We start from the raw sequence: 112,581 nt of genomic DNA, 5'->3' as shown, positions 1-112,581 counted from the left end.
TTGAATCACGATCAAGCCCGAAGTGGAATCCTGAATATCAACAACCCCTAGTGCATGTCGCCCAAAAGTACGCAGCGGTTTTGGGTGACATGTGTGGAAGCAAAGATTTGAAAGCGCGTCGCATCGATCCGTTTCGACGCGACGCATTTTAGGGTCAAAACTCAATCAGCTGGTTGCGCAAACGGCCCGGCACGAATTGACTGGTTCAAAGGCGATGACAGCGCCGCCGGAATAACGTCTTTCGCCGTCATGCGTGGCCATCAGGGCCGAAATATTTGGCCTTCAGCCATGTGTTCGACGGTCCGCTTCTGTAGCTGCTGTCGGTGCGCTTCGAGATGATGATCTCAAGCTTGTCGATGGCGCGAAAGATTGCCAGCGCATGGCCCTCGAAATGTTCGCTGTACTGGATCTTGCCGAGACCGTGCTCGACCAGTTGCCACAGCGCCTGCTTGCGCTGCAGCAGGGGCAAGGAGGTTAGATTGCGACCGTTGAGATGGAGGATGTCGAACGCGACGAACACCAGCCGGCTCGGTTCGTTCCAGATAGCGGCTTCCAGCGCAGGGCAATCGGGAGCGCCCTGCTCGCCTGGCACAATGACCTCGCCGTCGATAATGGCAGACCGGCATGGCAGCTCGGCAGCCAACGCGATGGGCCAGTATTTCGTGGTCCAGTCACGGCCGTTCTTGCTGTAAAGACGCACGCCGCCTTTATCGATGATGATCTGCGTTCGGTACCCGTCAAGCTTGACTTCGTGAACCCATCCCTCACCTTCGGGCGGCCGCTCGACCAGAGTCGGGATCTGCGGCGGAATAAATTCCAGCCGGCCGCCGATGACCTTGGCACGCTTACTCAATGACGCCACCTTTGACCGAGCAGCGGCGGCTGATCGGCACAGGCAGCCCGACATCCTCCCAACCTGGACGCCTGCCGCCTGTGCCGAGCCCCCGCCGAGCATTGCCAGCATCTGCGCACGAGCCCGGATTGTCGTTAGCTTCGCATCCAAAAATTTATCCTGGCGTACATATCGCACTCGGTGCGGCGCTCTTGCACCATCACGGACTGGCCTGTCCTATCCAGGATTGCAGCCGGCCCACGCAGTCCCTGTCAAATTTCGGGCGACCCTGGTTAGTCCATCAAAAGCACCAGGGCGGGATGCAGCTTCTTCAGGTTCGGCAATGATTTCGATTGCCAGGGTATGTCGGGCGTTCCACGCACGACGAGTCGAACATCGGGATGCTTGCGCACCTCGATGGTAAATTTCGCCAGCAGGTTGATGCCGGAAGAGTTGAGAAAGTGGAGGTCCTTCAAGTTGAGCGTAATAGACGGGGGATTTGCGGCAAGAACACTGGTCGCCAAAGCCGTGACAGGCGCACCGGCTTCGGAACTTGCAAGCCGCATGGCGCCGTCGAAGAAAATTTCGCTTCCTTCGATCCACACGCGGTAGTCGTCTGTCTTGATTTCCATGGCCTTGCTTCGTGACTTAGTTGTGAGTTTGCGAGATCGGAATGGAGGCATATGTCTCCAGGCAAATCCGATCGGTTTCGTCGACGGAGCTGAATATCCAGGCCAGGCGTGCGCCATAGTCGCTCATCAACGTCAGCAATCCGAGTCCGGAGCCTGTCACGTCGGGGTTGGCAGCATTCGCTTCAATTCGCTGTATCAGCAGGTCTCTGGGGTCCCCAACCGTGATGTCCGCCAGGAGACTTTGGAACTCGGACGCGTCTTCACCATCGAGGTCATTCGACACCTTGAGCTTGAAGCACTCCGAATCCATCGACGCCTCGATCACGATTTCACCAGGCGCGCGAAACTTGACAGCATTTTCGATGAGCTCGTTGGCCAGGTATCCGATGCTGTGCCGCACTTCCCTGTAGTCATTGCGGGACGACTTAAAGCGCAATGCGAAAAGATCGGCGATGAAGTCCGAAGTCGTAGCGCAATGACGCCAACTCAAGTCGAGAGGTCCGTCGAACAGCCGCACCCGGCTGACGCTTTCCATCATTCCGATTGCAAGGTCAGGGGTACCGAACAGCGTGGTCATCCTATGTGTGCCTTATGATCACGAGGGTGATGTCGTCGTGGATCTTCTGGATTCCGATATGGGCCATCAAATCCTCGATGATCCCGGTTTTGATTTCCTCGGCGCTGCTGCCATGACGTTTTCGGGCGCTCTGGCAGAGGCGCTCGAACCCGAACAGTTTTCTGTCATGGTCTTCCGCCTCGGTCACACCGTCAGTGTGCAGCACGATCACATCGCCACTCCCAAACAGGATGTTCCGCGTGGCAATGAACTTCGAGATGTCTTTCTCCAGACCAACCGGCAGACCCAGATCTATCGTATCGATGCGTTCGACTTCGCCACCCGCACGGACAACGAGAACATCCTCATGCTGGCCCGATAGCGTTACCCGCTCATCCTCAAAATCAAGAAAGGCCAGCGAGAGATGCTTGTCGGTGTTCGTCCGCTCGATGTTCTTATAGATCGCTCTGTTCAGCCGATCCAGAAACTGGTGTGGATCCGCTTCGTTGGTCTCCTGCAGTGCGCGTGCAACGGATTGGACCATCAGCATCAGCACGCCGCTCTCGAGACCATGACCGGTCACGTCGCCGATGCCGATCTTGACCCGTGATCCGTTCTGCAGGACGTCGTAATAGTCTCCCCCGACCTCGTCGGCCGGTCGCATGTAGGCCGCGATCTCCAGCCCTGGAATCGCTCGGAGTTCGAATGGTTTCGGCAGCACCATCATCTGGATATGCCTGGCGACTGCGAGCTCGGCACCGAGGCGGACGTTCTCGTCCCGCAACTTTTCGTTGAGTGCGGATATTTCCTGATTTGCGTCCCCGAGCTCCCTGGTTCGGTCGTCGACGAGCTGCTCGAGGTTTTCCGTGTGAAAGCTGATCTGTTCGGCCATCCGGTTGAAAGCGATGCCTGCCGCTCCGACCTCGTCGCGCGTCGGAATGCTCACGCGGACTGAATAATCTTTGGACTGGAGCCGCTGGGCCGCGCTGGCAAGCGCCCTGAGGCCCGCGGTGATCCGCTTCGAAATTCCGAGCACGGCCGCGAAAACAATCAGAAGCGAAACGATGATCGCGCCGATCTGAAAGAGCAGGATACGATTGGTTGCCCGCGAAATACTCTCTTGCGCGGCGAACAGGGACGCATAGATCTCCCGTTCGGGAACGACGATCCCGACCGACATCGTTTCGGACTTGATCGGTCCCGAACTCCACAGATTGGTCGGCTTCAATCTCTTGAGGACGACGATGTAGGGTACGCGCTCGCCCTTGCTGTCGAGCATGATATGTTGAATGACGCCGTCATTGTTCTGGTCGAGAGGCAGCGACGCGATTGCCGGCTGCAGACTTCCCCGCAGGGACCTCTCCAGGCCAGTGACGCCTTGCGTGCCCGCATCGCTTGATGAAGTCAGGCCGATGATCGCCTGGCCCGACGGATTGATCGCCACCACGTTGCCGGTCGACATCGTGAGGAAGCCGAACCCGGTTTCAGCGATCTTCACACGTTCGACGACTTGCGCGAGCTGGTCCAGAGTGATGTCTGCCCCCGCTGTACCGGCGATACCGGTGCGATCGCGCGTCCACAGTGGATGGAAAAAGCTGACGATCAGCTTTCCCGTGATTGCATCGGTGTAAGGCGCTGTCTGGGTAATGTCGTCAGGTACGGGACGAGAGGCCGGATTCCCGGCCCATTGCTGCCATGAACCATAGATACCCGGAAAGAAGAACTCCCAGAACTCCGCCTTGTTGTGGCCGGGATAGAGCTTGTCGAAGGTCTGTGCTTGCTCCGTATACGGAACCGTCCTGAAGATCGGCCGTTCTTTTGGGCCAATATAGTACATCTGCAATTTGGACGACCCGCTGGCCATGAGAGTCGGCGCGACGAGATCGATCACGGTACTGTCTTCTATTTCCTTCTGAACGCTCGGCAGCGGCGTGTGGTCGGCACCCAGCAGGTAGCCCCAGACGCTTACCACAGAAGGCGCGCCCGGCAGATTCTGCGCCCAATCGCCCCGCGCGTCGTAGACGACCTTCACGGAGCCGGGCGCCTCATGCGAAAGCGTCGCTCCGACCTGTTGCTGCCTGCTCGGATCGTCGATCTGGGCCTGCAGCACGCCGGCCAGCGCCTTGACGTCGCCATGAACGCGGTCGAGCAGCAGGTCGACGCTCAACGCCGTCGATTGGGCATACGAACGAATGTATTCCTGGTTTGCGGTCGTCAGGCCCTCACCGACTTCCGATGTGGCATCGCGCGACAGCTTTTGAACGTTCCAAAGCGCCAGACCACCGCTCAGCAGGAGGTCGAACAGTACGGCGCCGCCAACGACCAATACGAATTTCGCTCGAAAGGAGCGCAGGCCGAAGCGCGGTGTAGGCTCATCGTTGGCGTTCATTGCGGCCGCCGCCCCGATGCGACCCAAATCGGCCAACCCGCATAACCCTTGGGGTGGAGCGCAGCGAAAATGTGGTCCTGGAACCCCTGCCGGAACCGTGCAACGAACTCCGGTCCGTCGCCACGTCTGGTCGCCATCTCGCCCGCATAGACATCCGCCCAGGCTACAATGACATCGGCGAAGTCCTGCGGATCACCGTCCAGGTTAGTGACCATGAAGGTCTCAACACGTATATCTTCGAATCCAGCTTCGATCAGGTATCGCCGGCTCTTGGGCCCAAGCTCGACGTCCATCTCGAAATGCCCAAACAGCTTCGCCACCTCGTTGTAGGTCCAACGAATGCTCTCGGCGCGCGGCTCGCCGAGGCAATGCGAGTTCTTCTCGTTGGTGATATAGACCCGACCGCCTGGCTTGCATATGCGGTAGAGCTCCTTGAGGATGAGTTCAGGTCGATTGAAGATTTGAAGCGAATGCCGGCAGGTGACCAAGTCAAACTGCGCTTCGTCAAGCAGCATCTCCGACGCATCGCCATAGGTATATTCCACGCCCCGGATATCGAACTCCCGCATCACGCGCCGAGCATAGTTGAGGCTTGACATGGAGTGGTCGAGGGCGACGATCCGCGATGGCTCGAACTCCTTCTGCACCAGCAAGGCGAAATCACCGATCCCGCAACAGATGTCGGCCATGACGATCCCGGGCCTCATGCCGTGTCGCGGCAAGATTGCACGCTCGTGGCGCCAAGTCATCTTTGTTTGTGTGCGCAGGATCGGAACGAACCCGCCTTCCTCAAGAAAGCCCTGCCCAGGATAGAATTTACTGTCATACTCCTCGACCGTGATGTTCGGTTCGATTCCGCTCAAGCGACCGAATTTTCGCGAGGTCCATCCGACGACGCTTGACGTGATGACGACGAATTTGAGATCGGGTCGAGCGCGACAGGCGTCAAGGATGATCCTCGAAAAGGCGTGAAACGCGGCGTTGTTCATCTGCGTCAGGCGTCTGACATTGACGTAGAGAACGCCGCGCACACGACTGATCGCATCGCGAAGCAACGCTATGCTGGGCCCAAGCTCATCGATCGCCTGAGGCCGGACCACCCCCGATATGGAGAACTCCTGATTGTTCGCGTCGTATTGCGCCTTGAAGCGTGGGTGAAGGTCGTAAGGGCTCAATGTTGCAGGCCTTCGAGCGGAAGATCCACGACGAGCTTGATTGCATCACCATCGGCTTCCTCGACCCTGAGTGTGGCGTTGTAGTCGACAGCCAGTTCCAGCAGTACGACCTCCCGGCTTGGCGCGATATCCCCAGACACCGAGTTGAGGTATCGGTCCCGGGCCTCGAATCCCGCGACTTGCGACATCGCTTCTTCGTAGAATTGGCGCTCCCCTGGCACGCATGGGAATGTCAGCTCGATCCTGTCCGTGGCGCCATGGCGAGACACCCTGCATGCCAACTCGCCGTCGGCATGGCGCGTACGAAAGGCAATTTCCAGCAGTTCGTTGAAGGCAGAGGAAAAGAGATTTGAATGCCGGACCGAGTCTGATCTATTTTGACTGATCATCCGGGCCATGTATGTCGAGACATAATCGCAGTGTCTCCAAGCGGAGACAAAAGCTTTGATTTCCATGTCGATCTGGATCATGGGCACAAAAGTCGGCTCGCCAGCCAGGTCATGTTGAACAGGTACCATCGGCATCCTCACTTATTCCATCAGCATTTGAGCCCTGGTGGGGCGATGGCCTCCGAGGCGGAAATTCGACCGTCTCGTAACGAGTCAGTCCCGCACTGACTCGAAGAATTGCGTGGCATCTGCGTCGATCGTTTCCACAACTGTCCACTTACAAAGGGTGCAAGGCGCTAGAGCGCCCGATTTGATTTCTCCATCTCCCGTACCACCTTCGGTGGGGACCGCCTGATGAAATCGCTGGTTGCCTCGGCTCCGAGCGGCCGCCCCAGGAGATTACCTTGCAGGCAATCACAATTTTCCTTGATCAACCACCGTGCCTGAGCCGACGTCTCCACCCCCTCGGCAGTGACACTTATTCCCAGGCCGTGCGCCAGATTTATGATGGATCGCACGATCGTTTGGCTTTTGAGATCGGCCTCCAGGTCCGCGATGAAGTACTGATCGATCTTCAAGGTGTCGAAGGGAAAGTTCTTAAGGTAGCTCAACGACGAATAGTATGTTCCGAAGTCGTCGAGCGAAATTCGTATTCCCAAGACGTTCAGAGTATTCAACGTATCGATATTGTCGATCGTCTTCTCAAGAAGGACCGTCTCGGTTATCTCAAGTTCTAGTCTGTCGGCCCGGATTCCAACTTCGTCGATAACCTGAGCGACCGTGTCCGTCAGCGTACCGCTAAGGAACTGAGCCGGCGAGAGGTTCACCGCGACTGTCAGCGAAGAAGGCCACTTCAATGCCTGGCGACAGGCTTGCTCGAGCACCCATCGTCCAATCTCATCCATCAGACCGTCGGCTTCGGCGATCGGTATGAACACGCTGGGCGGAATGATTCCGACGTCGGGATGCCGCCACCGCAGCAGCGCTTCGAAACCGATCGTCGACGAGGGAGGCCGAATGAGCGGCTGATACTCCAGATAAAGCTCGCCTCGCTCCAGCGCGGTTCGAAGGCTGCGCCTTAGATTCTCGCGTTGCTCGAGCAAGAGCAGCATCGAACGGTTGAATGTTCGAGCGCAGCCGCGTCCATCGGTCTTGGCAGCGTAAAGAGCAATGTCAGCGGCTTTCATCAACTGCTCGCCATCGGTCCCGTGCTCGGGCCCGAAAGCAATTCCGATACTCGAGCCGACGAAGACGGGAATGCCGTTGATAACGAACGGTTGCTTGAATGCGTCGACCAGCGACCCGGCGAGGCGCTCAGCCTCTGCTGGCTGCTCTTTTCCCAATTGGATGACAGCGAACTCGTCGCCGGCATACCGGTACGCGGATTCGCCGTCCTGCAGCGCGTCGCGGATACGACCCGCCGCGAGCTGAAGAAGTGTATCGCCTGCTCCGTGGCCGAGCGTGTCGTTGACCGCTTTAAAATCGTCAAGGTCTATTTGCAGCAGGGCGGTTTTCGGCTTTTGTCCGCCGAGGGCCACCATTGCTTGCTGCAGCCGCTCGCCGAATCGCCGCCGATTCTGCAGTCCGGTCAGCGCGTCGTGCGTTGCCTGATGGAGGAGAATTACATGCTCTTGCTCCTCCGCAACGCTCCGCCCGCCGTGGTCCCTTGATTCGATGATTCCGGCACCATCTGCAGTGCTGAAGACAAAAACCGACCGGGGCGCTCCGCCCGATGATCGCGGCAGGTCGAGGCTTGCCGGAGAGCCACCCTGGAACACACGAAGAAATTCGTCGCGATACTTCGCATCGAGAAAGCTCGGGTAGATCTCCCAGACGGCGGCGCCCAGCACCACCGCGCCTCCGTACACGCCTTTGAGCCTGGTTGCGTAGTGCGTCAGGCGGAAGTCGCGGTCATAGAACGACAAAAGTTCGGCCGTGTTCGCCAAAAGGTCAAAGAGAACCCCTTCGCCGGCACGTGGAGCATCGCTCAAGGAAGGCTCCTCACTCTCCCTGCCGACGCCTGATGCCTCTGGGCGCAAGAGCCACCTCCATAAGCGGTGCAGATTCGCGCCGCCCAGTCTAAAAATAGCATAAACGTCAAGCTTGGCAAACTTTCAACTCGCTGTCTTAACAAGCGCCGCATGCAGCATAGTTGCAATAAATGCTCCGCTGTGATTGGCGGCAAATTGTCGATAACGATCAACAGTCACAGTTCGTTAACAGATCGTGAACTGGCGGGAATTAGCTATGAGATTTGATGGCGCTGTGGACGCGACATGAAGATATTGTGGTGGTCGATGAGGCAGCGTAGCCTTCCGGCCCCGGCAAGCCTCTTTTGAGCCCGCCCCGCCAGAATCGCCGATCCCCGCATTCAGTTTCCGAGCGCTTTGAGCCATCCTTCAAAGGAAGAGGCCTTCTCGTGTCCAGCAGGCGAAACAGAGTGGGCGGGGCGCGGCAACACCACGGTGCTGCGGCCTTCGCGGGGGCTGTAACCAAATTCTTTGCTGAATGCCCGGCTGAAATTAGCCGCTGAACTAAACCCGAAGGCTTCGGCAATTTCGACAATGCGCCGCCTGTCCGTCGCATCGCTAAGCGCAACATGGGCCGCCAGAAGGCGGCGGCTTTGTATGTAATGGAGAACCCCACCGCTCGGTTCGAACAACTGATAGAGACGCGAGCGCGAGACGCCGAGCGCCCGGCACATTGAATCCGGTGTCAGATGAGCCGCATCCAGATTGTTTTGGACGTATCGGCGAGCTCGCTCCATCAGCGCGACACTCGCCAATTGTTCGGCGGCCGCAGCATGTTCCGCCGGAGGCGCGAGGCAGGCAATGATCATGCTGCGTGTTGCGTGTACGATGCGGGGCAGGTCATCAACCGTGAGACTGCGCAGGCTTGCTTCGATGCTGTTGACATAGTCGACCAGAAGGTTGGCAAAGTTGCCTGACAGAATTGAATTGTTCCTTGCGTCGAGGTTTGCCGCGGCGTCAGAGAACAAATCACGCGGAAGATAGAGAAGGAGACTTTCGGAGTCTGTTGTCCTCCCGCGAAACGGGTAGCCAAGCGATCTGATCTCCAATTTGCCCGGTTGGCCTTCTGCAATGCGGCGATCGACCTCCGTCCACGACCGGCCGGTACGTGGCAAGGCGATATACCAGTGATCGATCGCGCTGGACCGAAGTTTCGCGGCAGAACGCATGTAACTATGCGCCGTCGCGTGCTGCTGAACGATCAGCATGCCACCGAGATTCCAAGCCGTGTGGTCGGCGGGAAAGCCATCGTCCAGCGATTTGTCATCCGGCAACCTGACCTCGACAAGCGGTGCCATATGAGCTTGCCAAGCGGCGAATTGATCCTGCGGCGCCAGTTCGAGCGTTGAAAAGAACAGCGGTTCGAGCACCGGCGCGAGTGACGGGGCAGCCTCATTGTGGGGTTGAGCCTCGCGCGGCCAACGACGTCGATCACGCTCCGGCGTCTGCCCAGGGGGCTCGTCTTGCCTCTTAGTGTCCATCGTATGGTGCCATATCCGATTCCGGTATGCCCATGCCCCTCTCAATCATGTGGTGTATCTCAGGCTTCTAGCAAGACTGGCGGAACTCTAGTCCACTGAAACGGCGATCACGCTGGATTACAGTAAGAAATAAATGCCGAGATAAGTTTCTGGATGCGAAGCTAACGACACTCTTCAACCTGGTGCTTATAGAATCGGGCATCATGAAATCGTAGTTGAGGAGGCCGTCAAAATGAACACAAAGCTCGACAGCGAAGCTCGTCGCAAGATCATTCTTGATGGATACGGTAACAACGAACCGTTGAAGGATATTGCGGCAAAAATAGGGTGTTCACTGGCCAGCTTGAAAGTCACCGCCAGCAAGATCGGTTGCACTCGAACTCCGAAAGAGGCGGCCGACTTTCGACGCGGCTTTCAAGTCCCGGAAGACAAACGGCAGGATTACCATCAACTCATGACTGTTGGGCAGTATAAAGCTCGCGAGTGCGCGCTGATTTTGGGACTTTTAACACAGCAATCATCCAGCCGCGAGTAAACTGATTCCAATACACTATCGACGATAGTGTCATTCGAACAGTCCATCGCCTCGGCGGTTCATCAGCAAAAGACCCTCCGCAAGCACGGGCGGCGGGCTCTGAAAGGTTCGCGCAGATGCTGCGCCGGCACTCCAATCGCACCTGCCTGAGCCATCACGATCTGGCGATTTGCGAACGTGTGTTCAACCAGGTATGCGCGGATTAGGATCTCGATCCTTTGGATCCGAAAGCCGAAATCTTGGCGGTAATGGTTGTGGCCCTTGTTCGAAAAGCGCACACCAGCGAGCACGAACTGCTGGAAGCCGTAAGATCTCGTCGGCAAAAGGTCGCGAGAAACAGGCACTAGTGCATGCCGTCCAAAGCATGCTGCGGTGTTGGTACATCGACAGAAACCTAAGGCGCATGATTCCGTTCAGTCGCGACGCGCTTTAGCCAAGGCACCGGAGTTGATAGAAGTTGGCATGGCATAATCCATCGGAGCAATCGCCGTGACCGACACCAAGCTTGCCGACACCTATCGCGGCTATATCGCTTGCCTCAACAATCAGGACTGGAGCACGTTGCACCGGTTCGTCCATGACGAGGTGCACTATAATGGCGACCGGGTTGGGCTGTCCGGCTATCGCAAGATGCTGGAGCGGGATTTTTCCGAGAGCCCTGACCTCTATTTCGATATCCAGCTGCTGATCTCCGACACGCCCTTCATAGCCAGCCGGCTTCAATTCAACTGCACGCCCAAGGGAAATTTCCTTGGCCTGCCCGTCAACGGCAGGAAGGTCTCCTTCAGTGAGAACGTCTTCTACGAATTTCTCGACGGCAGGATCAGGCACGTCTGGTCGGTCATAGACAAGGCGGCCATCGAAGCGCAGCTATAGGGGATGAGTACGGCGGCGGCTTCCGCAATGAGAAGCAACCGTTCGCTAAAATCGATCATTCTAACGAAAATAATTCGTTGGAAAGATCGGTTCAGGAATGGCATTCCTCCGGCATACCCGCCTGGAGCATTGCATTGTCTTCCCTTACCCACATCGCGAACGATATTCCGAATGGCCTGATTTCCGCCGAACTCGCCCAAGGTCGAAAGTCGCTCAATTCGTTGTGGAACGGCGTTGTACCCGGCATCGTGCTGGTCGGGATGATCACAGGCGTCGCCTTCTCGGCCCGCAATGTGTCCGGCTTCGCTCTGTTCAGCCCAATGATCCTCGCCGTCGTCGCCGGCATGATCTATTCCAACGTGCTCGGCACCCCCGCCCACGCCAAGGCCGGCATCGCGTTTTCGCAGCGCCGGCTGCTGCGCTTCGCCATCGTGCTGCTCGGTTTCCAGCTGACGCTTGGCCAGGTGGTGTCGATCGGCGCCGGCGGCGTCGGCATCGTGGCGCTGACGCTTGGCTCCACCTTCCTCTTCACCATCACGCTCGGCCGGCTAATCGGCGTCGACGCCAAGCTGGCGCAACTGATCGCCGCCGGCACCTCGATCTGCGGCGCCTCGGCCATCGTCGCCACCAACATCGTCACCGATGCGCGCGATGAGGACGTCACCTACGCCGTCGCCTCGATCACTTTGTTCGGCACCGTCGCCATGCTCGGTTTCCCGCTGCTGGCGCCATTGCTCGGCCTCGACCAGCACGCTTTCGGCCTGTGGGCCGGCGCCTCGATCCATGAGGTGGCGCAAGTCATCGGCGCCGGCTTCCAGAACGGCAGCCAGTCCGGCGAAATCGCCACCGTCGCCAAGCTGACCCGCGTCGCCATGCTGGCGCCGATGGTCATCGCGCTCGGCCTGATGGCGCGCCGCAAGAGCAGCAATCAGACAAGCGATCAGTCAGGGGCCCGGCCGCCCATGCCATGGTTCGTCGCCGCTTTCGTCGCCGTCGTGGCGCTGAACAGCCTCGTCACCGTGCCGGCCGAGGTGAAGTCGGCGATGGCGCTCGCCACCACCATCATGCTGACCATGGGACTGGCCGCCATGGGCCTGCAGGCCGACATTTCGCAGCTGCGCTCACGGGGCCTGCGCCCGCTGGTGCTGGCCTTCTCGGCCTTCCTGTTCATCGGCTGCTTCAGCCTGATGCTGGTGAAGCTGGTATAGGCGTCGGCACCCGCTCGATCGGCACGTTTGGGAATCAAAACCACATCGGCTGCCGGTCAGTCCTCGAACGAGCTCGCGGCGGCATAGATCGCCGCCAGCGTCTCGATGCCGGCCTGGTCGGCTTTGTCGAAGCGGCCGGGCAACGGGCTGTCGAGATCGAGCACGCCGAAGGCGCCGTCATCATCCTCGAGCAGCACGACCAGCTCCGAGCGCGAGTCGGCATCGCAGGCGATGTGGCCCGGAAAATCATGCACGTCCTTGATCAGCATCGAGGTGCCCAGTTCGACCGCCGTTCCGCAGACGCCCTTGCCGACCGCGATGCGCACGCAGGCCGGCTTGCCCTGGAACGGACCGAGCACCATCTCCTCGTCGGATTGCAGGAAATAGAAGCCGGCCCAGTTGAGGTCGGGCACCATCTGGAAAATCAGCGCCGCCGTGTTGGCGGCGTTGGCAATCGAATCGCGTTCGCCCTCGAGCAGCGCCTTCAGTTGCGTGGCGAGGTCGCGGTAGAACGCGGCCTTGTCCGAGGTGTCGATGGCCTTGGCCGCAAACATGGCTTGTCTCCATATCGAGGATCGCGGTTTCGTTTCCGCAAGCTCTCTGCACCAAACGACCACCGGACGATACTAGCGTGAATTCCGGTCGCTGCGAAAGTCGCGAGAAGGATGCCCGGTCCGATACTCGGCAGCACGGCACGTCCATCGAACCGTGCTGCCTTGATCAAGAAGGCAAGTCCATCAGCCGGCGGGTTTGTACGCGCCTGCAGCCTTGTTGGCAGCCGCGAGCACTGCCTTCATGTCGAGTTCTTCCAGTACAACCATCTCGGTCAGCGAGCCGCTCGCTCGCACCGCAAGGGATATGCCCATCCCTGCGACCTGGTCCGGCACCTCGCCATTGACGACGACGTCATAAATGCCGCGCGTGAACATCACGCTGGTCATCTTGCCGCCAACGCTTTCAAAAAGCGCCTTGACCGCAGCTTGCCTGTCTGACCCCTGCATCAATCCTTTGGCGGCGTGAGGCGCATAGCTTGCCAATATGGTCACTTTCATGACTATTCCTCCCAATGTCATTGTCTCGTGACTGCTCAACAAATTCGAGCCGGCACGGAGTGATTTTTTCGGTAGCAACTGCAGTGGGCCCTTGGACGCCTTGACGGCCAAGGGCCCACTGCCCGCCGAATATGCGCTGAAGCTAATATAATGACAATACCGGACACGCCGACACCGCCTACAGGAACTTGCTGGACGCGCTCGGCCGGCCCGATGGACTCGCGCCGCTGACGCGCTATGTGATACTGGCGTTGCGCGGAAGCAGCGACGGCTCCGCAGCGCTCACATCGGGCGTTTGGGCTCGCTCTTTGAAGGCGCTGCCGTGTCGGAATCGGACTTCTTGTGCTTGTCGGCGGCAATCCTGCGGATGCGGTCGAAGCGGCTTTCCTCGGTGATTTCGGTCGTAACGACCGTCTCTGGCTTCTGCACGAACGTGATCATGGATCCGTCTCCTGGGCTAGAGGCCTGCGCGCCGGGGGAGACTGCCCCCGGCGGTAATATCCGGCTCCTAGAACCGGCGTAGATTCAGGTCAGGCCGAGTCGAAACGGTGGTTTCCGAGCAGGCCGGCATCACCTGAAACTTTAGTAGCCGCCCATGCCACCGCCGCCACCGCCTGCAGGTGCGGCATCCTTGGCCGGGATGTCGGTGATCATGGCTTCAGCGGTGATCAGCAGAGCCGCGATCGAGCCGGCGTCCTGCAATGCGGTGCGGACCACTTTCGCCGGGTCGACGATGCCTGCCTTGATCATGTCGAGATAGACCTCGTTCTGGGCGTCGAAGCCCTGATTGTGGTCCTTGCTGTCGGTGAGCTTGCCGACCACGATCGAGCCTTCGACGCCGGAATTCTCAGCGATCTGGCGGATTGGCGCTTCGAGAGCCCGCAGCACGATCGAGATGCCTGCCGTGACATCGTCATTGGCGCCGGTCAGGCCGGCAAGCGCCGACCTTGCGCGCAGCAGAGCCACGCCGCCGCCGGGCACGATGCCTTCTTCAACGGCCGCGCGGGTCGCATTCAGCGCGTCGTCGATGCGATCCTTCTTTTCCTTGACCTCCGACTCGGTGACGCCACCGACGCGGATGACGGCAACGCCGCCGGAGAGCTTAGCCAGCCGCTCCTGCAGCTTTTCCTTGTCGTAGTCCGAGGTGGTCTCCTCGATCTGGCCCTTGATCTGGGCGACGCGCGCCTGGATGGTGGCCTTGGTGCCGGCGCCGTCGATGATCGTGGTGGTGTCCTTCTCGATCAGCACGCGCTTGGCGCGGCCGAGCATCTCGATGGTGACGTTTTCGAGCTTGATGCCGAGATCCTCCGAGATCATCTGGCCTGATGTGAGCACGGCGATGTCTTCCAGCATCGCCTTGCGGCGATCGCCAAAGCCCGGCGCCTTGACGGCCGCGACCTTGAGGCCGCCGCGCAACTTGTTGACGACCAGCGTGGCGAGCGCCTCGCCTTCGACGTCCTCGGAGATGATCAGCAGCGGCCTGCCGCTCTGCACCACCGCTTCGAGGATCGGCAGCATGGCTTGCAGATTGCCGAGCTTCTTCTCGTGGATGAGCACATAGGGCTCTTCCAGCTCGACGCGCATCTTGTCGGCGTTGGTGACGAAATACGGGCTGAGATAGCCGCGGTCGAACTGCATGCCCTCGACGACGTCGAGCTCGGTCTCGGCGGTCTTGGCTTCCTCGACGGTGATGACGCCGTCATTGCCGACCTTGTCCATCGCCTTGGCGATCATCTCGCCGACGCTGGCATCGCCGTTGGCGGCTATGGTGCCGACCTGCGCGATCTCAGCCGACGATTTGACCTTCTTGGCGCGCGCCTTGATTTCCCCAACGACGGCGGTGACCGCCTGGTCGATGCCGCGCTTGAGGTCCATCGGGTTCATGCCGGCAGCGACCAGCTTGGCGCCTTCGCGCAGGATCGAGGCGGCCAGCACCGTGGCGGTGGTGGTGCCGTCACCAGCAAGGTCGTTGGTCTTCGAGGCCACTTCGCGCACCATCTGGGCGCCCATGTTCTCGAACTTGTCGGAAAGCTCGATTTCCTTGGCGACGGTGACGCCATCCTTGGTGATGCGCGGCGCGCCATAGGCCTTGTCGATGATGACGTTGCGGCCCTTGGGACCGAGCGTGACCTTCACCGCATTGTTGAGGATCTCGACGCCGCGCAGCATGCGGTCGCGCGCATCGGTGGAGAATTTGATTTCCTTGGCAGACATTTTCTTATCCAGTTCGAATTTGGAGTGAATCAGTCGCCGCGCAGAGCGCGCGGCGCTCCAGTCAGGCGGCCTTCTTGGCTTTGACGGCCTTTTCGATGACGTCCGTCTCGCCCTTGTCGACGACACCCATGATATCTGCTTCCTTCATGATTAGCAGATCCTCGCCGTCAATCTTGACCTCGGTGCCCGACCATTTGCCGAACAGGATGAAGTCGCCGGCCTTGACGTCGAGTGGAACGAGCGCGCCGTTTTCGTCGCGCGCACCGGGGCCGACGGCGATGACTTCGCCTTCCTGCGGCTTTTCCCTGGCATTGTCGGGGATGATGATGCCGCCCTTGGATTTCGTGTCGCCTTCGGCGCGCCGGATGACAACGCGATCGTGGAGTGGCCGAAACTTCATGAGAACTTCCTTCTGGGGGCCGGCACAGGCGGCCGCGCCCCCCTATAGGCGCTTTGGCACTCGATAGATAGGAGTGCCAAAAATTATTCGCGGCCGGAATAAATATTCAAAAGTATTATTTCGGCTTGCCGTTTCGTGATATCGCCGATTGGTCAAATAATTCAAAAAATTGAATTTTGCCGATTGAGTGCCTATTTATCGGACAAGTTCGTTTTCACAATTTCAGGCACAAGGGAGATTTCTTCGATGGCCGAAGGCAATCAGACGATCATGGAAAAAGCTGAAGCCCGCTTTGTCGACAAGCAGAAGAAAACGGCGGAGCGCAACAAGGCAACCGCTGAATACATGTCCGAGGCACGGGCCAGGGAGATCAAGACCGCAAGGCTGCGGGAGCTGCGGCTGGCCAAGGAAGAGGCAGACCGCGTCGCCGAAGCGCTGAACCCGACGCCGAAGAAGAAGCGGGTGGTCAAGAAAGCCACGGAGGCCAAGACATGAGCCTGACCTTCCCCAACCGCAGCCGCAGCTATGACGAAGCCGGCAAGCGCATCCGTTTCGTTGGCCATGACGGCATGTTCCAGATCTCCTTCTCCGTCGCCGCCGATGCGATGACCAGGATGCAGCCGGCGACCGCGGCCAATGAAGCCGGCTATCTCGCCACATTCGATACGGAGAGCAGCGCCATCCGCGACGTGGCGTCGAAGGCCTACGACCGCACCCGCAAGAGCATGTATGTGCTGACGGCCGCCGATTTCGGCTGATCAGCCTGGTGCATGCCGCTCAAAACCGGCCCCGGTTTTGAGACAACGACATCCATGGAAACGAAGATCAAAGATCCATCTTCTCGACCATGGTGCGTATCTTTTCAGCCTTTTCAAAATGGTCGAGGCGGTGAGTTCTGATCCACCATTCGGCGGCTTCCATCAAAAGGTCGGGGTCGTCGTTCCTGTTGGCGAAGAACGCGTAGAACGATACGCCGACGCCAGGCCCTTTCTCGGAAATCTTGCGGTCACAGACCTCCAGTATCTTCTGCTTCAGGCTGGCTCTCACGGGAATCCTCGTGGCGAGCTCTTGCCGGCGGCATAGTGCCGACCTCGGCGGCGGCTGCATAGGTCAGGACTTGCGCTCTGCCCTCTCCCGGCGCTTGACGTCACGGACGTTCATCTGCACGACCATGTCCTCGGCCTCGCGCGGGCCCATCCCGACCATCACCTTTTGCCGGATCACGGCAGGCTGGCCGGTGAAGACATCGATGATGGTCCAGCTCTGGGGCAGCTCCATGCGCAGCGCGTAGCGGTTGGCCATGCCGGTCAGCCCTGTATCATGAAAAAAACCGCCGCCAGGATCAGCACCGTCCAGGCGATGACCGACAGCTTCAGCACCATGCCGCCATGCGCGGCCAGAAGCTCGCGCAGCCGCAACGCGACACCTGTCGCTGAAACCGGCGCCGTGACAGTGGCGACAGGCGGCTTGACGCCAAGTTTTCCAAACACAGGCAACAGCGACGGTTCACGCACGAAAATGACCTCGAATGTCGGGGAAGGAGCCGGAGCAAGAATGCTCCCTTGCCTTGCATAGCACTCTTTTCTCGAGCGCCCTGCATGCCAAATGCAAATAGGGACGGCGTTGGTGAAAGATGCGCGGCGCCCGTCGACTAAGGCCGTACAACACGCCGGAGCTTGGCCCTCAGGCCGCGGCGCTGCGACCCTTCGCGGCGGCGTCGGACTTGAAGATGCGGAACGTGTTGCGCCCTGCCGCCTTGGCGGCATAGAGCGCGGTGTCGGCCTGCATGAACAGGTCGCACGGTGCGCCAGCCTTGGCAAAGGCGATGCCGACCGAGGCGCCGAGCCTGAGCGACTGGCCGCAGGCCGCGACCGGCTTGCCCATAGCCTCGATGATGCCGCGCGCCAGGCCGGAGACCGCGCTGCGATCGAGATGCGGGCCGAGCAGGACCGCGAACTCGTCGCCGCCGACGCGCGCCACCAGATCCGCCTCGCCGCAGCTGCCGGCAAGCCGCTCGGCCGCCGCCTTCAGGCATTCGTCGCCGACGACATGGCCGAACGTGTCGTTGACGGCCTTGAAGCCGTCGAGATCGATCAGCAGCAGCGCGCCGAGCGGGCAGCCCTCGTCCGTATGCGCAAGCCGCGCCTGAAACCGGCCGCGATTGGCCAGCCCCGTCATGACGTCATATTCGGCCAGATAGCGCATCCGGTCAGACAGGATCTTTTCCTCGGTGATGTCCTGCTTCATGCCGAAGATGCGCACCGGAACGCCGTCCTCGCACTCGACCGTCGCGGTGAAGCGGATCCAGCGGCTGCGGCCGGCAAGGGTGGTGATCTCGGCATCGAGGGTGAAGCCGTTGCGCTCGGCGATCGCCCGGCCGCGCAGGCTGTCCAACGCCTTGCGCGACTCCGCCGGATAACACTTGATGATCTCCGAGCGATCGAGCGCTGAGCCGCGCGGCAGGTCGAACAGGTCATAGACCACGTCGGTCCAGGTAAGCCGCTCGTCGGGCAGGCTACATTCCCATACGCCGAGGCGCGCTGCGGCCGAGGCGCGGTCGAATATCTTGCGGCTGTGGGCCAGCGAAAGCTCCTGCCTGGCAATCAGTTCGGCCTGCGCCGCGATTTCCGCCTTGAGCCGGGCGATCGTGGCGGCTTGACGACGTTCGTCGGAGCGGCTGTCGTGCCTTGCCCCCCTGCCGGGCTGCGAGACATCGGTTCGCGCCGGGCCTTTCGGGGTGTAGGGCGTATCGGGCATGGCGGAGCTCTGCTGTCCTGGCGGGCAACCACCATGGCGCGCAAGCGATTAACACTTCACTGACGGGTAGCCGGGCTTCGCCGGAATTTTGCCGCGAAAACCCCGCCCACGGGCGCCGGCAATTTTTCCCTTGAACAAGCTCTGGATGTAGCCTAGCCTACTTGAGAAAAGGTTTTTCCAACAGTTTTGAGTGGGTTGGCCGCAAGGCTGCCTCTTTCTCTGGACCGTAAGGGAAAACCTTTTCCCAACTAAGGATTTTTGGCGCGATGGCATCGGAGCCTGTCCCGGTCTTTTCCAAGCCAGTCACCTTGCGTGACGTGGCGGCGCAGGCCGGCGTCAGCGTCGCCACTGCTTCCAAGGCGCTAAACGACCAGGGGCGCATGACCGCCGAGACGCGAGAGCGCATTCGCGAGACCGCCCGGCGTCTCGGCTTCCGGCCCAACAGCCTGGCGCAGAGCCTGCTCAGGCGGCGCAGTTTCACCGTCGGCCTGCTCACCAACGATACCTATGGCCGCTTCTCGCTGCCGCTGATGTCGGGCATTTCGGACGCGCTGGTCGACAATGGCGTCTCGGTGTTCCTGTGCAATGTCGAGGAGGATCCGCGCCTTGGCCAGATGCATGTCGACGCCATGCTCGACAAGCGCGTCGACGGCATCATCGCCACCGGCAAGCGCATCGACCGCCATCTGCCGGTCGACCTCAGCAATCTGCGCGTCCCGGTGATCTATGCCTTCACGCAGCCCGATCCCGACGCCATCGCCTTCGTCTCGGACGATGCCGGCGGCGCCCGGCTAGCGGTCGAGCATCTGTGCCGGCTCGGCCGCCAGCGCATAGCCCATGTGACTGGGCCGGCGAGCTTTGCCGTGGTGCATGCGCGGGCGAAGGCCTACCGCGACGTGCTGGCCGAAAACGGCTTGCCGGTCACCGAGCCGCTGCTCGGCGCCTGGTCGGAAGGCTGGGGTCACGAGGCGGTGGCACAGCTGTTCGACAGCAAGAATGAAAGGCCGGACGCAGTCTTTTGCGGCAACGACCAGATCGCGCGCGGCGTCATCGATGCCTTGCGCGAACGCGGCCTCGGCGTTCCCGGCGATGTCGGCGTCATCGGTTTCGACAATTGGGAGATCGTGGCCGAGGCGACGCGCCCGCCGCTGACCTCGGTCGACATGAACCTGGTCGCCCTCGGGCGCGAGGCGGGGCTGACCCTGCTGTCGCTGGTCGGCGGCCAGCCCGCCGCGCCGGGCATTCGAAAACTGCCGTGCCGGCTGGTGGTGCGGCAGTCATGCGGCCATCCGCTGGATGGCTGAAAACCACGCGCCGCGCGATCGGTGCCAAGCCGCGGACCGCGGCGAACCCTGGAGGAGGAGAACATGAGGAACCTGATTGCCAAACTGGCCCTGGCCGCTGCCGTTCTAGGTGGCGGCATCAGTGCCGCGGCCGCCGAGATGGCCAACATCTGGGTGCGCGCCGACGGCTCGAATTTCATGCCGAGGATCGTCGATGCCTACAACAAGGCGCACACCAACCAGATCAAGCTGGACATCATCCCCAATGCCGAGATCATCCCGAAATATGGTGCGGCGGCCGCCGGTGGCACGGCGCCCGATGCGCTATCGCTCGACCTGATCTACACGCCGTCCTTCGCCGCCGCCGGCCAGCTCGAGGACATCACCGACTGGGCGAAATCGCTGCCCTATTTCTCCAGCCTGTCGCCTGCGCATGTGAAGACCGGCACCTACAAGGACCACATCTACGGCCTGCCGTTCTCGGCCGACGCCTCGGTGCTGATCTGGAACAAGAAGCTGTTCAAGCAGGCCGGCCTCGATCCCGAAAAAGGCCCGACCAACTGGGCCGAGATCGCCGCCGACGCCGAGAAGGTCAACGCGCTCGGCGGCAACATCAAGGGCTTCTACTTCTCCGGCAATTGCGGCGGCTGCAACATCTTCACCTTCACGCCGCTGATCTGGGCGTCGGGCGGTGACATCCTCAGCGAGGACGGCTCGAAGGCGACGCTGGACAGCCCGCAGCTGCGCGGCGCCATCGATCTCTACCGCTCGATGGTCAAGAAGGACCTGGTACCGGCAGGCGCGCAGACCGATACCGGTGCCAACTTCTTTGCCGCCTTCGCCGCCGGCAATATCGGCATCTCGCCGTCCGGCGCCTTCGCCATCGGTGCGCTCAACACCCAGTATCCCGATGTCGACTACGGCGTTACCTTCCTGCCGGGCAAGGACAGCGGCTGGTCGTCCTTTGCCGGCGGTGACAATTTCGTCGTCACCAAGGGCACCCCGAAACTCGCCGTGGTGAAGGAGTTCCTCGATTTCGCCTATTCGCTCGAGGGCCAGACCATCCTGGCCAAGTACGGCAGCCTGCCGGTGCGCGGCGACATCGCCAAGGAAGCGCTGAAGGATCTCGATCCGCGTTACCAGATCGCCGCCGAGGCCATGGCCAAGGGCCGCACGCCCTATTCCGTGGTGTTCAACGATTTGATCAACTCCGCCAACGGTCCGTGGACGCAGATGATCAACGAGGTCTTCTTCGGCGACGATGTCGACGGCGCCATCGCCAATGCCCAGGAGACGATGCAGTCGATCATCGACCAGGCGCCGCAGAAGTAGCGGACGCCTGCCGGCCGCCCGCCTGTCTCCCTGGGCGGGTGGCCGGCGCGCCGCTCCTTACCCTCCCCCTTTGTGGGAAGGGTCTCTGCGAAGCAGCGGGGTGCGGGCGGCGCCGGCCCACCACCCGGACCTGCGGTCCAACCTCCCCACAAGGGGGAGGTAGGGCGGCGCGCCGGATGCAACGGAAGAGCAAGCATGACCTCCATCACAGCAGAAACCCCTGCCCCACCACGCGCCCGAAAGCTCACCGGCGCCGGCCGCCGGCAGTGGATCGGCCTGCTCTATGTCGCGCCGGCCGTCGCGCTGGTCGTCGTCTTCTTCCTCATCCCGCTCGGCATGACGGCGTGGATGTCGCTGCACAACTGGCCGCTGATGGGCGAGCGCAGCTATATCGGCCTCGGCAACTATGTCGCGATCCTGCACGACACCAGGTTCTGGAATGCGCTGCGCTTCACTGGCTGGTACACACTGGTCGTCACCATCGCGATCTTCGCGGTGGCGTTTCCGCTGGCGCTGTTCGTCGAACGGCCGCGGCCGCTGACCAATCTCTATCGCACCATGTTCTTCATGCCGGCGGTTGTCGGCTTTGCCTCGGCCAGCCTGCTCTGGTCATGGCTCTTGAACGTCGATTCCGGCCTGTTCAGCCCGGCCGCCTACGATCTCGGCCTGATCGACAGGAAGTTCAACCTGCTGGCCACTTTCCAGCCGGCCTTTTGGTCGATCATCGCCATGGTCGTCTGGAAGGTCGCCGGCTTCACCATGATCATCCTGATGGCCGGCCTGCAATCGATCCCGCAGGATCTGCAGGAGGCGGCGGTCATCGACGGCGCCGGGCCGTTCGCCCGGTTCAGGGCAATCACGCTGCCGCTGATGCGCCGCACTTTGGCGCTGGCGCTGATCCTGTCGGTCGCCGGCTCGATCCTCGCCTTCGACCAGTTCTACATCATCCTGCGCGGCGGGCCGCGCAACCAGACGCTGACGGCGGTCTACTGGATCTTCAACCAGTCCTTCGTGTCGTTCAAGCTCGGCTACGGCGCCGCACTCTCCATGGTGCTGCTGGTGATCCTGGTGGCGCTCAGCCTCGTCCAGCTGTGGCTGCTGCGCAAGCCGGAGGGCCTTGACTGATGGCGCAGGCGACCTCCCGCAACCGCCGGCTCGCCGCCCGCATCGCCGAGCATTCGACCGGCATCATCGCCTCGGTGCTGTTTGCGGCGCCGATCGTGTGGGCGGTGCTGTCGGCCTTCAAGCCGGCACAGGAAGCGCGCCTGCCGCCCCTGCCGCCCTGGCCGACGTCGGGCGTCTCGCTGGAGAACTATGTCACGCTCAACAGCTTCGGCGACGGGCTCTGGATCTCGGCGCAGAACAGCATCTATGTCTCGGCGATGACCGTCGTGCTGTCGGTCGCTGTCAGCGTGCTGGCCGGCTATGGCTTTTCGCGGTTCCGGTTTCCGTTCAAGGACCTGTTCTTCGTCCTCATCCTGTCGACGATCATGATCCCGTTCCAGTCGATCCTGACGCCGATCTTCCTGGTGCTGACCAAGCTTGGCCTGCACAACACGCTGACCGGCCTGGTCGGCGTCTATGTGACGCTGCAACTGCCGTTCTCGATCTTCATGATGCGCAATGCCTTCGACGCGGTGCCGCGCGAGATCGAGGAAGCCGCGCGCATGGACGGCGCCGGCAACATCACCATGCTTTTGAAGGTGATGCTGCCGCTGGTCTGGCCGGGCGTCGTCACCATCGCGCTGTTTGCCTTTCTTGGCGCCTGGAACGAGTTCCTCGCTGCCCTCGTGCTTATGACCGACCAGTCCAAATTCACGCTGCCGGTGATGATGACGGCACTGCAGTCGGGCCGCTTCGGCGCCATCGACTGGGGCGCCGTGCAGGCCGGCGTCACCGTGATGATGGTGCCGTGCCTCATCCTGTTCCTGGTTCTGCAGCGCTTCTACATCCGCGGCCTGATGGCCGGGGCCGTCAAGTAAATCGACCGAATGGAGTAAGTTCATGACCGCATCGCCATCCGCCCAACCCTTCAAGGCAGGCAAGCCCAAACTCGCCTTCCGCCCGCTGCCGGTGCCGCAGGTCGACGTACATGGCTTCTGGGGCGACCGTGCCGACGCGGTCGCCGCGCGCACCGCCGACATCCTCTACGACCGCTGCGTCGAGGCGCGCATGCTGGAGCAGATCGACCCGGACCGGCCCTCGCCCGGCGTCGTAATCCCGTTCCACTCGCCTTCGCCCGATGAAGCAGCTTCCGTCGGCTTCACCGGCTCGACGGTGACGACGCAGATGTTCTGGGACTCCGACTGGGGCAAGACCATCGAGACCGCGGCCTATTCGCTCTACCGGCGCAAGAACCCCGCACTGGAAAAGAAGATCGATGCCGTCATCGACATGTATGAGAAGCTGCAGCAGCCGGACGGCTATCTCTCGAGCTGGTACCAGCGCATCCAGCCCGGCCTGCGCTGGACCAATTTGCGCGACTGCCACGAGCTTTATTGCGCCGGCCACCTGATCGAAGGCGCGGTCGCCTACTACCAGGCGACGGGGAAACGCAAGCTGCTCGATGTGATGTGCCGCTATGTCGACCACATCGCCTCGGTGCTCGGGCCGGAGCCCGGCAAGAAGAAAGGCTATTGCGGCCATGAGGAGATCGAGCTTGCGCTGGTCAAGCTTTCGCGCGTCACCGGCAAGCGCAAATACATGGAGCTAGCGAAATACTTCATCGACCAGCGCGGCCTTGAACCGCATTTCTTCGACGAGGAAGCGCGCGCCCGCGGCGCCGACCCGAAGGCCTATCACTTCAAAACCTATGAATACAACCAGTCGCACAGGCCGGTGCGCGAGCAAGACAAGGTCGTCGGCCACGCCGTCCGCGCCATGTACCTCTATTCCGGGATGGCCGACATCGCGACGGAATATGGCGACGACAGCCTGCGCGTGGCGCTCGACCGTCTGTGGGACGACCTCACCAGCAAGAGCCTCTATATCACCGGCGGGCTGGGACCATCGGCGCACAATGAAGGGTTTACCAGCGACTACGACCTGCCCAACGAAACCGCCTATGCCGAGACCTGCGCCTCGGTCGGGCTGGTATTCTGGGCCAGCCGCATGCTCGGCATGGGGCCGAACGCCCGCTATGCCGACTTGATGGAGCGCGCCCTCTACAATGGCTCGATCTCGGGCCTGTCGCTCGACGGCTCGCTGTTCTTCTACGAGAACCCGCTCGAAAGCCGGGGCGCCCACAACCGCTGGAAATGGCACCGCTGCCCCTGCTGCCCGCCCAATATCGGGCGCATGGTCGCCTCGATCGGCAGCTATTTCTACAGTCTGGCCGACGATGCTGTTGCCGTGCATCTCTACGGCGACTCGACCGCCCGTTTCGACATATCAGGCACCCCGGTGAGCCTGACGCAGGCGAGCCGTTATCCCTGGGACGGCGCCGTCGAGATCACGCTCGAACCGCAGGCACCGGTGGAGTTCATGCTCCACCTGCGCATCCCGGCCTGGAGCACCGGAGCCGAACTGACGGTGAACGGCGACCTGGTCGGCCTGGAGGATGTCACCAGCGACGGCTACGCCGCGATCCGGCGGACCTGGAAAAAGGGTGACCAGATCCGGCTCGATCTCGAAATGTCTATCGAGCGGCTCTATGCCAATCCGCAGGTGCGCCAGGATGCCGGCCGCGTCGCACTGTCGCGCGGTCCGCTGATCTACTGCGTCGAGGCGACCGACAATGACAGCCAGCTGCATCGCCTGACGCTGCCGAGGGCGGCGAGCCTCGAAGCGCAGCAGCGGCCGGAGCTTCTCGGCGGCGTGGTGACGCTCTCGGCCACCGCGCAGGCCGATGCCGGCGACGGCTGGCAGAACGGGCTCTACCGGCCCGAGCCGCCAGCCACCGCTCAAACACGCCTGACCGCCATTCCCTATTTCGCCTGGGACAATCGCGAGCCCGGCGAAATGCTGGTGTGGCTCAGGGACGGGTGAGACAGCCTGTGGAGTTTCCAAACAGGCTCTGAGCGCTCAGCCGATCTTGTAGATCAGGCTCAGCCGCCCGCCCGGCAATTGTTCCACCTTGGTGAGTTCCAGGTCGCGGCGCTGTGCGGTGGTCGAAAACAGCACCTTGCCCTCACCGGCGATCAGCGGATAGACGACGAGGCGCAACTCGTCGACCAGCCCGGCCTCGGTAAGGCTGTCGACGATGGTCGAGCCGCCCATCAAATAAATGTCCTTGCCGGGCTGGCGCTTCAGTGCCGCGACATCGTCGTTGGACCTGAGAAAACGCGTCATCGGCCAGTTGGCTGAATTCAGCGTGTTCGACAGCACATAGTGCGGTGTCTTGGCGGCAAAGCGTGCCCAGGGCAGTTCCTCCCGCGCGGCGGGCTTGCCGGTCATCGGCAGCGGCTCGTGGGGCGCGTTCTGGATCGCGGTCCAGTACTGCTCGTAGCCCGGATACATGCGGCCGCCGAGCACGCAGGCATCGACCTGTTCCATCAGCCCATAGTCCTCCGACCAGGCATGCACCCAGTCTGCGATGCCGGTCGGCCCCTCCGCCTTGCCGTCGACGGAAATCTTCATGGCGGCGATCAATTTTCGCATGGCATTCTCCTTGGCGCACAAAGGCGCGGATGTGCGGCCCGCGGGCCGGCGGTTCAAAAATGTCGGGAAATGTTGGGAAATGTCGCTGCAGGGCAGCGGTCGTCATGCGGGCAATCGCCCGCTCATCAAGCATCGGTCAGGCAAGTCTCGAAGTGTCCGGCGCTATCGTCTCCTTTCCATGGGGTTTCGCGTTCTCCTGTTCAGGCCGGCAGGCGTCGGTCGTAGTCCAGCCTCAATCTCGCCCAGCCGTCCCAGAACGGCTCCGGCTGTTCTCCGCGCAGCCTCGCGGCCAGAATGTCGAGATGCATGTGCCAGCCGGGGGCGATGTTGAGCATCAGCGACCGGTCACCCAGGCGGCGATGGACGACGGTAAGGAGCACATCCTTGCCTTGCGGGGTCAGTGCGAAGGTGACGCCGCCGGTGCTGCCCCAGGTGATGGCAAGCCGGTGCGGCGGGTCGATCTCGGTGATCTCACCCGGCATGCTGTGCACGGCCGAAAATCCTGGCGGGCGCTCGCCGGCCGGCTCGGTCAGTTCGTCGTTACGCCAGGTGAACTCGAAGGGCGAGCCTGCCTCGCTTCCCATCGGGCCTGCGGCCAGCCACTGGCGGCGCAGTTCCGAGTCGGTGATGTAGCCCCAGAGACGCTCGGCCGGGCCGGGCAGCAGCCGTTCAATCGTCAAGGTGGCCGGCTCGGTCAGCACACCATAGCCATTCTCGGCATGTCGGTCGGTCATATCTCGTCTCCCTTCTTCTGCGTCGAGGATTTGCGCGCGTCGTCTTCGCGCAGCAATCGTTCCAATATGTCGAGCCGCCCCGTCCAGAAGCGCGAGTAGGCTCCAAGCCACTCATACGCGCTGGCCAGCGGACCAGCCTCGAGGTGGCAGACATGGGTGCGGCCGAGCACTTCGCGACGGATCAACCCGGCATTCTCAAGCACCTTGATGTGCTTGGAAGCAGCCGCCAGCGACATCGCGAACGGTTCGGCCAGTTGGCTCACCGTGCGCCCGCCACCGGCGAGTTCGCGCAGCATCTGCCGGCGCGTCGCGTCGCCAAGGGCGTGAAAGACCTGATCCATCTCGTATGTGAGTAATTCAACCATATGGTTGAATATGCGCGTGCGGCTTTTCATTGTCAACCGTTTGGTTGAATATTATTTTGCGGCGCTGAAAATGGCTGTCCTTTGGGCTTCAGCCGGCGTCGGTGCGACCGATCTCCTCCGCCACCAGTTCCTGCAACTGCCACAGATTGCGGTCGCGGATGCCGCAAGCTTCGAGATGGCGGATCGTCTCGAACAGATATTCCGCACCCGAACCCCAGTGGCCGACGGCCCTGGCCAGCGTCGCCGCGATCGCCTTCTTGTCGAGTTTGCCGGCATAGCGCGGATTGGCGGGATCGACGACGAAACCGAGCGCGCGGCTCATGCCGCCTTCTGTCCTGACCTGCAGCCAGCGCGGCACGTTGACAGCCGGCAAGACGGTCATCTCGCGGCGCAGCAGCGCTTCCAGGTTGGCCGCCACCGGCTCGGCGATCTCGAACACCATGCCCTGGCACTGGCCGCCGCGGTCGAGCGCCATCATCAGGCCCGGCTGCTCGACTGTGCCCCGGAAGCGCTTGACCGTAAAACAGAACGAACGATGCCAGCCGGTCGCAACCGCACGCTCGCCACCGCTCACCTCGCCGACCGGCTTCCACAGCAACGAGCCATAGGCGAACAGTTTTACGGGTCCAGGCGGCGCGCCGGCCAGCACCTCATTGCGGATGCGCGCATAGTCGGCGTCGGTCATGTAGACCATGCCCGGCGTCGGCCCGGCATCTTCGACCGCGCGCATCGTGCGGGCAACGAGCGCCTCGGTCAGCGTCATCGTCGCCTTGCGCGGCGATGCGGCAGAAATCGGCTTGTTCATTCTCGCGTCTCAGGCATGGCCGCCATGTTGCCCAAGGGCGAGGAGATTCTCAAGGCGCGGACTCAAAATCTGAACCGGCGCGCACAACCGCTTGAAAGGATTCGTAAGTATCGACTGTCCTAACGCGCGGGACGCGACGGCCCTGCCTGTATGCGTGGCACAAGCTCGCGACCGCACCCAGAAGCCCCTCGGCGTCGTCGCCTGCAACGACCTAGTGCGGCCGATGATCCGGCCGGTCGTTGCAGCCGTCGACATAGGGATGGACCGACCATTTGGAGCCGGGCCGGGCCTGCTCACTTTTGGTGAGCGGATCCTGGGATTGCGCGTAGCCATCCTGGTAGCCGCGAATGATCCCGTCGATATCGGGAGGCCAGTCACCGTCCCACGGTCCTCCCAGGATCTGCGCCTGTTGGACCGGATGCAGTTCGTTGTGGCCTTCATGAAAGCTGTCGTGGATATGTCCGGCGTCATAGACCCATCGGCCGGTCACACCCAGGATTGTCGCTCCGGTTCCATCGCCCTTGTTGACCTCGATGCTGGGCAGGCCGGCATCGCTCGGACTGGCCGTGTCCGAACTGCTGAAGGCCGCGCCAAGCAGCGCGGCAAGCAAGGCGAGAAGCGCCAGGATGTAGGCAACGACCACGCCGACGCCCGACATGCAGAGTGCCAGCGCCGTCAGGGCTGCAATCAGCGCGAGGATGTTGACGGTCTGCAGGTCGTGGATCGACGCGCCCTCGAACTCCACATGCAATGCCTCTGATTTTACCCCGGTCGCCTTTTCCTCCGCCGGATTCCCGGTGAACAGCAAGCCGTGCGACGAAGTGGTGGCGGTTTCAGCCATCAGGTAGCCGAACGGAACGCTGGCGCCCGCAACAGCCTGGCTGACGCCCACCGGGTTGTTCGGCAGCAGCAGGTTGAGGCTGTAGTCGGAGTCCAGGCTTCCGGGCCATGTCTTCTCCGACGGCGGCTCGATGCTGATGACCATGCCGACGACGCTGATAGGGCTCTTGTCGCCGAGACAAACCAGCCGGTTGTTGAGCCACCAGTCGCAATAGGCGAGAATCCAGACAATCCCGGTCACCACAAGCGCAATCGGCAAGCACCACGGTTCGCCCATCGCGATCAGCACCACAGCCATGACGGCCGCGAATATTCCGCTGGTGATCGCCGCGCTGATGTACTGGTTGACCGAGATCACCTTGTCCGCGGTCGTGCACGTGGTCCAGGATTTGTCGTCGGTGGCCATCACGGCTCCAGGCTGCTGAGGACGGTCAAGGTGACGCCGCCGCTGGCGTGCTCACCCTCGTCGAACGCATTCAAATTGAGGGCTTGCCGGCCGGTCCAGCCGTTCGGCGGGGTGGCGACCGCCGTGATCGTCACCTGTTCGCCCGGCGCCAGCGACGGCTGGTCAGGCGAAATCTCGACCTTCCATCCGGGCGGCAGCGGATGAACCGCCGGCAAATGTGCTGCCAGCCGGCGCTTTTGCTCGGCCTTGACGGACTCCTCGGTCGGTTGCCGGTCGTCACGACAGGGGTTGAGCGGCAGAATGGTGTAGGCATCGACGGTGAAGCGATACCGGTGCGGCCGGCGGGTGGCGTTGCGCAGCTCGAATTGAAATGTCGCCGGCGACTGCGCCAGCCCGACATCGGTGTTTTTCTGCCCGAGATTGTTGGCGAAGTTGGCATCGTCGGCCGGGTCGAGCAAGGCCTGCAGGCAATAGTGACCTGCTTCCCGAGGCGTATGCCAGTCGAAGGAGACGAACCCGGGCTGGCTGGCGGATCCGATCACCCCGACCGAAACCGGCCGGGTGTCTATCGGGTTCGACACGGTTCCGATGCCAAACGACAGATAGGACAGATGGACCGGCATCTTGACGACGACGGCATCCTTGGAGGCGTTCCAGACGCGGACGCGCACCTCGTAGTCGGTGTCAGCCTGCACTTTGCCGGCGGGAACGGGCACCCCACCCTGGCGCACCTCGATGTCGGGATTGTCCCAGGTCACCGCGAGGCCAAGGCCGATCAGATAGTATTGATCGTAGATCAGCGGATCGGGCCGGCAGAATGCAGGATGGTCGATCGGCACGCAATGTGCCCGGGACCCCTTCTGGTCGACCCGACGGTCACCCCCCAGCCGCCACCGGCGACAGAAGCGGTGAGCCATCTCGATCAGCGCCGGAATCCAGGCGGAGAACAGTGCTCGCAGGATTGCCGCTATTTCACGCATCGACTCACCTTCTGAAGCTAACGCAGGGCAACGCCTGATTAACGACGGGATTCGCGCGGCAACAGCGCTCTGGACTGGTTAGACGACTGGTGCCGCTTGTAACTCTGGTCAGACGAATAAAGCGGAACTTGAACGGTACGCTGGCTATTTCCGCGCGAAGAAACCGCGCGCGAACTGCACGATACGCTTGTGAAAGACGAGCGCCAATATTGCGACAACGGCAAGTATGTAGAGAGCTTCGGTCGATCCGTCGCCGCCGTCAGGTGAAATACCTAACCACCTCTCGATGAAATCCATGTACAGATTTCCCCCGCGCTAACTTTCGAGCGAAATCCAGCATAGCCCTTCAGCTTGGCCCAGTGTCAAGCCATGAATCATTGCCATCCCAGATGAATCCGACAAAGAACCATTTGACCGCCTGACCTGCGGCACGCGGCCGACTCGCCAACATTGCCTAAATATTGCCTAAAAAATTGCCGGCTTATTTATGTACGCCTGACGGAAATATTTATATCTCAATCATTTCAGGGTCGTTTTCCCAAATTTTGTTCCATCCGCACTACGACACCAGCGGCATCGGTACCTCAAGCCCTTCGATCGGCGCGTCGCGAAACAGCGCAATGGGTCGGCCCAGCCGACCGGCCGGCGGCCGACGCAGCAGCCAGGCGCGCACTTGCGGCTTGAAGTCCGGGCAGTCGATGACCTCGACCGCGTCGCGCCAGCCAGCGCGGCATAGCGCTGTTCGCGCTGGTCGGCGCCGGCGGCGCGGTGGTGACGCCGTTGTTCGGCCGTGCCGGCGCTCGCGGCTGGACGCGTTTCGCCACCATCGCCTGCCACCTCGTGCTGGTCGGCTCGATGGCGCTCGCGGCGTGGTTCGGTTCTTTTCGTTTCAGGGCGTCATAGTGGCCATTGGCGCTGATGGGTATCAGTGCCGTGCTGCTCGACATCGGCGTCCCCGGAGACCAGACGCTCGGCCACCGCGTCATCAACCTGTTGCAGCCCAAGGCGCGCGGCCGCCTCAACGGCCTGTTCGTCGGCATCTTCTTCATCGGCGGCGCCATCGGCTCGATGCTGGCCGGCATCGCCTGGGCCTGGGACGGATGGCCGGGAGTCTGCGCGATTGGCGCTGCGTTCGGCCTTGTTGCCCTTCTGATCGACTGGGTCGGCGGGCCAAGATGAGCGCTGGGAACAATGTTGCCGGCAAAGTGTTCTAGTCCTTGCCGGAGGATGTCATGAACGATGCGTCGGCAAAACCCGCGGGCCCCGTCCTTTCATCGACGGAGCGCGTGAATACGCTGTCGCATTTTCACCGCGCCGAGATTGCCCGCATGGCCGGATGGCGCGACCGGCTCGACCGGACGACGAACTGGGCGATCACGGTGGTGGCGGCGCTGCTTTCGGTATCGCTGTCCACGGCCAGTGCGCATCACGGGGTGCTGCTGTTCGCCATGCTGCTCATCCTGCTTTTGCTGTGGATCGAGGCGCGCCGCTATCGGTTCTTCGACTTCTACCGGGCTCGCGTGCGGCAGTTCGAGCGTCATTATTTCGCGCAGATCTTTTCCCCGCAGCCCGAGTTTGCCTCTGACTGGCTGCTCATCGTCGGCGAAGGCCTGCGCGCGCCGAAGTTCCTGTTGTCGCAACGCGCTGCGCTGGCGCGCCGCCTGCGGCGAAACTACATCTACCTGTTCCTGATCCTGCTGTTGGCCTGGGTGGTCAAGATATCGACCCCCAGCCTTCAAACCGTGGGCCTCAGGACCGGGTTTGTCGGTTCACTTCGTGAGGCCGTCGAAAGCGCCGCCCTTGGCCCCATTCCCGGCGTGGTGATCGTGGTCGCTGTGGCGGCATTCTATGCTTGGCTGCTCGCGATCGTGTTTTTCGCGGCCGGCGACGACGGCGAACTTTCCTTCGGCGACGTCCACGTCTGACGTCCACGTCTGCAACAGGCTGCTGCAACGCAAATGGCGGCCCGCGCGTTGTTGTGGTCAGTCCGCTGGAGCGTTTGAGGGAATCCATGACCTGTCGATCGGCAACGACGTCACGCGGCATCGTGGCCCTCCTGCTGGCCTTATTCGGTTTGGCCTCGGCAAGCGTTGCCTTCGCCGCGCAGCCGGCGGGCCATGCCTCGGGCATGGGCGGATCGGCGGAGGGCCTGTTCGTCGCCGAGATCGTGCTTTTGCTTTTGGTCGGCCGCGGCTTGGGCGAAATCTTCCAGCGCTACGGCCAGCCGGCGATCATGGGCCAGCTGATCGGAGGCATCCTGCTCGGGCCTTCGCTGTTCGGCTGGCTGTGGCCCCACGCGCAGCACCTGATCTTCTCGACCGACCCGGCACAGAAAAGCATGATCGACGCCGTGTCGCAGCTCGGCATTCTCTTGCTTCTGTTGCTGACCGGCATGGAGACGGATTTGCGCCTCGTGCGCCGGGTGGGGGCCGCCTGTTTTTCGATCTCGATCACCGGCGTCGTCGTGCCCTTTGTCTGCGGCTTCGCGCTGGCGCAATTCCTGCCGGACTCTCTGCTGCCGGATCCGACGCAGCGCATCGTCGCCGGGCTGTTTCTCGGAACGGCGCTGTCGATTTCCTCGGTCAAGATCGTCGCCATGGTGGTGCGCGAGATGAACTTTATGCGCCGCAATCTCGGCCAGGTCATCATCTCCTCGGCGATCATCGAGGACACGATTGGCTGGCTGATCATCGCCATCACCTTCGGCATCGCCACCAAAGGCAGCCTGCAGATCGTGCCGCTGGTCACCACGGTCGCCGAGGTGGCACTGTTCATGGTGTTCTCCTTCACCATAGGCCGCCGCATGGTGTTCACCCTGATCCGCTGGAGCAATGACTCCTTCCGCAGCGAATATGCCGTCATCACCGTCATCCTCATCATCATGGGCGTGATGGCATTGATCACCAATCTGATCGGCGTCCACACCGTGCTCGGCGCCTTCGTCGCCGGCATCCTGGTTGGCGAATCGCCGATCCTGTCCGACCACATCGAGGGCCAGTTGCGCGGCGTCATCACCGCGCTGTTCATGCCGGTGTTCTTCGGCATGGCCGGCCTTTCGGCTGACCTGACGGTGCTCACGGATCCGACGCTGGCGCTGCTGACGCTGGCGCTGGTGGTCATTGCCAGCATCGGCAAGTTCGGCGGCGCCTTCCTCGGCGGCAGGATTGCCGGCATGTCGCTGAAGGAGGCAACCGCCGTCGGCAGCGCCATGAACGCACGCGGCTCGACCGAGGTGATCGTCGCCAGCATCGGCCTGTCGATGAACATCCTCTCCCACAACCTCTTCACCATGATCGTCACCATGGCCGTGATCACCACGCTCGCGATGCCGTCAATGCTGCGCTGGGCGCTTGGCCGCCTGCCTGTCGACGATGGCGAAAAGCAGCGCGTCAACCGCGAACTGCTCGACGAGCGCGGCTTCGTCTCCAAGCTGGAGCGGCTGCTGCTGCTCGTCGACGACAGCCCGGTCGGCAAATTCACTGCCTACCTCGCCGGGCTGGTAGGTGGCGGCAGCGGCATGCCGACCACTTTGCTGCATCTCGAGGGCAACCGCATCACCGGCGACAAGGGGCCGGAGCGGTCGCTGAACGAGGTCAAGAAGGGGGCGCAGAAAAGTGCCAAAGCCGTCAGCAAGGCCGAGGACACCATGGTCGAGAAAGTGCATCTGACCGCCCGCAGCGAGTCCGCGGCAACCGCGGCGACAATCGCCGACGAGGCCCGCAAGGGCTACGGTCTGCTGCTGGTCGGCCTCGAAGAAATGTTGACGGCAAAAGGGTCGTTCACACCGGCACTGAACGACATCACCTGGGGGTTCGACGGTCCGCTGTGCCTGGTGCTGAGCGGCACCAGATCCACTGGCAAGATGCCGATGCTGAAAGCCGGCACGAGCATACTGGTTCCCGTCAACGGCACTGAAATTTCGCGCCGCGCCGCCGATCTGGCCCTGGCGCTGGCGCGTCCGCACCGGGCGCGGGTCAAGGTTCTCTACGTGTCGCACGCGGCACGGCAAGGCGGCAGGGCCACATCCGTCTCACACCGGCGCGAGGAAGCCATGCTGAAAGATATTGCCGACCTGGCCGTTCGTTATGGCGTACAGGTCGACACGGCGATCCGCACCCGCGCCACGCCGGACAGGGCGATCGCCAGGGAGGTGGGCAAGGGTGCTGCGATGGTGGTGATGGGCGTCACGCAAAGACCGGGCGAAGAGCTATTCTTCGGCGATACCGCGATGGCGGTTCTTGCTGGCGTCGGCTGTCCGGTTGTGCTTTTGGCCAGCGAACGGATTCGCCGCACCGAGGCCAGGGCGGAGGTAGCGGGCGAGATCGAGGTTTGACCTGCCTTTGACCGGCGACCGGTTCTCGCAGTCTAGAGCGCTTCAGCCTTTGATAGACCCGCTCTAATTTTTTTACGCAATGCCGGACGGAAAGCCGCTACGCACTTTTCCTGGAATCGCTCTAGCGCATCGCGTTGAAACGGATGCAGGCGACGCGCTTTAAGTCTTTGTTTTTATGCATGTCGTTGCCCCAAAACCGGGGCTACTTTTGGGCGACATGCATTAGATGCCGAAGAATTGCCTGCCGATCATGTAGCCAAGCGCCGCCGCGACCAGCGGAAACAGCGTCGGCGCGACCTTGCCAAAAAAGGAAACTTGCTGGGCCTTCGCCGGCGTGTGGAGTGCATTGCCGAGATTCTTGGTCATTGCTGCCTCAGGTTCGAACGGTTCATTAGCAAACGCTGATTAACAGCATGGCCGCATTAACGGCTTGCAAAGAAATTGGATCAAATAGCCGACCATTCCTGCCGCCGATCTTCCCGGCGGGGGCACATCGGCGCCGTCGGCACAGCGGTGGCGTCACCGGTGCGGCGCGTCTTCGGTCGTTTGGTCGGTTTATCGCCCAGTGACTATCGGCGGCGATTTGGGGCCGATCAAGAGGTAGCAGCCGCCGCCTGAGGCTATCCACGAAGGCGATCGATTTTTCCAGGTCGGACTTGACTGAACATCTGCTTCACCTCGCCCATATCCGAGACCTGCCGGTCCGCTTTCGCCCCTGCCGAGACGTTCCAGAGCGTGATGTCGCCGAAGCCGCGCTCGTCGAGATTGCCGGCAGAGACGTGATGCACTGCTGATTACGCCACGTCTTCTGCGGTGAACCAATCGTTGACCTCCCGCAATTCCGCACGGGCCTCTTCGAACCGACCCTGTGACCGCAACAGCTTCGCCAGACTGTTGGTCGCCTGCAACTCCCAACTCCTGGCGTTCTGCTGCCTGGCAAAGGCAATCGCCTCGCGGAAAGAAGCCTCCGCCGCTCTGTCTCCTGCTCCATTTGCAAGTTCGATCTCACCGCGAATGCGAAGCAAGGCGGCTGTAAAGTAATGCTCGCCAATCTTTTCGGCTTCGCGCAGACCTTTCTCAACGGTCACTGCCGCTATACTGAATTGCCCGGAGTTCATGAAAGCTTTGGCGAGCAAGCCTAAATAACACGATTTGTCGACCTCCTCATCTTCAAGATCACTCTCGGTCAATGCCATCATATGGCTACCCACCAGACTGTCATCGAGGCTCGATGCAGCCAGGCCGCCAAAAAAGCGCGCCACCCTTGCCCAGAGATTGAAACCGTTTTCCTGCGCCAGCGGCAGGAGTTCATCCGCCAGTCGAGCGATCGAACTGCTCTCCTCGCGGAAGGCGAACAACACGCACCCGTTTCCCAGGCAGGCGGCCAGACGATAGGCGGACTGCTGCCGAACGGTCGCCTCCGCCTCGAGGTAGAGTTTCAGCGCTTGGCTGCGATATCCCAGAATATGCAAGGTCCAGGAAAGGTAGATCATGGCCATGCTCGGAAAGTCGCTGCCGACCTTGTCTGCGCTGTCCTTGTGGCTGAGAGCGCGCTCAAGATATTGCCGGGCCGCCACCAACTCGCCCTGAGAGAACAGACTCATCCCCTTGAACTGCAGACCTATGACGAGCGCGTTTAGGTAACCGCCCTCCTCGCCGACCCGAATTAACTCATCACTGGCCGCGAGGGCCTTACCGAACTGACCTGAGTTGAAATGGGTGCCGAAAAGCCCGTCGAGCGCCCTGATCGTCGATTCCGGCTCGCCAAGCTTCCCGCTCAGTTCTATGGCCCGCTGATATGCGGCACTGCCCTCGCCCGTCACGTAGCCTAGCGCAGCGTAGAGCACGTCGCCCAGCTCCAGTTCGAAGCGAAGCAGCCTGCGGCTACGATCGTCGGATTCGGGCAAGAGTTTCGCGGCTTCAAGCCCCTTCCTGAAGGTACGCACCGCGTCGACTTTTGCCCAAGTCTTGGCCGCCTTCAGCCCTGCCAGCAGCCAGTAGTCAGCGGCGCGGTCGAACAGACCTGCGTCTGCGAAATGCTCAGCGAGCACTTCGGGATAGGCAAAAGCCGCGTTGTGGTCGCGCAGTTCGATACATTCGGCAATCAATCGGTGAATCTGCTGCGCGCGCTCGTGCAGCATCGTGCCTCTGGCGGCCTGCTGCAGGAGCACGTGGGTGAACGAAAAGCCCGCGCCGGCTGTCCCCCGTTCGGCGACGATCAGCCCCGTGCGCACCAGGTCGCCAACTGCGGCGCGCAACTCCGCTTCGGGCCAATCGCAGATCTCGCGCAATATGTCGAAATCGAATTCGCGGCCGATCGCCGCTGCGATCTGCGCAATTTCCTTGGCGGGCCCCAGCCTGTCGAGGCGGGCAAGCAACGAGAACTGCAGGGAGTTCGGAATGTTGGTCTTAGGTGACAGACGTTTCGGCTGCGATACGTCCAGCCGCAATCCTGTTTCGACCACGCTCCGCGTAAGCTCTTCAATATAGAGAGGGACGCCTTCACTGCGGTCGAGCACCACCGAAACATCAGCAGCGAGCGCATTCGGACTGATGTCATGGACAATCGCTTCGGCATCCTCGCGGCCGAGCGCTTCAAGCCTGATGTGATGCACGTCCGGCCCGTCGACCCACGGAACGCTTGAGTGGTTCCTGCTCGACACAAGTAACAGCGCAGGAGTCGAAGCCAGGCTGGCGACGATCTTGTCGAGAAGGTCGCGCGAGGTCGCGTCGGCCCATTGTTCATCTTCGAACAAGATCAGGATCGGGGTAGCACGCGCCAGATAACTGACCAAATCGATGAACGCTTGCTCGGCAATGTTGCGCTGTCGTTCGGCGCTTAACCCTTCAAGCCTGTCCGGCATAGTCGTCGGTAAGCCGAGCAGGCTTGAGAAGATCGCCAGCGCGACGTCGCTGGAAACAGAACCTATCGACAATCCGTTGCTGAGCTTTCGCAGCTTTTCTTCCGTCGAGTCACCGTCCTCGATCGTTGCGATCCTCTGCAACTCCGCGAGGAATGGATAAAGGGTGCTGTTCTCAAAGGTCGGAGAACATTGCATGGTCAGCTGCGGAAAGCTGCGCAGGCGCTGCTGGATCTCGTTGAGCAACCGGGATTTACCGATTCCCGACTCCCCCGAGACCAACACCGCATTGCCGCGCCTGTCGCGCACGACGGTCTCCCAGCGCTCCATCAGCAGTCGCAATTCGGCATTGCGGCCGCACAGCTTGGTCATGCGCGCCCGCTTTGCAAAGCGAGTCGGCACCATGCGCGCCCGTTGCACCTGCCAAACCTGGACTGGCTCGGCGAATCCCTTCAGCTCATGTTTGCCGAACGTGGTGAAATCAATCGCGCCGCTCGCGGCCTCGAAGGTCGCCGCGTCGACAAGGATCGTGTTCGGCCTGGTCAGGACCTGCAGCCGTGCCGCTAGATGCGCGACGTGGCCGAAGGCGACGGTGGACACGCCGCTCGGCGCACCGACGAACTCACCCACCACGACCTGGCCGCTCGCGATACCCACCCTCACTTGCAACGGATATCCCAGACTTGCCGAGATGGTGCCAACCGCATCGACGATCTCGAGTGCCGCGAGCACGGCGAACTCGCTGTCGTCCTCGCCAGCTATTGGATAACCGAAATAGGCCTGGACGGCGTCGCCGATATAGCTGGCCGTCACACCCTTGCGGCGGCGGATGACGCTGCTGCAGGTTTGCAGAAAGCTCTCGATCAGGCGTTGGAAGTCCTCGGGATCCAGGCGGTCGGCATATTCGGTTGACCCCACCATGTCGCAAAACAGAATGGTGAGATAACGCCGCTCTGCAACAGACTTCCCTGGGCTGCCGGGCAAAATCGGGCTAGCCAATGGAACCGGTGTGGTCACGGCTCTGGGACCCTCCTTGGTGCGGCGACCATGTAGCACCAGTCATGTTATCGCAAATCCCGGCGCTCATCAGCCGCTTTCGATCGCGTCAAGTGGATCATCGCAGCTCGTCACACTGAACGTCAGCGTAGATCAAATGGTCTGCCGCGCTAAATGCGGCTTCGCTCTGATCGAAGCAGAACCGTTTGGGCACCAAGCGTATCAAGGTGCGTCGGTTGCACTCACCAGGCAGATCGACTTGGAAAGTGCGCGGCGACATCGACGGCGTCGGATCGCTCCATTTCGTGTGACCGGCAAACGAAACGTTCTCAACCAACAAGCTGGAACCGGCTGCGCTGACCGAACCGGAGATGGCCTCGGCGTTGGTACCCTTTGCCTGTTCGATGCTCGGATAGTCGCCACTTTGTGGCGGTTCCCCATTTGCCGGAATCGCGTCCGTCCTGACGGCCACATTGATCCTGATATCGTCGCGCTCCGGAACACCACCGTAGCTGTTGCGAAAGGTCCAGCTTGCGCGAAGGACACGCGTCTTCGCCTCCTCTCCGGGCGGCCGAGGCAACAGCTGAAGCGTGGCATCGGCGAGCGAAGAGCCTTCATCCTCCGCCTCTGGCGCCGGGCAGCCAGTGTAGAGTGGGCGGTAGCCACATTCCGAGCCGCCGGCTCCCCATAGACAGTCGCTCAGCTTCCGCCAGTCCTCTGAGCTCAGGCTCGGCGCGCGGGAGGACAGGTCATTGCCGGACCCTGGCAACATCCAGGGATGGACGCCACCGCTGCCGGCCGCCCAGTCCGTCCGGTGTGCGGCGATCCTGGCGTAGATGATCTCTTCCTCGCGCAGCTCGAGCAATTGGACCCAGGTTGGCGACGTGACCGTCGGCTCATGCCCCACTGCGTCCGCGGCAAAACGGCGGCCCGTGATTTGTGTGGTAAGCGTGTGGCAGCTTGTGCAGTTGCCCGTCGGATCGTCGACCGTCCTGGCATGGCGAAGTTCATTGGGGTAGGTGCTGGTGTAGCCGGAGCCGACCACGCGGAACGGCGCGCCCGGCAACCGCGGCCGATGCGGTAGTAAATCTCCCAGGCTGAAGGCGGTCGATTTGGGATCGTCGGCTGAACGAAACCCTACCCTGCTCTGTGCAATGTGCGGATCGATCACATAGGGGCTTTTGTTGTCATGGCATGCATGGCACGAGATCTTGAACGTCGAATCATAGATTTTCTCCGCCGCAGTCCTTCCGACATTATCGGAATAGTTTCGCCCGCCTGGCGGAACGAAGGGCTTTGACCAGTCGAACACGCTCTGGTCCTTGCGGCCGTCGAAGAAGATAATTTCTCCGGATTTCCGATTGAACCCGATGGTGCCGAAGACAGAAAATCTCGGATCCGACCGCGTCCAGTAGGGATCGGTGCTGACCTCCTGGCTGATATTGGATTTTCTACAGAGGAACAGCCATTCAACGTTGCCGCGCACGACCCTTACGACACGTGAGTTCAGCCCACAGTAGGTCGTGCTGCCAGTCAGCGAAGGCTTGTCGCATTTGGGCAATGTCGCCGTCCATTTCACCACCTCTCCGTTTTCGTTCCTGTGCTCGAACTCCAGCGGAGAACCTGGTTTTGTCGGGTTGGGCTTGAGGTCGACGACATTGCCATCAACTTCCAGTGGGATGACCTGCATTTGTGGGCTGTCGCAATCGCCATCGGGAATAGGACCGAACACCGCCCGCGCTTCATCGCCAGACCTGGTTATGACGTCGGTGCTCTTTGAGGCTGGCGCCCAAAAGATGTCAGGGTTCCATCGCGTAACGGCTTCGGCAAACGACTTCCCATCGAGTTCAGCCGGAGCGAAATCGACGCCGCGAGGTCGCAGCAGCTTGACAGCGGAACCGCGCGGCAATTGTGACACCGCGCAGCCGCTCGCCTTGCTGCAAACCACGTCGGCCTGATCGGAGCCTTGCCTCTCGCCGGCTCGCGGCGTCGATACCAAAGCTGCATGTCGAAGCCCGACCGTCCCGGACAACAGGAGAAGCGCAATGCCGAGGACAGCAGCGATCAGCGCAACGGTACGCATTTCAGCCCACTGGAGCGTGCCAGTGAACCCATAGCCGATCTTTGGGCGTCATCGCTTCTTGGCTGCGACAGAGCCAGCAGCATAGTCGGCGTGGACAGTAAGCGATTGAAATCGCCAGATGTCGTCGTCGCCCTTTACCAAAGAGGCCCGAGCATCCGCCGAATAGTCAAGAACCGGTGCCGGAGAATGGGAGTCCTGCAGAGTGACCAGGACTATCGATTTGGTATTCACTGTCTTACCATCAACCACATCGAACAAGGTGTTGGTCACGAGATGCCGGGTCTGGAGCTTATCGGTTTCCAGTTTCTTAACTATTATTTTCATCTGCTCGAGAAGATCGTCTGGCGACTCCGGACCAAGGTCGAGCGTCAACTTGAGGATACTGCTGCTTGTACTGCAAATCTCATAGTAAGACGATTGCGGTTTCGCAAAGAGGGCGGTGAACGCGGCTGCATTTCTTTCGTCGATCGTCCAGGCATAGCGGGACAGAAGATCTTGAATTGCTTGACGATCTTCGGCCGGAGGATTCTCGAGATTCCAACCGGGAGTAGCCTCTGTTCCGCAGGAATCAGCTGAAGCAGTGCCGCTGAAAGCAAAACAGAACCCGAAAACCAGGGCAAAATACCTCAAAATCGCGCAGCTGGTTATTATGCCTTTCCGACGCTCGCTCATGATGGCCCCCTCTTATGGAGCTTGATGGGAAAGTACCCATTCATCTTATACCACCCCAAAGAAGGTGTCAGCCGAAATCGATGGCATACGAGGCCACGGACATGATTTCGTGTTCCTGTTTTTTTGAATTTGCGGTAAGTTGCAATGCCCGGCCTGCAGCAATTTCATTCCTAACTTGCAAGGTAGGCCGTGGGCGTTTCTGGTATGTTATCGCAAACTAAAAACTCACTTAGACGAAGCAATAGAGTCTAATCGTGGTTATGTAGGAGCATAAAAATGCCGAGTATTGTTCGAAATATTGTATTAGTACTTTCATGTTTTTTTTGCGTTGTGCCTTTGGCGTTTGCGCAGCAGAATCAGGAAATTGAGATAGTTCTGCAATCGCGCCTGCCTTCTTATGGAAACGATACCCCCCTAATTATTGACTTTACTCTCACGAACCGATCAGGCAGCCCGATCAGGGTGCTCAGGTGGACCACGCCAATCAACGGCGTCTCCGGCGAAATATTTTCAGTGACGAGAGGGTCGCAGCCAATTCAGTATATCGGCCGTTTGGTGAAGCGAGGAGAACCGACTGAGGCTGATTTTATCAATATTGAACCCGGACAATCGATTTCGGTGCCCGTCGATCTGTCATTGTACTACGCCATCTATGAAGCAGGGAACTATGCGGTTACCTATGATACAGAGGGAGTGGGCCTGCTGATTGGCCGTCCAGGTGCCCTGAGACGGGCAGCAGTTTTGAGCAACGCCGCCACGTTCAGGCTTCTGTCAGGTCGGATTCCTCCGGAACGGATACCACTCTCGGCGCCCAAATTCGACCAGTGTGACAGCCCTCAACAGGATGATATTGGCGCTGCGCTGGCGGAAGCAAATAACATAGCCTCGGCTGCCCTGCAGGTTTTGCAGGCCACGCCCTCAGCCCAGCAACCGAATTCCCAACGATATCTGACATGGTTTGGGGCGCATACCGTAGGACTGTACGCAAAGGCCACTGGAAATTTCTCGAAGATTACGGATGCTCTTGCAAACAAAGCAATATCGTTTGGATGCCACGGCAGCGGCTGCGAATCGGGAGACTATGCATATGTGTACCGTAATCAGCCTTACAGTATCTTTGTTTGTCCCAAGTTCTGGTTAGCCGCTCTGAAAGGAACGGATTCAAGGTCTGGAACGATTATACATGAAATAAGTCACTTTTTCATCGTCGCATCAACAGACGACTATGTCTATGGTCAGGATGCCGCCAAGGTACTCGCGGCCGAAAACCCGCCTAGAGCCACATCAAACGCTGATAGTCACGAATACTTTGCTGAGAATAGCCCGGACCTTCCGATGTGAGGAACCCCGCACGCGACTGATCTAGGCCGTGAACCCATAAACCGGGAAATGGTCGAGATTGGCGGATTGTGGAATGTCGGCTATCGACCCGCGGGTTGGACGAAAGCGATTTCGCCGCCACGCGTTGATGGTCGGCGCGTGCTGAATGGAACTTACTGGGTTCTGCGCTCCGGCGCGCCGCGGCGCGACCTACCGCTTTGGTCTTGATCAATGCGCCACGCTGTCGGATGCGTGCAGGAGTCTCCAGGTCAAGCCGATGCGGCCGTCGAACTGGGATGCAAAATGTTCGGCGGCGATGCCTTCCAGGCCGTCATCGACAAGAGCTTCGATGCTTCGTCGCACCAGCGCGAGTTGCATCTCGCGGGCGTGTGCCAGGTCTGCCTCTCTCATGATTTCCGTGACGTGGTAGGCGACAACGGGCTGGCCGAGGCAGGACGTGAGCGCGCTCGCTTCCGACGTCACTGCCGTAACCGCATCTTCGATCTTCATTCTGGCGCTCCTCATCAAACATGATGCTGGCGCCTCCCTATGAGACGACGGTGTTCCGTCGTTCCTTTTCAATTTCGACTGTCGCGAGTGGCAGGTGTGCGCGAAAGGAGAATTACCTCTTGTTCCAGTCTCCCTGAGTAGCCTCGCTACCAAATCAGTATGCTGCAAAATTGAATTAAAGGCGACCGGATAGTTAATCGATGGTTAATGGCGGCGCTCGCATCTCAGGCGTTCGCGCATGAAACATCGGGCAGGTCCGCCTTGCGCCTCTTTTCGGACATTGAGACCAGCGTCGCCGTGCGCTCAGAAACGGACTCTCGCGATCCAGAACCGCAGCTGGATGGACCAGCAAGCGCGCCGACGAGCAAGCGAGCCGAGCAGCAGACGCGCTCGGCGGAAGAGTCTAACACCTGGGTCCCAACCCAATTTCCGCCTGCTGCGCTCCACGTTATTGCAAGACGTTCAAATTTGAGCTTTCGCACTCATGCTTTGTCGAGAGTATCTCCTGTAGTCATTTAAACCTTCTGCGCCGTAAGGAGAACGCAATGACTCGCAATCACGTTGAACGTCTTGGAGAGTTCAGGGAAATCCTGGTCGCGACTCGACGCGAAGGAGTCCGTAACGTGCACCATACCCGCGACGCAATGCGGGCAAGTGGCTTTCAGATCGGGGACAGCGACGGCTCCAGCTACGGAGCCGAGTTGAAGGCGCTCCAAGAGGAAATTGAGGCAGTCGACCGCGCCATCGAAGACGAGAAGCGGTTAGCCTTGGCCCTCGAGAGCGCGGCTCAATCCCGCCGACCGACTAAACCGAGAATCGTGAAGGCAACATAGAGTCGGGTACGGCCCTCGGCGCCCGTCGCGTCGATCGCCTGCGGCATGGTGTCGGGCTCGTTGCTAAGCGACAGCAGCGAGACGCTTGTCCAATTATCCCCCTGCCAGCCTCGGCAGCAGGAAAATCTCCGAGCCCTTTGGCAATTCCTTCGACCAGGTGTCGCGATAGATCGTCCCGTCGATGGCGACGGCGATGCCGCGGTCGATCAAGGGCTCGATGCCGGGATACTGTTCAGCCAGTTTCCTGAACAGCTCCCTTATGTCCTTGGCCTCGATCTCGACCTTGTTCTTGCCTCCGGCGGCCGCGCCAAGCGATCCCCAGAGCGTCACTTCGACCATCAGCCTGCCCGTTCCGCCTCGATCGCCGCCAGGATGCGCGGTGGCGACATCGGAATATGTGCCATCCGCACGCCGGCTGCATTCGACACCGCATTGGCGATCGCTGCCAGCGGCGGCACGATCGACGTCTCGCCGACGCCGCGTACCCCGTAGGGGTGGTTGGGGTTGGGGATCTCGAGGATCTGCGTGTCGATCATCGGCAGGTCCGAGCAGACCGGGATGCGGTAGTCGAGGAAGCCGGGATTCTGCAGCCGTCCGTCCTTGCCGTAAATATACTCCTCGTTGAGCGCCCAGCCGATGCCTTGCGCGGCACCGCCCTGGTACTGTCCCTCGACATAGGTCGGATGCACCGCCTTGCCGGCATCTTGCACGACGGTGTAGCGCAGCACCCTCGTCGCGCCGGTCTCGGGGTCGACCTCGATATCGCAGATATGGGTGGCGAAGGAGACACCGGCGCCGTCGGCAACGAGTTCGCTGTGGCCCGCGATCGGTCCGCCGGTCGTGCCCGACGCGGCGGCAATCTCCTTCAGCGACAACTTGCCGAGATTGCCGTGCTTCTCGCCCTTGGCAACCGCGTGGCCCTGTTCCCAGACCACGTCGTCGACGGAGATGTCCCACATCTGCGCGGCGCGTTCGCGCAGGATCTTGATCGCGTTGCGGGCGGCCGAGATGGTCGCCATGGAGGACGAGAACGTGCCCCGGCTGCCGTCGGTCATGTCGTTGTAGCCGAGGCTGGACGTGTCGGCGACGATCGCCTTGACTTGGGCGTAGTCGATGCCGAGCTCCTCCGCCGCCACCAGCGACAGCGACGCGCGGGAACCACCCACATCGACCGTTCCGACGGCAAGCGAGACCGAGCCGTCCATGCCGATGTTGAGGTCGGTGCAGGTCTGGCCGCCGAAATTGAACCAGAAGCCGCAGGCCATGCCCCTGCCCTGGTTCTTTCCGAGCGGCGCCTTCATGTGCGGATGGTTCTTCACCGCCTCCAGCGTCGGGCCGATGCCGATCGGGCCATAGACCGGGCCGTAGGACGACCTGGTGCCTTCCTGCGCGGCGTTCTTTATGCGGAAGTCGACCGGGTCCATGCCGATCTCTTTGGCCAGTTCGTCGACCGCGCTTTCCACCGCGAACGCCGCCATGGGTGCGGAGGGCGCGCGATAGGCCGCCGTCTTCGGCCGGTTGACCAGCACTTCGTAGCCGACCGTCTTGACGTTCTCGAGCCTGTAGCAGGCGAACGCCGTCATGGCGCCGATCTCGGCCCAGGAGCCCGGATACGGACCACAGGAATAGCGCAGCGTCGCTTCGGCGGCGGTGATAGTGCCGTCCTTGCGGGCGCCGATCTTCACGTCGATCGAGGTGGCGCTGGTCGGGCCCGAGGCGCGGAACACCTCGTCGCGGGTCATCACCAGCTTGACCGGGCGCCCCGCCTTGCGCGACAGCGCCAGCGCCACCGGCTCCGCCCAGACATGGGTCTTGCCGCCGAAGCCGCCGCCGATCTCCGAGGAGGTGACGCGCAGCTTAGAGGCTTCCATGCCAAGCAATTGGGCGCAGTGCTGGCGATAGACGAAATGCCCCTGCGTGCAGACCCAGAGGTCGGCGGTGCCGTCGGAGCTGACGCTCGCCACGCAGGCATGCGGCTCGATATAGCCCTGGTGCGTCTGCTCGGTCTTGAACGAGCGCTCGACGATGAAATCGGCGTGCCCGAAACCCTGATGGACATCGCCATGGCCAAACTGGCTGCGCTTGGTGACGTTGGACGGCTTTACCGGCTTTTCCTCAAGGCCCTCGGTGAAGATGGCGTCGTTGATGAGGGGTGCGGAGTGCTTCATCGCCTCGTCGACATCGGTGACATGCGGCAAAAGCTCATAGTCGACCTCGATCAGCTTCAGCGCCTGCCTGGCCGTGCGGGCGTCGACGGCTGCCACCGCGGCCACCGCATGGCCGTCATAGAGCGCCTTGGTGCGCGCCATGCAATTGTCGAGGATGTCGTACATGGCGGCATCGCCATCGGTGAGGTCGGGCAGGTCGGCCGCGGTGATCACCGCCTTCACGCCGGGGAGCTTCTCCGCCTTCGACGTGTTGATCTTCCTGATCGTGGCGTGGGCGTGGGGGCTTCTGAGGACGCGCCCGACCAACTGGCCGGCCATGTTGAAATCCGCGCCGTAGCGCGCGCGGCCCGTCACCTTGTCGACGCCGTCGGGGCGGATAGGACGTGTGCCGACTGAGGCGAAGTTGCGATTGGAGTAACGCGGATCGAAATTCATCGTCATGCTCCCTTCATCACGTTTGCCGCGTCCTGAACGGCACGCACGATCTTGTCGTAGCCGGTGCAGCGGCAGAGGTTCCCGGCGAGGCCGAAGCGGATTTCCTCCTCGGTCGGATCGGGGTTCTTGGCCAGCAGGTCCTTGGCCGCGATCAGGAAGCCAGGCGTGCAGATGCCGCATTGAAGTGCTGCATGCTCGAGGAATTTCTGCTGCAGCGGGTGCAGGCTGTCGCCATGCGCCATACCCTCGACGGTCTCGACGCGGCGGCCCTCGGCTTCCGCGCCGAGCACCAGGCACGAACACACCAGCCGGTCATCGAGGATGATGCTGCAGGCGCCGCAGTCGCCGGTGCCGCAGCCTTCCTTGACGCCCGTCAGGCCCAGGCGATCGCGCAAGACGTCGAGCAGCGTCTCGTCCGGCTGGCAAAGGTACTCGACGCTGTCGCCGTTGATTGTGGTTGAGACTGCTACACCAGCCATCACTTGCCTCCTGCACGAGCATAGGCGGTCGTGGCGGCCCGCTTGGCCAGCACACCCGCAACTTTCCTTCTGAATTCGATGGTGCCCCGCTTGTCGTCGATGGGGCGGCAGGCGCCAAAGCAAACCTTAGCGAGCCTTTCAAGCGCGGCTTCGTCCAGCGTCCTGCCGATAATGGCCTCGGCCGCCTCTTCCACCAGCAGCACCGTGGGTGCCGCGGCGCCCAGCGCCACACGGGCCGCTGTGACGACGCCGCGTTCGTCGAGCGTCAGGTTCACGCCGGCGCTGACCACCGCGATATCCATTTCCGTACGGGGAATGAAGCGCAGGTAGGCATCGCCCGAGCGCGCTGCGCGCTTGTCGAGCAGGATCGCCTCGATGATCTCGCCTTTGGCCAGGGACGTCTTGCCCGGCCCGGTCGGCACGCTCCCCACGGGAATCGTACGCCTGCCCTCCGGCCCGATGACCGATGCCCTGGCGCCGGCCGCGACCAGCGCCGGCACGCTGTCGGCAGCCGGCGAGGCGTTGCAGAGATTGCCTGTTATCGTGCAGCGTCCCTGCACCTGCTTCGAGCCGATCAGCTTGGCCGCTTCGACGACGCCGGGCCATGCCTTCTTCAGGGCAGCGCTCTCGCCCAGGACGGCGCAGGGGACCGCGGCACCGATGCTGAAGCCGTCGGCCGTTTCCCTGATCTCGCTCAAATCCTCGATCGCCTTGATGTCGACGATCAGGTCGGGTTCGACAAAGCCGCCCTTCATCCTCACCAGCAGGTCGCTGCCCCCGGCAAGAATGGCGGCCGTACCTGTCGACCCGGCCAGCAGGCCAACGGCATCTTCGATTGAAAGCGGACGTATATAGCGCATCGTCTCCCCTTGGTCTTAGCGATCTCAGCGACCGTTATAAACAGTCTCCTCATAATGGCTATCCGGTTCCTCATTTGCGTCGATTAGGCCAGGCGCCGCAAAATCGAGTCCCACATCAACCTGAACTGGCGCACGCCAAGCCGTGCGCAGCCGGACAGGCTTGCGGCCAGGCCCTCAAAAATCCGAGAGCGTGTGTCGGACTGGCCAAGCCTCGTTCGTCCTAGGAACATCGAACAGCCATCGTGAAAGGATACAGGATATGCCCGGCACCGTACGTTTGCATCGCGTTCTGACGACCAGCCCGGAGAAGGTCTATCGCGCCTTCGTTGAAGCGGACGCGCTGGCGAAGTGGCTTCCGCCGAACGGCTTCACCTGCACGGTCGATCACCTCGAGGCAAAGGTCGGCGGCACGTTCAAGATGTCCTTCCGCAACTTCACGACCGGCAACAGCCATTCCTTCGGCGGCGAGTATCTCGAACTCGTTCCGGCCGAACGCCTGCGCTACACTGACAGGTTCGACGATCCCAACCTGCCCGGCGAGATCCAGGTGACCGTAATCTTGAAAAAAGTGTCGGTCGGCACCGAAATTGACATCACCCAGGCAGGCATTCCGGACGTCATTCCGGTCGAGGCCTGCTATCTCGGCTGGCAGGAGTCGCTCAGAAACCTGGCAAGGCTCGTCGAGCCCGAAATCAATCAATGATAGCAATTCCAGGAAAAGTGCGCAGCGCAATTGCGTAAGAACAAATAGCTGCAGCGGTGGATGCGGCGGCCGGAGACCGGCCGTCGATCAACGTCGACGGCAAGGCAAGCTCTCCGCTGGTTCTTGTCCTCAGCGCAAATCCGCACGAAGGTCGCGCACGCCGTGTCCCAGGCGTTGGCCGAGCACCGGCACCGCATGAAAGATGTAGCGCTATCTGACCTTGATGACGACCTTGCCCTTGGCACGTCCGCTTTCGACGTAAGCCAGAGCCTCATTGGTCGCTTCGAATGGAAAGACCCGATCGACAACCGGGCGGATGGTTCCAGATTCGATGAGGGCGGTGATCTTGCCCAGCTGATCGCCCTCCGCCCACATGAAAAGGAACGAAAACGTCACCCCACGGCGCCTGGCCTTGGTCCGAATACCGCGACTCAACATGCGAAGTATCAATCTCAGCACCAGGTTCAGGCCCTTTTCCCTGCCAAATTCGGGATCCGGTGGGCCGGAGATGGAGATGAGCTTCCCACCCGGTTTCAGCACATTCAGGGATTTTTCGAGCGTTTTGGCGTCCTGGCTGTTCAAGACGACGTCGTAGCCCGACAGGGCTTTCTCAAAATCGTCTTTCCTGTAGTCGACGACGACATCGGCGCCGAGACCCCTGACCAGATCGGCACTCGCCGCACCAGCGGTTGTGGCAATCGTCGCGCCGAGATGCTTCGCCAGCTGTATGGCGAATGTCCCCACGCCGCCGGAGCCAGCCTGAATGAAGACCTTCTGCCCCTTCTTCAAACCTGCCCTTTCGATGAGTGTCTGCCAGGCGGTCAGACCGACCAAGGGGATCGAGGCCGCTTCTTCCATGCTGAGATTCTCGGGCTTCAAGGCCACGTCGGCTTCGTTGATGGCGATGAACTCGGCGAATGTCCCAATCCGGCCATCGCGCGGCCGCGCATAGATCTCGTCGCCGGGTTTGAACTTGCGGACCTTTGATCCCACACGGATCACCTTCCCGGCCACGTCGTGGCCCAGGATGAACGGAGGGCGATAGGGCAGGATGGGCTTGAACTCCCCGGTTTTGATCTTGAAATCGAGGAGGTTCACCCCTGCGGCATGGATTTCGACCAGGACATCGTTGTCCCCGAGCTCCGGCTCTGGCATCTCGGCCAGCCGCAGAATGCCCTTCTTGCTATATTTGTCGACGACGAATGCCTTCATTGCAGTGACTTTCTGAAAGTGATTTTGAGGTATCGCATGTGCGTAAAATCTCTTGCTTCGCTGTTGTTCAGGCCGGCAGGCGGAACTGCTTGCGCAAGCTCTTGTCGAATATCTCCGCGGGAGCAAAGCGGCGCAGCATGCTGACCTGCCGCGCAGCCTTGCCGGCGGTGTAGCGCCGTCGCGGGCGAGCATCGGTCGCGGCCTTGACGACCACATCCGCCACCACTTCCGGCCGATCGGCCTTGGGCATCACATCGCGAAGGAGAGCATCGACCCCGGCTCGAGCCAGATCGTATTCTTTCAACAAGGAATCCGGCTCGATCCCGTTCTGGTCGAAGACGGTGCGGACGAATGCCGGCTCGATGACCGAGACGCGGATATTGAAGGCACGAACCTCGTGATCGAGCGATTCCGAATAGCCCTCGAGCGCGTGCTTGACGGCGGAATAATGGGCCGAGTACGGCGCCGGGACCAACCCCAGGATCGAGCCGATATTGACGATGCGCCCTTCGCCGCGCCGCCGCATCGACGGCAACACCGCATTGATCATGCGGATGACGCCGAACAGATTGACGTCGAACAGGGCCTGCACCTGTGCAACCGAGGATTCCTCTGCGCCTCCAAGCAGGCCGACACCGGCATTGTTGACCAGGAGGTCGATCCGGCCGGTCTGTGAGAGCACAGTCGAAACGAGCGCAGCGACGGCCTTACCGTCGGTCACGTCGCAGACCAGCATGGTTACGCCGTCCGGGCCGCTACTGGCTTTGCGGCGGCTCGTGCCGAAGACGGTAAAACCTGCCCGCGCCAAGGTCTCGGCGGTGGCGCGGCCAATGCCCGAGGAGGCTCCCGTCACGACAGCGGTTTTTCCGGAATTCATATTCATTTCGTGCTCCAAACTCATGAGGGCTAGCTTTGTCTCGCCAGTTGAATTACACTTATAATATCAAATTATGACTATAATGCAATAGCAGAAAGGAATCGCAGCCATGCGCTATGAAAAGGGCCGAAAGGACGCGTCACGGGGCCGGATCATGGAGGTTGCCGCCGACCGTTTTCGCAGCGACGGCATAGCCGCGTCCGGACTGGCAACCATCATGAGCGACGCCGGACTTACGAACGGCGCCTTCTACCCCCACTTTCAATCGAAGGCGGAGCTTGTCCGCGAAAGCGTCGCGGCAGCTATGGAGATTCAATCGCGGCAACTGGCCGAAGCACTGGCCTCCGGCGGCCCGGAAATGGGCATAGAGGCGTATCTGTCAGCCGAGCACCGGGACAATCCGGAAAAGGGCTGCGCGTCCGCCGCGCTGCTGCCGGAGCTCGCGCGTCAGCCACCTGAAACGCGCAAAGTCTATAGCAACCATTTGCTGGCTTTGGTGCGCCAGTTGGCTGAAGCACTTCCGCAGGCCAAGGACCCGGAAGGCGCCGCGCTGGGTGTCTTTGCGACGCTCATCGGCGCGCTGCAGCTGGCCCGCGCGGTGGAAGGAACCGAATTGTCGGATCGCATTCTCGCCGCGGGGAAAGATGCGGCGCGGACGCTGATCGAACGACATCAGGGCGAAGCGGCGTCCTGATGGCTTGAAAGGACACCCCCAAGGCCGCCCTCGTCAAGTCTCCGCATCGTTCAGTGCCGCGACCGACCGCGTCCCCACCAGCACCAGTTCCGCATCGTCGGCGACATAGCGGACATAGCGATAGTCGCGAATGAAGCTGATCCGCCCTTCCCGCCACTCCAGCCACATGAAGTAATCGGGCTTCGGGTAGGTGCGGTGGTTGAACACCGCGATCACTTCGCGGCCCTCGAGCCAGGCCGGCGTGACCCAAACGTCATCGCTCTTGGCGTAGATCGTGAAGAACATGCCGACATCCGCGGCGCCCGAGCGCGGCGGGTGCAGTGATTGGTGAAGCTTCACGTCGTCGGCAAGCAGCGCGCGCAAGCCGTCCCAGTCGCGCCGGTTGAACAGGGTGACATAACGGACTACGGCAGCGGACGCGATGCGCGCATCGGGAAGCGGGGCGGCATTGGCGTTGATCTCCCGAAGCCGGGCGCGCCCCCGCGCCAGATGCCCTTTCACGGCATCGACCGTGATATCCAGCAGGCTGGCGATCTCGGCCAGCGGCTCGTCGAGCACATCCTTCAGGATGATGACGCTGCGCTGGAGGATCGGCAGTTCCGCAAAGCGCGATACCGCCGTTTCGACGGCTTGCCTGCGCATCAGCATCTCCACCGGGTCGGCTTCGGCGTCATCCACAACTTCAAGGGCCGCCTCGATAGGCTCCGCCGCACGGACCGCCCGGCTGCGCAGCAGGTCCAGCGCGCGATTTTGGGCAATCCGGAACAGCCACGGTCGTAGTTGCGGCACCTCGCATTGTTCGTCCAAAGCAATGAAGGCTCGGGCAAAGGTGTCTTGCACGACGTCCTCGCCGTCGATGACCGATCCCATCAGGCGCGCGCAATAGCGGTGCAGCTCAGGCCGCAACGCAACGGCAAGGGCAAGCAGGCCTTCCTGGCGGTCGCGGTCCACCGCAGGCCCTCCATCGCTCAAGGCGTCGCGCCCTCCATGACCGTGACTCCGGCATCGCCGTTGAGGCCGAAGACGATACCTTCGGCATATTGCGGGTCTTCCAGCACGGAAACCACCCTGTCGCCAAACGCCCGGGGCGGCATCGGCGCACCGAAGCGGGTGACGAATTGTTCGGGCGTTATGCCAATGGAACCCGCATAGGCGTTGGCCGCCGCATCCCCGGTTCCGGTGCCGAGAATCATCTGCCGCGGCACGATCGCCTGGAAGCGGATACCGAGGTTCTTCTCCTGCGAGACGCCGTTGGCGTATTTTGCCATGAACCAAAGCATGCGTTTTGAGCCGCCATAACCGCCCGACATCTGCGATCCGGTAACGGCCGCGCCGCTCGACCCCACCAGGACGCGGCTGCCCGGTTTGAGCGGCAGGTTGAGCGCTGCCTGCAGCCAGTAGAGTCCCGCCTTGACGTCGGTTTCCCAGGCTATGGAGAAATCCTCCCAGCTCAACTGGTCCAACCGGCCCATCCGCGGCGTCGCACCGGCGTTCAGCGCCAGGATATCCGGGCGAACTTCGCCGAGGATGCGATGAGCCGCGGTCTCGTCGGTGACGTCGGCGGAGATGGTGGCGACCCCGAGCCGCGTACCGACCGCTTCCAGCGCCTCGGCACCGCGGGCGACGACCGTCACCCTGGCGCCATGTTCTACCAGCGCTTCGACCAATCCGAGACCAAGTCCTCGGCTTCCACCGGTGACCACGACAGTTTTATCCCTAAGGCTCATTAATCTGCTCCATCGTTTGACTGTAGCTAAGACGTTTGAGGATCGGGAAAAGAGTCAGCCCTGCCGCAAGGCTCGGACGCAACGACAGCAGGGCGCGACCTGCCGATGGCGACGGCCGGCCAAAAATCCAGTTCCACGTCCTGCCGATGATGATCGAAAGCGCAGGGCACGGTTCGACCGAGCGGCAGGGCATGATGTTCAACCCCTTGAGTGCTGCGGGCCGAAGTCGCGCCGCATCGTCAGACTGCGTTAGCGCGAAACATCTTCTCCAGTGAACTGGAGATTTTCCACCGCGGAGTCACGCCGCGACCGGGCGCTGATGGCCGGGATCATCGAACACATGAAGGAGAACGATCAGCGCCAGGTCTACTTTCCGCAATGATGATCGTTGATCTTGTTCAGCGCATTCGCGTCGGGCCCAACACGATTGTAGGAGCACGGTCCGGCCGCCGTGGTGACCAACTGCTGGTCATAATAACGCGGGCCGCCGAACAGGAAGTTGATGAGGTCGTCATCGGCAGGGACGTAGCGTTCGGATTGGGCCTGGTGGTGGTGATGCCGGTCGCCGGCGAACGCCGAACCGCAAAGGCCTGAGCCTATCGCGATAGCGAGAGCCAGGATCGCAAAGCATTTCGTGGTCATCGGCAACACCCTCCTGGCTATCCTGAATCACACCATACATCCAAAATAGCCAGCCGGACAAAAGTTCCCAAACAGCGCGGTTTCGCAAGCCAGGCCGGACGCCCTGCCACGGGAATACCAAATGCCGTCGAAGACCCATCGCGATTGGCTCTTGCCGACGCCGGCCGTCTCGCTCATCCATGGAATTGCAACGACAGCTTGGAACCAGCAATGACCGATACCAACCTCTATCTAGTCGAAGCGACGATCGAGCAATTGCGCCGCGCGCTCGATGACGGCGCTGTCACCAGCGTCGAACTGGTCGGGGCATATCTCAGGCGCATCGCGCGTTTCGACCGCCACGGCATTTCCCTCAACGCCGTCCCGGTGCTCAATCCTGACATGTTCGAGGAGGCCGCCGCCTCCGACCAGCGCCGCCGCAACGGTGCCGCGCTCGGACCGCTCGACGGCATCCCCTACACCGCCAAGGACAGCTACAAGGTCGCCGGTCTGACGGTGGCCGCCGGCTCGCCGGCCTTCGAGCATCTCGTTGCCAACGAGGATGCCTTCACCATCGCCCGGCTGCGCGCCGGCGGCGCCGTGCTGATCGGCCTCACCAACATGCCGCCGATGGCCAATGGCGGCATGCAGCGCGGCGTCTATGGCCGCGCGGAAAGCCCATACAATGCCGACTTCCTGACCGCCGCCTTCGCGTCGGGCTCGTCCAACGGCTCCGGTACGGCGACATCAGCCAGCTTCTGCGCCTTCGGGCTGGGCGAGGAAACCTGGTCGTCCGGGCGGGCGCCGGCCACCAACAACGCGCTGGTGGCCTACACGCCGTCGCGCGGCGTCATTTCGGTGCGCGGCAACTGGCCGCTGGTGCCGACCATGGATGTCGTGGTGCCGCATACGCGCAGCCTGCCCGACATGCTCGAACTGCTCGAAATCATCGTTGCCGACGATCCCGAGACGCGAGGGGATTTCTGGCGCGCGCAGCCTTGGGTCAAGCTGCCGAAGAGCTCCGATGTGCGGCCGCAACGCTATACCGACCTGGCGCTTGCGGGGTCGCTGAAAGGCATGCGGCTCGGCGTGCCCAAAATGTATATCGGCCGCGACAGCGGGGCGGATCGGCCGATCGAGACCCGCGCCTCGGTGCTTGCCCTGTGGGAACAGGCGGCGGCGGATCTCACGCGGCTAGGCGCCGAGGTAATCGAGGTCGATTTTCCCGTCGTCTCCAACTACGAGCGCGACCGCCCCGGCGCGCGCACCATGGTCGAGCGCGGCCTGGTGCCATCGGACTTCGCCAACCGCGAAATCTGGGAGCTCTGCATCTGGGGCTGGGACGATTTTCTGCGCGCCAATGCCGACCCCGCGCTTCCCGATCTCATCTCGGTCGATGGCACGAAAATCGTCCCGCAGCCGCCCGGCACCCTATCAGACCGCTATGAGGGCGGCTTCGACCTTTCGGAATACGTCGAGCGAGCGCAATCCGGCGCCACGCCTATCGCGGAGATTCCGACGCTTGAGGACGGCCTGAAGGGGCTGGAAGCGACGAGGCGGATCGATTTCGAGGACTGGCTGGACTTACACGGCATCGACGCCGTGGTGCTGCCTGCCGCCGCCGACGTCGGGCCGGCCGATGCCGACATCGACGAGGCATCCGCCGCGCTTGCCTGGCGCAATGGCACCTGGGTCGCCAACGGCAATCTGGTCTGGCGCCATTTCGGCATTCCGACCGTCACCGTGCCGATGGGAACGATGGCCGACATCGGCATGCCGGTCGGCCTCACTTTTGCTGGCAAGGCCTATGATGACGAAAAGCTGCTGCGCATGGCCGGCGATTTCGAGCGCTCCACTCAGCGCCGCACCCGTCCGCCGCGCACGCCCGAATTGGCCGACGATGTCTTTCCAAGCCGTCCCGGCCAAGCCCCGAAGAGCAAGGCCCCTGCGCTCGCCATCACGGTTGCCGCCGAGACGCGGGCTTCGGGTGATCAGGACGAGATCGTCATCACACTCGACCTGCCTGGCGACGCAACCGAGACGGCCAACGTCCAGCTGCACGTCAACGGAGAGGCCGTCGCGCTGCATCGAAGCGGCGCGCGCTTCAGCGGGAGTGCGCTTGTCCCCGCTGCCGAGCATCACCGCTTCCACAGCGTCTGGCGCGGCTCGTATGGCTCGATCGTGACAGCGGTGGTGCGGCTGGAGGATGGCCGCACCGCCGGCGCCTACGCGGTCACGGGTGGCATCGGGTGAATACGACCTTGCGGATCACGCGACGTCCACAGACTGTTTCGAAACTCGCTCCCTGCGAGTCATATGGTGGTGTTTTCGAGAACCGGAGCGAAGGGTACTTTTGAGTACGTGAGCACCGGAAGCGCAGAAAGCGCCGCCAGATGACTCGCGGGAGTGGAGTTTCCAGACGGTCTCTCAATCCGTCCTGATCCAGACGCCCTTGGTGTTGAGATATTCGTCGAGATGCTCGGCGCCGCCTTCGCGTCCGTAGCCGCTCATCTTGTAGCCGCCAAAGGGCACTGCGGGGTCGATCGCGTGATAGGTGTTGACCCAGACGGAGCCGGCGCGCAGGCGGTTTGCCAGCTGGTGCGCCTTGCCGACGTCGCGGGTGAACACGCCGGCACCCAGCCCATAGGGCGTGTCGTTGCCGCGCCGCACCACCTCGTCCAGCGTGTCGAAGGGCAGCGCCGAGATGACCGGGCCGAAGATCTCTTCGCGGGCAATGCGCATGTCATCGGTAACGCCTGAGAACACACTGGGCGCCATGAAGTTGCCCGCACCGAGCCCGCCTTGCGTGATGCGGTTGCCGCCGGTGACCAGCCGGGCACCTTGCCTGGTGCCGTCCTCGATGTAGCCGGTGACGCGTTCGAGCTGCTTGGGCGAAATCAGCGGCCCGATCTCGGTTTCAGGGTCGGCGCCGTCGCCGATCCTGAGTTTTGCCGCAAAGGCCGAGACCCGCTCGACAAATTCCTCGTAGATCGGCCGTTCGACGAACAGCCGCGACCCGGCGATGCAGATCTGGCCGGAATTGGCGAACACAGACATTGCCGCTATCGGCACGGCGCGCTCGAGATCGGCGTCGGCGCAGACGATGACCGGCGACTTGCCGCCGAGTTCCAGCGAAACGCGCTTCATGTTGCCGGCCGAGGCGCGCAGGATGCTCTGGCCGGTCACTGTGGAGCCGGTGAAGACGATCTTGTCGACGTCCATATGGGCGGCGAGCGGCGCGCCGGCTTCCGCGCCGGTGCCGGTGACGACGTTGACGACGCCGGGAGGCGCGCCGGCCTCCATCATCAGCGCGCCGATCAACAGCGGCGTCAGCGGCGCTTCCTCGGAAGGCTTCAGCACGATGGTGCAGCCGGCCGCCAGCGCTGGGCCGATCTTCCAGATCGACGCGGCTGTCGGCGCGTTCCAGGGAATGATCGCGCCGACCACGCCAACAGGTTCCTTGCGCGTGTAGGAGACGATCTCGCCCGGCAGCGAATTGCCGATCGTGTGGCCATGGATCGACGTCGCCATGCCGGCGTAGAAGCGCAGCATGCCGAGCACGCGGTTCTTGTTGGCGAGCGTGCGCACGATGGGCATGCCCATGTCCGTCGTGTCGGAAAGCGCGATCTCCTCCCAATGCCGCTCCATTAGGTCGGCAATCCTGAGCAGCAGCAGCTGGCGCTCATAGGGCTTGAACCGGCTCCATGGTCCGTCGAAGGCGCGCCGCGCCGCCGCCACCGCGAGGTCGATATCGCTTGAATCGGAGAGCGGCACGGTGCCGATCACGGCGCCGGTGGCGGGATTGCGCGTCTCGAAAGTCCGACCGCCGAGCGCGTCGCACCAGAGGCCATCGATCAGCATCTTGCGGTGCCGGCCATCGATCGGCGTGTGCAGGGGCAGGTCTTTAACCGATACCGTCAAGGTCCCGTCCTCCCTTCCGCATCCAACCTAGCGGGCGGCCCAGACAAGGCCGCGCTCGACAATCAAGGCCATTTCCGGGACCGCGAACTCGCCGGCATTGTGTCCCAGCGCGCTGTAGAAGACCTTTCCAGCCCCATAGCGACGCTTCCAGACCACCGGCATCACGACGCCGCCTATTCCCGGAAAATGCGCGTCGGTGAAGGTGGTCGTGGCGAGCACCTCGTTGCCCGGATCGACATGCATGTAATACTGCTCCGATCGGTAGGCGAAATCACTGACGCCGCTTGTGATCGGATCATCCGGCCTGGTGACGGCGACCGTATAGTCGATGATGTCGCCGGGATGCGCGACCCACTGGCCGCCGGTCATGAACTGATAATCGGTTTCGCTGCGGAAGCTGTCGCACATCGTGCCGTGAAAGCCGCCAAGGCCACTGCCCTGGCGAACCGCGAGAACCAGATTCTGAAGTTCGGCCTTTTCGATCGTCGACATCGTGATCACGGGCACGATGAGATCGAATGCGCTGAGCTTCGGATCGGCGAACATCGCCGTGCCCTCGCCGAGCGTGACGTCGAAACCGTTGCGTTCAAGCAGACCGCGCACGACCTTCGCACTCTGCTCCGGCGTATGTCCGGGCCAGCCGCCCCAAGCGATCAAGGCTTTCTTCGGCATGTTGTCCCTCCTTGCGGCTATTCCGCCTCGATCGATCCGAGCTCAGCGCCAGCCCAGCGCCGGAGCGACGTTGGTCAGGATCGCCTCGATGACATGGGCATTGTAGTCGACGCCGAGCTGGTTGGGCACGGTGAGCAGTAGTGTGTCGGCCTCGGCGATCGCCTCGTCCTGTGCCAATTCCTTGATGAGCACATCCGGTTCGGCGGCGTAGCTGCGCCCGAAGATCGCCTTGGTGTTCTCCTCGATGAAGCCTATCTGGTCGCTGCTCTGGTTGCCGCGCCCGAAATAGGCGCGGTCGCGATCGTCGACCAGCGCGAAGATGCTGCGGCTGACCGACACGCGCGGCACGCGCTGATGGCCGGCCGCCTTCCAGGCCTCGCGGTAGACCCGGATCTGCTCGGCCTGCTGGATGTGGAACGGCTTGCCACTCTCGTCGAATTTGAGCGTCGAACTCTGCAGGTTCATGCCCAGTTTCGCCGCCCATTCCGAAGTGGCGTTGGTGGCCGCGCCCCACCAGATCCGCTCCCGCAAGCCCTCCGAATGCGGCTCGAGCCGCAGCAGGCCGGGCGGATTAGGGAACATCGGCCGTGGATTGGGCTGGGCGAACCCCTCGCCCCGCAGCGTATCGAGGAACACCTCGGCGTGATGCCGCGCCATGTCGGCGTCGCTCTGTCCCTCCGGCGGGGGGTAGCCGAAATAGCGCCAGCCGTCGATCACCTGCTCCGGCGAGCCGCGGCTGATGCCAAGCTGCAGGCGGCCGCCGGCGATGATGTCGGCAGCACCGGCGTCCTCGGCCATGTAGAGCGGATTTTCGTAGCGCATGTCGATGACCGCGGTACCGATCTCGATCCGGCTGGTCTTCGCGCCGACGGCTGCCAGCAGCGGGAACGGCGACGCAAGCTGACGAGCGAAATGATGGACGCGGAAATAGGCGCCGTCGGCGCCCAGTTGCTCGGCGGCGACGGCGAGGTCGATGGACTGCAGCAGCGCGTCCGATGCCGACCGCGTCTGTGATTGCGATGAGGGCGTCCAGTGCCCGAATGACAGGAAACCGATTTTTTTCATGCCTTGCGATATATGGAAGTGGCGGATGGAATGCAAAGCCGTTGCTCGCCGATCTCGGCGTCGGCCGGCTCCGCTGATGGCATCAAATAATGCTGATCCGCGCGTGGCACGATGGCGCTGCCATTGCGAAATCCGCTAGAAGTGGTAGCTACCATTGCGTATAATTAAATCAACTTGATTTGTTTTCTGCGGAAGGTTCGTTGGTAACGCGCACATGCCCCCTAGAAAAGCCATCGCTGGCACCAATCTCGAACAGGCCAAGTCACACAATCGCCGCGTGGTGATCGAAGCGATCAGGACCAACGGTGCCTTGTCGCGGGCGGCAATCGCGCGCCTGACGGCACTGAGCACGCAGACCATCTCCAATATCGTCGAGGAACTCGAGCAGGAACAGCTGCTTCGCGCGCAAGCCACGCTGAAGGGCGCACGCGGCCAGCCGGCGGTCCCCTACTCGATCAATCCCGACGGCGGCTATTCGATCGGTCTGCAGCTCGACCACCAGCTGGCGGTCGGCGTCATCACCGATTTGTCAGGCACGGTTCGCGCCCGCATCGAGCGCCCGGTCGACCGGCCGACACCGGCACAGGCGATGCCTTTGCTGGCCGCGACAGCCGGCGACCTGATGCGCAAGTTTCGTTTCGACCGCAGCCGCCTGCTTGGCATCGGCATGGCGATGCCGGGTCCGTTCGACGTCGAGGGCATGACGTCGGTCGGGCCGACAGCGCTGCCCGGCTGGCAGGATTTCCCCGTCGCCGAAGAGCTGCAGCGGCTGACCGGCATTCCGGTAACGGTCGAGAACGATGCCACCGCCGCCGCCATCGGCGAGCGGCTGTATGGCGTTGCCCGCAACCTCGGCAGCTTCGTCTATCTGTTCATCGGTACCGGCCTTGGCGCCGGCCTGTTCCTGGACGGCCATCTCTACAAGGGCAGCCGCCACAATGCCGGCGAGATCGGCCACATGATCGTCAAGCCCGGTGGCCTCGAATGCGGCTGCGGCAAGCGCGGCTGTCTCGAACGCTATGTCTCGTTGCGCGCCGCCTATGAGTGCCTGGAAATCCCCGATCCCGATCATGCCTCGCCGGAATTGCTCCAGGCATTGCTGGCCAATGGCGACAGTCTGGAAGCGTGGGTCGCCCAGGCAATCGATCCGCTGCGCCAGGCAATCAACATGCTAGAACTCGCGCTCGATCCCGAAACCGTGGTCCTCGGCGGTTTCATGCCGGTCGGCGTCATCGAGCTCCTGGCCAGTCGGCTCGACCCGTTGTACCTCTCGGTCAGCTCGACCAGGGCCCGCACCGTGCCGCGTGTCCTTGTCGGCGCCGCCGGCAAGGACACTTCGGTTCTTGGTGCTGCCGCGCTGCCGATCTTCTCCGAGACCAACCCGCAGTTCGACGTCCTGCAAAAGCCGCACGCCGGCTAGGCGAACGGGAGTTCCTAGGTCGCCCCGTAGAGCACCGGCATCAGCCCGGCGAGCGCCTTGAACCGTTCCCAGGACTTTTTCTCCGGCTGCGTCCAGCCCGTTTCCGCCAGCGCCGAGATGCGGGGAAACACCAGCCGGTCGAAGACGGCGCGGTCGGTCATCGGCTCCGACCAGATACAGGCCTGCACGCCGAGCAGTTTCGTCTTCTGCGCGTCCGTCCAACCCTCGACGGGATCGAAGCCATACAGCTTTTCCGGATCGGACCAGCCGGCCCAGGCCGCACCCGGTTCCGACCAGGCCGGACTGTTGGCCATGTCGAGGTAATAGACCTGGCCGGGGCACACCACCATCGCGTAGCCCTCGCCGGCAAGTGCGGCCGAGGCTTCGACCGTTCGCCAGCCGCAGAGGTAGCTTTTCTGCATGTCGATGACATTGCCGTGAGCCGCCTCTTGCCAGCCGCCGGTGATGCAGCCGCGAGACGCAAGGAACGATTGTATGCGCTTGAGAAACTCGGCCTGCAGCACCGCCGCGCCCGAGCCGTCGATCTCATCGGCGCCGTGCGTGTTGGTGACCACGTTGAGACGCTTGGCATGCGCGGCCGCCAGCCCCTCGCCGCCAACCTCGGTGAGCCGCGCCAGCGCCCGCGGCGAACCGGACCAGGCGCCCAGCGGCACCTCGTCGGCGCCGACATGGATGGTCTTGAACGGAAACAGCTCGATCAGTTCGTCCAGGATTTTCTCCAGCACAACGTAGGTCTCCGGCCGCGCCGGATTGATGCAATTGTTGGGAAACCCCTGCACGGAGAAATACTCGCCGCTCTCGCCGGGATCGCGCAGCTCCGGGATCGCCTGCAGCATCGCATAACAATGCCCCGGTACGTCGATCTCTGGCACGACCTCGATGCCGAGTTGGCCGGCAAGGTCGACGACCTCGCGCACGGCACCCTTGGTGTAATAGCCACCGCTCGGCTCGGGGCCCGAGCCCAGCAGGGGCGGCACCGGCAACCCATGGCCGCGCCACGCGCCGACTTTCGTCAGCTCCGGATAGGCTGATATCTCGACCCGCCACGCCTCGTCGTCGGATAGATGCCAGTGGAACCGGTTGAGCTTGTTCCAGGCAAGGATGCGCAGGAAAGTCTTGATCTCGGCCGTTGCGTAGAACTGCCGGGCGACGTCGAGATGCGTGGCGCGCCAGCCCAGCGCCGGCTCATCGCGGATTTCGCCTTCGGCCGGGAACAGAAACGTCTCGGGGTGCGATCGCGCCCCGCGCAGGACCTGGCCGAGCGTGACCAGCCCGTAGAACAATCCGGTTCTCGTTCCCGCCGAAACCGCGACCCCATCAGCTGAAAAGCGGATCGCATAGGCTTCCGGGCCAAATCCGTCCGCGATGCCGAGATCGACCGGCAAGCCGCCTTCGGCCTCGTTGCGCACGATGCCTTCGACGGCGAACAGGCTGTCGACAAGGTCACCGAACGCGCCGGCGGCATCGGCGGCTGCCGTTCCCTTCGGCCGAAGTGCCAGACCTTGCGGAACAGCGCGGCGGCCGGAGACCGAAACGGTGCGTGGCCACGGTATGATCGAAACCGGCACGGGCGCCTGCGCGGGCACCGGATAGATTTCGGCGCCGCGCTTCAACACCGCATTGTCGCCGATCGCCTTGGTCGGACCCAACGCAACTGGGGCCACGGTGCCATCGGCAAGCACGAGGTAGGCAGCGGTGGCGCCGTCGGTCCAGTGCCGCAGCGGATAGCTCAGCCCATGCGCGGTGACGGTCCATGTCTCACGCGGCTGCAGTACAAAACCGTCTGGCGGCACGAATTCGGAATGGTTGGACAGCCGTTCCGAAAGCCTGCCGCCTTCGACGGTAACGGCCGGATCGATGCGGGCCGGGCCGCTGACGCACAGCCGAAAACCTTCGATGGCCTTCGACGACAAATTGGTGAGCGTCAGCGAATAGGCGAGCTTGTCGGTGGCGGTGGCCGGTGCCCAGGTCGTTTCCAGACGGAATGCGGATTTGGATTGAAGCGTCATGACAAGCTTTCGAACGAGAGATCAGGGATGGGTGTTGAGCAAGCCGGCATAGACCCCGGGTTCGGAGTCCGGGATCTGCGTCGCGCCGACGGTGCGCTCGTAGAATTCGGACGGACCGACATCGCCGATGATAGCGTAGCCATAGCCCATGACCCACATGTCGAGCAGCGTCGCCAGCAGCAGCGCGTGGCCGATGCCGGCGCCGCGCGCGGCCTCGCCGACGCCGGTCGGGCCGAAGAACCCACGCGCGATCGAATCATAGACGGCAAAGCCGACCAGCTCGCCGTCGCGCGTCGCCAGGAAGCACGAGGCCGGCTGGCGCGAAAATGCCACCGTCGTCTCGCTCGACCAGCCGGCGTTGAAGGTTTGCCGCACCCAGCCAGTCACCAGTTCGAGTTCTGGCGCCAACGCCCGGCGAATGGTGACGGCGGCACGGCGGACACGCGCGTCGAGTTCGGGATCGGGGGTAAGCAGCGAAAGATTGACGAGATAATCCATGGAGACCCTATGGCGTTGATTTCAGGACACCGCGCCAAGCGCGCGCACGAAATGGTTGGGGCCGACCTTATTGACCTCAGTCGAGGATGGCCGGCTCAAGCGGCGCACCTCCTCGGCGTGACCGAGAAAGCGTGCGCTGTCACCAGCCACGAACGGCCGGTCGGGGTCCGGCACCGCCGAAAGCAGCAATCGCGTGTAGGGATGGCGGGCATCGCCGATCACCGAGAGTGTATCACCCCACTCGACCATCTGGCCGGCGAACATCACGATCACCTCTTCGGCGACATGGGCGGCGGTGGCGATGTCATGTGTGATGTAGAGTAGCGCCAGTTGCCGCTCCTGCTTTATGCGCGCCAGGAGTTCGAGGATGCCGAGGCGGATCGAGACATCGAGCATCGAGGTCGGCTCGTCGGCGACCAGCACGTCGGGCTGCACGGCGAGCGCTCGCGCGATGTTGACGCGCTGGCGCTGGCCTCCCGACAGTTCATGCGGAAACTTGTGCGCGGTCAACGCCGGCTCCAGCCCGACCCAGTTGAGGAGATCGGCGACGCCCTTCACCTGCTCCGCTTTGCTCCTGGCGTGGCCGTGCAGCGCCAGCGGTCGCGCCAGATGATGCTGTACCGAAAACACCGGGTTGAGCGAGGCGAACGGATCCTGGAACACCATCTGCACGGCGCGGCGGTAGGCCTTTTCCTCGGCGGCCGTGCCGGTCCGCGTGATGTTGCGGCCGCGATAGAGCATCTCCCCGCCGGTCGGGGTATCCATGCGCGCGATGATGCGGGCGCAGGTGGTCTTGCCGCAGCCGGATTCTCCAACCAGCGCCAGCGCATGGCCGCCCTTCAGCGACAGCGAGACACCGCGCAACGCCTGCACCAGGCCGAAGCTGCGCTCGATGCCGTCCAGCCTGACGATCGGCGCGGCCGCGATGGCTGCTGGGGGAACAGTCATCACGGCGTTCATGCGATCGCGTCCTTCACGGGGGGATGGCCGGGCAGTTGCGGGATCGCGCCCCAGAGTTTTCTCGTGTAGTCGTGCGCCGGCGCGCGGCTGACCTGCCTGACGTCGCCGACCTCGACCAGTTCGCCCTTCAGCATGACCCCGATACGGTGGCAGAGCTGCGCCATGAGGTGTAGATCGTGGGTGATGAACAGCACCGAGAAACCATAGCCGCGTTGCAGGTCGATGACCTGTTCGAGGATCTCGCGCTGCACGACCACGTCGAGCGCGGTCGTCGGTTCGTCCATGATGATCAGTTCCGGCTTCAGCGCCAGGCAGATGGCGATGACGATGCGCTGGCGCATGCCGCCTGAGAACTGGTGCGGATAGTCGGTCAGCCGGTCGGCCGGAATGCCGACCAGCTTGAACATCTCTTCGGCGCGCGCCCGCGATCTTTCGCGCGACGAGCCGGTATGCCGGTGCAGCACGTCGTGGAACTGCGCCTCGACCCGCATCAGCGGATTGAGCGAATTCATCGCGCTCTGGAACACCATGCCGATCCGTCGCCAGCGCACCTCCTGCAGCCGGCTTTCCGGCAGCTTCAAAAGATCCTGGCCGTCGAGCAGGATCTCGCCGCCCGCCACCCAGGCCGGCGCCTTGGCCAGCCGTGTGATGGCGTAGGCGATCGTGCTCTTGCCGCAGCCGGATTCGCCGGCGAGCCCGAACAATTCGCCGCGGCCAATGTCGAAGGACACGTTCTTGACGGCACGGAAGGCGCCCTTGTCCAAGAGGTAATCGACGCTGAGGTCGCGGATTTGCAGCAGCGCCTCGTTCACCGTGCCGCCTCCAGTTCGCGCTTGCGCAGACGGCTGAGGCGCAGCCAACGGCTGAGCGCCGGACCGGAGCGCAGCTGCGGATTGGCGATCTCGTCGAAGGTGAAGTTCAACAGCGCCAGGCCGAGGCCGACCAGCGCGATGCCGGCGGCCGGCGCGCTGATGTCCCACCAGGCACCGACGATGATGGCGGAGGAATTCTGCGCATTGTAGAGCATCGTCCCCCAGGTGACGTTGAGCGGGTCGCCGAAGCCGAGATATTCGAGCGTCGTCTGCGCGACGATGGCGTAGATGATCGAGCCGACGATGTTGATGCCGATCAGCGGCACCAGATTGGGCAGGATCTCGACGAAGATGATGCGCCAGGACGGCTCGCCGACCATGCGCGCCGCGGTCACAAACTCGCGGTTGCGAAGCGCCATCGTCTGCGACCGCGTCATGCGCGCGCCCCACGGCCACGAGGTCAGAGCGATGATCATCATGATGGCGACCGGACCGACCGTGCCGGCGAAGGAAGCAAGCAGGATCAAGAGCGGAATGTTGGGGATGACCAGCACCGCATTGGTGATCAGGTCCAGCGTCGCATCGGTGCGGCCGCCGAAATAACCGGCGACCAGCCCGATGATGGTGCCAAGTGCGGTGATGAACAGGCCGGTGGCAAAGCCGACCGCTAACGACGGGCGCGCGCCCCAGACGAATTGCGCATAGACGTCGCGGCCCATCTTGGTGGTGCCGAAATAATGCTCGACGGTCGGCGGCTGGTGCGAGCGGCCGACACGCTCGCCCGGATCGGTCGGCGCCAGGATGGGTGCGAAGAGCGCCATCAGGCAGAGCGCGGCGACGATGATCAGGCCGGCGACGGCCTTCTTCTGCCGCCACAGAAGTTGCCAACCGAAATTCATGCCCGTTCCTCCCGGATGCGCGGATCGACGACACCGTAGAGGATGTCGACCAGCAGATTGGCGCCGAGTGTCGCCATCGTCATCAGCAGCAGCTGGCCCTGGATGACCGGATAGTCGCGCGCCACGCTTGCAGTGAACAGCGTCAGCCCCAGGCCAGGATAGTTGAAGACGATTTCGGTGACGATCGAGCCGCCGAACACCGCGCCCAGCATCAGCGCCAGATTGGTCAGCACCGGCAGCATGGCATTTCGCGCCGCATAGGAAAACATCACCGCGGTCTCGCCGAGCCCCTTGGCGCGGCCCATGGTGACATAATCCTCGCCGAGCACCGAGATCATCGAGGAGCGCATCGTCGTCTGGAATTCACCGATCAGATAGGGCGACAGCGTCAGCACCGGCATCACCGCGTGCCAGAATACGCTGCCGAAAAAAGTGAAGTTCAGGCCCGGATCGAGGTCGGGATTGTAGGCATAGCCGACCGGGAACCAGCGCAGCGTCACGCCAAAGGTGAACAGGGTCGCCAGGCCGATGATGACGGGTGGGATTGCGATCAGCACGACAGAAAACGGCGAGACGAACGCATCGAAGCGTCCGCCTCGCCGCCAGGCTGCCACTGCGCCGAGGGAGACTCCAACGCAGAGGGAAAAGATGATCGCCGTGGTGACCAGGAAGGCGGTCCAGCCGGCCGAACGGGCAAGCACCTGGGTGACGGTCTGCGGATAATATTTGACCGACACGCCGAGATCGAACCGGGCGAGGCCGGTGATGTAGTCGACGAACTGTCCCAGGATCGGCTGTTCGACGGCGCCGAAGCGGGCCTTGATCGCCTCAATCGCCGCCGGTGTCGCGCGCGGCCCGAGCTGCGCGATCATGCCGTCGACCGGGCTTCCCGGCATCAGCCGGGGAACGGTGAAATTCATCACGATGGCAAACAGGAAGGCGACGAAATAGACCCCAAGCCGTCGAAGAGGAATCCGCATCGGCTATTCCTTGTGCTCGATTGCCTTCTCCGTTTGGCGGAGAAGCTGTCGCTGGAAGCGACGGACGAAGAAGCGGCTGCAGGCATCTTACCATGTCCGGCATCCGGCCTCGCGGCGACCGCCGCCGAAGCCAGGATTTTGCGACACGGACCCCTCTCCCCTCATCAGGGGAGAAGGGCGTTACTTCAGACTTATTGTACCGGCTTCAGGCGCAGCAGATGCATCAACCGCATGCGGTTGTTGTCGTGGTCCTCCGGGTTCATCACCGGTTCGTCGTTGGTCACCCAGCCGGTGAAGCGCTTGGTCGAATACTGGTACCAGGTCGGCCCGTTGAACACCGGCACGACCGGGAAATTGTCGGCGATGATCACCTGCACCTGGTCGAACAGCTTCTTGCGGTCTTCGTCGGTGGTCGCCTTGCGGTAGGCGTCGAACACCTTGTCCAGCTCCGGATCGGAGTAGCGCGACGGCGCACTGGTGATGCGCCCGGCAAAGGCCGTCGACAGCGACTGGTAGTAGCCGCGGAACGGCGTCGGACCGTCGGCGCGGGAGTTCATGACCGCATCGAACGAGCCGTCGAGAATCTGCTTTTGCCACTGCTCGTATTCTGGTGTCGCGACCGAGGCGTTGATGCCGGCCTTGCGCAGGCCTTCGGTGGCGATCTGCACGGCATCGATCCAGTCGGTCCAGCCATTGGGAACGATGATCGAGAAGGCGATCGGCTGGCCCTTCGGCGTGGTGCGCATGCCGTCGGCGCCCTTCTTGTAGCCTGCGTCGTCAAGCACCTTGTTGGCCTTGTCGACGTCGTAGGTCATCCACACATCCTTGTCGCCTTCGGCCGCCTTGTTGCGCCAGGCGTCGAAGCGCGGCGGCAGGCCGCTGGCGTGCAGGTTGACCACCGGATAGTCAAAGCCGGCAATGTCCACCATCGCCGTGCGGTCCATGACCAGGCTGAAAGCGTGACGGAAATTGATGTCGTTGAAGGCCTCGGCCAGCGCCGGATTGGCGGTCTTGAAGTTCACCTGGAAGGCGATGGTTTCCGCCGGCGGCTGCCAGTAGCCATTGTGGTCCTTGTCGAGCGCGACATAGGTCTTGTCGATCTCGGGCAGGAACGAGCCGATCCAGTCCATCGAGCCTTCCGGCAGCAGTGCTAGCATCTGGTCGTTGCCGGAGATCTGCGGCAGCTTCAGGCAGTCGACATGCAGCGAGGCGGCGTCCCAGTAATTCGGGTTGCGGCATTGCTCATAGACCTGCGGCGTGAAACGGCGGATCTCGGTCATCGGGCCGGAGCCGATCGGCTTCTCGTTCTTGAAGGCGAGCGGATCGGCCACATCCTTCCAGATGTGCTCGGGCACGACAGGGAAATCGGCCATAGATTCCGGGAAATGCGTGTCGACATCCTTCAGAGTGATCTTCACTTCGGTCGGCGAAGGCGCTTCGACCGAGGCGACGCTGCCGCCGACGCCGACAATGTCGACCGCCGGGTTCTTCAGCATCAGCTCGAGCGTGAATTTCATGTCGGCCGAGGTCAGCGGTTGACCGTCGGACCATTTGACGCCGTCGCGCAGCGTGTAGGTGATCGATTTCAGATCGTCGGAGAATTTGTAGCCCGTCGCCAGCCGGAAGATCGGCTTGCCGCTGTCATAGTCGTTGAAGATGACCAGCGGCTCGTAGACGAAATCCATCGTGCTCTGGCGGCGCCCGCCAAGGTCGAAGGGGTTGAAATTCTGCACCCAGCTCGTCTGCTCCTCGATGTGCATGGCGAGCACCGATTCGGCGGACGCCGGTCGCGCGCCGAAGGAGAAAGTCGTGGCGATGGTCGCGGCGACGAAAGCCGTGCCGATCAGCAGCCGCCGGCGTGAAACAGCCGTCGACGGGTCTTGCAGAGAATGCGGGTCTGGCAGCCTGGCAGTCATACTTCATCTCCCATTGTTGATCGGCATTTCCGCCTCTTCGGGCGAGTAACGTAAATCAATTTGATTTAATCCTAGGAGGTAAAGGGGGCCAGCGTCAACGGCTCTGTTCGGCCGTCCCCATGAACCATGGTCCCGCCCTGCTCAACGACCTGCAGCGCCACAAGGACACGACCTATCTGTTCATCAGCCACGACCTCAGGGTCGTGCGCGCCTGCTGGCGGCAGGGTTCGTGAACGGATTGCCGGCATTCCAAACACGCGCGACAGCATGTTCCCTTCAGGCACAGTGCGATGCCGGCATTGGCCCTTGAACGGCCAAGCCGGACCCGCGTAACATCACGCCATCTGAACTGAGTCTGCTCTATTCGTCCGGGCTAATGCCCGGATTGGGTTGGATATTTTCCTTTGAATACGCTAGCAATTGGCAGCGCGCCGGAGCGCGGCAAATCGTTTGCCCATGTGGCCGAAGCCTCCTGGGGCAAAGGCCTCAGCACCTTGCTCCGGATTGTGCGCATGACGCTGCGCCATCCCTGGCAAGTCGCGATCACCCTCGTTTCGACCTTCATCGCCGCGACGCTGCAGCTCTTCATTCCACGCTTGCTGGGACGCGCCATCGACCAAGCGCAGGGCGTCATGACTGCCGGGGCCGGTGCGGCGGCTGAGCACGCGCTGTGGAACACTGCTTTGACGCTGCTCGTCGTCAGCATCCTGCGCGGTCTCTGCACCATGGCGCAGAACTATTACGGCGAGGTCGTCGGCCATCGAACCGGCTATGAGCTGCGCCTGGCTTTCTACGAGAAGATCCAGCGCCTGAGCTTCTCCTACCACGACCGGGTCCACACCGGCGATCTGATCACGCTCGGCCTGCTCGATCTCGACGGCGTGCGCATGTTCTTTTCCACCGGCATCCTGCGCGTCGTCCTGCTCGGCGTGTTGATCGGCGTCGGCGCCTACCTGCTGATCAGCACCGATCTGGTGCTCGGGCTGTTGAGCCTGAGCTTCGTGCCGTTCGTCGCCTGGCGCTCCTCGGTCACCCAGCTGGCGTTGCGCAGCACCTGGCTGACCTTGCAGCAGCGCCTGTCGGTGCTGAGCCGGGTGATGGATGAGAATCTCGGCGGCATCCGCGTCGTGCGAGCCTTCGCTGCACAACGGCATGAGCTGGGAAAATTCGACCGCGCCAAGCAGGATGCACTCGACCTTGCCAACAAGCGCGTCGACATCCGCGTCGGCAACACCGGCGCCATGAACTTCTCGTTCCTGGCCGCCATGGGCCTGGTGCTCTGGTTCGGCGGCCAGAAGGTGATTGCAGGTCAAATCAGCGTCGGCACGCTGGCCCAGTTCCTCACCTTCATGACCATCCTGCAGATGCCGGTGCGCCAGCTCGGCCTGATGGTCAATTCCTTCGCGCGCGCCTCGACCTGCGGCACCCGGCTGTTTGAACTGCTCGACGCCGAACTGGACATCAAGGACGCGCCGGGCGCCACGGATCTCGTCGTCACCGACGGCGTGCTGCGCTTTGACAATGTCGGCTTCCGCTATCCGGGCGCGGGCGACCGGCCGACGTTGTCCGGCATTTCCTTCGAGGCGAGGTCCGGCGAGACCATCGGCATCGTCGGACCGCCCGGCAGCGGCAAGTCGACCATCGCGCATCTGATCCCACGCTTTTACGACGTCACCTCGGGCAGCATTACGATCGATGGCCAGGACATCAGCAAGGTCACGCTGCAATCGCTGCGCAAGGCCGTCGGCGTCGTGCAGCAGGACGCGTTCCTGTTCACCACCTCGATCGAGAACAACATCGCCTATGGCAATCCCTGGGCACGCGAGACCCGCATCGGGCAGGCAGCCGAGTTCGCCCAGTTGCACAACTACATCATCGGACTTCCCGCCGGCTACACCACGGTCGTCGGCGAACGCGGCGCCTCGCTTTCCGGCGGCCAGCGGCAGCGCCTGACCATCGCGCGCAGCCTGATGCTGCGGCCATCGGTGCTGGTCTTCGACGATTCCACCGCAGCCATCGACGCCGGCACCGAGCAGCGCATCCGAGCGGCGATGAAGCGCTTCGCCAGGGATCGCGTGACGCTGATCATTTCGCATCGGCTGAGTTCGCTGATGCATGCCGACCAGATCCTGTTCGTCGAGAACGGCCGCATCGTCGAGCGCGGCACGCATGAGCAGCTGCTGGCGCTCGGCGGGCGCTATCGCGCGCTCTACGACCTGCAGCTGCGGCCTGACGATGATCGGCCCGCTTCTATGGGACTCGCATGATGTCGAGACAGAGCGACGACGAGAAGGAAGACACCAGCGGGCGGCCGACCAAGGCTGTCGTCGGCTCGCACCGCGACGAGGAAGAGGTTTTCGGCAAGGCCTACGATCCGCGCATCGTGCGGCGTATCTGGAGCTTCGTGAAACCGTATCAGGGCCGGATTTTCATCTCGGTCGCCGCGGTGCTGGTGTTCACGCTGACGCAACTGGCGATCCCGCTGGTCATCCGCTACGCCATCGACCACGGCATGGCGACAGGCAGGCTCGACCAGTCGGTGATGATCTCTGCAATCGGCGCCTTCACGCTGATCATCCTCATCAACTATGCCGCCAGCCATGTGCAGGAAAGCGTCGTCGGCAAGGTCGCCGAGAACGTGCTGTCGGACCTGCGCCGCGCCATGTTCAGCCACCTGCAGCGCGTCTCGCTGAGCTTCATGGACAAGACCGAGGTCGGCCGCCTGATGTCGCGCCTGCAAGGCGACGTCAATTCGATGCAGGAATTCCTCGAGACGTCGGTGATGTCGGTGGGCGACATCGTGCTTTTGTTCGGCATCGTCAGCGTCCTTTTGTGGCTGGATTTCCGGCTCGGCCTGCTGACGCTGTCGACCATGCCGGTGCTGTTCATCGTGCGCCTGTTCTGGCTGCCGCGTGCCAAGGTCGCCTTCATGGCCGCGCACGAGACCAATTCGATCGCCAACGGCGCGCTGGCCGAGGGCATCCATGGCGTGCGCACGGTGCAGAGCCTCGAACGCCAGCACGTCAATTTCGACCTCTACGACGAGAAGGTGCTGGCCAATCTCAATGCCCACCTGAGGTCGGCGAAATATGCGCAGGTGATGGTGCCGATCGTCGACACGCTGACCGGCATGGCCATGGCGACCGTCATCGTCGTCGGCGGTTCGATGGTGCTGTCGCACAGCCTCGACGTCGGCGTCATGGTGGCGTTCCTGTTCTACATCCAGCGCTTCTTCGACCCGATCCGCTCGCTCACCATGCAGTACAGCGTCATGCAGCGCGCCATGGCTTCGGGCCAGCGTATCTCGGAAGTGCTCGACGTGCCGGTGGATGTCAGCGACAAGGATGGTGCCGTTGCGCTGTCGCGCGACATGGACGGCTCGGTCGAGTTCAGGAACGTCACCTTCGGCTACCGGCAGAACCTGCCGGTGCTGAAGAACATCTCCTTCCGCGTCAATCCGGGCGAGACCGTCGCATTGGTCGGCCCGACCGGGTCGGGCAAGTCGAGCTCGATGGCGCTGGTGCACCGCTTCTACGATGTCTGGTCCGGCCAGGTCCTGGTCGGCGGCCACGACGTGCGCGACCTGACCCAGGATTCGCTCGGCGATCAGGTGGCCATGGTACTGCAGGAGCCGTTCCTGTTCTCCGGCTCGGTGCTGGAGAACATTTGCTATCACAAGACCGGCGCCAGCCGCGAAGAGGTGGTCCGCGCCGCGCAGACCGTCGGCGCGCACGACTTCGTCGAGAACTTGCCCGATGGCTACGACACAGAGCTCGAGCAGCGCGGCGGCAATCTCTCACTTGGCCAGCGCCAGTTGATCAGCTTTGCGCGGGCGCTGGTGGCCGACGCCAAGATCCTGGTCCTCGACGAGGCCACGGCCAGCATCGATTCCTACACCGAGATGCTGATCCAGAAAGCGCTGATAACACTGCTGGAAGGCCGCACCGGGCTGGTCATCGCCCACAGGCTGGCCACCATTCGCGGCGCCGACCGCATCATCGTCCTGCAGAACGGCGAGATCGTCGAAAGCGGCAACCACGAACAGTTGATGGCACGAAAAGGCCTCTACGCCCGCCTCTACAACATGAACTACGCCTCGTTCGACGACATTTCGGAAGGCGAGCTGGAACTGGACGCGGCGGTCGGCAAGGCGACGTAACCAGGTTTGTCGACGATGACAGCCGATTTTTTTGGCTTCCGGCCTTAACTTTCGCGGCGTGGTTTTTACATCTTAGGGGGCTGGAGACGATCGAGCTTGAGGAGGCTCCCGTGCAGCAACCAGAAGACATCGCCGCCCGCAGATTGGGCATTCTCATCGAGCAATATGTGGAAGCGCGCAAAAAGCGCTACGACTATGTGTCGACCGAGCAGGCCTATCTGGCCATCCGGCAGATCCTCAAACCAGCCATTTCCGATCGCGAACTGGACGACATGGTCGCCTCGCTTGCCGTCAAGAACGGGCTGGCCGTCGTTTTCGATCGCCAAACCAAAGCGCCTTTCGACGACATTCCTCCACCGGCTAGGAAATAGTTAGCCTGGCCCATCTGTGATTTTCAGGTGGCCAAGCGAATCCGCTTGCCACGAAGCCTCACTTAATAGCATGTTAAGTGAACCCTGAGATCGCCATGAAAACCGCTGCGGATCACGCACTCAACGACAACGCCGCAACCGGCGCGGAAGCCCGCCGCTCCACGGTGTTGGGCGATCGCATCAAGGCCTATCGCACCGCGCGACGCCTGACGCTGCGCCAGCTCGGCGACTTGATCGGCACCACCGCCAGTTTCCTGAGCCAACTCGAGCGCGGTCTTTCGGGAGCCAACACCAGCACGCTGATGCTGATCGCCAATGCACTCGGCATCGGCCTCGCCGATCTTTTCGACGAAAGCGAAGTCTCGCCGCACGCGGTGCTGACACGCGCCGAACGACCCGCGCTGCCGACCAGCGAAGGCTATCGCAAGACGCTGCTGTCGCGCCGGCCAATCCGCGAGATGGAAGTCTATTGCGGCGAATTCGCCGTTGGCGGCTCGACCGGCGACCTGCCCTACACACATGGCAACGCGCACGAAATGTTTCTCGTGCTGCGCGGCCGGCTGCAGCTGACGCTGGGCGACGAGAGCTTCATCCTCGAAGAGGGCGACAGCATCGAATATTCGACCTCGACGCCGCACAGGACCATCAATGTCGGCGACACGGTGGCCGAAGTGCTGTGGATCATCGCGCCGTCGACAAGCGGCGCCATCGACCTCGACCAATATGCAGCCCGGAAAACACTCGCACCCGGACTGCCAAAATCAAACAGCGAGTAATCGGAGGGTTAAAAATGGGAAGCAGATCAATAGTGTCCGGGCTTGTCGGCGCCGCCGCACTGGCCTTGATTGCCGCTGCCGCGGCTCATGCGCAAAGCGCGCCGCCCGCAGGCACCGTGGCGGACGGTTCGCTGAAAGGCAAGACGCTGACCTTCGTCTCCTATGGCGGCATCTACCAGGACGGCCAGGTCGCCGCCCTCAAGGAATTCGTCGACAAGAGCGGCGTCAAGCTGCTGAATGACGGGCCGACCGAAATCGCCAAGCTTCAGGCGCAGGTCGAGTCCGGCAATGTGACCTGGGATGTCGTCGACACCGACGATTTTCCGCCATTCGTGCATTGCGGCAAGCTGTTCCAGAAGCTCGACCTGACCAAGCTGGACGTTTCGCACATCCCGGCCGGACAGGTCGGCGAGTGCAGCGTGCCGGCGATGAACTACGGCACCGTCCTGATGTACAAGAACGCGACCTACAAGGACAACCCGCCGAAGGACTGGAAAGATTTTTTCGACACCAAGAAATTCCCCGGCACCCGCGCCATCGACGGCAGCGGCAGCCCGATCGGCGGCCTGATCGAACAGGGCATCCTGGCCGACGGCGGCTCGGTCGACAACATGACGCCCGCCGACATCGACAAGGGCATCGCCAAGATCAAGGCCATCGGTCCGGACACGATCTTCTGGAAAACCGGCGCCGAGTCCCAGCAGTTGGCTGAATCCGGCGAAGCCGACATGATCATCATGTGGACGGGTCGCGCCATGACGGCGGTCAAGAACGGCGCTGCCTATACGCCGGTGTGGAAGGACTGGCTGGTCGTCATGGATCAGCTGACCATCCCGGTCGGGGCCAAGGACACCGACGCCTCCTATGCGCTGATCAACGCCTATCTCGGCAAGAAGTCGCAGGAGGTCCTGACCGAGCAGACATCCTACTCGCCGATCAACACCGAGGCGCAGCCCAAGGTGGATGCTTCGGTCGCCGCCTTCCTGACCAACACGCCGGAACACGCCAAGCAGGGCTACCAGCAGAACATAAAGTTCTGGGTCGCCAATTTCGCCACCGCGTCCGACAAGTGGACGGCGCTGATGGCCGGCAACTGAGCCGGCCGAAAGCCAAGGTGAAAGTGTGAGCCAGACATCGCATACGCTGGCGGCCGGGGGTGACAATCCCCGGCCGGCCGGTGGCGTGCAGGGGCCCCAACGGCGCCTGCGGCTCGCCGCCTATCCTTCGCTGCTGGCGATGCCGGCGCTGTTCCTGCTCATCGCGGCGATGGGCTATCCGCTGCTGACCGTCACGCTGCGCAGTTTCTCGGACCCCGCCTGGGGAATGCAGAATTACGTCTGGTTCTTTTCCACGCCGGTGAACGTCACGGTTCTGTGGCGCACCTTTTCCATCGCCGCCTGGGTCACCATCGTCTGCGTTATCGCCGCCTACCCCTACGCCTACCTGATGACGGCGGTTGGGCCGCGCATGCGGCTCGTCCTCATCCTGTGCGTGCTGGTGCCGTTCTGGGTCAGCGGCGTGGTGCGCACATTGGCCTGGGTCATCTTGCTGCAGGATTCCGGCATCATCAATTCCGTCGTCAGGCTGTTCGGCCTTGACACCGTGAAGCTGATCCGCACCCAGACCGGCGTGGTGATCGGCATGGCGCAGGTGCTGCTGCCGTTCATGATCCTGCCGCTCTATTCGGTGATGCGCGGCATCGACCTGCGCCTCGTCCAGGCGGCGCGCAGTCTCGGCGCGCGACCCTCGCTGGCTTTCCTGCAGATCTATCTGCCGCTGTCGCTGCCCGGCGTATTCGCCGGCGCCATCATCGTCTTCATCCTGTCGCTCGGCTTCTACATCACCCCGGCCCTGCTCGGCGGCCCCCGCAGCACCATGCTGTCGACGCTGGTGCAGAGCCAGGTGCTCAGCCTGCTCAACTGGGGTCGCGGCGGCGCCATGGGTGTCGTGCTCCTGGTCGCGACCTTCGTGCTTCTGGCGCTCGCCGCGCCGCTGATGCGCCAGCGCCACAAACAGGCGTCCAGATCATGAGGCTGGCGCCGTTCCGCATTCTGCTCGGTCTGTTCTGCCTGCTGGTTGCCGTGTGGCTGGTGATGCCGACGCTGGTCATCATCCCGATGTCGTTCAACGAGAAGAAGTCGCTTGCCTTCCCGCCATCCGGCTTCTCATGGCAGTGGTACGAGAATTTCTTCACCAACCCGGACTGGCTGACCAGCTTCTTCAACTCGCTCAGGGTCGCGGGCCTCGTTGCCGTCGCCGCCACGCTGATAGGCACGCTGGCGGCACTCGGCCTCAGCCGCATGAAACATTCCGGCGCCGGCCTGCTGCGCGCCATCCTGATCACACCGATGATCGTGCCCGGCGTGGTCCTCGCGATCGGCATCTATGCCGTCTATCTCGACTACCATCTCGTCGGCACCACCGCCGGCTTCGTCATCGCGCACACGATGCTGGCGATCCCCTTTGTCATCATCGCCGTGTCGGCAAGCCTCGAAGTCTTCGACGTGCGGCTGGAGACGGCGGCGGCAAGCCTTGGCGCCGACCGCTTCACCGCATTCCGCACCGTGACCTTGCCTTTGATCGCGCCCGGCATCCTTTCGGGGCTCCTGTTTGCCTTTGTCACCTCCTTCGATGAAATCATCGTCGCGCTGTTCATCACCAGCCCCTATTTGAAGACCTTGCCCGTGCAGATCTTCACCAGCATCACCCGCGACGCCGACCCGACGGTGACGGCTGTCGGAACGATCATCTTCATTGCCACGACGCTGGTGATCAGTGCCGGGCTGATCATCAGCTCGAAATCGACGAGGAGTTGAGATGGCTGCGTCCAACAGCAAAGAACGTGGCGCGGCCATCGACATCAAGGCCGCAACCAAGCGCTACGGCAATTTCACCGCGCTCGACGACGTCAGCCTGCATATCGAGCCGGGCGAATTCATGACGCTGCTCGGCCCCAGCGGCTCCGGCAAGACCACCACGCTCAACGTCGTGGCCGGCTTTACCGACCTGACCTCAGGCGACCTTGCCGTCGGCGGCAAAAGCATCGTCGCGCTGCCGGCGCACAAGCGCAACATCGGCGTTGTCTTCCAGCACTACGCGCTGTTTCCGCACATGACCGTCGGCAAGAACGTCGCCTATCCGCTCACCCTGCGCGGCATGGACAAGCAGGCGCGCGACCGCCATGTGGCGCGCGCCCTGGACATGGTCAAGATGGCCGACTTCGCCCATCGTTATCCCGCCGAGCTTTCCGGCGGCCAGCAGCAGCGCGTGGCGCTGGCCCGCGCCATCGTCTTCGATCCGCCGCTGCTTTTGATGGACGAGCCGCTCGGCGCGCTCGACAAGAAACTGCGCGAATGGCTGCAGCTGGAAATCAAGCGCATCCACCGCGAACTCGGCACCACCTTCGTCTATGTGACGCACGACCAGGAAGAGGCGCTGGTTCTGTCCGACCGCATCGCCGTGTTCAACCAGGGACGCATCGAACAGGTGGCAACCGGGCGTCAGCTCTACGACGAACCGGCGACATTGTTCGTGGCGAAGTTCATCGGCGAATCGACCAGTTTGCGTGGCGATGCCCAGACGTCGGGCGGCGAGACCAGCCTGACGATCGCCGGCCAGAAGGTCGTTGCCGGCGGCAAGCTCGCCGGCGGCCAGAAGCCGGTGGTGCTGCTGCGGCCGGAAAAGCTTTCGCTTGCCAGAACCAACACGCCTGCAGCCCCCGGACAGAACAGCCTTACCGGCCAGGTCAGCGAAGCGATCTATCTGGGCTCGGGTTCGAAATACCAGGTGACACTGGGCGATGGTTCCGTGGCCATCGTGCGCGCGACGCTCGAGGCCACGCCTTTCTCGATTGGTGACGCGGTCGATCTGCGTTGGTCGGTCGTCGATGCAAAACTTCTTGCCGACGACGACCGCGCCGACATGACGATGACCTGATCGCTCTTTCCCTCGCAGGATTTTTTGACATGGACGCCAAAGTCAACGGCAACATTTCGTTCTGGTATGCCGACATCGGCCTGCCAGCTTATCGTGCGCCGCTTCCGGGCGACCTCGAAGCCGATGTCTGCATCGTCGGCGCGGGCTATACCGGCCTGTGGACGGCCTACTATCTGAAGAAGGCCGATCCTTCGATCCGCATCGCCATGGTGGAACGGGAATTCGCCGGCTTCGGCGCGTCCGGCCGCAATGGCGGCTGGCTGTCCGGCGGCTTCAGCTGGTCGCGCGAGAAATATCTGCAGACATCGACGCGTGGCGCCGTCATCGACATGGAAACCGCCATGCATGGCACGGTCGACGAAGTGATCGCGGTGACCGAGGCCGAAGGCATCGATGCCGACATTCGCCGTGTCGACAATCTGACGGTTGCGACCAACCCGCCGCAGCTGGAGCGGATCAAGGCCGCCTATGCGGATGCAATCGGCTGGAGCGTGCCTCAGGACCGCGTCAGCCTGATCGGCCAGGCAGAGGCCAAGGCCCGCATCAACATCCGGAACGTGCTTGGCGGCTACATCCACCACGGCACCGCGCGCGTGCAGCCGGCCAAGCTGGTGCGTGGACTGTCCGAAGCCGTCGAGCGCCTCGGCGTGCCGATCTACGAACAGACGACCGTGACGGGTATTGAGAAGGGCAAGGTCACCACCGATCGCGGCACGGTGCGCGCGCCCATCATCATCCGCGCCACGGAGGGGTTCACGGCCGGCATATCAGGCAATGAGCGGCTCTGGCTTCCGCTCAACAGCGCACAGATCATCACCGAGCCGCTGCCCCAATCGCTGTGGGACGAGATCGGCTGGGACGGCCACGAGCTGCTGGGCGACGCAGCACACGCCTATTGCTATGCCCAGCGCACCCGCGAAGGCCGCATCACCATGGGCGGGCGCGGCTTGCCCTACCGCTACGGGTCGCAGACGGACGTGCGCGGACAGACACAGCAGGCGACCATCGAAAGCCTGCACGCGATCCTCACCCGCCTGCTGCCGCAGACCAGCAAGCTTCGCATCGACCACGCCTGGTGCGGCGTGCTTGGCGTGCCGCGCGACTGGTGCACGACGGCCGGCCTCGACCTTGAGACCGGCATCGGCTGGGCCGGCGGCTATGTCGGCCTCGGCGTGTCGAGCTCCAACCTTTCGGGCCGGACGCTGCGCGACCTTATCCTGCGCCGCGACACCGAACTGACCCGCCTGCCCTGGGTCAACCGCCTGGTCAGCAAGTGGGAGCCCGAGCCGATGCGCTGGCTCGGCGTCCACTCGATGTATCAGCTCTATCGCGTCGCCGACGAGCGCGAGGAGGCCGGTCTCCAGCACACGTCGAAACTGGCCGCCATCGCCGACCGCATCACCGGGCATTGAGCCCTGCGGCGCCACACCTCGGATCGAAAAGCATTTTTTCAGTGCCTGCCCGGAGACCGCCATGACCGACTTCCAGACCTTCGCCCATCTCGCTGCGATCGATCTCGGCGAGCCCGAGCCCAAGCCGACCTCGATCAGCGGTGATCAACTCGAAGCGTCGAGGACATTGTGGACCTCGCCGGACGGGACGCTCGAAGTCGGCGTCTGGGCATGCACGCCGGGCCGTTTCACCGCGTCGCGCGACACGAATTCCGAAACCTGTCACATCGTGTCGGGCCGGGTCTCGCTGCATGGTCCCGATGGCCACAGCAAGGAGGTTAGCGCCGGCGAAATGCTGGTGCTGCCGAAAGGCTGGAAAGGCGAGTGGACCATCCACGAACCGACGCGCAAGCTCTATATTCTGCACTTCGAAGCGGCGTGAGCTAGTCATCGTCCGAACCGCTGGCGACCGGCTTGCCTTCTATCGCCTGCCGCAATGCGTCGTTGATCCGGTCCTGCCAGCCGGGGCCATCGGCTTGAAAATGGTCCAGCACGGTTCGATCGATCCTGATCGAAACAAGCTCCCTGACACCTGGAGCGGCCGAGGGCTCGCGAAGCGGAGCAACCGGCTTCTTGATTGGCTTGAAGGCGGCTTCGGCCGCCGTCAACGGATTTGTCGGTCGGCGCGGGGGATTTGCCATTGGGTGAACCCTGACTGGAAGACGACTCATGCTCGCCGATCAGGCTGCACGCTTGCACCACCATAGCCCAACTGACGCCATCGCGCAGGCCCATTTGGCCAGGACCTGCCTTCGATACCCTACCCCAACCGGCCAGCGACCTTCGCGGCACAGGCTGGCGCCGGTCACTCGGCGGCTTGAAGAATTTGTGCGGCGACGATGATCCTGATCTCGGCACGGCAGGAGCCGCAATTCGTGCCGGCATGCAGGGTCGCACCGATCGCCTCGACGCTGGCGCAGCCGCTTCGCACCGCTTGCGCGATCTGGTTGGCGCCGACGCCGAAGCAGGAACAGACGATGGCACCGCGGTCGACGTCGACCCCGCCCGGCCGCCCGGCCACGATCGCCAGCCTGGCGCGCCGATCGACATGATCGGCGTTCAATTGATCCGCCGCCCAGCCGCGCGACACCGCGACCGGACCGGGCGCCACGAACAAGGCGCCTGACAAGTGATCGCCGTCGAAAGCCGCAATGCGATGCTGGCCGGCATCGCGGTCATGATAGGCGAGGATTTCGCTGCCCGGCGGCGTTGCGAACAGGGACCCGGCGAAGGCGGCCCAGTCGATGCCATCATCGGCAAAGGCAAGCTCGACCCGCCAGCCGCCCTTGCATTTGGCTGCGGCCCAGTAGGTCGCGGTATTGGGCGCCGGCCTCTGCCGCATCACAGCGAAGCCGAAGGCTTTTGCGGCGAATTTCTCGATGCGGGCGGCGACATGTTTCAGCGCCGGCTGGCCGGAGACCGGATCGGTCAGCGGCGCAGTCAGCGCATCGAGCCGGCCCTTTGCCGAGAACTGATCAGTCCAGTGCATCGGTGCAAACAGGCTGCCCTGACGCTGGCGTGCGGTCACCAGCGCGCGCACCAGCACGTCGCCGCGCGGGCTGGAGACGCGCGCGATGTCCGCGTCGCCGATGCCGAAGCGTTGCGCATCCGCCGGATGGATTTCGACGAAGGGCTCGGCAATGTGCTGGGAGAGCCGCGGGCTTTTGCCGGTCCGCGTCATGGTGTGCCAGTGATCGCGGATGCGGCCGGTGTTGAGGATCAGCGGATAGTCCGGGCTGGTGCGGATATCGACGGCGGGGCGGATGGCAATGAAGCGCGCCTTGCGGTCTGGTGTGTAGAAATCGCCGTTGGCGAAGAAGCGGATGTTGGTTTGGGTGGCGTCACTTTCTTGGCGTCCAACCTGAGCATCCGCCTCTGGCTGACGTCGGGCCCAAGTGTCTGGGCTCGGCGCTGGCCATTGGAATGGCTCCAGCGCGTCGTAGTCCTTAACATCGATCGCAGCACAAGCACCAATATCGAAATCCCGCGCGCCGTCATTCTCGAAACCCGACAGCGCGGCGTGTTCGACAAAAAGCTCCGCCGGCGTCGCATAGGAAAATGCCTCGCCAAAACCCATCCGCTTGCCGACTTCGGCAACGATCTGCCAGTCGGGGCGCGCCTCGCCGGGCAGGTCCAGGAACGCGCGCTGCCGCGAGATGCGGCGCTCGGAATTGGTGACGGTGCCGTCCTTCTCGCCCCAGGCAGCGGCCGGCAGCCGGACATGGGCATGGCGGACGGTGTCGGTCCTGGCCAGCACGTCCGACACCACGACGAACGGGCAAGCCTTGATCGCCGCTTCGACGGCATCGGCATCCGGCATCGAATCGACCGGGTTGGTGGCCATGATCCACAGCGCCTTGATGCGCCCGTCGGCCACCGCCTGAAACATCTCGACCGCCTTCAAGCCAGGCCTTTCGGCAATGGCGGGCGCAGTCCAGAAGCGCTGCACGCGGTCACGATGTTCGGGATTCTCGATCTCCATATGGGCGGCGAGCATATTGGCCATGCCGCCGACTTCGCGGCCGCCCATGGCGTTGGGCTGGCCGGTCACCGAAAACGGCCCTGCTCCCGGTTTGCCGATGCGGCCGGTAGCGAGATGGCAGTTGATGATGGCGTTGACCTTGTCGGTGCCCGACGACGACTGGTTCACCCCTTGGCTGTAGACGGTCACGGTCTTGGAGGTCGCGGCGAACAGGCTGTAGAAGCGGCCAAGCTCGTCCTCGCTGAGGCCCGTGGCAGCGGCGACGCCGGCAAGGTCGAGCGCCGATGCCGCGAAAAGCGCTTGCCCGAAACCGGTCGTGTGCGCCGTGACATAGGCCCGGTCCAGCGCGTTGTGCTGGCCGAGATAGGCGAGCAGCCCGGTGAACAACGCGACGTCGCCATCGGGCGCGATCGCCAGATGCATGTCGGCGATGTCTGATGTCATGGTGCGGCGCGGATCGACCAGCACGATCTTCATCTCCGGCCGCTTTTCCCGGGCCGCCGCGATGCGCTGGTAGAGCACGGGATGGCACCAGGCGAGATTGGAGCCGACCAGCACGATCAGGTCAGCAAGCTCCAGGTCCTCATACGTCCCCGGTACGGTGTCGGAGCCGAAGGCGCGGCGGTGGCCGGCGACCGACGAGGCCATGCACAGGCGCGAATTGGTGTCGATGTTGGCCGAACCGACAAAACCCTTCATCAGCTTGTTGGCGACGTAATAGTCCTCGGTCAGCAACTGGCCGGAGACGTAGAAGGCGACCGCGTCCGGACCATGCTCGGCGATGGTTTGCGAAAAGGTCGAGGCGACGAGGTCGAGCGCCTCGTCCCAGCCGGCGCGGCGGCCGTGGATTTCGGGATAGAGCAGCCTGCCGTCGAGGTCGATGGTCTCCGCCAGGGCCGAGCCCTTGGAGCAGAGCCGGCCGAAATTCGCCGGATGGTCGGGGTCGCCGCGGACGCTGACCTCACCGTCCGCGGCGACCTTCGCCAGCACGCCGCAGCCCACCCCGCAATAGGGGCAGGTGGTCCTCACCTCGCGCGCTTCGTCATTCTCCATGTTTCAGGCCGCGCGGCTGGCCAGCGCTTCCAGCGCAATGAACAGACGCTCGCCTTCGACCCGCACCGGAATGGTGCGCACCGCGCCCTCGTCGGCGCCGAGCGCCTTGCCGGTTTCCAGCGAAATCACCCAGCTGTGCAAGGGACAGGTCACCGCCGTGCCGTGCACGATGCCCTGACTGAGCGGCCCGCCTTTGTGCGGGCAATGGTCGTCGATGGCGTAGACGTGATCGTCGGCGGTGCGGAAGACGGCAACCTTGCCTTCCGGCGTGTCGACGCAGCGCGCGCCACGACGGGGGATGTCCAACAGGGAGCCTATTGATACCCAGTTCATCTGCATCACTCCGCCGCCTGCGCAAAACCGACAGTCGCCATCGGCCGGAACTCGTGCTTGTCCTTGCCGGACACGCGTTCCGACCACGGGTCGACCTGGGCGAATTTCTGGCTGAAGACGAAGCGGTCGAAATAGGCCTTGCGCTTGGCATCGTCGTCCATGATCTGGCGCTTGATTTCGGGGATCCCGATGCGCTTGGCCCATTTGTAGATACGCTCGAGATAGCGGCCCTGCTCGCGATACATCTGCGTCAGCGCCACGATATGCTCCAGTGCCTCGTCCTCGGTCCTGACCAGGCCGAGCACTTCGGTGCCCTTGATGTCGAGGCCGGCCGCCCCGGCGAAATGGATCTCGTAGCCACTGTCGACGCAGATGACGCCGACATCCTTGCAGGTCGCCTCGGCGCAGTTCCTGGGGCAACCCGACACCGCCATCTTGACCTTGGCGGGGGTCCAGGAACCCCACATGAATTTCTCGATGCGGATGCCGAGGCCTGTCGAATCCTGCGTGCCGAAGCGACACCAGTCCGAGCCGACGCAGGTCTTCACCGTGCGCAGGCCCTTGGCATAGGCGTGGCCGGAGACGAATCCGGCCTGGCCGAGATCGGCCCACACCGCCGGCAGGTCCTCTTTGCGGATGCCGAGCATATCGATGCGCTGGCCGCCGGTGACCTTGACCATCGGAATCTCGAACTTGTCGACGACATCGGCGATGGCGCGCAGTTCGGCCGCATTGGTGACGCCGCCCCACATGCGCGGCACCACCGAATAGGTACCGTCCTTCTGGATGTTGGCGTGGACCCGCTCGTTGATGAAGCGCGACTGGTAGTCGTCGGCATAGTCGTCCGGCCAGTCGCAGACGAGATAGTAGTTGAGCGCCGGCCGGCATTTGGCGCAGCCGCAGGAGGTCGTCCATTCCAGCTCCTGCATGACGGCCGGAATGGTCTTCAAGCGCTTGGCCACGATCAGGCGGCGCACCTCGTCATGGCCGAGCGTGGTGCAGCCGCACATCGGCTGCACCTCCGCAGGGTTGTATTTGTCGCCGATGGTCAGCACCATCAGCTTTTCGACCAGCCCGGTGCAGGACCCGCAGGAGGCCGACGCCTTGGTGTGGGCCCTGACATCGTCGAGCGAGGTCAGGCCCTTGGCGGTGATCGCGCCAGTTATCTTGCTCTTGCAAACGCCGTTGCAGCCGCAGATTTCCGCATCATCCGGCAAGGCTGCAACGGCCGCCATAGGGTCCAGCGGGGCACCCCCCTGGTAGGACTGGCCGAAGATGAGCGTGTCGCGCATCTCCGATATGTCGGTCTGTTTCTTCTTGAGGTCGTTGAACCAGGCGCCATCGGCCGTCTCGCCATAGAGCACCGTGCCGATGATGCGATCGTCCTTCAGCACCAGGCGCTTGTAGACGCCGGCCGCCGCATCGCGCAGCACAATCTCCTGCCGGTCCTCGCCCTCGGCGAAGTCGCCGAGCGAGAACAGGTCGATGCCGGTGACCTTGAGTTTGGTCGGCGTGTCTGAATGCACGAAGGCAGCAGCCTCGTCACCGGCCAGCTGGTGGGCGGCGACGCGCGCCATCTCGTAGAGCGGTGCGACCAGCCCGTAGACCTGGCCGTTGACCTCGGCGCACTCACCGAGCGCGTAGATGTCGGGATCGTTGCTGCGCATGCCGGCGTCGACGACGATGCCGCGATTGACGGCAATGCCGGCTTCCTTGGCGATCGTCGCATTCGGCCGGATGCCCACCGCCATGACGACCAGCGTCGCCGGAATGATGGTGCCGTCGGCGAGCTCCACCCGCTCGACCTTGCCATTGCCGGTGATTGCCTTTGTGTTGGCCTTGATGATGACCTTGATGCCACGCTCTTCCACCGCGCGCTGCAGCAGATAGCCGGCCGCCGGATCGAGCTGGCGCTCCATCAATGTCGGCATGACATGCAGCACGGTGACATCCATGCCCTGCACGCTGAGGCCCGCAGCGGCTTCCAGCCCTAGCAGGCCACCGCCGATCACCACCGCCTTGGCCCGCGACTGGGCGGCCAGCACCATCGCCTGCACATCGTCGAGGTCGCGATAGGTCAGCACCCCCGGCAGATTGTGGCCGGGCACCGGAATGATGAACGGCACCGAGCCGGTGGCGATGACGAGCTTGTCGTAGGGCTCGGTGACGCCATGATCGGAGGTGACGGTCTTCGCCGTCCGGTCGATGGCGATGATCTTGTGGCCCTTGTAGAGGGTGATGCCGTGCTTGATGTACCAGCCATCGCCGTGGATGATGATCTCTTCATAGGCCTTCTCGCCGGAGAGCACCGGCGACAGCATGATGCGGTCGTAGTTCACCCTGGGCTCGGCGTTGAAGATGGTGACCTGGTAGCGGCCGGGCGCCTTTTCCAGAAGATGCTCCAGCATGCGCCCGGGCGCCATGCCATTGCCGATGATGACGAGTTTCTCACTCATATTCCTGATCCGCTCCGGTCTCACTCTGCCGCGTAGGAAAGGGCTGAAGTTTGAGCTGCCGCGCGCTCCATCCGCCGGATGGTGAAGTGCATCCAGGCAAAGCATGTGGAGACGATCACAAACAGCAGCATGAAGCAGCTAGACCACACGCCCGTAAGGTCGTTGAGCGCGCCAAAGGCAATCGGCAGGACAAAGCCGCCGAGCCCGCCGATCATGCCGACAACGCCGCCGACTGCGCCAACGCTCGCTGGATAGTAGGCAGGGATGTGCTTGTAGACGGCAGCCTTGCCGAGGCTCATGAAGAAGCCGAGTACGCAGGCGACGGCGATGAAGGCCACCGGCCCGATGGCGAAGTGGAAGGCGATCGGCCCGGTGATGCCGTGCACGACATAGTCCGTGGGCGGCAGCGACAGGATCAGCGTCGCGACGGCCGACACCGCGAAGGTCCAATAGAGCACGGTGCGGGCGCCGATCCGGTCGGAAAGCACGCCACCATAGGCGCGGAAGACACTTGCCGGGATCGAGTAGGCTGCACCGATCATGCCGGCGGTCGCGATGCCGAAGCCATAGACACCGATCAGATAGCGCGGCAACCACAGCGACAGCGCCACGAACGCCCCAAAAGCGAAGAAGTAGTAGAAGGCGAAGCGCCAGACCTGCAAGTTCTTCAGCGGCGCGAATTCCTGCAAGAAGCTTCTCGTTGGCGCCACCTTGCCGGCTCGCCGCTCGCGGATGACCGGATCGTCGCCGGTGGTGAACCAGAAAGCGACGGCCATGACGACCAGCGCGGCTGCCCAGATTTGCGCGACCGACTGCCAGCCCCAGGAGAGCAGCACGAACGGCGCCAGGAACTTGGTCACCGCGGCCCCGACATTGCCGACACCGAAAATGCCGAGAGCCGTTCCCTGCCTGCCGGCGGGGAAGAAGCGCGAGACATAGGCGACGCCGACGGCGAAGGAACCGCCGGCAAGCCCGACGCCGAGCGCTGCGATCAGCATCTGCTCATAGGTGTGTGCATAAGCGAGCAGGAAGGTCGCGGCCGCCGCCGCAAGCATGGTCGCGGTGTAGACCAGCCGTCCGCCGTAGCGGTCGGTCCAGATGCCGAGCACCATGCGCACCAGCGAGCCGGTGAGAATTGGCGTGCCGACGAGCAGGCCGAATTCCGTCTCGTTCAGCCCAAGCTCCTGCTTTATGCGAATGCCGATGATTGAAAAGATCGTCCACACCGCGAAGCAGACGGTGAAGGCGACGGTGGACATCACGAGCGCCTGCCGAGGAGCACTGTCCTGGCTGGGCACGGCTGGGAGATTTGCAGTCATGGTAGGCTCCGGTTTGCGGCGTGGGAGGCACCGCGTTTGTCTTGTTGATCGGCGAGCAGCGGCGCGGCATCGGTCAGCGCGATGAAACCAGGCTTGGCGCGGTCACTTCGGGGCCCTTCCCTACGGTCTTGGCAGTGACGGGAAACAGCATGTACGCCGCCACGAACAGCACCGCCGTCAGCGCACTGCTGACGAGAAAATCACGGCGCGCAAAATCCTTGAGAGATGATCCAGTTCCGATCCGTTTCGTCATCGTCGTCTCCGGGTTGGGCGCGCTTGGGAGAGTGCGCCGTCGATTGCGTGTTCGATCAAAACAAAAAAAGCCGCCGGCCAGGCCTTCGCGTCCGGGAATCCGGGATCGCGTATCGACCTGAGCGGCAGCTTCGCCTGTGGCGCCCGCCATTGGACGCCGGTTCCGTGACCCGACTAGGGCCTGCCTATTTCAAAGCAGGAACCGTGCCAGTTTCGGATGATCTGAAAAACATCAATGGAATCAGTGGCCCGAGCCGATCACCGACTTGCCAAGCCATAGAGCGAGCAGGCCAAAGATTGTTCATTGGAGCAATCGAGCGCATAATTTTTGTGCAATGCACAAAAATGGCGCAGAAATGATCAGCCCGATTTCTGGCCGGCAATATAGGCGTCGATCTCATCGGGATCGAAGATCTGGCCGTCGAAGAAACCATCGGGACCGAGTACGAGGCTCGCGCCTGCCGAACCGACCGGAGTCGCGGCCTTCAACGCACCCTCGACCTTCGAATTGGCGCCGGGCAGCGCGACGCCAAGCGGCTTCAGCGCCGAACGGTAGAGATCGGGACGATAGCAATCGCGGGCGATGGCGAGGTTTTCTGGCGTATGTTCGACATGCCCCCAGCGCACCATCTGCGTGTAGAACCACAGCGCATGGCTCTTCCAGGGAAAGTTCGCCGCCTTGTCGAAGGGCAGGAAGAAGTCGTCGATGGTTCGCGCCGCTCCTCCACCCAACTGCAGATGGCCGGTCAGGATCGGCATCTGGACTGCCCGCGGCAGGCCGAGGAAGCCGGGCAGCGCCATCACCGCGGCCAATTCGCCACGGTTGGCCGGATCCTGGCACCAGCGCGCCGAGTGATGCAGCGCGCGCAACAGCGCCGCCAGCGCCTCGGAAGACTGCTCGGCCCAGGCCTTGCGCACGCCGACCACCTTCTCCGGGCTGTTGCGCCATATCTGCGCCTTGACGGTGACGATGTGGCCGGTGCCGGCGGCCACCGCGGCGCTGTTCCACGGCTCGCCGACGCAGTAGCCGTCGATCCGCCCAGTCGCCAGCGCGTCGGCCATGAAGGGCGGCGGCACGATGACGATCTCGATCTCGCGCGCCGGATCGATGCCACAGGCGGCAAGCCAGTAGCGCAGTTCGTAATTGTGCCCGGAATGGGGATGCACGACGGCGAAGCGCAGCGGGTCGCGCCCGGCAGCGGCGCGCTCGCGGATGAGCGCGCCAAGTGCGGCACCGGCGCGCGCCGGGTCGAGATCGGGCGCAGCACCATGCGCTGCCATGCCCGCCCAGACGGCATTGGAAATGGTGACGCAATTGCCGCCGAGACCGAGCGAGAACGGCACGATGGTCTCTGACGCGAGCGGCGTCAGCCCGAGATTGCAGGCGAGCGGCATCGGTCCCAGCATATGCGCGAGATGGAAGTGGCCGATGGCGATGCGGTCGCGAATGTTGGCCCAGGACGTCTCGCGGTGCAGCGTGAGGTCGATGCCCTCGCGCGCGGCAAAGCCAAGCTCGCCGGCCGCGACCAGCACGGCGCTGTCGAACAGCGGCATGAAGCCGGCGGTGATCTGATGCTCGGCGCCCATGCTCATTCGTCCTCCGCCGGTCCCAGCAGCCCGGCCGCGGTCACCAGGCTCTGGGCGATGTCGCTTATCTTGCGGTTCTGGTTCATCGCCGTCTTGCGCAGCAGCGTGTAGGCGGCCTCTTCGCTCAGGCCGCGCGACTTCATCAGGATGCCCTTGGCGCGATCGATCACCTTGCGGCTCTCGAGTTCGCTTCGAGCCTCTTCCAGTTCGCGCGCCATGCGCGAAAAAGCGTTGAAGCGGCTGACCGCCATGTCGAGGATCGGCTTGACGCGCTCCTGCCGCAGGCCGTCGACGACATAGGCCGAAACGCCGGCATCGACCGCCGCCTCGATCGAGGCCTGGTCGGAGCGGTCGACGAACATGGCGATCGGCCGCTTCACCGCGCGCGACAGCTGGAACATGTTTTCCAGCATGTCGCGGTTCGGGTTTTCGAGGTCGATGACGATGACGTCGGGCTCGATCTCGGCGATCCGCCGCGCAATGCCGGTCACGTCATGGATGACGGTGACCCGCTCATGGCCAGCCTCGCGCAACCCCGCCTCGATGATCGCGGCGCGGATGCGGTTTTCATCGATCACCAGGACGGCGAGTGCGGTTCGGACCATGCCCCGCATTGTGACCAAGCGAGGCAATTGTGCAATGCGGCATGGCCCGCCGATCGCAACATTCGCTGGGCATGGGGATTGGAAACGCCGATGCAAACAGAATTCGGAATTTGCAACACAACTGTCGAAACACCGCCGGCAGCAAGGATCAGTTGAGCGGGAAACCAACGCTGCCGGTGAAGTTCTGGGTTTCGACCCTCCAGCCATTGCCGAAAGAAAGCTGATATTTCGCACGCATATTGACCGTGCCCATCTTCGCGGACAACCCAAGGCCCGTCGTGACTTGGTTTGTCGAATTGGCCGCGCCGGTTACCGAGTAAAAAGGTCCGGCCGTAAGATCGGCATAGTTGAGGCTCTGGTTTTACGGTGACAGTGCACTTTTTTCTGTGCCCTCCCGGTCGCCGTATGTGTAAACTTCCCGCATGGCCCGCCTTGCCCGCACTGTCATTCCCGGTCTGCCGCACCACGTGACGCAGCGTGGCAACGGCCGCGCCAAGGTATTTTTCACGCCTGAGGACTATGCGCTCTACAAGACCCTGCTCGTCGAGCATTGCCGCGTCGCCGATGTCAGCATCTGGGCGTGGTGCCTGATGCCAAACCATGTGCATCTGATCCTGACGCCAGCCGATCCGGATGGCCTGCGGCGCGCGCTTGCCAAGGTGCACCGCGCCTATGCGGGAACCATCCACGCGCGGCAGAAGAAAACCGGGCATTTCTGGCAGGGCCGCTTCGGCGCCGTCGCCATGGACGAGGATCACCTCCAGTCGGCGGTGCGCTATGTCGGGCTGAACCCTGTTCGTGCTGGGCTGGTGGAACAGGCACAGGATTGGCCTTGGTCAAGCGCCCGGGCGCATCTGACGGGTGAACCCGACGGCGTTGCGGATTTATGGCCGATCAAGGATCGGCTGCCATCGCCGACGGGGCTGTTCGATCTGATCGAGACGGATATCGCGGCTTTCGACGCACTGCGCAAGGCCGAGAGCATCGGTCGGCCGGTGGGCGACGAAGCATTTCTGGACCGGATTGCCGGGCAAACCGGAATGGCCCTGAAACCAGGAAAACGAGGCAGGCCGCGAAGGGAAAATAGTGCACTGTCACCGTAATTCGATCCTGGCGGGAAGTCTGAAAGTTCTGGAAATTTATCGAATCCAACGGAAACACAATGATAGTACAATTCTACGGCATCACCTTCGATGCGCCTAACGGATGGGAAGACATCACCGACAACCTCCATAGAGGAGCGCCGCCTACTATATCAAAAGCATCTGGCGCCAGTGCTGTTCAGTTTTCTATTGCAAAATATCATAGCGGGAAAAACCCAAAAGTAAATTTAGAAGATCTAAGATCGTTCTTGATTGAATTCTGTCAAAATAATTCAATTGGTATTGATGGAATTTTCACCTATAGTTCCGGTGGTATAATGTGCGCTGGAGTTTCGTCAGAAACTGTTGATAAATTACTATATGCATGGTATTTATCAAACGGCAATGATGTCGTATTTACGACCTATGTCGGCATAGGCGATGATTCTGATATACTAAACAAAGAATTACTCGAAGCGAAGGGGATAATTTCGTCTATATCGTTTTAGATTCCCTGTAGAGAAACAAAAAGCGACAATGCACTTATTTTTGCTTGCCGCTTCGGAATTACGGTGACAGTCACTTTTTTCTGTGCCCTCCCGGTCGCCGTATGTGTAAACTTCCCGCATGGCTCGCCTTGCCCGCATCGTCGTTCCCGGTCTGCCGCACCATGTGACGCAGCGCGGCAACGGGCGCGCCAAGGTGTTTTTCACACCCGAAGACTACGCGCTCTACAAGACCCTGCTGGTCGAGCATTGCCGGTTCGCCGATGTCGGCATCTGGGCATGGTGCCTGATGCCGAACCACGTGCACCTGATCCTGACGCCGGCCGACGCGGACGGCCTGCGCCGCGCGCTCGCCAAAGTGCACCGCGCCTATGCAGGCGCCATCCACACGCGGCAAAGGAAAACCGGGCATTTCTGGCAAGGCCGCTTCGGCGCCGTCGCCATGGACGAGGATCACCTCTTGTCGGCGGTGCGCTATGTCGGGCTGAACCCGGTGCGCGCGGGCTTGGTGAAGCAGGCGCAGGCTTGGCCCTGGTCAAGCGCCCGGGCGCATCTGACGGGAGAACCCGATGGCGTCACGGATTTGCGGCCGATGCAGGACCGGCTGCCATCGCCAGCGGGGCTGTTCGATCTGATCGAAACCGATGTCGCGGCTTTCGACGCACTGCGCAAGGCCGAGAGCATCGGTCGGCCGGTGGGCAATCGAGCATTCCTGGACCGGATTGCCGGGCAAACCGGAAGAGCCGTCGAACCCGGAAAACGAGGCAGGTCACGAAAGGAAAATAGTGCACTGTCACCGTAATTCTGTCACCGTAATTCAAACCAGCCAAGGCATTGGGGCTTGACGACCGTGGCGCCATCGAGACGGGACTTCTGGCCGATCTCGTCGTCGCCGACCGCGAGCCGGTCGCACGCGTCCGCGCCACCTTCCGCGCCGGCCGCATGATCTACAGCGACGGCACGCTGAGCCTGCGTCGATACTGAAAAAGAGTTGCCCGGGTCGATCAGGGATATTTGTTCTGCATTGTGGTGACTGAGGAATTACGGTGACAGTGCACTTTTTGCGATGTTGGCCCGGCCATTATTGTGTGAGGATTGTCTGCATGGCGCGCCTTGCCTGTGTCGTCGTTCCCGGTTTTGCCGCACCACGTAACGGGCGCGAGGCAGGCCGCGAATAGAAAAAGGTGCACTGTCACCGTAATTCGTGGATCAATCGCTCCAGATGCATTCATGGGACCGATTGGATGGCGTAGGGCCGGCGCGATTCGCTACAGATGACCAACTTCGTGACGCCGAAATTCGGGATGCTTTCTGATGAAGACAATCGATATTCAAATAGATAATGGCGATGGAAAGCTCTTGGAGGGACGCCCGCCTTTTCCAGGCGTCTTGACAAATCTAGAAACCGACGAAAGTTTCAGTTGTAATTGCACAATTAAGTCAAGATTGAAAGAATATGTTATAGCAAAAATCGTTTTTACCCTTTCTTCCCCAGAAGTTGGTGACCTGTCTGGACGCTTGCGTCTCTGGACAGAAAGGGGTGATACCAACGGTCAATTTGATTGACCGACGTGAGCCCATTCGCGCATTCCGATTGATGTGATGGTGTTTGGTCGTTCGATGAGCTCGCGCCAGGCCCCGCACGCGGCGTCGATGATGGCGTCGTAGCCTTCGAAGACGCGATTTGAGAGCCAGTTCTGGCGCAGATACTGCCAGACGTTCTCGACGGGGTTCAGCTCCGGCGCGCGGGGCGGCAGGAAGATTAGCGTGATGTTCTTGGGCACTTTCAGTTTGGCGGTGGTGTGCCAGCCGGCGCGGTCGAGCAGCAGAACGGCATGAGCGCGCCTGGCAACATGGCGGCTGATCTCGTCGAGATGAAGTTGCATGGCCTCCGTGTCGGCGAAGGGCAGCGCCAGCCCGGCTGCTATGCCACGCGCCGGGCAGATGGCGCCGAACAGATAGGCGCTCTTGTAGCGCTGGTCGGCCGGCTGACGGGGCCGCGTGCCGCGCCTGGCCCATTGCCGCACGATGCCATTCTTCTGGCCGATGCGGGCTTCGTCCTGGAACCAGATCTCGACCGGCTTGCCTTTGGGCAGGTCGGCCAGATGGGCGCTCAGCGTGCGCGGGAAGTTTTTTTATACGCCTCGACGATCTCGCCGTCCTGGCCCGGATGAAGTGGCCGGGCGCTGATATGGGAGAAGCCGAGCTGCTTCAAAAGCGTTCCGACGTAGCGCTCGTGATAGTCGACGCCGAAGCGTTCCTTGATGAGCCTCTGGAGATCAATGCGCCGCCAGCGCACGACGCCGTCGACGGCCCGGTCCGGCCCGGTCTCGACGATCCGTGCCAGTTCCGCCTTCTGCGACACCGACAGGCGCGGCTCCGGCCCGCCGTTCCAGGCGTCCTCGAGGCCGTCTGGACCAGCGTCGTTGAAACGGTGAACCCAATCCCGCAGGGTCTGCCGGTCCATGCCGCCGACCCGGGCCGCATCCTCACGGCTCATCCCGTCGAGAACCGCTGCCAACGACAGCAGCCGACGGCTCTGCTTGCTATCCTTCGAACTCTTGGCCAGCCGCCGCAACTCGGCTGCCGAATAGTCCGTCCGCATCTTGATCGCTGATCCCATGGCGCGAATCCTCCTCGCCCCAATGGAATCACGGTTCCGCTCACTCCGGTATCCCAAGAGAGTCAGCCGTCAGATCCTTTAGTATGAATTCTCAGCGAGAGTTTACTCCTCATAAAATTCAAATTACGGTGCGAATTACGGTGACAATAGAATTACGGTGACAGTGCACTTTTTTCTATGTCCTCCCTGATTGCCGTATGTGTAAATTGATCACATGGCCTGTCTTGCCCGCATCGTCGTTCCCGGTCTGCCGCACCATGTGACGCAGCGTGGCAACGGCCGCGCCAAAGTGTTTTTCACACCCGAAGACTATGCGTTCTACAAGACCCTGCTGGTCGAGCATTGCCGTGCCGCCGATGTCGGCATCTGGGCTTGATGCCTGATGCCGAACCACGTGCACCTGATCCTGACGCCGGCCGACGCGGACGGCCTGCGCCGCGCGCGCGCCAAGGTGCACCGTGCCTATGCGGGCACCGAACCGCATGGCACGCCTTGCCTGCATTGTCGTTCCACCGCAGCGCGGTATGACGCCGCTCGGCGCAAACATCGCGGCGCCCCCAAACAAAAGCTGTGGCCAATCGGCCTCCCCTGCCTTCACTGATATCTGTCCCGCGCCGGCAATTGTAGTAATCTCAGCCTGAAAACCTCGGCTGAGAATCAGCCGGAGTGGCGGGCGGCTGGTTGTGGCGACACTCAACGCGCAGGTTCTGGATTTTTTCGACTGGTGGCTCGATGAGCTGCGAGGCGTCTGGTCGCGAGTCGCGCGCGGACAAAAGCAATCTTCCACAAGCGATTGGATCATCAGCCTGGCGGATGACGGCATCCGCGCCCGCGAGGCCAATGCACCGGAGTTCCAATCGATCCCGCTGGCGCTCACGGCGTCCTCGGACGAGATCTTGGCACTTCTCCAGGGCGGGCCTCGGCGCAAGCGGCCGAGCTTCGACATCCGGATCCAGCCCGGGCTGTTCCTGACCCGGCAACTGGCGGCGCGGCGGCTGCCGCTTCGGCAGGCGCGCGACATGGCCGAGCTCGACCTTCTGGCCTCGACGCCCATCGACCCGGCGCAAGTGCATATCGTCTTCGCCAGGCAGGACTGCGTCTACCATGTGGTCAAGGCGAAGACGCTTGCCGCTGTCCTTGACACGGTTCGCCGGGCCGGCGGGTCGGTCCGGTGCCTGTCCCTGTCGCAGCCGGAGGGCACGCTGCGGGCCGATCCGCTCAGCCTCGCCGCCATCTGGCCGCCGACCGCGCGTGACCGGCGCGCCAGGACCGCCTGGGTGACGGCTTGTTCGATGCTGGCCGCGGCAGCGCTGGTCACCTTCGCTCATGCGCATTGGCGTACCTGGCAGGCCGGCGCGGAGCTGGACACAGAGATCGCCGACGCACAGGTGCTGGCCAAGGCGGCCCGCACCGCGCTGCAGAAGCGCCAGACCGGCATCGAGCAAATTGAAAAAATCCGCACGGAAAAGAAGACGACGGCGTCGCTGGTCCGCGTCTGGGCCGAACTGACGCACCTGCTTCCCGACTCGGCCTGGCTGACCGATCTGTCGGCCAAGGGCGACGACCTGACCATCACCGGGTTTTCCGCTTCCGCCGCCGAACTGATCAAGCCACTCGACGATTCGCCCCTGTTTTCGGCACCCGAATTCGCCTCGCCGGTGGTCAGGGTTCCTGGCCAGGACGGCGAACACTTCACCATTTCGGCAAAGATCGGAGCGCTCTGACGATGCTCTCCGCCATCCTCAACACAAGCCCGCTGGTCCGTCGCCTGATTGCGCTGACCTTGGCCGTGGTGACGGCCTGTGTCCTGGCCTGGGCGGTGTTCGCGGGGCTCGGCAGCGTCGCCTCGGCGCAAGCCGGGATCGAGGAAAAGCGCGAGCTTCTCGGCCAATTGCAGAGCGTGGCGGCGCTGGCGAAGCGCCTCGACAGCGCCGCCAGCCCCGTGGCCGCGGCAAATCCCGAGTTTCTGACCGGCGAAAGCGAAGCGATCATTCGCGGCGGGCTGCAGACCCGTCTGAACGCGATTGCCACCGCCAACGGGGTCAACGTGCTGTCGGCCGGCAATGCGCCGGTGCTGAGCGAAGCGGGCGTCGATTTCATCGGGCTGCGGGCCAACCTTTCGGGACCGCTGGAGGGCATCCACAACGCCGTTCTCGCCATCGAAACGTCGCTTCCGGTGCTGTTCATTCGCGAGGCCACTCTGCGCACGACCGACGTCGGGCCGGTCGCCGGGCGCACCGGCGACCCGGAGATCTTTGCCGAAATCCTGTTTTACGGCCCGCTGCAAACACCGGTGGCGCCGGTGCCCGGCGGGGTCAAGCCATGACCCGGAAATTCGCCGGCCTGGCGATTGCGGCCATGATCGCGGGGCTCGTCCTGGTCAATGTCGCCCTCTACGACACGCCGGTCGACATCTCGCCGGTCGCCTCCGGCAAGGGCCACGACGGCGGCCTGGCCTCGGCGGCGGCAGCGCTGCAGTTTCCCGAGGCCGGCGATTTCAGCGAGACGTTCGAGCGGCCGCTGTTCACGCCGATGCGCCGGAAATTCGTGGCCCCGCCGGCCGGGCCGCCGCCGGTCGAGGTTGTCGCGGCCGCCGTCGAACAAGCGCCGGCGCCGCCCGAGGCACCGCCCGCCGCCGCGCCCTCGCTTCTCGGCATCAGCATTCACGGCGGGGCGGCGAAAGCGCTGCTGCGCGTCGCCGGCAGCGAAACCGCGATCTGGTACGGCAGCGGCGAGACCGTCGACGGCTGGACGGTGTCGGCGATCGACAAGGATCAGGCCGTGCTGGAGCGCAATGGCAAGGTGGCGCGGGTCCCGCTCTATCCGCCCTGGAAGAACGCTCCGCCGCCACCCCCAAATGCCCCGCCAGCGGCCCCGAATGTCCCGCTGCCAGCCCCGAACGAACCGCAACTATGAGCGACCGCCACGAAAGCCCGAACGCAGGGGGCGAAAGCGCGAGCAGCGGCTTTTCGCTGGTCGCCGTGCTGGTGTTCATGCTGATCGTCTCGGCCATCGTCGTCCCTTTCGCCGTGACGGCAAAAACGCGGCTGATGATCGCCAACAACGAGGTCGAGCAGGAGCGCCTGTCGCTGCTTGCCGAAGGCCTGGGCAATGTGGTTGCGAGCGAATTGGTCGGGGGCTCGGGGGCGAAAACATTCCCGCTGGATTCCACGCCCGCAGCGTGCCGGGAGGGAGACTTCAGCTTCGATGTCCGCGTCCAGGATCATGACGGGCTGATCGATCTCAATGCTGCGGATGACCAATTGCTGGCGCTTGGTTTCGCATCGCTCGGCTTCCAGCGGGAGATGGCGCAAGCCTTGGCCAAGGCCGCGATCCGGTTTCGTGACAATGCCACGCTGTTCGCTGGCCAGCCCCAGTCCAGAAGCCCTGGCGGGCCGCCCGAAGACAAGCAGGCGCCGTTCGAATCGGTGTCCGAACTGCAGGAGTTTTCGGCACTTGCGTCGATACCTTTGCAGACCCTCCACGCTGTTTTCACGGTCAACTCGAAGCGCGGCACGATCAGCGCCGATCGCGCGCCGAACCGTCTTCGCGCTGCTCTTGCCGGCGCCAGCAGCGCATCGGTCACCGAAGCGCCGACCGACGCATCGGCCTACACGGTCGACGTGGTCGTGAGGCGGGACGGATCCGGCATCACGGCCGAAGCCGGGTTCATCATCGAGAGGTCTCCGCTCAGCCCGACGGCATTTCAGCGCGTTGCCCGAAGCCCGGTCCCTGCAGCCACTGCACTGCCGCCAGTCGTCGGCACAGCCGGCTGCGAGATGCTTTTCGGCGCCGAGGCGGCGCAGATCCTGCGCGGGTGGAGCTCATGAACGCGTCTTCGCAGCCCGTTGGCCAGACCCGGGGCCAGACCCAAGGGATCGAAGCGTTCCTTGCCTTTCTCGAGGGCGAGAAAGTGCTGACCGCGCACGCCGCCCAGCGCGCATTGGGGGCATCGCGAACATCTGGACACCCGTTCGATACGGTGATGACCGAACTCGGCCTGATCGGCGAGCAGGACCTTGCCAACAGCCTCAGCCGCTATCTGAACGCACCGACGCCGGTCGAGATTCCCGAACAGGTCAGCCCCGAAATGCTGGCAGGCGTGCCGCTGGCCTATCTGCGTGAAAATGCGATCCTGCCGTTGCAGATGGACGCCGAGCGGCTGGTCGTCGCCGTGGCCGATCCGTTCTCGTCGGCAACCATCGACGCGCTCGCCTTTCACTATGAGCGGACGCTGGCACTGCGCATATTGCCAAGGCGCATGATCGCCGAATGCATCGACCGCATCGAGCAATCGGCCATCGCGGCCGTTTCAAATAGCGGCAACGGTGGCGAAACCCTGGATTTCGGCCCCGACGACCTCGAACGGTTGAAGGATTTTGCCCGCGAGGCGCCGATCGTTCGCTTCGTCGCCGAGACCATCCACAAGGCGGTCGATGCGAGAGCCACCGACATCCACATCGAGCCGCTTGAGGATCACGTCCGCATCCGCTTCCGGCATGACGGCATGCTGTCCACCGTCGACACTGCGTCCATTGCGATGCTGTCCGGCATCTCCACCCGCATCAAGATCCTGTCGCGGCTCAACATTGCCGAACGGCGCCTGCCGCAGGACGGACGCATGCGCATCGCCGTGCGCGGCCGCGACGTCGACCTGCGCGTCTCGGTCATTCCGTCCATTCACGGCGAAGCCATCGTGCTTCGAATTCTCGACCGCGCTGGGGTCGAACTGAAGTTGGAGAAACTGGGCTTCGACGGCGCCGCGCAAGCCAAGATCCGCAACATGTCGCAAGCCGCCAACGGCATCGTGCTGATCACCGGGCCGACCGGAAGCGGCAAGACGACGACGCTCTATTCCATCCTCGCGGAACGTTCGCGGCCGGACGTCAAGATTTTCACCGTCGAGGACCCGGTCGAATACCGGATGGCCGGCATCACCCAGTTGCAGGTCAATCCGGCGATCGACCTCGACTTTGCCGCGGCCCTGCGTTCGATCCTCCGGCAGGATCCCGACATCATCCTGCTCGGTGAAATTCGCGATCGCGAGACGGCGCAAGTCGCGGTCCAGGCGGCCCTGACCGGCCATCTGGTGTTTTCGACGCTCCACACCAACAGTGCCGCGGGCGCACTCACGCGCCTTCGCGATATGGGCATCGACGGCTATCTGCTCGGCGCGACGATCAGAGGCGTCATCGCACAGAGGCTGTTGCGGCGTATCTGCCCGACCTGCCACGGCGCCGACCAAACCGGTCCGGCCTGCCGCACCTGCAACGGCTCCGGCTACAGCGGGCGCACGGTGACCTACGAAATGCTGCAGGTGTCGCCGCGCATCGCCGAACTTATCGACCAGGGTGCCGGCGAAATGGAGATCGGGAAAATTGCGGCCGAAGACGATCTCGTGCCGATGTCGGTCCACGCAACCGCGCTTGCCCGGTCGCAGGTCACCACGATGGACGAAGTCCGGCGCGTCATCGATCTCGCAGGAGGTGACTGATGCCGGCCTTTGCCTATCGCGCCTATCTCGTCGACGGCAGCACCGAGACCGGCGTCCTCGATGCATCGACCAAGCAGGATGCCGCCCGCAAACTGGCGCAGCAGGGCCGCCGCTCCTACCATCTTGCCCCGGTGAACGGCGAAAGGCAGCAGCTTCGCCTGCCGGGGCGCAGCGCGCTGACGTTCACCCGCAGGGTCAATCTCAGCCGGCTGTTTTCCGAGCTTTCAGTGCTTCTGAACGCCGGCTTCACGGTCGACCGTGCCTTGAACGCGGTTATCTCGGGCGAGGCCAACCGCCAGCGGCGGCAACAACTGCAATCGGTGCTCGATCTGACGACAGGCGGCCGGCCGATCGCCGAAGCATTTGCCGGGCTGCCGGGCATCACCTCCGACGTTGCCGCCTTGCTCGCCAGCGGCGAGCGCAGCGGCAAGATGGCCTATATATGCCAGCGGCTGGCCGATACGTTCGAGGCAACGGCCAAACGCCGCGCGGCGATCGTCGAGGCGCTTGCCTATCCGGCTTTCCTGCTCATGGTCATGAGCGGCGCGCTGGTCATTCTGGCGACGGTTCTGGTGCCGGCGCTGGAACCGATCTTCGAAGGCTCATCCGCCCCCAAGCCGTTCACCATGACCGTGCTTTCGGCGCTCGGCACGGTGTTCAGGGATTATCCCTTCGTCTTCCCGCTGGCGGCGGTGCTGGGCCTGCTTTCCTATCTTTTCCTGTCCCGGTCCACAGGCGCCAGAAAACAGTTTTCACATTGGCTGTTGAAGGTCCCGTTGATCGGCGCGCTGGTCAGGGATGCCGTGGTCGCGCGCTACCTGGAAACGCTGGCACTGCTGCTCGGCAATGGCGTGGCGATGACCGAGGCGCTTGGGCTGGCCGCCAACGTTTCCAGGCAGAGTTCACTGGCGGCAAGCTTTGCTTCGATCGAAGAAACCGTCGCCAATGGCGCCCGCCTGCATGGCGCGATCGTCAAGGCAGGGATTTTCGACCACGCGACGATGTCGCTGGTCTCGCTCGGCGAAGAGGCGAATGCGCTTCCGGTGGTGCTGGATCGCGCCGCGAAAATGCTTCAGCTGACGCTGACGCGGCGGATCGACACGGTGCTGAAGCTGTTGACGCCGGCCTTGACGATTTCGCTCGGTTTTCTCGTCGGCAGCCTGGTCATTTCGGTGATGACCACGATCCTCAGCATCAACGATCTGGCGCTGCAATGACGGCCGCGCCGGAAGCCAGCGCATCGACGGACGCAACGGCTGGATTTACCTTGGTCGAAATGCTGGTCGTGCTGGCGATCATGGCCCTCGTCGCGGCGATCGCCGCGCCGGGGCTCGTCAGCAACTATCGCACCAAGAACCTGGAGACGATGGCCGGCGAAATCACCATGCGGCTGCGCCTGTCGCGCACATCGGCAATCGCCACCGCCAGGCCGAAGCAGGTCGTTGTCGATCTCGGCACCCGCATCATCCGTTTTGGCGAACGAGACATCGTCGCCCTGCCGGACGATGTCAAAATGACCGTGGTTACTGGCCAGGAGACCGTCGTCGCCGACCGGCAGACGGTCCTCACCTTCCTTCCCGATGGCAGCGCTTCCGGCATGGACATCTCGCTGCAGCAAAAAGGTCGGACCGCGCGCATCGCGGTCAACTGGCTGACCGGGCTTCCGACGTGGCGTGCGCTGCCATGATCGGGACATCGTCGCAGCCCTCCCCCGAAGACGGATTCTCGATCCTCGAGATGATCGTCGCCATGACCATCCTGGCGCTTGTGTTGGGCATCGCCAGCCAGTCGATCGTGCTGGCAAGCCGCAGCATCGCCGTGGCCAAGCGCCAGGCCGAAGCGGCCAGGACCGTGCGTGTGATGCTGTCCGACTACGAAGCCCAAATCCGAACCACGGCGCAATCCGGCTGGACCCTGAAGACCCGCACGATAGACGTGTCGAAGGCAAAGGTAACCGCTGTTGTCATCGAAAACAGCGGCGGTGCGTTTCCAGGCGGGCCGTTTCTGACCTTCGTGCCCGTGCGGGATCCGGCTATCCCATGAGCGGCCCGTTTTTCCGCACTCGTTCCAAGGTCCGAGCCGGAGGGCTGCGGGAACGTCTTTCAGGCGCCCGTCCGCAACGCCGCAAACCGCCGCCGGGCCCATCGGCATCGGTCGACGGGTTTGCGCTCATCGACGTGCTGGTCGGGCTGGCCCTGATCGGCGTGATTACGTCGCTGATGATGGTCTTCCTCAGCCAGGCCCGAACGATGATGCGCATCGAAAAGGCAACCGAATTCCAGATGGAGGTCGATGCCGCATCGCGGTTTCTGGAAACGGCGATCAGCCATGCCGAGCCGTTGCCCTTGTCCAAATCGTCGCCGGACATGGTGCTTTATCTCAACGGCAACAGTGCCCGGATCGAATTCAGCGCCGTTCAGGCGATCGGCTTCAAATCCTCCGCGCTGCGCGAAATTGCTGTTTCGCTTGGCCAGGCCGGAGGCGCGCTGGCCATCGTCCAGAAAACACGGCGCGGCAGCGGATCCAACGCATCGACGCCGGGCGAACCGGTGCGGTTGATCGGCGGCGTGAGCGCCATGAAGTTCGAATATCTGGACGGTGCGGCGGCGGCCTCGTCGTGGTCGCCGAGTTGGACCGCACCACGGCGCCTGCCCGCCGCCGTGCGCTTCACCATCTCGGTTCTGCGAGATGGTGAAGCCTATTCGGCGAAAGGTTTTGCACGCCTCGACCTTGCAAATGCCCAGGTGCTGCCGCGCACGAAATGACTCCAGGCCCCTATCAGTTACTGACGTCCTGGTCTTCGCCGGTTCCGTCCGGTTTGCCGTCCTTGCCCAGGCTGCGGATGACCACGCCGCTCGCATCGGCCTTCACTTCGTAGGAATAAGGCCTCCCCCACGGATCCTTCAGGCCGGTTGTTCCCTTGAGATAGGGCCCATTCCAGCGCGCTTCGCCGGCAGGCGCGGCGACCAGGGCCGAGAGCCCCTCCTCCGCAGTCGGGTATTTCGCGTTGTCGACATAGTAGAGCTCGAGCGCGCTCTCGATGTTGCGAATTTGCGCCTTGGCGGCGTTGGTCCTGGCCGAGCCGAGATAGCGCAGGACCTGCGGCGCGGCCAGCGTCGCGATCAACGCGATGATGGCGAGCACGACCAAAAGCTCGACCAGGGTGAAGCCGCCTTCGCGATCGTCGCTTTCACCGACAGATTTTCTGGCGCCGACAGATTTTCTGGCGCCGACAGATTTTCTGGCGCCGACAGATTTTTTGGCGCAGCCGGATTTTTCGGAAAGTCGAGTGAAGCGCTGAGTGATCATCAGAGCAGTCCCATGTTCAAACCTGCAAATTGCTCCAGCGCCCAGCTGCAGCCGAGGCCGATGGCGATAAACGGACCGAAGGCAACACGAGCCCGCGCCGCTGCAGGCCCTGTCGCAAGCACGTGCCCGCCGACGAACAGCAGAGCGCTGGCGCTGGCGATGAACAGCAGCACCGGCAACAGCAGCGGACTGATCCAGCATGCGGCGGCGGCCAGCATCTTGACGTCGCCGAGGCCGAGACCGATCCTGCCGGTCATCAGGAAATGACCGCGCCGGATCAGCCAGGCAGCGGCAAAAGTCATGGCCGCAAACAGGAGCCGCAGCGGCAGGCCGTCCGCCTCCGTCACAATCTGATAGCCAAGGCCGAGGGCGGCCAGAACCAGGTTGAGCCCGTCCGGGATGATCTGTCTGCGGAAGTCAGCGATCGAAATCGCGGCCAGAACCGCAACCAGGGCGACCGTGGCAGCCAGCACGAGAGATGGGTGCGTGGCCATCGTCAATACGCCAGCCTCTTCAGGTCCTGTTGCAGCTTGGTGCCGCCGCGCCGCTTCTGGATCGGCGTCTGCAGGCTGATCTTGCCGCGGAATTCGTCCGTCACTTCGCGGGCTTCGTTGATGTCGCGGACAACATGCGGCCGGATGAAGATGATCAGTTCGGTGCGTCCGATACTATCCGTCTTTTGCTTGAACGCGTTGCCGATAATCGGGATATCGCCAAGGATCGGCACTTGCGTGCGGTCGACATTGTTGCGCGACTGGATGAGGCCGCCCAGCGCCAGGCTCTCGCCATCATTGACCAGAACGCGGGTCTGGATCTTGCGCTGCTGAATGGTCGGTGAATCGATGCCGGAGCTGGTAGTCTTCGTCACATTGCTGACCTCCTGCTCGATGTCGAGCATGACCCTGCCGGCGTTGTTGATGCGAGGCGTCACCGTCAGGATGACGCCGGTGTCCTTCATCTCGACCGAGACGACCGGCGAGCTGCCGAACGTCTGGTCCACCACCTGTCTTGTGGCGATCGGCACCTGGTCACCGACCTGCAAGATCGCTTTCTGGTTATTCAGGGCCATGATGGTTGGCGCCGAGATGACATTGACGTCGGTGATGCTGGAGAGCGCGTTCAGCGTCACCTGGATGTTGTCGGTTGCGTAGCTCCAGTTGAAGCCTGGCAGTGCTGCCGCGGCGGCTCCCTTCGCCACGTCGGACAGCGAGATCTTCATGCCGCCATTCTCGAAGAACCAGCGCAGGCCATATTTCAGCTCGTCGTTCAGCGTGACTTCGGCGATGACGGCTTCCAGCATGACTTGCGTTGGCAGGACGTCGACCTTGGCCAGGATCTGCTCGATGCGTTCATAATCGCGCGCCGTGGTCTGGATCAGCAGCGCATTGTTTTCGATATCGGCGACGACCGTGGCGTGGGCGGGCGGCTGTCCGTCCTGCGGGGGCAGCGAAGGCGACGGCCCGGTCAATGGCACCGGCGTGACGCCATCCGATTGCATGGCGATCGGGGTCTGGTCGGGCGACACATTCGAGCCGCCAGAGTCTCCTTCGGTCTTGACGGTGGTGCCGAGAACGGAGCTCAGCACAGCGGCCAGTTCCTTGGCCGGACGGTTCTGGATCTGGTAGACGAAAAGCTGGCTTTCATTGGTCTCGGCCAGCCTGTCGAGCTTGTTGATCCAGGTCGCCGCACGGGCGAGATAGGCCGGGCGCGAAGTGATCACCAGCACCGAATTCAGCCTGTCGTTGGGGATGAACTGGATGAGCTTGGCGCCCGGCCCGTCCTTGGTGCCGAAGATCGAATCGAGTTCGGCGGCAACCGCCTCCGGTTTGGAGGTCTTGAGCGGATGCAGCGCCACGGACATGCCGCGCATCCAGTCGACGTCGAACACCGAAACCGCTTCGCGAATGGCATTGAGGTCGCTGTCATTGCCGGCGACGGTGATCAGGTTGCGGGTGGAATCGACCCGCAGCACCGAGCCCTGACGGGTGATCGGTTCGAGAATGGTCTTCATCTCGTCGGCCGCGATGAATTGCAGCTGCAGCACCTGCACCTTGACGCCGGGGCCGGACGGTGACGTCGACGGCACGCTGACCGGCGGCGTGCTGGACATGATTTCGGAAAGCGGCACAACCTGGTAAGTGCCGGCTCGGTTGGTGATGCCGGCACCATTCACCGCAAGCGCCGATTGCAGGATGTCGACCAGCGCATCCTTCGACACCGGCTGCGATGTCTGCAGCGTTACCGTGCCTTGCACGCGCGGGTCGACGATGTAGTTGAGGTGAAGCGCATCGCCAAGCACTGCCTTCGCCGCCTCGGCAATCGGCGCGTTGACCAGATTGAGCTCGAACTGGCCAGAGCCATCGGTCGTCACCTTGGTGACGGGGGCTCCGGAGGAGACGAACTGACCCGAGCCCTGGTATTGCGCGCCGTTGAAGCGCTGCGCCTGGCCGGCGGCCGACGTGACGGCGCCAGTCCCGGTATATCCGGCCCGCAAGGGCGAGTTCTTGGCGTGCAGGCTGTCGATTGTTTCGGTGAAGAAGTCCTTGCCCGGCGCGGAGGTGCAGCCGGCAATCGCCAGCAGCGTGCACAACACGACGCGACTACTCGGCTTGCTCGACATCCACCCGATTCCCCTAGATTCCCAGTCTAGGGCTTCTTGCAAGCGGATGTTTGGAATGATGGGCGTATTTGGGGTCTATCCACAGCGTAGGTGGTGCAGAGCAACGCGTGCAACGGGTGCCAAAATGCCGTTGACCGTGATCCGAAACACCAAATACGATCCGGCAACCAGAACGCTCTCCGTCTGGTTTGTCCCAAGCGGCGACAGCTATGACTACGAAGATATTGCCCGGCAACCTACGCCGTCTTCAGCTTGACCCAAACCGGTCAGGTGGGGATCGCATCGCGGTCCGGACGGGTGACGATCCTCACCTCAAACCGGCCAACTCAGTACATGATCCTTTGCCTCAACCATGCAAAGAAACCGTTTCCTCCGAGCGTTGTGCGAACCCGCGCCGCAGCCCAATGTGCTTTCATGGTTGCGCCGACATGACAATCGCAGACGATTTCGTGCAGTTGCCAGTCGCTCAGTTTGAAGAACCGCCTGGCCTCGCCATACGTGTCATCCTTCAGGCCGCATGCGCGCAACACCGGATCGTCGAAGGCAACGGCAAGTGCTGATCCGTCCCCCCGCACGCTGGCACGTTCCTCCAGGTGCAGATATTCGGTACCTGTAAACGCGGCAAGGCATCGCTCGGGATGTTGCTCCAGAAGTTCCGCCCAGCGTTCGATGCGCTGGTTGCGTGTCATTTCCGAATATGCGGCCGAAGTTTCAATCTTGGCGACCGCATGCAGTTGATCGAGTGTCTGATGTTTCATGGCAGTCTCCTATCGAGAGGGAGAAGCGCCCACGCCTTCAAGGAAATTATCGCGCGGTGATGCTTCGACAAGAGCCGGAAACCGCAGGGAAGGAATCTATCATTGGCACCACCAGGCCGGGCCGGTCGAGACCATGCGAGTCCACTCGGTGTTCCACCTTCCAGTGGTTGTCTCTTTTTCGGCCATGAGCCATTTGCCGATTTCGCACCGACCGGCGCCGGGGGCTGGCGGAGCCCGTGGCAATCGATCAATCGCGAGCGTCAAAAAGGACGGCCAGTCCCAATTCCCTTGCCAGGTCGACGATCTCCTCCGTCAACTCGTCATCTGTATCCTGCAGATAAGGCGCGTCCCTACGAGTTGCCTCGATTGCCGTTTTGACCGAGACGATATCGCCGTATCGCGAACTTGCCAGCTCTACCGCCAGAAAGTCCCTGGCAGTGCCGACAGGTCCTGTTGTCCGTCTGGCGATGCTCATGTGGCTCCTTCCTCATGATCACCTCCGGCTCATTTTGATCTCGTCCAAGATGCAGATCAATCGATGGTACGATTCCGTACGAACCGCCAGTTGACGACAGTTGCGCCGCCGCTGGGGTGGCCGGTGATGCCAGGCCAACCCTTGTTGTGAAAGAGCGGACGCGTTTGTCCGCCTCGCCAATCAGATATCTTTCGCCAAGCGAAGCGCGTCGTAGATCGCAGCGTGGGTGTTGCGAGCTGAAACGGCGTCGCCGATGCGGAAGAGTTGGAACTGGCCCTGCGCATTGCGCACGACCGACTGCGGTTGTCCGGCGATGAGTTCATCGTGCGAAATCTCGCCGTGGTTGGTCGATTTCGGTTTCAGTTCGAAATAGATGTCGTCGAGCGGAATGGTGCCGTGATTGACGACAACCTGATCCACGACACGCTGTTTGGATATGCCGCCATAGTCACTGCCGACATGGGCAATGAGCTGGTTGCCGTTCTTTTCAACAGACTCCAGCCGATAGGTGACCGTGAAGGTCACATCGAGTTTTTGAAGCGACCTCATGTACGGCACGAGGTTCATTGCCATGACCTCGGGTGAGAAGGACCGGTCCGGCGTCATGATTTCAACCTTCGCTCCGGCGCCCGCGAGAAATTCAGCAGCCTGGAGGGCCGCGTGGTCACCCGCGTCGTCGTAGATGAGGACATTGGTTCCCGGCTTCACGTCTCCGGAGATGATGTCCCATGAGGACACCACCAACTCGTTGCCCTTCGAAAGGACGTCGGTGTGCGCCACCCCGCCCGTGGCAATGATGACGACGTCCGGGTTTTCAGCCTCGATGGTTTCCGCTTCCGCCCAGCTATTGAACTGGATGCTCACCCCGTGTTTTTCGCACTGGGCCATGCGCCAATCGATGATGCTCATCATCTCCTTGCGGCGTGGGCTCAGTGCTGTCAGGCGGATTTGTCCTCCCGGTCCGCTTGCGGCTTCGAAGACCACGACCTGGTGTCCCCGCTCACCCGCCACGCGGGCGGCCTCGAGGCCGGCCGGACCTGCACCGACGACGACGATCTTCTTACGGGTCTCGGCCTTGGCGACAATGTGCGGCATGGTCAGCTCGCGACCAGTGGCGGGGTTGTGAATGCAGTATGCCGCCCCGCCCTGATAGATGCGGTCAAGGCAATAGTTGGCGCCGACGCAGGGCCTGATTTCGTCTTCGCGCTTTTCGATGATCTTCCGCACGATGTGCGGGTCGGTCATGTGAGCCCGCGTCATGCCGATCATGTCGACCTTACCCGACGCAATCGCGTGGCGCGCAGTCGCCACGTCCGGTATTTTCGCCGCATGGAAGGTCGGGAAGTTGGTCGCGGCGCGAATCTCGCCCGCAAAATCAAGGTGTGGGGCGTTCGCCATTCCCTGGATCGGAATGACGTCCGTCAGGCCCGCGTCGGTGTCGATGTGGCCGCGGATCACGTTGAGGTAATCGATAAGTCCGCTTTGCTTGAGGCGTTTGGAGATTTCAAGGCCCTCCGACTTGCCAGTGCCGCCGGGGAGGCATTCGTCCGCGGTATATCGCACGCCCAGGATGAAGTCCTCGCCCACCCGTGACCGGATCGCCTTCAAGACATCCATGCAGAAGCGCATGCGATTATCGAGCGAACCGCCATAAGGACCGTCCAGTTCGTTCGTGAGAGGAGACGTGAACTGTTCGAGCAGGTGGCCGTAGGCCTCGAGCTCGACGCCATCCATCCCGCCTGCCTTCATCCGCTCGGCGGCGTCCGCGAAGTCCTTGATGATGCGCTCGATATCCCAGTCTTCAATTTTCTTGGGAAACGCTCGGTGTGAGGCTTCACGATGATGGGACGGAGCCACAACGGGCAGCCAATCGCCTTTGTCCCAGCGGGTACGCCGTCCAAGATGGGTCAGCTGGATCATGATGGCGGCGCCCTCTTCGTGCACCGCATCGGTCATTTGCTTGATCCACGGTACGATCTCGTCCTTGTAGGCGAGCAGGTTGTTGAAAACCGGAGGGCTGTCCTTCGATACCGCCGCCGATCCGGCCGTCATCGTCATCGCCACGCCGCCTTTCGCCCGCTCCACCGTGTAGGCAAGATAGCGCTCCTTCGGCATCCCATCCTCCGGATAGGCCGGCTCGTGGGACGTCACGATGATGCGGTTGCGAAGGGTCAAATGCTTGAGTTTGTACGGCTGCAGAAGAGGATCGTTCGACATCTGACGGACTCCGGGCTGGGATGGCAGGCGCAAACGCTATTTGAAAATGTACAGATATGTCAAGTTTGAGTTCTCTTAGGTCGATCAAATCGACACAGGTGTACATTTTTCTGGTTTTCACTTTTTCATTTTGTTAGGTTGGTCGCCCATGGAGCAGACTTCGAACGACAGCGGATGGCGCGGATCGCCAGAGGGGTGGCTTGAAGCCGCCTACGACTTGCTTCTCGAATCCGGCGTTGACACGGTGAGAATTTCGCCCTTGGCCAAGAAGCTGGGCCTGTCCCGCACGAGCTTCTATTGGTTCTTTAAGGATCGAGAGGAGTTGCTGGCTGCCCTCCTGACGCGTTGGCGGGACAAGAACACAGGCAACCTCGTCAAGCAGGCTGAGGCCTATGCCGAGACTGTGGCCGAAGCGATGCTGAACGTTTTCGACTGCTGGCTCGACAAGACCTTGTTCGACTCCCAGTTCGAGTTCGCAGTCAGAAGCTGGGCGCTTCAATCCCCCGAGATCCTGGCGGAGGTACAGACAGCCGACCAGACGCGCCTCGACGCGATGAGCCAGATGTTCGTCCGCTTCGGCTACGAGGAAAGCTCAGCCGACGTTCGAGCGCGCACCATCTACCTCGTGCAGATCGGCTACATCTCAATGCAGACCAAGGAAGATCTCGCGGTCCGCATGAAGCGCATTCCTGGGTACGTCGAGATTTTTACGGGCGAGGCCCCACAGAAGCGCGAGTTGGATCGGTTCTTCGCCAGACATGGCCATTCGGCGGGTTGAGGAAGAGTTCGACAATGGGCGAAACCTTGAGCATCGGAATAATTGGTGGAGGTGGCTGGCTTGGGCGCGCCATCGCCGAGGCCATCGTCGATGCACAAATAGTCGCCGCCGAGCACCTCACGCTTTCCTACAGAAGTGGGCAACCCGGCTTTTTGCCAAACGCTGCGTGGACCAGGAACAATCAGGAACTGGTGGATCGATCCGATGTCATCATCGTATCGGTCCGCCCCCAGGACTGGCCTGCCATCGACATCTCTGCTTTTGGCAAGCTCGCGATGTCGGTCATGGCCGGGGTGCCTCTCGACCAATTGGCGCGACGTCTCAAGACCGAACGCGTCGTGCGCACGCTTCCGAATGCTGCGGCCGAGGTGCGCAATTCCTATACGCCCTGGATAGGCTCTCGGGGTGTCACTGCGGATGACCGCAATGTCGCCCGTCGGATTCTAGAGGCCTGTGGCGCCGCCGATGAAGTCAAAAGCGAAGCAGATATAGACTATCTGACGGGCCTCACTGGATCCGGCCCGGCCTTCCCGGCCCTCCTGGCCGCAGCGATGATGGACGATGCCGTCGGTCGAGGAATAAACCCGGACATTGCTCGAAGGAGCGTCAGCGCCGTGCTGATTGGAACGGGAAAACTCCTCGATGTTCGCGCGGACAATCCCAAAGACATCGTCCAGACCTTCCTCGACTACCGCGGCACTACCGCAGCAGCAATCGAGGCCATGCGCGCAGCTGGGTTTGAAGCGGCCGTGGCAGACGGCCTTGCTGCAGCGCTTCAGAAATCCGTGAGTATGGGACAAGCCTCCTGATTGCCACACGAGGCGGGTTGCCGTCCTCCGACCCGCAGGTGAGATACAATGTCAAAACTCTTTCCGCATCTGTTTTCACCCGCAAGGCTGGGCAGTCGCACCCTGCGAAACCGGATCGTGTTCGGGGCTCACACCGCCAACATGGCCGAAAATGGCGTGCCGACCGAACGACACGTTGCCTACTATGCCGAACGAGCGATTGGCGGGGCCGGCATGATTGTAGTCGAACCCATGCCCGTCCATCAGGCCGCCGTGCTGACACGCGGCAATTTCCGGCCTGGCGACGATAGCGTCATTCCTCATTTCCAGCAGGTCACGCGGGCGATCAAGGACCACGGGGCGATCGCCATCCAGCAGCTCTACCACGTCGGTGCGCACGGCGATTCGGACAACTCATTTCATGCGCATTGGTCGCCCTCGGGGCTTCCAAGCTATCATGACAGCGACGGTTCCCACGCCATGTCCGAAGATGAGATCTGGGAGACCGTCGACGGATTTGTTCAGGCCGCGCGCCGCTGCCGGGAAGCCGGTTTCGATGGTGTCGAAGTCTGGGCTGCCTATGTCGGACTGATCGATCAATTCTGGACGCCTTGGACAAACCAACGCGAAGACCAATGGGGAGGCTCGCTCGAAAACCGCACGCGGATCTCCCGCGAGATCCTGACCCGCATCCGCGAAACATGCGGCCGAGATTTTATCGTTGGGCTCTCGGTCAGCGATGAGCCCGACTACACTGTCGCGCTCAGTCGCCAGGAACTGGCGGAGATCATTCGGCTGCATGATGAGCAGGGCCTGATCGACTACGTGACTTGCGGAACCGGCAGCTACCTCGATTTCTACAAAATAATGCCGACCTTTCTCTACCCGGAGAAGCTTGGCGCCGATCTTGCGGCGACCCTCAAGGGCGTGGTCAAGACGGCCCTCGTGGTGGCCGAAAGCCATATCAGGACGCCTGAAAATGCCGAAGCGGTGCTCGGCGAGAAGGCTGCAGACCTGGTCTCGATCGTGCGGGGCCAGATCGCCGACCCGCATCTGGCACGCAAGGCCGCGGCAGACCGGCCGGACGATGTGCGCGGGTGCATATCCTGCAACCAGATGTGCTGGGGCCGCCGTTCCCGCGACTACTGGATCAGCTGCCTTATCAATCCCTCGGCAGGACGCGAGTTTGAATGGGGTGGTGACCGGTTCACGGCCGCCGCCATCAAAAAACGGGTGCTTGTAATCGGCGGCGGGCCCGCTGGCCTCGAGACGGCGCGCGTTGCCGCCGAGCGGGGACACGAGGTGGTGCTTGCCGAAGCTTCCAGCAGGCTGGGCGGGAACTTTCTTCTCGCCGGATTACAGCCCCGCCGGGGGCAAATCCTCGACCTCCTTGGGTGGTATGAGCGCCAGCTCAGCAAGCTGAACGTCGACGTGCGGCTGAACACCTATGTCGAGGCATCGGAAATCCCCTCTTTCCAAGCCGACACCGTCATCCTGGCCACGGGGTCGGTGTCTCCCGAAACCGGATTTCAGAAGGCGCTGCCGGCAATGGCGAGCCTGCCAGGCATCGAAAAGGGAAATGTCTTCTCGATCGAATCCGTGATGGCCCGCCATGCGCGACCAGGCAAGCGCGTGCTTTTGCTCGACGAGGGCGGAGGCTGGCGCGGCGGTGGCACAGCCTGGAAACTTGCCGAGGATGGCCATCAAGTGACCATTCTCACGCCCGATCCGCTGGTCGGCAAGGAACTGCAGCGGACGGCTGCCGATTTCCCGCTGCGACGGACATTGCGCCAGCTTGGCGTCAAATGGTTCGTGGACGTCAGCGTTCTGGAATGGCACGGGGACGGGGTGACCGTCGTCGACCACAACACCCGTGAAGAAAGTTTCGTACCGGGCGATTGCCTTGTTCTCGCAACCACCAACGTGGCGGCGGATTGGCTGGCGAAGGAGTTGAAAGGCACATCGCAGCCTTTCATGGAGGTCGGCGATGCCGCCGCTCCACGCCAGGCGCCCTACGCATTCCACGAAGGGAGGAAGGTTGCCTTGCGGCTATGACAGGCACGCTAGTCGCCGAGATGGCCGCGCAAAGCAGGTACCCTGCCCGCACCCTACATCCGAGCGGCATCCGGACGAAGGAACGTCGACCCGAAAAGCGAGATGGCATCATTCCATCTCCCTGATGCGAATCTCACGCGAGATCGAACAGTTTTACGACTTCCAGCAAGGAACGTTTTTACCAATCGCTGGCCCCGTCGGAACCGACATGCCCAACGGTCGTTTGTCCCCTTTCGCCAATTCGAAAGGAAACGCCTATGCCAACCCCCGCCGAACTCAAAACCAAGTTCTGGGCATCCTTGAAGTCCGATATGACGATGATGATCGGACTCGATAACTCCAAGGTCATTCCTCGTCCGATGACTGCACAAACGGAGACTGACGGAAATGGTCCGGTCTGGTTCTTTACGGCGAAAGACACCGAACTCGTTCAGGGTCTGACGGATGGCAGCAAAGCGACCGCGACCTTCACGTCCAAAGGCCACGATCTGTTCGCCACAGTGCAGGGGAATCTTTGGCTCGACAACGACCGTGCAACGATCGATCGGCTTTGGAATCGCTTTGTGGCCGCATGGTTTGAGGGCGGGAAAGATGATCCGAGGCTAGCGTTGCTACGGTTCGATCCGCGGGAGGCAGAGATTTGGCTGGATGGATCGAGCGTAATGGCAG

Annotated in this window: 114 protein-coding genes and 1 pseudogene; 51 read left to right on the top strand and 64 right to left on the bottom strand. The window is 62.5% G+C overall.

What is annotated here, in order from left to right:
- Positions 1–247: 247 nt before the first annotated feature.
- From AC07FD_RS23505 to AC07FD_RS23470, 8 genes are all read right to left on the bottom strand, one after another.
- Positions 248–853: an ATP-dependent DNA ligase gene (locus AC07FD_RS23505; protein ID WP_478351766.1), complete on the bottom strand. Its 606-nt coding sequence runs from the start codon at positions 851–853 to the stop codon at positions 248–250.
- 272 nt (positions 854–1,125) lie between these two features.
- A complete protein-coding gene (locus AC07FD_RS23500; protein ID WP_184875499.1) occupies positions 1,126–1,464 on the bottom strand; it encodes a slr1659 superfamily regulator in 339 nt (112 codons plus the stop codon).
- A 16-nt stretch (positions 1,465–1,480) separates the two neighbouring features.
- The gene (locus AC07FD_RS23495; protein ID WP_478351765.1) at positions 1,481–2,041 is read right to left on the bottom strand and encodes a slr1658 superfamily regulator; all 561 of its coding nucleotides are present in this window, start codon (positions 2,039–2,041) and stop codon (positions 1,481–1,483) included.
- 1 nt (position 2,042) lies between these two features.
- Complete coding sequence (locus tag AC07FD_RS23490) at positions 2,043–4,409, bottom strand: SpoIIE family protein phosphatase (RefSeq protein ID WP_478351764.1); 2,367 nt, start codon at positions 4,407–4,409, stop codon at positions 2,043–2,045.
- Positions 4,406–5,584, bottom strand: a complete 1,179-nt coding sequence (locus AC07FD_RS23485) for a methyltransferase domain-containing protein (RefSeq protein ID WP_478351763.1) — start codon at positions 5,582–5,584, stop codon at positions 4,406–4,408. The genes AC07FD_RS23490 and AC07FD_RS23485 overlap by 4 nt, the downstream gene beginning before the upstream one ends.
- Positions 5,581–6,108 (bottom strand): ubiquinone biosynthesis methyltransferase UbiE, encoded by a 528-nt coding sequence (locus AC07FD_RS23480; protein WP_478351762.1) that lies wholly within the window; start codon positions 6,106–6,108, stop codon positions 5,581–5,583. The genes AC07FD_RS23485 and AC07FD_RS23480 overlap by 4 nt, the downstream gene beginning before the upstream one ends.
- A 161-nt stretch (positions 6,109–6,269) precedes the next feature.
- On the bottom strand, positions 6,270–7,964 hold the full coding sequence (locus tag AC07FD_RS23475) for a putative bifunctional diguanylate cyclase/phosphodiesterase (RefSeq protein WP_478351761.1): 1,695 nt from the start codon (positions 7,962–7,964) through the stop codon (positions 6,270–6,272).
- Between the two features lie 380 nt (positions 7,965–8,344).
- Positions 8,345–9,484 (bottom strand): helix-turn-helix domain-containing protein, encoded by a 1,140-nt coding sequence (locus AC07FD_RS23470; protein WP_478351760.1) that lies wholly within the window; start codon positions 9,482–9,484, stop codon positions 8,345–8,347.
- A gap of 232 nt (positions 9,485–9,716) precedes the next feature.
- Here AC07FD_RS23470 and AC07FD_RS23465 point away from each other — a divergent pair, with 232 nt between their 5' ends.
- The 3 genes from AC07FD_RS23465 (at position 9,717) to AC07FD_RS23455 (ending at position 12,103) form a co-directional block, all read left to right on the top strand.
- Entirely contained in the window at positions 9,717–10,019 is a 303-nt protein-coding gene (locus tag AC07FD_RS23465; RefSeq protein ID WP_478351759.1) for a hypothetical protein, read from the top strand.
- Positions 10,020–10,508: 489 nt separating this feature from the next.
- A complete protein-coding gene (locus AC07FD_RS23460) occupies positions 10,509–10,895 on the top strand; it encodes an ester cyclase (RefSeq protein ID WP_478351758.1) in 387 nt (128 codons plus the stop codon).
- A gap of 134 nt (positions 10,896–11,029) precedes the next feature.
- The gene (locus tag AC07FD_RS23455; RefSeq protein ID WP_478351757.1) at positions 11,030–12,103 is read left to right on the top strand and encodes a YeiH family protein; all 1,074 of its coding nucleotides are present in this window, start codon (positions 11,030–11,032) and stop codon (positions 12,101–12,103) included.
- Positions 12,104–12,159: 56 nt separating this feature from the next.
- Here AC07FD_RS23455 and AC07FD_RS23450 read toward each other — a convergent pair whose 3' ends face one another.
- The 5 genes from AC07FD_RS23450 to AC07FD_RS23430 all read right to left on the bottom strand — a co-directional run bounded on the left by AC07FD_RS23450 (position 12,160) and on the right by AC07FD_RS23430 (position 15,769).
- On the bottom strand, positions 12,160–12,657 hold the full coding sequence (locus AC07FD_RS23450) for a GAF domain-containing protein (protein ID WP_478351756.1): 498 nt from the start codon (positions 12,655–12,657) through the stop codon (positions 12,160–12,162).
- Positions 12,658–12,840: 183 nt separating this feature from the next.
- Positions 12,841–13,266: a GYD domain-containing protein gene (locus tag AC07FD_RS23445; protein WP_478351755.1), complete on the bottom strand. Its 426-nt coding sequence runs from the start codon at positions 13,264–13,266 to the stop codon at positions 12,841–12,843.
- A 171-nt stretch (positions 13,267–13,437) separates the two neighbouring features.
- Positions 13,438–13,596, bottom strand: coding sequence for a hypothetical protein (locus AC07FD_RS23440; RefSeq protein WP_167458376.1), 159 nt, complete (start codon positions 13,594–13,596; stop codon positions 13,438–13,440).
- Between the two features lie 141 nt (positions 13,597–13,737).
- Positions 13,738–15,369: a chaperonin GroEL gene (gene groL, locus AC07FD_RS23435; RefSeq protein WP_478351754.1), complete on the bottom strand. Its 1,632-nt coding sequence runs from the start codon at positions 15,367–15,369 to the stop codon at positions 13,738–13,740.
- A 61-nt stretch (positions 15,370–15,430) separates the two neighbouring features.
- On the bottom strand, positions 15,431–15,769 hold the full coding sequence (locus tag AC07FD_RS23430) for a co-chaperone GroES (protein ID WP_095091141.1): 339 nt from the start codon (positions 15,767–15,769) through the stop codon (positions 15,431–15,433).
- A 246-nt stretch (positions 15,770–16,015) separates the two neighbouring features.
- Here AC07FD_RS23430 and AC07FD_RS23425 point away from each other — a divergent pair, with 246 nt between their 5' ends.
- Both AC07FD_RS23425 and AC07FD_RS23420 read left to right on the top strand, forming a co-directional pair.
- Positions 16,016–16,264, top strand: coding sequence for a hypothetical protein (locus tag AC07FD_RS23425; RefSeq protein WP_457153813.1), 249 nt, complete (start codon positions 16,016–16,018; stop codon positions 16,262–16,264).
- Positions 16,261–16,527, top strand: coding sequence for a DUF1488 family protein (locus tag AC07FD_RS23420; RefSeq protein ID WP_027044354.1), 267 nt, complete (start codon positions 16,261–16,263; stop codon positions 16,525–16,527). Before AC07FD_RS23425 ends, AC07FD_RS23420 begins: the two co-directional genes overlap by 4 nt.
- A 67-nt stretch (positions 16,528–16,594) precedes the next feature.
- On the opposite strand, the gene AC07FD_RS23415 is transcribed toward AC07FD_RS23420, so the two are convergent.
- The 4 genes from AC07FD_RS23415 to AC07FD_RS23400 all read right to left on the bottom strand — a co-directional run bounded on the left by AC07FD_RS23415 (position 16,595) and on the right by AC07FD_RS23400 (position 18,526).
- Positions 16,595–16,816 (bottom strand): DUF6500 family protein, encoded by a 222-nt coding sequence (locus tag AC07FD_RS23415; protein WP_095091139.1) that lies wholly within the window; start codon positions 16,814–16,816, stop codon positions 16,595–16,597.
- 63 nt (positions 16,817–16,879) lie between these two features.
- Positions 16,880–17,071 (bottom strand): hypothetical protein, encoded by a 192-nt coding sequence (locus AC07FD_RS23410; RefSeq protein ID WP_095091138.1) that lies wholly within the window; start codon positions 17,069–17,071, stop codon positions 16,880–16,882.
- 5 nt (positions 17,072–17,076) lie between these two features.
- Positions 17,077–17,283 (bottom strand): hypothetical protein, encoded by a 207-nt coding sequence (locus tag AC07FD_RS23405; protein ID WP_478351753.1) that lies wholly within the window; start codon positions 17,281–17,283, stop codon positions 17,077–17,079.
- Positions 17,284–17,452: 169 nt separating this feature from the next.
- Positions 17,453–18,526 carry a diguanylate cyclase domain-containing protein gene (locus AC07FD_RS23400; protein WP_478351752.1) on the bottom strand — a complete coding sequence of 358 codons (1,074 nt, stop codon included), beginning with the start codon at positions 18,524–18,526 and terminating at the stop codon, positions 17,453–17,455.
- Positions 18,527–18,792: 266 nt separating this feature from the next.
- On the opposite strand from AC07FD_RS23400, the gene AC07FD_RS23395 reads away from it, so the two are divergent.
- From AC07FD_RS23395 to AC07FD_RS23375, 5 genes are all read left to right on the top strand, one after another.
- Positions 18,793–19,830 carry a LacI family DNA-binding transcriptional regulator gene (locus tag AC07FD_RS23395; RefSeq protein ID WP_478351751.1) on the top strand — a complete coding sequence of 346 codons (1,038 nt, stop codon included), beginning with the start codon at positions 18,793–18,795 and terminating at the stop codon, positions 19,828–19,830.
- 63 nt (positions 19,831–19,893) lie between these two features.
- Entirely contained in the window at positions 19,894–21,141 is a 1,248-nt protein-coding gene (locus AC07FD_RS23390; protein ID WP_477399917.1) for an ABC transporter substrate-binding protein, read from the top strand.
- A 195-nt stretch (positions 21,142–21,336) separates the two neighbouring features.
- The gene (locus tag AC07FD_RS23385; protein WP_457151676.1) at positions 21,337–22,266 is read left to right on the top strand and encodes a carbohydrate ABC transporter permease; all 930 of its coding nucleotides are present in this window, start codon (positions 21,337–21,339) and stop codon (positions 22,264–22,266) included.
- Positions 22,266–23,123, top strand: a complete 858-nt coding sequence (locus AC07FD_RS23380) for a carbohydrate ABC transporter permease (protein ID WP_478351750.1) — start codon at positions 22,266–22,268, stop codon at positions 23,121–23,123. Before AC07FD_RS23385 ends, AC07FD_RS23380 begins: the two co-directional genes overlap by 1 nt.
- A gap of 22 nt (positions 23,124–23,145) precedes the next feature.
- Entirely contained in the window at positions 23,146–25,128 is a 1,983-nt protein-coding gene (locus AC07FD_RS23375; RefSeq protein WP_478351749.1) for a glycoside hydrolase family 127 protein, read from the top strand.
- A gap of 36 nt (positions 25,129–25,164) precedes the next feature.
- Here the strand turns inward: AC07FD_RS23375 and AC07FD_RS23370 are convergent, their stop codons facing one another.
- The 7 genes from AC07FD_RS23370 to AC07FD_RS23340 form a co-directional block, all read right to left on the bottom strand.
- On the bottom strand, positions 25,165–25,740 hold the full coding sequence (locus AC07FD_RS23370) for a dihydrofolate reductase family protein (protein WP_478351748.1): 576 nt from the start codon (positions 25,738–25,740) through the stop codon (positions 25,165–25,167).
- A 200-nt stretch (positions 25,741–25,940) separates the two neighbouring features.
- Positions 25,941–26,474 (bottom strand): SRPBCC family protein, encoded by a 534-nt coding sequence (locus AC07FD_RS23365; RefSeq protein ID WP_478351747.1) that lies wholly within the window; start codon positions 26,472–26,474, stop codon positions 25,941–25,943.
- On the bottom strand, positions 26,471–26,839 hold the full coding sequence (locus AC07FD_RS23360; protein ID WP_478351746.1) for an ArsR/SmtB family transcription factor: 369 nt from the start codon (positions 26,837–26,839) through the stop codon (positions 26,471–26,473). The genes AC07FD_RS23365 and AC07FD_RS23360 overlap by 4 nt, the downstream gene beginning before the upstream one ends.
- A gap of 88 nt (positions 26,840–26,927) precedes the next feature.
- The gene (locus AC07FD_RS23355) at positions 26,928–27,644 is read right to left on the bottom strand and encodes a gamma-glutamylcyclotransferase (protein WP_478351745.1); all 717 of its coding nucleotides are present in this window, start codon (positions 27,642–27,644) and stop codon (positions 26,928–26,930) included.
- Between the two features lie 211 nt (positions 27,645–27,855).
- Positions 27,856–28,890, bottom strand: a complete 1,035-nt coding sequence (locus tag AC07FD_RS23350) for a hypothetical protein (protein ID WP_478351744.1) — start codon at positions 28,888–28,890, stop codon at positions 27,856–27,858.
- Positions 28,890–29,870 (bottom strand): hypothetical protein, encoded by a 981-nt coding sequence (locus AC07FD_RS23345; RefSeq protein ID WP_478351743.1) that lies wholly within the window; start codon positions 29,868–29,870, stop codon positions 28,890–28,892. The genes AC07FD_RS23350 and AC07FD_RS23345 overlap by 1 nt, the downstream gene beginning before the upstream one ends.
- Before the next feature lie 144 nt (positions 29,871–30,014).
- Complete coding sequence (locus tag AC07FD_RS23340) at positions 30,015–30,167, bottom strand: hypothetical protein (RefSeq protein ID WP_167392362.1); 153 nt, start codon at positions 30,165–30,167, stop codon at positions 30,015–30,017.
- Positions 30,168–30,641: 474 nt separating this feature from the next.
- Here AC07FD_RS23340 and AC07FD_RS23335 point away from each other — a divergent pair, with 474 nt between their 5' ends.
- The 4 genes from AC07FD_RS23335 to AC07FD_RS23320 all read left to right on the top strand — a co-directional run bounded on the left by AC07FD_RS23335 (position 30,642) and on the right by AC07FD_RS23320 (position 34,203).
- Complete coding sequence (locus AC07FD_RS23335; protein WP_478351742.1) at positions 30,642–30,773, top strand: hypothetical protein; 132 nt, start codon at positions 30,642–30,644, stop codon at positions 30,771–30,773.
- 15 nt (positions 30,774–30,788) lie between these two features.
- Positions 30,789–31,049: a hypothetical protein gene (locus AC07FD_RS23330; protein WP_478351741.1), complete on the top strand. Its 261-nt coding sequence runs from the start codon at positions 30,789–30,791 to the stop codon at positions 31,047–31,049.
- Between the two features lie 53 nt (positions 31,050–31,102).
- Positions 31,103–31,795, top strand: coding sequence for a DUF2270 domain-containing protein (locus AC07FD_RS23325; protein WP_478351740.1), 693 nt, complete (start codon positions 31,103–31,105; stop codon positions 31,793–31,795).
- A 203-nt stretch (positions 31,796–31,998) separates the two neighbouring features.
- Entirely contained in the window at positions 31,999–34,203 is a 2,205-nt protein-coding gene (locus tag AC07FD_RS23320; RefSeq protein WP_478351770.1) for a cation:proton antiporter domain-containing protein, read from the top strand.
- A 222-nt stretch (positions 34,204–34,425) separates the two neighbouring features.
- Here AC07FD_RS23320 and AC07FD_RS23315 read toward each other — a convergent pair whose 3' ends face one another.
- The 5 genes from AC07FD_RS23315 to AC07FD_RS23295 form a co-directional block, all read right to left on the bottom strand.
- Positions 34,426–34,569: a hypothetical protein gene (locus tag AC07FD_RS23315; protein WP_478351739.1), complete on the bottom strand. Its 144-nt coding sequence runs from the start codon at positions 34,567–34,569 to the stop codon at positions 34,426–34,428.
- 254 nt (positions 34,570–34,823) lie between these two features.
- Positions 34,824–34,991, bottom strand: a complete 168-nt coding sequence (locus AC07FD_RS23310; protein ID WP_478351738.1) for a hypothetical protein — start codon at positions 34,989–34,991, stop codon at positions 34,824–34,826.
- A 6-nt stretch (positions 34,992–34,997) separates the two neighbouring features.
- Positions 34,998–38,081 carry an ATP-binding protein gene (locus AC07FD_RS23305; RefSeq protein WP_478351737.1) on the bottom strand — a complete coding sequence of 1,028 codons (3,084 nt, stop codon included), beginning with the start codon at positions 38,079–38,081 and terminating at the stop codon, positions 34,998–35,000.
- Between the two features lie 97 nt (positions 38,082–38,178).
- Entirely contained in the window at positions 38,179–39,750 is a 1,572-nt protein-coding gene (locus tag AC07FD_RS23300) for a hypothetical protein (RefSeq protein WP_478351736.1), read from the bottom strand.
- A gap of 441 nt (positions 39,751–40,191) precedes the next feature.
- Positions 40,192–40,815, bottom strand: coding sequence for a nuclear transport factor 2 family protein (locus tag AC07FD_RS23295; RefSeq protein ID WP_478351735.1), 624 nt, complete (start codon positions 40,813–40,815; stop codon positions 40,192–40,194).
- Positions 40,816–41,091: 276 nt separating this feature from the next.
- On the opposite strand from AC07FD_RS23295, the gene AC07FD_RS23290 reads away from it, so the two are divergent.
- Together AC07FD_RS23290 and AC07FD_RS23285 are read left to right on the top strand one after the other, a co-directional pair.
- Positions 41,092–42,156, top strand: a complete 1,065-nt coding sequence (locus AC07FD_RS23290; RefSeq protein ID WP_478351734.1) for a M35 family metallo-endopeptidase — start codon at positions 41,092–41,094, stop codon at positions 42,154–42,156.
- A gap of 117 nt (positions 42,157–42,273) precedes the next feature.
- Positions 42,274–42,351 (top strand): annotated as a pseudogene (locus tag AC07FD_RS23285) (IS5/IS1182 family transposase); the annotation flags it as partial.
- A gap of 12 nt (positions 42,352–42,363) precedes the next feature.
- Here the strand turns inward: AC07FD_RS23285 and AC07FD_RS23280 are convergent.
- Positions 42,364–42,645: a hypothetical protein gene (locus tag AC07FD_RS23280; RefSeq protein WP_478351733.1), complete on the bottom strand. Its 282-nt coding sequence runs from the start codon at positions 42,643–42,645 to the stop codon at positions 42,364–42,366.
- Positions 42,646–43,190: 545 nt separating this feature from the next.
- Between AC07FD_RS23280 and AC07FD_RS23275 the strand changes: the two genes are divergently transcribed.
- Entirely contained in the window at positions 43,191–43,478 is a 288-nt protein-coding gene (locus AC07FD_RS23275; RefSeq protein WP_095091117.1) for a hypothetical protein, read from the top strand.
- A gap of 93 nt (positions 43,479–43,571) precedes the next feature.
- Here the strand turns inward: AC07FD_RS23275 and AC07FD_RS23270 are convergent, their stop codons facing one another.
- From AC07FD_RS23270 to AC07FD_RS23255, 4 genes are read right to left on the bottom strand one after another with little or no spacing between them, the layout of a single operon-like run.
- A complete protein-coding gene (locus tag AC07FD_RS23270; RefSeq protein WP_095091116.1) occupies positions 43,572–43,817 on the bottom strand; it encodes a MoaD/ThiS family protein in 246 nt (81 codons plus the stop codon).
- A complete protein-coding gene (locus tag AC07FD_RS23265) occupies positions 43,817–46,081 on the bottom strand; it encodes a xanthine dehydrogenase family protein molybdopterin-binding subunit (protein ID WP_478351769.1) in 2,265 nt (754 codons plus the stop codon). The genes AC07FD_RS23270 and AC07FD_RS23265 overlap by 1 nt, the downstream gene beginning before the upstream one ends.
- A 2-nt stretch (positions 46,082–46,083) precedes the next feature.
- Entirely contained in the window at positions 46,084–46,560 is a 477-nt protein-coding gene (locus tag AC07FD_RS23260; protein WP_095091114.1) for a (2Fe-2S)-binding protein, read from the bottom strand.
- Positions 46,560–47,420, bottom strand: a complete 861-nt coding sequence (locus AC07FD_RS23255) for an FAD binding domain-containing protein (RefSeq protein WP_478351732.1) — start codon at positions 47,418–47,420, stop codon at positions 46,560–46,562. Before AC07FD_RS23255 ends, AC07FD_RS23260 begins: the two co-directional genes overlap by 1 nt.
- 259 nt (positions 47,421–47,679) lie before the next feature.
- Here AC07FD_RS23255 and AC07FD_RS23250 point away from each other — a divergent pair, with 259 nt between their 5' ends.
- The gene (locus tag AC07FD_RS23250; RefSeq protein ID WP_478351731.1) at positions 47,680–48,123 is read left to right on the top strand and encodes an SRPBCC family protein; all 444 of its coding nucleotides are present in this window, start codon (positions 47,680–47,682) and stop codon (positions 48,121–48,123) included.
- A 210-nt stretch (positions 48,124–48,333) separates the two neighbouring features.
- Here the strand turns inward: AC07FD_RS23250 and AC07FD_RS23245 are convergent, their stop codons facing one another.
- Positions 48,334–49,335: an NADP-dependent oxidoreductase gene (locus AC07FD_RS23245; RefSeq protein WP_478351730.1), complete on the bottom strand. Its 1,002-nt coding sequence runs from the start codon at positions 49,333–49,335 to the stop codon at positions 48,334–48,336.
- 67 nt (positions 49,336–49,402) lie between these two features.
- Positions 49,403–50,218, bottom strand: coding sequence for an oxidoreductase (locus tag AC07FD_RS23240; protein ID WP_478351729.1), 816 nt, complete (start codon positions 50,216–50,218; stop codon positions 49,403–49,405).
- Between the two features lie 103 nt (positions 50,219–50,321).
- Here AC07FD_RS23240 and AC07FD_RS23235 point away from each other — a divergent pair, with 103 nt between their 5' ends.
- Positions 50,322–50,906: a TetR/AcrR family transcriptional regulator gene (locus tag AC07FD_RS23235; RefSeq protein ID WP_478351728.1), complete on the top strand. Its 585-nt coding sequence runs from the start codon at positions 50,322–50,324 to the stop codon at positions 50,904–50,906.
- A 33-nt stretch (positions 50,907–50,939) separates the two neighbouring features.
- On the opposite strand, the gene AC07FD_RS23230 is transcribed toward AC07FD_RS23235, so the two are convergent.
- The 3 genes from AC07FD_RS23230 to AC07FD_RS23220 form a co-directional block, all read right to left on the bottom strand.
- A complete protein-coding gene (locus tag AC07FD_RS23230) occupies positions 50,940–51,878 on the bottom strand; it encodes a sigma-70 family RNA polymerase sigma factor (protein ID WP_478351727.1) in 939 nt (312 codons plus the stop codon).
- Positions 51,875–52,633, bottom strand: coding sequence for an SDR family oxidoreductase (locus AC07FD_RS23225; protein ID WP_478351726.1), 759 nt, complete (start codon positions 52,631–52,633; stop codon positions 51,875–51,877). The genes AC07FD_RS23230 and AC07FD_RS23225 overlap by 4 nt, the downstream gene beginning before the upstream one ends.
- Positions 52,634–52,999: 366 nt before the next feature.
- Positions 53,000–53,275: a hypothetical protein gene (locus AC07FD_RS23220; RefSeq protein ID WP_478351725.1), complete on the bottom strand. Its 276-nt coding sequence runs from the start codon at positions 53,273–53,275 to the stop codon at positions 53,000–53,002.
- A 210-nt stretch (positions 53,276–53,485) separates the two neighbouring features.
- Here AC07FD_RS23220 and AC07FD_RS23215 point away from each other — a divergent pair, with 210 nt between their 5' ends.
- Positions 53,486–55,507, top strand: coding sequence for an amidase (locus AC07FD_RS23215; RefSeq protein ID WP_478351724.1), 2,022 nt, complete (start codon positions 53,486–53,488; stop codon positions 55,505–55,507).
- A gap of 174 nt (positions 55,508–55,681) precedes the next feature.
- On the opposite strand, the gene AC07FD_RS23210 is transcribed toward AC07FD_RS23215, so the two are convergent.
- From AC07FD_RS23210 to AC07FD_RS23200, 3 genes are all read right to left on the bottom strand, one after another.
- Entirely contained in the window at positions 55,682–57,115 is a 1,434-nt protein-coding gene (locus tag AC07FD_RS23210; RefSeq protein ID WP_478351768.1) for an aldehyde dehydrogenase family protein, read from the bottom strand.
- An 87-nt stretch (positions 57,116–57,202) separates the two neighbouring features.
- On the bottom strand, positions 57,203–57,847 hold the full coding sequence (locus AC07FD_RS23205) for a ThuA domain-containing protein (protein WP_478351723.1): 645 nt from the start codon (positions 57,845–57,847) through the stop codon (positions 57,203–57,205).
- Positions 57,848–57,889: 42 nt separating this feature from the next.
- On the bottom strand, positions 57,890–58,912 hold the full coding sequence (locus AC07FD_RS23200) for an LLM class flavin-dependent oxidoreductase (protein ID WP_478351722.1): 1,023 nt from the start codon (positions 58,910–58,912) through the stop codon (positions 57,890–57,892).
- A gap of 214 nt (positions 58,913–59,126) precedes the next feature.
- Between AC07FD_RS23200 and AC07FD_RS23195 the strand changes: the two genes are divergently transcribed.
- Positions 59,127–60,332 carry an ROK family transcriptional regulator gene (locus AC07FD_RS23195; protein WP_478351721.1) on the top strand — a complete coding sequence of 402 codons (1,206 nt, stop codon included), beginning with the start codon at positions 59,127–59,129 and terminating at the stop codon, positions 60,330–60,332.
- A 14-nt stretch (positions 60,333–60,346) separates the two neighbouring features.
- On the opposite strand, the gene AC07FD_RS23190 is transcribed toward AC07FD_RS23195, so the two are convergent.
- From AC07FD_RS23190 to AC07FD_RS23160, 7 genes are all read right to left on the bottom strand, one after another.
- Positions 60,347–62,362, bottom strand: a complete 2,016-nt coding sequence (locus AC07FD_RS23190) for a beta-N-acetylhexosaminidase (RefSeq protein WP_478351720.1) — start codon at positions 62,360–62,362, stop codon at positions 60,347–60,349.
- Positions 62,363–62,383: 21 nt separating this feature from the next.
- On the bottom strand, positions 62,384–62,860 hold the full coding sequence (locus AC07FD_RS23185) for a GNAT family N-acetyltransferase (protein ID WP_478351719.1): 477 nt from the start codon (positions 62,858–62,860) through the stop codon (positions 62,384–62,386).
- A gap of 21 nt (positions 62,861–62,881) precedes the next feature.
- On the bottom strand, positions 62,882–63,820 hold the full coding sequence (locus tag AC07FD_RS23180; RefSeq protein WP_478351718.1) for an ABC transporter ATP-binding protein: 939 nt from the start codon (positions 63,818–63,820) through the stop codon (positions 62,882–62,884).
- Positions 63,817–64,632 carry an ABC transporter ATP-binding protein gene (locus AC07FD_RS23175; protein WP_478351717.1) on the bottom strand — a complete coding sequence of 272 codons (816 nt, stop codon included), beginning with the start codon at positions 64,630–64,632 and terminating at the stop codon, positions 63,817–63,819. The genes AC07FD_RS23180 and AC07FD_RS23175 overlap by 4 nt, the downstream gene beginning before the upstream one ends.
- A complete protein-coding gene (locus tag AC07FD_RS23170; RefSeq protein WP_477399350.1) occupies positions 64,629–65,531 on the bottom strand; it encodes an ABC transporter permease in 903 nt (300 codons plus the stop codon). The genes AC07FD_RS23175 and AC07FD_RS23170 overlap by 4 nt, the downstream gene beginning before the upstream one ends.
- On the bottom strand, positions 65,528–66,511 hold the full coding sequence (locus AC07FD_RS23165) for an ABC transporter permease (protein WP_095091099.1): 984 nt from the start codon (positions 66,509–66,511) through the stop codon (positions 65,528–65,530). Before AC07FD_RS23165 ends, AC07FD_RS23170 begins: the two co-directional genes overlap by 4 nt.
- Before the next feature lie 191 nt (positions 66,512–66,702).
- Complete coding sequence (locus AC07FD_RS23160; protein ID WP_478351716.1) at positions 66,703–68,427, bottom strand: ABC transporter substrate-binding protein; 1,725 nt, start codon at positions 68,425–68,427, stop codon at positions 66,703–66,705.
- A 404-nt stretch (positions 68,428–68,831) separates the two neighbouring features.
- Here AC07FD_RS23160 and AC07FD_RS23155 point away from each other — a divergent pair, with 404 nt between their 5' ends.
- From AC07FD_RS23155 to AC07FD_RS23110, 10 genes are all read left to right on the top strand, one after another.
- Complete coding sequence (locus AC07FD_RS23155; protein ID WP_478351715.1) at positions 68,832–70,694, top strand: ABC transporter ATP-binding protein; 1,863 nt, start codon at positions 68,832–68,834, stop codon at positions 70,692–70,694.
- A complete protein-coding gene (locus AC07FD_RS23150) occupies positions 70,694–72,586 on the top strand; it encodes an ABC transporter ATP-binding protein (protein WP_478351714.1) in 1,893 nt (630 codons plus the stop codon). The genes AC07FD_RS23155 and AC07FD_RS23150 overlap by 1 nt, the downstream gene beginning before the upstream one ends.
- Before the next feature lie 110 nt (positions 72,587–72,696).
- Positions 72,697–72,957, top strand: a complete 261-nt coding sequence (locus tag AC07FD_RS23145) for a hypothetical protein (protein WP_478351713.1) — start codon at positions 72,697–72,699, stop codon at positions 72,955–72,957.
- Between the two features lie 95 nt (positions 72,958–73,052).
- Positions 73,053–73,733 (top strand): helix-turn-helix domain-containing protein, encoded by a 681-nt coding sequence (locus AC07FD_RS23140; RefSeq protein WP_478351712.1) that lies wholly within the window; start codon positions 73,053–73,055, stop codon positions 73,731–73,733.
- Between the two features lie 14 nt (positions 73,734–73,747).
- Positions 73,748–74,830, top strand: coding sequence for an extracellular solute-binding protein (locus AC07FD_RS23135; protein ID WP_478351711.1), 1,083 nt, complete (start codon positions 73,748–73,750; stop codon positions 74,828–74,830).
- Between the two features lie 25 nt (positions 74,831–74,855).
- Entirely contained in the window at positions 74,856–75,764 is a 909-nt protein-coding gene (locus AC07FD_RS23130; RefSeq protein ID WP_478351710.1) for an ABC transporter permease, read from the top strand.
- On the top strand, positions 75,761–76,549 hold the full coding sequence (locus AC07FD_RS23125) for an ABC transporter permease (RefSeq protein ID WP_478351709.1): 789 nt from the start codon (positions 75,761–75,763) through the stop codon (positions 76,547–76,549). Before AC07FD_RS23130 ends, AC07FD_RS23125 begins: the two co-directional genes overlap by 4 nt.
- A gap of 1 nt (position 76,550) precedes the next feature.
- On the top strand, positions 76,551–77,669 hold the full coding sequence (locus tag AC07FD_RS23120; RefSeq protein WP_478351708.1) for an ABC transporter ATP-binding protein: 1,119 nt from the start codon (positions 76,551–76,553) through the stop codon (positions 77,667–77,669).
- Between the two features lie 29 nt (positions 77,670–77,698).
- Positions 77,699–79,081, top strand: a complete 1,383-nt coding sequence (locus tag AC07FD_RS23115) for an NAD(P)/FAD-dependent oxidoreductase (RefSeq protein WP_478351707.1) — start codon at positions 77,699–77,701, stop codon at positions 79,079–79,081.
- A 61-nt stretch (positions 79,082–79,142) separates the two neighbouring features.
- The gene (locus AC07FD_RS23110) at positions 79,143–79,502 is read left to right on the top strand and encodes a cupin domain-containing protein (RefSeq protein WP_478351706.1); all 360 of its coding nucleotides are present in this window, start codon (positions 79,143–79,145) and stop codon (positions 79,500–79,502) included.
- Position 79,503: 1 nt separating this feature from the next.
- On the opposite strand, the gene AC07FD_RS23105 is transcribed toward AC07FD_RS23110, so the two are convergent.
- The 8 genes from AC07FD_RS23105 to AC07FD_RS23070 all read right to left on the bottom strand — a co-directional run bounded on the left by AC07FD_RS23105 (position 79,504) and on the right by AC07FD_RS23070 (position 89,207).
- On the bottom strand, positions 79,504–79,761 hold the full coding sequence (locus tag AC07FD_RS23105) for a BrnA antitoxin family protein (RefSeq protein ID WP_478351705.1): 258 nt from the start codon (positions 79,759–79,761) through the stop codon (positions 79,504–79,506).
- A gap of 164 nt (positions 79,762–79,925) precedes the next feature.
- Complete coding sequence (locus AC07FD_RS23100; protein WP_478351704.1) at positions 79,926–82,655, bottom strand: nitrate reductase; 2,730 nt, start codon at positions 82,653–82,655, stop codon at positions 79,926–79,928.
- 3 nt (positions 82,656–82,658) lie between these two features.
- Positions 82,659–82,988, bottom strand: a complete 330-nt coding sequence (gene nirD, locus AC07FD_RS23095) for a nitrite reductase small subunit NirD (RefSeq protein ID WP_478351703.1) — start codon at positions 82,986–82,988, stop codon at positions 82,659–82,661.
- Between the two features lie 5 nt (positions 82,989–82,993).
- Positions 82,994–85,444: a nitrite reductase large subunit NirB gene (nirB, locus tag AC07FD_RS23090; protein WP_478351702.1), complete on the bottom strand. Its 2,451-nt coding sequence runs from the start codon at positions 85,442–85,444 to the stop codon at positions 82,994–82,996.
- Between the two features lie 20 nt (positions 85,445–85,464).
- Entirely contained in the window at positions 85,465–86,763 is a 1,299-nt protein-coding gene (locus tag AC07FD_RS23085; RefSeq protein WP_478351701.1) for an MFS transporter, read from the bottom strand.
- Positions 86,764–86,836: 73 nt separating this feature from the next.
- Positions 86,837–87,166, bottom strand: a complete 330-nt coding sequence (locus AC07FD_RS23080) for a hypothetical protein (RefSeq protein ID WP_478351700.1) — start codon at positions 87,164–87,166, stop codon at positions 86,837–86,839.
- Positions 87,167–87,375: 209 nt separating this feature from the next.
- Positions 87,376–88,602 (bottom strand): CmpA/NrtA family ABC transporter substrate-binding protein, encoded by a 1,227-nt coding sequence (locus AC07FD_RS23075; protein WP_478351767.1) that lies wholly within the window; start codon positions 88,600–88,602, stop codon positions 87,376–87,378.
- Positions 88,603–88,604: 2 nt separating this feature from the next.
- Positions 88,605–89,207 (bottom strand): ANTAR domain-containing response regulator, encoded by a 603-nt coding sequence (locus AC07FD_RS23070; protein WP_477282790.1) that lies wholly within the window; start codon positions 89,205–89,207, stop codon positions 88,605–88,607.
- Between the two features lie 422 nt (positions 89,208–89,629).
- On the opposite strand from AC07FD_RS23070, the gene AC07FD_RS23065 reads away from it, so the two are divergent.
- The 5 genes from AC07FD_RS23065 to AC07FD_RS23045 all read left to right on the top strand — a co-directional run bounded on the left by AC07FD_RS23065 (position 89,630) and on the right by AC07FD_RS23045 (position 92,361).
- The gene (locus tag AC07FD_RS23065) at positions 89,630–90,310 is read left to right on the top strand and encodes a transposase (protein WP_478351699.1); all 681 of its coding nucleotides are present in this window, start codon (positions 89,630–89,632) and stop codon (positions 90,308–90,310) included.
- Between the two features lie 59 nt (positions 90,311–90,369).
- Positions 90,370–90,798 carry a hypothetical protein gene (locus AC07FD_RS23060; protein WP_478351698.1) on the top strand — a complete coding sequence of 143 codons (429 nt, stop codon included), beginning with the start codon at positions 90,370–90,372 and terminating at the stop codon, positions 90,796–90,798.
- A 118-nt stretch (positions 90,799–90,916) separates the two neighbouring features.
- Positions 90,917–91,597: a transposase gene (locus AC07FD_RS23055; RefSeq protein ID WP_478351697.1), complete on the top strand. Its 681-nt coding sequence runs from the start codon at positions 90,917–90,919 to the stop codon at positions 91,595–91,597.
- 32 nt (positions 91,598–91,629) lie between these two features.
- Entirely contained in the window at positions 91,630–91,779 is a 150-nt protein-coding gene (locus tag AC07FD_RS23050; protein WP_478351696.1) for a hypothetical protein, read from the top strand.
- Between the two features lie 330 nt (positions 91,780–92,109).
- The gene (locus AC07FD_RS23045; protein ID WP_478351695.1) at positions 92,110–92,361 is read left to right on the top strand and encodes a hypothetical protein; all 252 of its coding nucleotides are present in this window, start codon (positions 92,110–92,112) and stop codon (positions 92,359–92,361) included.
- On the opposite strand, the gene AC07FD_RS23040 is transcribed toward AC07FD_RS23045, so the two are convergent.
- Positions 92,349–93,418, bottom strand: a protein-coding gene (locus AC07FD_RS23040) for an IS630 family transposase (RefSeq protein WP_095088284.1) whose coding sequence is annotated in 2 segments (ribosomal slippage) — positions 92,349–92,932 and positions 92,932–93,418 — 1,071 coding nt in all. Because the reading frame shifts where the segments join, the coding sequence is not laid out codon by codon here. The genes AC07FD_RS23045 and AC07FD_RS23040 overlap by 13 nt on opposite strands.
- A gap of 214 nt (positions 93,419–93,632) precedes the next feature.
- Between AC07FD_RS23040 and AC07FD_RS23035 the strand changes: the two genes are divergently transcribed.
- From AC07FD_RS23035 to AC07FD_RS22985, 11 genes are all read left to right on the top strand, one after another.
- On the top strand, positions 93,633–93,794 hold the full coding sequence (locus tag AC07FD_RS23035) for a transposase (protein WP_478351694.1): 162 nt from the start codon (positions 93,633–93,635) through the stop codon (positions 93,792–93,794).
- Between the two features lie 6 nt (positions 93,795–93,800).
- A complete protein-coding gene (locus AC07FD_RS23030) occupies positions 93,801–94,019 on the top strand; it encodes a hypothetical protein (protein WP_478351693.1) in 219 nt (72 codons plus the stop codon).
- A gap of 82 nt (positions 94,020–94,101) precedes the next feature.
- Positions 94,102–95,142 carry a PilN domain-containing protein gene (locus AC07FD_RS23025; RefSeq protein ID WP_478351692.1) on the top strand — a complete coding sequence of 347 codons (1,041 nt, stop codon included), beginning with the start codon at positions 94,102–94,104 and terminating at the stop codon, positions 95,140–95,142.
- Between the two features lie 2 nt (positions 95,143–95,144).
- Positions 95,145–95,744 (top strand): type II secretion system protein GspM, encoded by a 600-nt coding sequence (gene gspM / locus AC07FD_RS23020; RefSeq protein WP_478351691.1) that lies wholly within the window; start codon positions 95,145–95,147, stop codon positions 95,742–95,744.
- Entirely contained in the window at positions 95,741–96,334 is a 594-nt protein-coding gene (locus tag AC07FD_RS23015) for a hypothetical protein (RefSeq protein WP_478351690.1), read from the top strand. The genes gspM and AC07FD_RS23015 overlap by 4 nt, the downstream gene beginning before the upstream one ends.
- Entirely contained in the window at positions 96,331–97,248 is a 918-nt protein-coding gene (locus AC07FD_RS23010; RefSeq protein WP_478351689.1) for a hypothetical protein, read from the top strand. Before AC07FD_RS23015 ends, AC07FD_RS23010 begins: the two co-directional genes overlap by 4 nt.
- A complete protein-coding gene (locus AC07FD_RS23005; RefSeq protein ID WP_478351688.1) occupies positions 97,245–98,912 on the top strand; it encodes a GspE/PulE family protein in 1,668 nt (555 codons plus the stop codon). Before AC07FD_RS23010 ends, AC07FD_RS23005 begins: the two co-directional genes overlap by 4 nt.
- On the top strand, positions 98,912–100,129 hold the full coding sequence (locus AC07FD_RS23000) for a type II secretion system F family protein (RefSeq protein ID WP_478351687.1): 1,218 nt from the start codon (positions 98,912–98,914) through the stop codon (positions 100,127–100,129). The genes AC07FD_RS23005 and AC07FD_RS23000 overlap by 1 nt, the downstream gene beginning before the upstream one ends.
- Positions 100,126–100,599 (top strand): GspH/FimT family pseudopilin, encoded by a 474-nt coding sequence (locus AC07FD_RS22995; RefSeq protein WP_478351686.1) that lies wholly within the window; start codon positions 100,126–100,128, stop codon positions 100,597–100,599. The genes AC07FD_RS23000 and AC07FD_RS22995 overlap by 4 nt, the downstream gene beginning before the upstream one ends.
- Positions 100,596–100,955, top strand: coding sequence for a PulJ/GspJ family protein (locus AC07FD_RS22990; RefSeq protein ID WP_478351685.1), 360 nt, complete (start codon positions 100,596–100,598; stop codon positions 100,953–100,955). Before AC07FD_RS22995 ends, AC07FD_RS22990 begins: the two co-directional genes overlap by 4 nt.
- Positions 100,952–101,677 (top strand): PulJ/GspJ family protein, encoded by a 726-nt coding sequence (locus AC07FD_RS22985; RefSeq protein ID WP_478351684.1) that lies wholly within the window; start codon positions 100,952–100,954, stop codon positions 101,675–101,677. The genes AC07FD_RS22990 and AC07FD_RS22985 overlap by 4 nt, the downstream gene beginning before the upstream one ends.
- A gap of 13 nt (positions 101,678–101,690) precedes the next feature.
- On the opposite strand, the gene gspG is transcribed toward AC07FD_RS22985, so the two are convergent.
- From gspG to AC07FD_RS22955, 6 genes are all read right to left on the bottom strand, one after another.
- The gene (gspG, locus tag AC07FD_RS22980) at positions 101,691–102,221 is read right to left on the bottom strand and encodes a type II secretion system major pseudopilin GspG (RefSeq protein ID WP_478351683.1); all 531 of its coding nucleotides are present in this window, start codon (positions 102,219–102,221) and stop codon (positions 101,691–101,693) included.
- A complete protein-coding gene (locus AC07FD_RS22975) occupies positions 102,221–102,715 on the bottom strand; it encodes a prepilin peptidase (protein ID WP_478351682.1) in 495 nt (164 codons plus the stop codon). Before AC07FD_RS22975 ends, gspG begins: the two co-directional genes overlap by 1 nt.
- Before the next feature lie 2 nt (positions 102,716–102,717).
- Positions 102,718–104,841 (bottom strand): type II secretion system secretin GspD, encoded by a 2,124-nt coding sequence (gene gspD / locus AC07FD_RS22970; protein WP_478351681.1) that lies wholly within the window; start codon positions 104,839–104,841, stop codon positions 102,718–102,720.
- 326 nt (positions 104,842–105,167) lie between these two features.
- Positions 105,168–105,599 (bottom strand): hypothetical protein, encoded by a 432-nt coding sequence (locus AC07FD_RS22965; RefSeq protein ID WP_095091068.1) that lies wholly within the window; start codon positions 105,597–105,599, stop codon positions 105,168–105,170.
- Between the two features lie 247 nt (positions 105,600–105,846).
- Positions 105,847–106,074, bottom strand: a complete 228-nt coding sequence (locus AC07FD_RS22960; protein ID WP_478351680.1) for a hypothetical protein — start codon at positions 106,072–106,074, stop codon at positions 105,847–105,849.
- Between the two features lie 180 nt (positions 106,075–106,254).
- Positions 106,255–108,291, bottom strand: a complete 2,037-nt coding sequence (locus AC07FD_RS22955; protein ID WP_478351679.1) for an oxidoreductase — start codon at positions 108,289–108,291, stop codon at positions 106,255–106,257.
- Positions 108,292–108,439: 148 nt separating this feature from the next.
- On the opposite strand from AC07FD_RS22955, the gene AC07FD_RS22950 reads away from it, so the two are divergent.
- The 4 genes from AC07FD_RS22950 to AC07FD_RS22935 form a co-directional block, all read left to right on the top strand.
- Positions 108,440–109,069: a TetR/AcrR family transcriptional regulator gene (locus AC07FD_RS22950; RefSeq protein ID WP_478351678.1), complete on the top strand. Its 630-nt coding sequence runs from the start codon at positions 108,440–108,442 to the stop codon at positions 109,067–109,069.
- 14 nt (positions 109,070–109,083) lie between these two features.
- On the top strand, positions 109,084–109,878 hold the full coding sequence (locus AC07FD_RS22945; protein ID WP_478351677.1) for a pyrroline-5-carboxylate reductase family protein: 795 nt from the start codon (positions 109,084–109,086) through the stop codon (positions 109,876–109,878).
- A 48-nt stretch (positions 109,879–109,926) separates the two neighbouring features.
- Entirely contained in the window at positions 109,927–111,912 is a 1,986-nt protein-coding gene (locus AC07FD_RS22940; protein WP_478351676.1) for an oxidoreductase, read from the top strand.
- A 257-nt stretch (positions 111,913–112,169) separates the two neighbouring features.
- A partial coding sequence (locus AC07FD_RS22935) for a pyridoxamine 5'-phosphate oxidase family protein (RefSeq protein WP_478351675.1) occupies positions 112,170–112,581 on the top strand: 412 nt, incomplete at its 3' end.

This window comes from Mesorhizobium waitakense (assembly GCF_056431085.1).
This window is presented reverse-complemented; position numbering and strand designations above follow the sequence as displayed.

Bases quoted from the DNA above. Each gene is read 5' to 3' on its own strand.
- AC07FD_RS23380 (WP_478351750.1), top strand. From the start codon at position 22,266: ATGGCGCAGGCGACCTCCCGCAACCGCCGGCTCGCCGCCCGCATCGCC.
- groL (WP_478351754.1), bottom strand. From the start codon at position 15,369: ATGTCTGCCAAGGAAATCAAATTCTCCACCGATGCGCGCGACCGCATG.
- AC07FD_RS23195 (WP_478351721.1), top strand. From the start codon at position 59,127: ATGCCCCCTAGAAAAGCCATCGCTGGCACCAATCTCGAACAGGCCAAG.
- AC07FD_RS23030 (WP_478351693.1), top strand. From the start codon at position 93,801: ATGCCGAACCACGTGCACCTGATCCTGACGCCGGCCGACGCGGACGGC.
- AC07FD_RS22945 (WP_478351677.1), top strand. From the start codon at position 109,084: ATGGGCGAAACCTTGAGCATCGGAATAATTGGTGGAGGTGGCTGGCTT.
- AC07FD_RS23280 (WP_478351733.1), bottom strand. From the start codon at position 42,645: ATGAAGATCGAAGATGCGGTTACGGCAGTGACGTCGGAAGCGAGCGCG.
- gspM (WP_478351691.1), top strand. From the start codon at position 95,145: ATGCTCTCCGCCATCCTCAACACAAGCCCGCTGGTCCGTCGCCTGATT.
- AC07FD_RS23290 (WP_478351734.1), top strand. From the start codon at position 41,092: ATGCCGAGTATTGTTCGAAATATTGTATTAGTACTTTCATGTTTTTTT.
- AC07FD_RS23140 (WP_478351712.1), top strand. From the start codon at position 73,053: ATGAAAACCGCTGCGGATCACGCACTCAACGACAACGCCGCAACCGGC.
- AC07FD_RS23060 (WP_478351698.1), top strand. From the start codon at position 90,370: ATGATAGTACAATTCTACGGCATCACCTTCGATGCGCCTAACGGATGG.
- AC07FD_RS23210 (WP_478351768.1), bottom strand. From the start codon at position 57,115: ATGCTGATCGATGGCCTCTGGTGCGACGCGCTCGGCGGTCGGACTTTC.
- AC07FD_RS22940 (WP_478351676.1), top strand. From the start codon at position 109,927: ATGTCAAAACTCTTTCCGCATCTGTTTTCACCCGCAAGGCTGGGCAGT.
- AC07FD_RS23045 (WP_478351695.1), top strand. From the start codon at position 92,110: ATGAAGACAATCGATATTCAAATAGATAATGGCGATGGAAAGCTCTTG.
- AC07FD_RS23330 (WP_478351741.1), top strand. From the start codon at position 30,789: ATGGGTATCAGTGCCGTGCTGCTCGACATCGGCGTCCCCGGAGACCAG.
- AC07FD_RS23275 (WP_095091117.1), top strand. From the start codon at position 43,191: ATGACTCGCAATCACGTTGAACGTCTTGGAGAGTTCAGGGAAATCCTG.
- AC07FD_RS23085 (WP_478351701.1), bottom strand. From the start codon at position 86,763: ATGACTGCAAATCTCCCAGCCGTGCCCAGCCAGGACAGTGCTCCTCGG.
- AC07FD_RS23135 (WP_478351711.1), top strand. From the start codon at position 73,748: ATGGGAAGCAGATCAATAGTGTCCGGGCTTGTCGGCGCCGCCGCACTG.
- AC07FD_RS23190 (WP_478351720.1), bottom strand. From the start codon at position 62,362: ATGACGCTTCAATCCAAATCCGCATTCCGTCTGGAAACGACCTGGGCA.
- AC07FD_RS22975 (WP_478351682.1), bottom strand. From the start codon at position 102,715: ATGGCCACGCACCCATCTCTCGTGCTGGCTGCCACGGTCGCCCTGGTT.
- gspG (WP_478351683.1), bottom strand. From the start codon at position 102,221: ATGATCACTCAGCGCTTCACTCGACTTTCCGAAAAATCCGGCTGCGCC.
- AC07FD_RS23110 (WP_478351706.1), top strand. From the start codon at position 79,143: ATGACCGACTTCCAGACCTTCGCCCATCTCGCTGCGATCGATCTCGGC.
- AC07FD_RS23125 (WP_478351709.1), top strand. From the start codon at position 75,761: ATGAGGCTGGCGCCGTTCCGCATTCTGCTCGGTCTGTTCTGCCTGCTG.
- AC07FD_RS23170 (WP_477399350.1), bottom strand. From the start codon at position 65,531: ATGAATTTCGGTTGGCAACTTCTGTGGCGGCAGAAGAAGGCCGTCGCC.
- AC07FD_RS23235 (WP_478351728.1), top strand. From the start codon at position 50,322: ATGCGCTATGAAAAGGGCCGAAAGGACGCGTCACGGGGCCGGATCATG.
- AC07FD_RS23250 (WP_478351731.1), top strand. From the start codon at position 47,680: ATGCCCGGCACCGTACGTTTGCATCGCGTTCTGACGACCAGCCCGGAG.
- AC07FD_RS23440 (WP_167458376.1), bottom strand. From the start codon at position 13,596: ATGATCACGTTCGTGCAGAAGCCAGAGACGGTCGTTACGACCGAAATC.
- AC07FD_RS23365 (WP_478351747.1), bottom strand. From the start codon at position 26,474: ATGACCGACCGACATGCCGAGAATGGCTATGGTGTGCTGACCGAGCCG.
- AC07FD_RS22965 (WP_095091068.1), bottom strand. From the start codon at position 105,599: ATGAAACATCAGACACTCGATCAACTGCATGCGGTCGCCAAGATTGAA.
- AC07FD_RS23255 (WP_478351732.1), bottom strand. From the start codon at position 47,420: ATGCGCTATATACGTCCGCTTTCAATCGAAGATGCCGTTGGCCTGCTG.
- AC07FD_RS23055 (WP_478351697.1), top strand. From the start codon at position 90,917: ATGGCTCGCCTTGCCCGCATCGTCGTTCCCGGTCTGCCGCACCATGTG.
- AC07FD_RS23450 (WP_478351756.1), bottom strand. From the start codon at position 12,657: ATGTTTGCGGCCAAGGCCATCGACACCTCGGACAAGGCCGCGTTCTAC.
- AC07FD_RS23370 (WP_478351748.1), bottom strand. From the start codon at position 25,740: ATGCGAAAATTGATCGCCGCCATGAAGATTTCCGTCGACGGCAAGGCG.
- AC07FD_RS23205 (WP_478351723.1), bottom strand. From the start codon at position 57,847: ATGCCGAAGAAAGCCTTGATCGCTTGGGGCGGCTGGCCCGGACATACG.
- AC07FD_RS23495 (WP_478351765.1), bottom strand. From the start codon at position 2,041: ATGACCACGCTGTTCGGTACCCCTGACCTTGCAATCGGAATGATGGAA.
- AC07FD_RS23080 (WP_478351700.1), bottom strand. From the start codon at position 87,166: ATGGCGGGCGCCACAGGCGAAGCTGCCGCTCAGGTCGATACGCGATCC.
- gspD (WP_478351681.1), bottom strand. From the start codon at position 104,841: ATGTCGAGCAAGCCGAGTAGTCGCGTCGTGTTGTGCACGCTGCTGGCG.
- AC07FD_RS23375 (WP_478351749.1), top strand. From the start codon at position 23,146: ATGACCGCATCGCCATCCGCCCAACCCTTCAAGGCAGGCAAGCCCAAA.
- AC07FD_RS23350 (WP_478351744.1), bottom strand. From the start codon at position 28,890: ATGGCCACCGACGACAAATCCTGGACCACGTGCACGACCGCGGACAAG.
- AC07FD_RS23240 (WP_478351729.1), bottom strand. From the start codon at position 50,218: ATGAATATGAATTCCGGAAAAACCGCTGTCGTGACGGGAGCCTCCTCG.
- AC07FD_RS23340 (WP_167392362.1), bottom strand. From the start codon at position 30,167: ATGGATTTCATCGAGAGGTGGTTAGGTATTTCACCTGACGGCGGCGAC.
- AC07FD_RS23295 (WP_478351735.1), bottom strand. From the start codon at position 40,815: ATGAGCGAGCGTCGGAAAGGCATAATAACCAGCTGCGCGATTTTGAGG.
- AC07FD_RS23015 (WP_478351690.1), top strand. From the start codon at position 95,741: ATGACCCGGAAATTCGCCGGCCTGGCGATTGCGGCCATGATCGCGGGG.
- AC07FD_RS23490 (WP_478351764.1), bottom strand. From the start codon at position 4,409: ATGAACGCCAACGATGAGCCTACACCGCGCTTCGGCCTGCGCTCCTTT.
- AC07FD_RS23260 (WP_095091114.1), bottom strand. From the start codon at position 46,560: ATGGCTGGTGTAGCAGTCTCAACCACAATCAACGGCGACAGCGTCGAG.
- AC07FD_RS23010 (WP_478351689.1), top strand. From the start codon at position 96,331: ATGAGCGACCGCCACGAAAGCCCGAACGCAGGGGGCGAAAGCGCGAGC.
- AC07FD_RS23345 (WP_478351743.1), bottom strand. From the start codon at position 29,870: ATGCGTGAAATAGCGGCAATCCTGCGAGCACTGTTCTCCGCCTGGATT.
- AC07FD_RS23200 (WP_478351722.1), bottom strand. From the start codon at position 58,912: ATGAAAAAAATCGGTTTCCTGTCATTCGGGCACTGGACGCCCTCATCG.
- AC07FD_RS23035 (WP_478351694.1), top strand. From the start codon at position 93,633: ATGGCCTGTCTTGCCCGCATCGTCGTTCCCGGTCTGCCGCACCATGTG.
- AC07FD_RS23185 (WP_478351719.1), bottom strand. From the start codon at position 62,860: ATGGATTATCTCGTCAATCTTTCGCTGCTTACCCCCGATCCCGAACTC.
- AC07FD_RS23400 (WP_478351752.1), bottom strand. From the start codon at position 18,526: ATGCCCGATACGCCCTACACCCCGAAAGGCCCGGCGCGAACCGATGTC.
- AC07FD_RS23470 (WP_478351760.1), bottom strand. From the start codon at position 9,484: ATGGACACTAAGAGGCAAGACGAGCCCCCTGGGCAGACGCCGGAGCGT.
- AC07FD_RS23000 (WP_478351687.1), top strand. From the start codon at position 98,912: ATGCCGGCCTTTGCCTATCGCGCCTATCTCGTCGACGGCAGCACCGAG.
- AC07FD_RS23420 (WP_027044354.1), top strand. From the start codon at position 16,261: ATGAGCCTGACCTTCCCCAACCGCAGCCGCAGCTATGACGAAGCCGGC.
- nirD (WP_478351703.1), bottom strand. From the start codon at position 82,988: ATGAACTGGGTATCAATAGGCTCCCTGTTGGACATCCCCCGTCGTGGC.
- AC07FD_RS23005 (WP_478351688.1), top strand. From the start codon at position 97,245: ATGAACGCGTCTTCGCAGCCCGTTGGCCAGACCCGGGGCCAGACCCAA.
- AC07FD_RS23220 (WP_478351725.1), bottom strand. From the start codon at position 53,275: ATGACCACGAAATGCTTTGCGATCCTGGCTCTCGCTATCGCGATAGGC.
- AC07FD_RS23360 (WP_478351746.1), bottom strand. From the start codon at position 26,839: ATGGTTGAATTACTCACATACGAGATGGATCAGGTCTTTCACGCCCTT.
- AC07FD_RS23160 (WP_478351716.1), bottom strand. From the start codon at position 68,427: ATGACTGCCAGGCTGCCAGACCCGCATTCTCTGCAAGACCCGTCGACG.
- AC07FD_RS23270 (WP_095091116.1), bottom strand. From the start codon at position 43,817: ATGGTCGAAGTGACGCTCTGGGGATCGCTTGGCGCGGCCGCCGGAGGC.
- AC07FD_RS23500 (WP_184875499.1), bottom strand. From the start codon at position 1,464: ATGGAAATCAAGACAGACGACTACCGCGTGTGGATCGAAGGAAGCGAA.
- AC07FD_RS23480 (WP_478351762.1), bottom strand. From the start codon at position 6,108: ATGCCGATGGTACCTGTTCAACATGACCTGGCTGGCGAGCCGACTTTT.
- AC07FD_RS23430 (WP_095091141.1), bottom strand. From the start codon at position 15,769: ATGAAGTTTCGGCCACTCCACGATCGCGTTGTCATCCGGCGCGCCGAA.
- AC07FD_RS22985 (WP_478351684.1), top strand. From the start codon at position 100,952: ATGAGCGGCCCGTTTTTCCGCACTCGTTCCAAGGTCCGAGCCGGAGGG.
- AC07FD_RS22995 (WP_478351686.1), top strand. From the start codon at position 100,126: ATGACGGCCGCGCCGGAAGCCAGCGCATCGACGGACGCAACGGCTGGA.
- AC07FD_RS23385 (WP_457151676.1), top strand. From the start codon at position 21,337: ATGACCTCCATCACAGCAGAAACCCCTGCCCCACCACGCGCCCGAAAG.
- AC07FD_RS23105 (WP_478351705.1), bottom strand. From the start codon at position 79,761: ATGGCAAATCCCCCGCGCCGACCGACAAATCCGTTGACGGCGGCCGAA.
- AC07FD_RS23075 (WP_478351767.1), bottom strand. From the start codon at position 88,602: ATGGGCGCCGAGCATCAGATCACCGCCGGCTTCATGCCGCTGTTCGAC.
- AC07FD_RS23395 (WP_478351751.1), top strand. From the start codon at position 18,793: ATGGCATCGGAGCCTGTCCCGGTCTTTTCCAAGCCAGTCACCTTGCGT.
- AC07FD_RS23070 (WP_477282790.1), bottom strand. From the start codon at position 89,207: ATGGTCCGAACCGCACTCGCCGTCCTGGTGATCGATGAAAACCGCATC.
- AC07FD_RS23390 (WP_477399917.1), top strand. From the start codon at position 19,894: ATGAGGAACCTGATTGCCAAACTGGCCCTGGCCGCTGCCGTTCTAGGT.
- AC07FD_RS23120 (WP_478351708.1), top strand. From the start codon at position 76,551: ATGGCTGCGTCCAACAGCAAAGAACGTGGCGCGGCCATCGACATCAAG.
- AC07FD_RS23410 (WP_095091138.1), bottom strand. From the start codon at position 17,071: ATGGCCAACCGCTACGCGCTGCGCATGGAGCTGCCCCAGAGCTGGACC.
- AC07FD_RS23245 (WP_478351730.1), bottom strand. From the start codon at position 49,335: ATGAAGGCATTCGTCGTCGACAAATATAGCAAGAAGGGCATTCTGCGG.
- AC07FD_RS23355 (WP_478351745.1), bottom strand. From the start codon at position 27,644: ATGAACAAGCCGATTTCTGCCGCATCGCCGCGCAAGGCGACGATGACG.
- AC07FD_RS22960 (WP_478351680.1), bottom strand. From the start codon at position 106,074: ATGAGCATCGCCAGACGGACAACAGGACCTGTCGGCACTGCCAGGGAC.
- AC07FD_RS22990 (WP_478351685.1), top strand. From the start codon at position 100,596: ATGATCGGGACATCGTCGCAGCCCTCCCCCGAAGACGGATTCTCGATC.
- AC07FD_RS22950 (WP_478351678.1), top strand. From the start codon at position 108,440: ATGGAGCAGACTTCGAACGACAGCGGATGGCGCGGATCGCCAGAGGGG.
- AC07FD_RS23320 (WP_478351770.1), top strand. From the start codon at position 31,999: ATGGGCGGATCGGCGGAGGGCCTGTTCGTCGCCGAGATCGTGCTTTTG.
- AC07FD_RS23215 (WP_478351724.1), top strand. From the start codon at position 53,486: ATGACCGATACCAACCTCTATCTAGTCGAAGCGACGATCGAGCAATTG.
- AC07FD_RS23115 (WP_478351707.1), top strand. From the start codon at position 77,699: ATGGACGCCAAAGTCAACGGCAACATTTCGTTCTGGTATGCCGACATC.
- AC07FD_RS23100 (WP_478351704.1), bottom strand. From the start codon at position 82,655: ATGGAGAATGACGAAGCGCGCGAGGTGAGGACCACCTGCCCCTATTGC.
- AC07FD_RS23150 (WP_478351714.1), top strand. From the start codon at position 70,694: ATGTCGAGACAGAGCGACGACGAGAAGGAAGACACCAGCGGGCGGCCG.
- AC07FD_RS23465 (WP_478351759.1), top strand. From the start codon at position 9,717: ATGAACACAAAGCTCGACAGCGAAGCTCGTCGCAAGATCATTCTTGAT.
- AC07FD_RS23325 (WP_478351740.1), top strand. From the start codon at position 31,103: ATGAACGATGCGTCGGCAAAACCCGCGGGCCCCGTCCTTTCATCGACG.
- AC07FD_RS23425 (WP_457153813.1), top strand. From the start codon at position 16,016: ATGGCCGAAGGCAATCAGACGATCATGGAAAAAGCTGAAGCCCGCTTT.
- AC07FD_RS23065 (WP_478351699.1), top strand. From the start codon at position 89,630: ATGGCCCGCCTTGCCCGCACTGTCATTCCCGGTCTGCCGCACCACGTG.
- AC07FD_RS23165 (WP_095091099.1), bottom strand. From the start codon at position 66,511: ATGCGGATTCCTCTTCGACGGCTTGGGGTCTATTTCGTCGCCTTCCTG.
- AC07FD_RS23300 (WP_478351736.1), bottom strand. From the start codon at position 39,750: ATGCAGGTCATCCCACTGGAAGTTGATGGCAATGTCGTCGACCTCAAG.
- nirB (WP_478351702.1), bottom strand. From the start codon at position 85,444: ATGAGTGAGAAACTCGTCATCATCGGCAATGGCATGGCGCCCGGGCGC.
- AC07FD_RS23265 (WP_478351769.1), bottom strand. From the start codon at position 46,081: ATGAATTTCGATCCGCGTTACTCCAATCGCAACTTCGCCTCAGTCGGC.
- AC07FD_RS23180 (WP_478351718.1), bottom strand. From the start codon at position 63,820: ATGAACGCCGTGATGACTGTTCCCCCAGCAGCCATCGCGGCCGCGCCG.
- AC07FD_RS22955 (WP_478351679.1), bottom strand. From the start codon at position 108,291: ATGTCGAACGATCCTCTTCTGCAGCCGTACAAACTCAAGCATTTGACC.
- AC07FD_RS23315 (WP_478351739.1), bottom strand. From the start codon at position 34,569: ATGACCAAGAATCTCGGCAATGCACTCCACACGCCGGCGAAGGCCCAG.
- AC07FD_RS23225 (WP_478351726.1), bottom strand. From the start codon at position 52,633: ATGAGCCTTAGGGATAAAACTGTCGTGGTCACCGGTGGAAGCCGAGGA.